This is a genomic window from Streptomyces olivaceus (genome assembly GCF_000721235.1).
In the GTDB taxonomy this organism is placed as follows: domain Bacteria; phylum Actinomycetota; class Actinomycetes; order Streptomycetales; family Streptomycetaceae; genus Streptomyces; species Streptomyces olivaceus.
The window spans coordinates 1-83,090 of record NZ_JOFH01000041.1 but is presented as its reverse complement, the minus strand read 5'-3'; the positions used below and the strand labels follow the sequence as shown (position 1 = coordinate 83,090).

The window sequence follows — 83,090 nt, the reverse complement described above, 5'->3', positions numbered from 1 at the left end:
GGGCGGGGGTTGTGCTGCTTACGGCGGCGTTCTTGGCGGTGTGATTTTCTCCGTCGGTACGGTGTGACGGTGCCCCCGGCTCTGGTGAGCTCGGGGGCACCGGTGTTGTGTGGTGCGCCGCGTCGGGGGCGGCGTCGGGGTGGGGCGTGTGGGCCGGCGTGGCCGGGTGCCGCTGCGCCCACCCGTGCCGCCCCAGCGGCACGACTGCCCGCAGCGGCGCGGCACGCACTGCCCGCAGCGGCGCGCACGAGTGCCCGCGGCTGGGTCAGCCTGTGTTGCGGAGGCCTGCTGCTACTCCGTTGACGGTGAGGAGGAGGGCTCGGGCGAGGAGGGGGTCGGGGTCGGTGCCGGCGTTGGCCTCCTCGCGCTGGCGGTTGAGGAGGGCGACCTGGAGGTAGGAGATGGGGTCGAGGTAGGCGTCGCGGATGGTGAAGGTCTGCTTGAGGACCGGGTCGGCGTCGAGGAGTTCCGCCTCGCCGGTGACGCGCAGGACCTCGGCGACGGTCAGCTCGTGTTCGGCCTTGATGGCGTCGAAGACGTGCTTGAGCTCGTCGGGTACGAGGGTGTCGACGTAGTGCTGGGCGATGCGCAGGTCGGTCTTGGCAAGGGTCATCTCGACGTTGGAGATGAAGTTGCGGAAGAAGTGCCACTGCTGGTGCATCTCGTCGAGGACGGTGTCGAGGCCCGCCTCGCGCAGGGCCTTGAGGCCGGAGCCGACGCCGTACCAGCCGGGGACGATCTGCCGGGACTGGGTCCAGCCGAAGACCCAGGGGATGGCGCGCAGCCCGTCGAGCGAGACCCCGGAGCCGGGACGGCGGGAGGGCCGTGAGCCCAGGTGCAGGTCGGCGAGCTGGTCGACCGGGGTGGAGGCCAGGAAGTACGTCGGCAGGTCGGGGTCCTCGACCAGCTTGCGGTAGGCGGTGTGGGCGGCGTCGGAGACGACGTCCATGGCGGCGTCCCAGCGGGCGAGGGCCTCGTCGGACTGGCGGGGCGCGGTGTGCAGGGCGGACGCCTGGAGGGTGGCCGCCAGGGTCAGTTCCAGGTTCTCCCGGGCGAGGGCCGGGATGAGGTACTTGTCGGAGATGACCTCGCCCTGTTCGGTGACCTTGATCTCGCCCTCCAGGGTGCCCCAGGGCTGGGCGAGGATGGCGTCGTGGGTGGGGCCGCCACCGCGGCCGACGGTGCCGCCGCGGCCGTGGAAGAGGCGCAGCCGTACGCCGTAGCGGTGGGCGACGTCGCGCAGGCGGCGCTGGGCGCGGTGGATCTCCCACTGGCTGGTGGTGATGCCGCCGAACTTGGAGGAGTCGGAGTAGCCGAGCATGACCTCCTGGACGTCGCCGCGCAGGGCGACCAGGCGCCGGTAGGAGGGGTCGGCGAGGAGGTCTTCGAGGATGGTGTCGGCGGCCTTCAGCTCGTCCGTCGTCTCCAGGAGCGGCACGATGCCGATCTTCGCCCAGCCCGCGTGCAGGTCGATGAGGCCGGCCTCGCGGGCCAGTACCGCCGCGGCGAAGACGTCGTCGGCGCCCTGGCACATGGAGATGATGTAGGACTCGATGACCTCGGGGCCGAAGACCTCCAGGGCGCGGCGGACGGTCTGGAAGACGCCGAGGGTCTTCTCGCCGGGGGCGTCGACGGGGGCCGGGGTGGGGGCGAGCGGCCTGCGGGAGCGCAGTTCCTTGGCGAGGAGCTTGGCGCGGTACTCGCGGGGCATGTCGGCGTAGCGCCAGGACTCCTCGCCGAGCCGGTCGAAGAGCTGGCCGAGGGCGTGGTGGTGGGCGTCGGCGTGTTCGCGGACGTCCATGGTGGCGAGCTGGAGGCCGAAGGCGGCGAGGGTGCGGATGGTGCGGGCGAGGCGGCCGTCGGCGAAGAGGCCGCCGCGGTGTTCGCGCAGGGAGGTCTGGACGATGCGCAGGTCGTCGATGAGTTCGGCGGTGCCGAGGTAGTCGCGGCCGGCCTCGTGGGCGGTGCTGCGGGCGAGGCGCTGCTTGGTGTTCTCCAGCTTCTGCCGGATGCAGGTGGCCTTGAGCCGGTAGGGCTCCTCGGCGTTGAGGCGCTTGTAGCGGGGGCTGATCTCGGGGAGGTTGTCGAGGTCGGTCCGCAGGGAGGTGAGGAGTTCCTCGGTGGCGCCCGCGTAGCGGATGGAGTTGGAGAGGAAGCCGCGGAGTTCGTCGATCATCTCCAGGGCGTCGTTGATGCCGTGTTCGTGCTGGAGGATGAGGACGTCCCAGGTGACCTGGGGGGTGACGTTGGGGTTGCCGTCGCGGTCGCCGCCGATCCAGGTGCCGAAGGTGAGGGGGCGGGTGTCGTCGGGGAGCTTGACGCCGGCCCGCTCCAGTTCCGCCGTGAGGTCTTCGAGGACGTCGCCGACGGCGCCGAGGTGCAGCTCGTCGAGGTAGTAGATGGCGTTGCGGGCCTCGTCGGCGGGTTCGGGGCGGACGACGCGGAGTTCGTCGGTCTGCCAGACGAGGTCGATGTTCTCGGCGAGGCGGGTGTCGAGGCGGCGGCGGTCGGACTCGTTGACCGGGGTGTCCAGGAGGGCGGCGATGCGGCGCAGCTTGTTGAGGACGGAGCGGCGGGCGGCCTCGGTGGGGTGTGCGGTGAAGACGGGGCGCACGTTGAGGTTGCGGACCGTCTCGCGCAGGTGCTCGGGGTCGGCGTCCTTGAGGCGGTCGGCCGTGCGGGCGAGCAGTCCGCCCTCGGCGGCGCGCTTGGCGCCCAGCTCGCGGCCGCGGTGGACCTGCTCGGTGACGTTGGCGAGGTGGAAGTAGGTGGAGAAGGCGCGCACCAGCTTGGCGGCGGTCTCCAGTTCGGTGCCGCGCAGCAGTTCGGCCGCGGCTTCGCCGTCCTCGCGGGTGAGTCGGCGTACCTTCTCTACGAGTTCCAGCAGCTCGGGGCCCTCCTGCCGGACGAGGGTCTCTCCGAGGAGGTCACCCAGTCGGCGGATGTCGGTCCGGAGTTCGGTGCTGGTGGCCGTGGTGGTCTGGTCGTCGGCACTGCTCACAGGTGCGGCTCCTTGCAGTGTTGAAGCTCGTCCGGGAGGGAACCCGGAGGGCCGTCCCGCGCGGCGGGCGCCGCTTACCGGGCCGGACGTCCGGGAAGTAATCAGAGCGGACCGCGCTGTCCGACCGGTTTCCAGGATAGGTGTCGGCCAGGACGCGCAGGCTCTGGGGCTCTTGCCGGGCGACTACGCACTGCCATACTTACGTCGCCGTAGGTTACGGAACCGTAGGAAACTGTGAACGGTTCTCCGAGCCCGGCACCGACTCCACCCTCGACCCCACAGGGGACGCGCATGACCACGAGTTCCGATGTGATTCCTGACGCTCCGCAGCCCTCCGGCGACCCCGCCGCCCCGTCCGCCACGCTGGGTGGCGAGCAGAAGCGCTCACTCGAGCAGATCACCCTGCTGCTGTTCATCACCGTTCCGTTCCTGGCGCTGGCGGCGGCGGTGCCGCTGGCGTGGGGGTGGGGTGTGAGCTGGCTGGACCTGGGGCTGCTGGTCTTCTTCTACTTCCTGGGCTGTCACGGCATCACCATCGGCTTCCACCGGCACTTCACCCACGGTTCGTTCAAGGCGAAGCGGCCGTTGCGGATCGCGCTGGCGATCGCGGGGTCGATGGCGGTGGAGGGGCCGCTGGTGCGCTGGGTGGCCGACCACCGCAAGCACCACAGGTTCTCGGACGACGAGGGCGACCCGCATTCGCCGTGGCGGTACGGGGAGACGGTGCCGGCCCTGGTCAAGGGCCTGTGGTGGGCACACATCGCATGGATGTTCGACGAGGAGCAGACGCCGCAGGACAAGTACGCACCGGACCTGATCAAGGACCCGGCGCTGCGGGCGGTCTCCCGCCAGTTCATCCTGTGGACGGCGGTCTCCCTGGCGCTGCCCGCGCTGATCGGCGGTCTGGTCACGATGTCCTGGTGGGGGGCGTTCACCGGGTTCTTCTGGGGTTCACTCGTTCGGGTGGCGTTGCTGCACCACGTGACGTGGTCGATCAACTCGATCTGCCACGCGGTGGGGAAGCGCCCCTTCAGGTCCCGGGACCGTTCGGGCAACGTGTGGTGGCTGGCGATCCTGTCCTGCGGCGAGTCCTGGCACAACCTGCACCACGCCGACCCGACGTCGGCGCGGCACGGCGTGATGCGGGGCCAGCTCGACTCCTCGGCCCGCCTGATCCGCTGGTTCGAGCAGCTCGGGTGGGCGTACGACGTGCGCTGGCCGTCACGCTCGCGTATCGATTCGCGCCGCAAGACGGATCAAGACGCCGCCCGCCGCCGGAAGGAGACGGCGAAGGCGGCATGATTGACGCCGTGGCGACCGACTCCAGCAGCACCCCAAGCAACGAGAAGCCGCGGCGCGCCCGTCGCACCCGGATGACCGGTGCCGAGCGCCGCCAGCAGTTGCTGGAGATCGGCCGCACCCTCTTCGCGGCGAAGGGTTTCGAGGGCACGTCGGTGGAGGAGATCGCGGCGAAGGCCGGGGTGTCCAAGCCGGTGGTGTACGAGCACTTCGGCGGCAAGGAGGGGCTGTACGCGGTGGTCGTGGACCGCGAGATGCGGCGGCTGCTCGACATGGTGACCGGCTCGCTGACCGCGGGGCATCCGCGGGAGCTGTGCGAGCAGGCCGCGTTCGCGCTCCTGGACTACATCGAGGAGTACACGGACGGTTTCCGCATCCTGGTCCGCGACTCCCCCATCCCGCAGTCGACGGGTTCCTTCGCCTCCCTCATCTCGGACATCGCCACCCAGGTGGAGGACATCCTGGGCCGCGAGTTCAAGAACCGCGGCTTCGACGCCAAGCTGGCCCCGCTGTACGCGCAGGCGCTGGTCGGGATGGTGGCGCTGACCGGCCAGTGGTGGCTGGACGTGCGCCGTCCGAAGAAGGCGGAGGTGGCGGCGCACCTGGTGAACCTGGCGTGGCACGGTCTGGACGGCCTGGAACCGAAGCCGCGGCTGATAGGGCACCGGAAGAACTGATCACCGCCGGCCGGCACGGGGCTGATGCCCGGCGCCGGGGTGGTCAGGACGGCTCCAGGAATTCCAGGCGGTTGCCGACCGGGTCGGCGCAGTAGAAGCGGCGGTGGCCGGGCAGGCCGTCGTCCCAGGTGACAGGCGTGCCGCGGGCCTCCAGGCGGGCGGCGTACGCCTCGATCCCGGTGACCCGCAGACCGGGGTGGGCCTTGCGGGCGGGCCGGAAGCCGGTCGCCTCGACGCCGAGGTGGAGCTGTGCGGTACCGGCCCGGAACCAGCAGCCGCCGCGGGCGGCGAGCGCGGGCGGCTTGGGGGTCTCGGTCATGCCGAGCACGCCGCCGTAGAACGCGCGCAGGACGTCCTCGGTGCCGGGCGGCGCGGCGAGCTGCACGTGGTCGAGACCGGCGATCACCGCTCGCCCACCGCCCGGCCCGCCGCCCCCGCCGCTTCCCCGGGTCCTCGCGCTGCCGCCCCGGCCGCCTCCGCGCCTCCTCCCCCTGCCGCTCCCTCCGGCTTCCGGGCGACGGCGAAGACGCGGCGGAAGGGGAACGGGGTGCCGTGTGCTTCGGCCGGGTAGGCGGCGCGCAGGACGGCCCGGTACTCCTCGACGAACGCGTCGCGGGCGGGCGGGTCGTCGTCGAGGGCGTCCAGTACGGGCAGCAGTCCCGTCCCCTTGACCCAGTCCAGTACGGCGTCCTCGCCGGGCAGCAGGTGGACGTACGTCGTCTCCCACACGTCCGCGGTGCAGCCCGCGGCGGTCAGGTGGGCGAGGTAGCCCTGGGGGGTGAGGACGGCGTCGTCGTGGCGCAGGACGCCGTCGAGCCGGTGCCGCCAGCGCCGGGAGCCGGCGAGTTCGCGCATCAGGCGGTGGCTGGGGGCGTCGAAGTTGCCGGGGACCTGGAGGGCGAGGGTGCCGCCGGGGGCGAGGCGGTCGATCCAGTCGGGGAAGCGGTCGGCGTGGCCGGGGACCCACTGGAGGGTGGCGTTGCTGACCAGGAGGTCGACGGGTTCGTCGGGGCTCCAGGTGCGGGCGTCGGCGACGGCGAAGTCGAGGTGGCCGCCGCCGGAGGTGGGGCCGGCGTGGCGCCGGGCGCGGTCGAGCATCTGCGGCGAGTTGTCGTAGCCGGTGATGCGGGCGGTGGGCCAGCGGTCGGCGAGCAGGACGGTGGCGTTGCCGGGGCCGCAGCCGAGGTCGGCGATGCGGGGCCGGTCCGCGGGGAGGTCGTGGACCCGGGCGAGGAGGTCGGTGAAGGGCCGGGCCCGGTGGCCGGCGTGGCGGAGGTACTGGGCGGGGTCCCAGGTCGGAGTGGTCGCGGGCATGGAACCTCCAGGGCGTGCAGGGCGTGCGGACCGGGGCGGGCGCACGGGAACGGCCGCCGCCGAAGAGGTACCCACCCTCACCGCCAACCTATCTCGACGTCAAGACAATCGACATCAAGAGACTTCACGTCGACACAACCCTTACACTGATCGTCATGGAGGACGAGGTCGATCGGCTGGTCGCAGCGTGGCGCCGGGAGCGCCCGGACCTCGACGTGGAACCGCTCGAGGTGCTGAGCCGCGTGAGCAGACTCGCCCGGCACCTGGACCGGGCGCGTCGGCTGGCCTTCGCCGAACATCAGCTGGAGCCCTGGGAGTTCGACGTGCTCACGGCCCTGCGCCGGGCGGGCACCCCCTACCAGCTGTCCCCCGGCCAGCTCCTCACCCAGACCCTGGTCACCTCGGGCACGATGACCAACCGCATCGACCGTCTGGCGAAGAAGGGCCTGGTCGAGCGGCTGCCCGACCCCAGCGACCGGCGCGGTGTGCTGGTCCGGCTCACGGACGAGGGCCGGGACCGCGCGGACCAGTCCCTGGCCGGCCTGCTGGCCCAGGAGCGCGCCATCCTGGCCGAACTCTCCCGCGCCCAGCGCGGCGAACTGGCGGCGCTACTACGCCAGCTGACCGCCCCGTTCGACAACATCCCCGGTTAGGTCGGCGGGCCCCACCCCGGCCCGGCGGGCCAGCGCGACGGCGGCGAGGGTGCTGTGCACGCCCAGCTTGCCCAGCACGTTCTGCATGTGGGTGCGCACGGTGTGCGGGGACAGGTACAGCCGCTCGGCGACCGCCTTGCGCCCGAGTCCGGCGACCATGCAGCGCAGCACCTCGCGCTCGCGCGGAGTCAGCGACTCCACCAGGCGCTCGCTCTCGGTGCGGTGCTTGCGGGCGGCGGTCAGCTCGCGCAGCACGCCGGTGAGCAGGGCGGGCGGCAGGTGCGTCTCGTCGCGCAGGACGCCCCGTATGACGCTGAGCAGCCGGGACAGGGAGCAGTCCTTGGCCACCCAGCCGGAGGCCCCGGCGCCCAGCGCGAGCGCCGCCCGCCGGGGGTCGTCCCGCTCGGCGAGCACCACGGTGCGCACCCCGGGCTGCGCCGACCGCACCCCGGCGACCAGCGAGATCCCGTCCACGAGCCCGTCCTCGTTGCCGTCCCGCACGGACACGGCGGGCCGTGCGCCGGGCACGTGACCGCCCAGGTCGGCGTCGACGAGCAGTACGTCGAAGCGCCGGCCCTCCAGGGCGGCCCGCTCCATGCAGCGCAGGGCGGCCGGACCGCTGCCGGCCGCGGAGACGTCCACGTCGGGCTCGGCGGCCAGGGCGGCGGCGAGCGACTCGGCGAAGATGCGATGGTCGTCGACGACCAGGACCCGGATGCGAACCACGAAACCCCCTCCCCCGAGCTCCTCCAGGAGCAGGGGATACCCATCGTCTGTCCGTCCTGAAATGGCGACACCTGCACGGGCACGGCGCCCGAAGCCCCGTGTCCAGCTGTGCGCTCGGTACTCCGGGACAGGTCGCCGCAGCCGCACGGCCGCCGCCGTGCCCTGACCGCTACCCCGCCCCGGGCGCCGTACCCGGCTGTCTCGCCCCCTGAACGACACCGGCCCCCACCGGTGCTGCTCATCAGAGTACGGGCGGGCGCCGGGAGCGGAAGGCTATTTGCAGAACTGACAGCCCGACGCGTTTATGGTGAGCCGCATGTTTCGTCTCGTGACAGAAGTCGACAAAGCGCGGCGCGATCTGCTGCGCACCCGCCTCCGGGAGACGAACACGGCGGCCTCCTCCGTCCTGCGTTCCCTGCGCGGAACCCCTCACGAACGCGAATTCCCGTTGCACGTCTGGGTGCTCGACGGCGCCGGCGCCCTGGCGGGCGGTCTCGTCGGCCACACCTGGGCGACCTGGCTCCACGTCACGTACCTGTGGGTCGACGACGGCCACCGGGGCTCGGGCCTCGGCTCCGCCCTCCTCGACGAGGCGGAGCGCACCGCCCGCGCCGAGCGCGGCTGCACCGCGGCCCGCGTGGAGACCTGGGACTTCCAGGCCCCCGGCTTCTACACGAAACGCGGCTACGACGTGAGGTGCGTGATCCCCGACTACCCGCCGGGCCTCACGGAGTACACGCTGGTGAAACGGCTGGGCCCGGATACACCGGCGGCCGGCGGGCCTCCCGGCGCGCCTACGGCCCGTGCGCCTCGGTGATGCAGGTGTCGAGGCGGTCGCGGGCGTCCCGCAGCTCCGCCATCCGCTCGTCGAGGCGGTCGCGGGCGGCCGTCAGCAGTTCGAGCAGCTCGGGGGACGACGCCTCGCCGGGTCCGGCGAGGGGCAGGACCTCGCGGACGGTCCTGCTGGACAGGCCCGAGGCGTAGAGCCGCTGGATCACCGCGACCCGTTCCACGGCGCCCTCCGGGTACTGGCGCTGGCCGCCCGACGTCCGGGTGGAGTGCAGCAGGCCCTGCTGCTCGTAGTAGCGCAGCGCCCGGACGCTCACCCCCGCCTTCGCGGCGACCTCTCCGATCCGCACCCCGGCCTCCCGACTCGGTCCTCGCGCCGCGTTTGCACCTGACGCTGACGTCAGGTTTTAGCGTAGCGAACACGGCACGAGCCGCCCCTTCCCCACGTCTGGAGCCCGTCTGTGACCAGTACCGGTATCAGTGTCGGAGAGACCGTCGTCGTCCTGGGCGCCACGGGACAGCAGGGAGGCGCGGTCGCCGCGGCGCTGCGGGCCGAGGGCTGGAGGGTGCGCGCGGTCGTGCGCGACCCGTCCGGGCGCCGGGCCCGGTCCCTCGCCGCCGCCGGCGTCGAGACCGTCCGCGGCGACCTCGGCGATGCCGACTCGCTCCGCGCGGCCTTCTCCGGAGCGCACGGCGTCTTCAGCGTCCAGCCGAACTCCGGCCAGCCGGGCGCCGGGGTGAGCGACGAGGACGAGGTCCGCTTCGGCACGGCGGTGGGCGACGCCGCCGGGCGCAGCGGCGTCGCCCACCTCGTCTACAGCTCGGCGGTCACCGCGGGCGCGGTGACGGGCGTGGCCCACCTGGACACCAAGCACCGCCTCGAGGCGCACGTGCGGGGCCTGGACATCGCCCACACGGTCATCCGCCCGGCCACCTTCATGGAGATCCTGCTGCCGCCGGGCACGGACCTCGGCGAAGGGCAGCTGTCCTTCCTGACGCGCCCCGAGCGGGCCATGCAGTTCATCGCGGTACGCGACATCGGCCGGATCGCCGCCGCGGTCTTCGGCTCGCCCGACCGGTACGCCGGCCGCACGATGGAGATCGCCGGTGACGCCCTCACCGGTGCGGCCCTGGCCGAGCACCTGACCCGGGCCGCCGGCCGGCCGATCGGCTACCGCCGGCTGCCCGGGCGGGACGGCGTCCTCGGCAGACTGGCGGCACTCGTCGACGACGGCAGGCTGGCGGGGAGCGCCGACCTCGGCGCGCTGCGCGCGGAGTTCCCGTTCCTGCTCTCCTTCGACCACTGGCTGAAGGGCCCCGGCGCGGGCTTTCTCGCACAGGCGCTCCGGCCGGCGGCCGCCCAGGACGTTCGCGGCACGACGGCGTGAGGCCCCGGGCCGCGGCGGGGGAAGCCACGGCCCGGGGCCGGTCTGTGCGGTGGGGGGTGGGGCGGGGTGAGTCAGTGCTGGTGGGCGGCGCGGTGGGCGACCTTCTGGACGGCCTTCAGGGCGAGGTCGGGGCGGTCGGTGTGGATGTAGTGGCCGCTGCCCTTGGCGGTGGTGAGGCTGCTGCGAGTGGAGATCCGCTGCCACTCCCGCTGGCCGTCGGCCCACATCTTCTCCAGGGCGGGCCCGTACTCGGGGACCTCGGCGTACTGGGACTCGTGCTTGAGGATCTCGACCGGGATGTGCCCGGCGGAGCGGACCGGGCCGTCGGCGATGACGAACTGCTCCGGGTTCTGGCCCTCGTTGGCGGCGATCGCGCCGTCCCGCACCTGGGCGGGCACGCCGGTGGCGTCGGCGGGGATGGTGCGGTTCATGTCGCGGGTCAGGTGGGGAATGGTGGCGTCGAGGAGGACCAGGCCCTTGACGCGGTCGGTGTGGCCGGGGCGTAGCGGGCGGCGATGTAACCGCCGAGGGAGTGTCCGGCCAGGACGACGGGGCGGTCACCGGCGAGGCGGTCGAGGACGCCGGTGAGCAGGGCGCCGGTGTCGTCCATGGTCTGCAGGGTCCCCGCCGCGGGCTGGTCGCTGGCGCCCTCGCCGAGGCGGTCGTAGGAGCAGACCCGGTTGGTCCTGCTCAGCGACTTCTGCAGCGCGGCCATGTTGTCCAGGCCCTCGCCGCCGCCCGCCATCAGCATCACCAGCGGCCGGCCGCGGTGGGCGCGGCCCGCGCAGGAGACGTTGACCGAGTGGCCGTCGACGCGGATCTTCCTGGTGCCGGTGAAGTCGCTGCCGGTGAAGGCGGCCCCGGCGGAGGCGGCGGTGCGGGTGGCGGCCCCGGCGGTGGGGGTGGCGGCTCCGGCCCGGCCCTCGTCGAGGGCGAGTCCCGCGCCGGCCGCGGTGCAGACGACGGCGATCGCGGCGGTCGCCTTGGCGAGGGTGCGGAACATGGGAGCCTCCAGCAGGCAGGGGGGCGGGTACGGGGCGGGCGCTCGGGGTCTTTCCGGTCGGCCGGCTGTCGTTCCCGGCGACTGATGAAGACTCTATGGATCCAACACCCCGCGATCGTCACCCCGCGGTGGACACCTGCGCGTAGCTCCCCCGGGGGACAGTCGCCGGCCCCCGCGCACCCCTCGCGGAGGTTCGGGCGGGTCAGCGCGGCCAGGGGCGCCCGGTGAGGCGTTCGATGTCGGTGTTGAACTGCTCGAGATCCTGGACGAAGCGCCGGAGCCGGTCCGCCGGCCAGTCGGCGAGCACCTCGGAGAGGCCGGCGGCGATGGCCTCGCGGTCGGCGTGCAGGCGCCTGAGCCCCTCGGCGGTGACGCGGAACTTGCGGGCCACGCTGCCGTTGGGGTCCAGCGTCCGCTCCACCAGCCCCTCCCGCAGCAGCGCCGCGGTCTGCCGGGTGAAGGTCGACGGCGCGAGCCCGAAGGCCTCCACGAGGTCCGGCACCGACATCGGCCCCTGCACCTCCAGGCGGCTGAGCAGGACGTAGGCGCTGCGGTCGAGCGCGTCGCCGCTGCCGCGCACGCGGCGCGGGGAGGTCATCTCCATGTGCCGCGTGAGGATCAGGAACTCACGCTCGATGCAGTCCCCGGCCTGCCGTGGGTCCATGCCGTCCTCCTCAGGGCGCCAAGTCGTGGCCCCCACCACCCTATGTCCGCGCCGGAACCCGCCCGGCCGGGCCCCGGACGAGAGCCTGGTCGGACCCCGGCCGACCCCCGGACGGCCCGCGACCGGACCGCGACCGGCCCCCCGGCCGGCACCTGGCCGGCGCTGGCCAGGACTCGCTCCCCCGGGAAGTGCATCATGCACTTTTACTGTATGGTGCACCACTCAGCTTCTCCAGATGGACGCCCCACCGCCTTTCCGAGGAGACACCCGATGACCGAGCAGGTCGTACGTCTGCCCCTGGCCACCGACACCGCGCTCGACGCCCCCGCCGAGTGGGAGGAACTGCGCGCGAGGTGCCCCGTCGCGCACGCCTCCCTGCCCAGCGGCGACACGGCGGTCTACCTGACCCGCTACGAGCACGTCAGGAGCCTGCTCTCCGACGCCCGCTTCGTACGCCCCACCGCGAACGACAACGCCGCCCGCGTGGCGCCCGACGGCGTCGGCGGCGCGGCCGCCACCGGCAGCAGCACCGCCCTGCCCGACCGCGGGGAACCGCACCGGCGCTGGCGCCGCCGGGTCGGCAAGTACTTCACCGCCAAGCGGATGGCCGCCCTGCGCCCCGGCATGACCGCCATGGCCGAGGACCTGGTCGACGCCATGGTCGAGCAGGGCGCCCCGGCCGACCTGCGGGCGGGCCTGGGCTTCCCGCTGCCCGTCTACGTCATCTGCGACCTGCTCGGCGTCCCCGCCGACGACCGCGACCGCTTCTCCCACTGGTCCGACACGTTCCTGAGCGTGACCCGCTTCAGCGCCGAGGAGATCCGCGACGCGCAGGCGGAATTCGTCGCCTACATGGCCGGGCACATCGCCGCCAAGCGCGCCGAGCCCGCCGACGACCTGCTCAGCGCGCTGATCCAGGGGACCCCGGACGCCGAGGACGCCGAGGACGCCGAGGGCCTGAGCGACGACGAGCTGGTCGCCACCGGCATGGGCCTGCTCGTCGCCGGCCACGAGACCACCGCCAACATGATCGGCAAGATGGTCTCCATGCTGCTGGAGGACCGCAGCCGCTGGGAGCAGCTGCTGGCCGACCCGGCGCTGGTGCGCACCGCCGTCGAGGAGTCGCTGCGCTTCGACGCCAACCTCGGTTTCGGCCTGCGCCGCTACATCAGCGAGGACATCGAGATCGACGGCGAGCCGGTGCCCGCGGGCAGCACCGTCGTCTGCAGCATGCCCGCCGCCAACCGCGACGAGCGGGCCTTCGCCGGTGCGGACGGCATGGACCTCGCGCGCCTGCCCAACCCGCACCTCACCTTCGGCGCGGGGCCCCACTCCTGCCTCGGCCAGGCGCTGGCCCGCACCGAACTCCAGGTCGTCCTGGAGACGCTGCTCACCCGCCTGCCCACGCTGCGCCTCGCGGTCCCCGCCGCCGAGCTGCGCAAGACCGAGGGCCTCCTCGTCGGCGGCCTGCGCGAAGTGCCCGTCGCGTGGTGACCCGGGCCCGACGGCCCGTCCGGAGCAGCAGAAGCGAGAGGAACACCCCATGAAGCTCAGCGCCGACGAGGACCGGTGCTGCGGCGCCGGTGCCTGCGTCCTGGCCGCCCCCGAGGTCTTCGACCAGCGCGACGAGGACGGCGTCGTCGTGCTGCTGGACGACACGCCCGGGGACGACCGGCACGCCGCCGCACGGGAGGCCGCGGCGATGTGCCCCGCCGCGGCCATCGAGGTGACGGAGGCTCCCTAGGGAGACCCCCCGGGACGGAGATCGCCCCGGTCGCGGGCCTCCCGGGGCGGAAGAGCCGTCACCCCGCCCGGCGGGCTCCCGCCGAGGGCACCGCCTCGAAGGTACGCGGCGTCTTGAAGCCGGCCGCCGCGAAGGCGTCCCGCACGGCCCGGGTAACGGGCTCCACGTCGGCGGCCTCCACCAGGACGATCGCCGAGCCGCCGAAGCCGCCGCCGGTCATGCGGGCGCCGAGGGCACCGGCGGCGAGGGCCGTGTCGACGACCAGGTCCAGCTCGGGGCAGGAGATGCGGAAGTCGTCCCGCAGTGAGGCGTGGCCCTCGACGAGGACGGGGCCGATGGCGCGGGTGTCGCCGGACTCCAGGAGCGAGACGACCCGTTCCACGCGCTCGTTCTCGGTGACGATGTGCCGGACCAGGCGGCGGATCTCCTCCTCGTCGCCGAGGCGTTCGAGGGCCGCGTCCAGGTCGGCGTACGGGACGTCGCGCAGGGCGTCGACGCCGAGGAGCGCGGCGCCCTTCTCGCAGCCGGCGCGGCGCTTGCCGTACTCGCCCTCGCTGTGGGAGTGCTTGACCCGGGTGTCGACGACGAGCAGGCGCATGCCCTCGGCGGCGAGGTCGAAGGGGATCTGCCGCTGGGAGAGGTCGCGGGTGTCCAGGAACAGGGCGTGGCCCGCCTCGCAGCACGCCGACGCCGTCTGGTCCATGATGCCGACCGGGGCGCCGACGTAGACGTTCTCCGCGCGCTGGCACAGGCGGGCCAGCTGCCAGCCGCGCAGGCCGAGGGAGTAGAGGTCGTTCAGCGCGAGGGCGACGACGACCTCCAGGGCCGCCGAGGAGGACAGGCCCGCGCCCGAGGGGACCGTGGAGGCCAGGTGGACGTCGGCGCCGGTCAGCTCGTGGCCCGCCTCGCGCAGCGCCCAGACGACACCCGAGGGGTACGCGGTCCAGGCCTTGTCGGAGCCGGGCGCCAGGTCGGCGACGCGCAGCTCGACGGGGCCGGCCGCGATGTCCGCCGAGTGCAGGCGCAGGATGCCGTCGTCGCGCCGGGAGACCGCCGCGACGGCCGTGTGCGGCAGGGCGAAGGGCATGACGAAGCCGTCGTTGTAGTCGGTGTGTTCGCCGATGAGATTGACCCGGCCGGGCGCCGCCCACACCCCCTCCGGCTCCGCTCCGTACAGCTCCCGGAACCGCTCGCCGACGGTCTCCGCGACAGCCTCGCCCATGCCCTGACCCCTCGTACTTCCGTGACTTGGTGAGTACCGGCCGAGCACCGGCCGGTACGTGCCGGGTGCCGGCCGGCGCCGGCCGGTGGCGGCCGTGTCCTAGCCGGCGCGTCGCTGCGCGAACTCCCACGCGTCCGACACGATGCCCGCGAGATCCGCGCGGGACGGGTTCCAGCCCAGTTTCTCGCGGGCCGTCTCCGCCGACGCCACCAGCACCGCGGGGTCGCCGCCCCGGCGCGGGGCCACGACCTCGGGGATCGGGTGGCCGGTGACGCGGCGGACGGTCTCGACGACCTCGCGGACGGAGAAGCCGTTGCCGTTGCCCAGGTTGCAGATGAGGTGCTCGCCCGGCTCGGCGGCCGCCACGGCCAGCAGGTGGGCCTCGGCCAGGTCCGCGACGTGGATGTAGTCGCGTACGCAGGTGCCGTCCGGCGTCGGGTAGTCGTCGCCGAAGACGGAGATCGCGTCGCGGCGGCCCTGCGCGACCTGGAGGACCAGGGGGATCAGGTGCGACTCGGGGTCGTGGCGCTCGCCGCAGGTGCCGTACGCGCCCGCGACGTTGAAGTAGCGCAGGGAGACCGCGCCCAGGCCGTGGGCCGCCGCCTCGCCGGTGATCATGTGGTCGACGGCGAGCTTGGAGGCGCCGTACGGGTTCGTGGGCTTCGTCGGTGCGGACTCGACGATCGGGACCTGGTCGGGCTCGCCGTAGGTGGCGGCCGTGGACGAGAACACGAGGCGCCGCACACCCGCGGCGCGCATCGTCTCCAGGAGGGCCATGGTGCCGCCGACGTTGTTCTCCCAGTACTTCTCGGGCTTCACGACCGACTCGCCGACCTGGGAGAAGGCGGCGAAGTGCAGGACGCCGTCGAAGGAGGCGTCCAGCCACTTGGCGGCGTCGCGGATGTCGCCCTCGATGAAGGCGGCGCCGGCCGGCACGCCCTCGCGGAAACCCGTGGAGAGGTTGTCGAGGACGACGACCTCGTGGCCGGCCTCCAGCAGATGCTGGGCGACGACACTGCCGACGTATCCGGCCCCGCCCGTCACCAGGTACTTCCCGCTCATGAACTCGCTACCTCTCGCAGTCGCTCGGCCGCGCGCTCCGGGGGCACGTCGTTGATGAACACGTTCATGCCGGACTCGGAGCCCGCGAGGAACTTCAGCTTGCCGGACGTACGGCGGATAGTGAAAAGTTCCAGGTGGAGCGCGAAGTCGTCCCGCGTCACGCCCTCGAACTCCTCCAGCTGCCCGAACGGCGCCTGGTGCCAGGCCGCGATGTAGGGCGTCGGAGGCTCTCCCGCACCGAAGATCCGGTCGAAGCGCCTCAACAGTTCCAGATAGACCTGGGGGAACTCTGTGCGCGCCGCCTCGTCGAGGCCGAGCAGGTCGGGCACCCGCCGCTTCGGGTAGAGGTGCACCTCGTACGGCCAGTGCGCGGCGTACGGCACGAAGGCCACCCAGTGCTCGCCCTCCAGGACGACCCGCTCCCCGTCCAGCTCCTCCGCCAGCACGGCGTCGAACAGGTTCTCCCCGCCGGTCGCGTCCTTGTGCGCGGCGAGTGAACGGAGCATCAGGGCGGTGCGGGGGGTGGTGAAGGGGTAGGCGTAGATCTGCCCGTGCGGGTGACCCAGCGTCACTCCGATCTCGGCGCCCCGGTTCTCGAAGCAGAACACCTGTTCAACGGAGGGCAGATGGGACAGCTCGGCGGTGCGGTCCGTCCAGGCGTCGAGCACGAGCCGGGCCTGCTCCTCGCTCAGGTCGGCGAAGGAGGCGTCGTGGTCGGAGGTGAAGCAGACGACCTCGCAGCGGCCGGAGTCGCCGGCCAGCGAGGGGAAGCGGTTCTCGAAGACCACCACGTCGTACGCCGAGTCCGGGATCTCGCTCAGCCGGTCGCCGCGCGTGGGGCACAGCGGGCACTGGTCGGCCGGCGGGTGGTAGGTGCGGCCCTGGCGGTGCGAGGCGACGGCGACCGAGTCGCCGAGCAGCGCGTCGCGGCGGATCTCGGAGGTGGTGACCGTCCGCTCCAGCGGGCGGCGGTCCACGGCCTCGCGGACGGTGTCGTCGCGCAGGTCGTAGTAGACGAGCTCGCGACCGTCGGCCAGCCGGGTCGAGGTCTTCTTCACTGCCGGACTCCTCTTACCCACTCCGTGTACGCACTCCATCACCCAACACAATCAAACATAACACATCACAACCCACCACCCCGGGAACCTTCACAGGAACCCTCACACCGCTCATCACAATCCAACAAATTTCATTACCGGAAGTGTTCAAATACTGAACGCGGAGGCGTAGGTTCCGCTCCGGATCAGTTCGCGAACGAAGCGAGTGCTTAATGCAAACCCCCACAGACCCCACATATCTAGCCGCAGAGCTTCGACTCCCCACCAACTGGCTCGACTACACGATCCTGGGTATCTACTTCCTGGTCGTGCTGGGCATCGGCTTCGCCGCCCGCCGCTCGGTCAAGACCAGCCTGGACTTCTTCCTGTCCGGCCGCTCGCTGCCCGCCTGGGTCACCGGCCTCGCCTTCGTCGCGGCCAACCTGGGCGCGACCGAGATCCTCGGCATGGCCGCCAACAGCGCCCAGTACGGCGTCTACACGACCCACTGGTACTGGATCGGCGCCATCCCGGCGATGGTCTTCCTCGGCCTGGTGATGATGCCGTTCTACTACGGCTCCAAGGTCCGCTCGGTCCCCGAGTTCCTCCTGCTGCGCTTCGACAAGGCCTCCCACCTGCTCAGTTCGGCCCTGTTCGCGATCGCGGCCATCCTGATCGCCGGCGTGAACCTCTACGCCCTCGCGATCGTCGTCGAGGCGCTGCTCGGCTGGCCGGAGTGGGTGGCCATCGTGGTGGCCGGCTTCTTCGTCCTGGCGTACATCACCCTGGGCGGCCTCTCCTCGGCCATCTACAACGAGGTCCTCCAGTTCTTCGTGATCCTGGCCGGCCTCATCCCGATCACCATCCTGGGCCTGAAGAAGGTCGGCGGCTGGGACGGCCTGTCCGACTCCCTCTCCGCGAACCACGGCTCCGACTTCATGACGGCGTGGGGCGGCACGGGCATCGGCAGCGACAACCCGCTGGGCGCCAACTGGCTGACCATCGTCCTCGGCCTCGGCTTCGTCCTCTCCTTCGGCTACTGGACGACGAACTTCGCCGAGGTGCAGCGCGCCCTGTCGGCGAAGAACCTCTCGGCCGCCAAGCGCACCCCGCTGATCGCGGCCTTCCCGAAGATCTTCATCGTGTTCGTGGTGATGATCCCCGGCCTGGTCGCCGCCGTCCTCGTCCCGAAGATCGGCACGCCCGGCTCGGACCTCCAGTACAACGACGCGATCCCGTACCTCATGCAGCAGCTGCTGCCCAACGGTGTCCTCGGCATCGCGGTGACCGGTCTGCTGGCCGCCTTCATGGCCGGTATGGCGGCGAACATCTCCTCGTTCAACACCGTCTTCACCACCGACATCTGGCAGAAGTACGTGGAGAAGGGCCGCGAGGACGCCTACTACGTGCGCTTCGGCCGCCTGATCACGGTGATCGGCGTGCTGGCCTCGATCGGCACGGCCTTCCTGGCCTCGTCGTTCTCGAACATCATGAGCTACCTCCAGACGCTCTTCTCCTTCTTCAACGTGCCGATGTTCGTCGTCTTCATCATCGGCATGTTCTGGAAGCGGGCGTCCATGAAGTCCGGCTTCTGGGGCCTGGTCGCGGGCACCACGGCGGCGATGGTGAACTACTTCGTCATCTACAAGCAGGGCATCATCGACATCCCCTCCGACCAGGGTGCCAACTTCGTGTCCGCGATCGCGGGCTTCGTCGCCGGCGCGGTGGTCATGGTCGCGGTGTCCCTGTTCACCAAGCCCAAGCCGGTCACCGAACTCCAGGGCCTGGTCTACGGCACCACCTCCCCCGGCATGTCCGAGGCGCCCTCCGAGGGCGACGACGCGTGGTACCGCAAGCCGGCGCTGCTGGGCTGGGGGGCGGTCGTCCTGGCCGCCGCCTGCTACATCCCGTTCTCGTTCTGATCGCGGGAGGATTGAGAGAACATGTCTGATTCCTACTCCGACAAGAACGTCCACGACGAGGTCACCGAGCTGGAGACCCAGTCGGTCACGGCCGCGCGGCTGTTCGACATCCGGCGGATCATCGGCGGTCTCTTCGTGGTCTACGGCGTCATCGTGACGATCGCGGGCTTCGCGGCGTCCGACAACGACATCGACAAGGCGCAGGGGGTGAACATCAACCTCTGGACCGGGCTGGGCATGCTGATCCTGGGCCTGTTCTTCCTGGCCTGGCTGAAACTCCGCCCGACGGCTCCGCCCCCGCCCCCGCTGGAGGAGGAGCCGAAGGACTGACGCGGGCACCCGCCGCCGCTGCGGGCAGTCGTGCCGCTGGGGCGGCACGGGTGGGCGCAGCGGCACCCCGCAAGCGCCGGGCCGCGCGTCCCACCCCCGCCCAGCACCCACGCCGGGCGCCGAACACCGCGGCGCCCGGCACGACTGCCCGCAGCGGCGGCGGCACGCGGCAACGCCCCCTCACTCGCCGGAGGCAGCGGCGGCGGCCCGGTCCAGCAGCCCCGTCCGGGCCGCCAGCGCCGCCGCCTCCAGACGCGACCCCACGCCCAGCTTCATCAGCACGCGCTGGACGTGGGTCCGCGCCGTCGACGGCGCTATGCCCATGCCGGCCGCGATCACCCGGGTGTCCTCGCCGTCGGCGACCCGCACCAGCACCTGCACCTCCCGCGGCGTGAGCATCTGCAGCAGCCGCTGCCCCTCGTCGTCGGGCTGTGCCGCCGGGTTCAGCAGCTCCCCGAACGCTCCCTGCAGCAGCGCCGGCGCCACCGCCGCCTCCCCGTTCCGCGCCTTCGTGATCGCCCGCTCGACGCCCTCTATGCGCTCGTCGTGCCGGACGTACCCCGACGCCCCCGACGCGAACGCCGCCGCGATCCCGCGGGGGTTCGGCACCGGCCCCAGCACCAGCACCGCCACCTGCGGTCGCTCCTGCTTGATCCGTACCACCGGATCGAAGATCCCCGGCTCGGCCGGCACCGCCGTCCCCAGCAGGCACACCTCCGGGGCCCTGCTGATCACCAGGTCCGCCGCCCCCGCGGCCGGCGCCGCCGCGGCCAGTACCCGGTGCCCCCTCAGCTTCAGCGCCGACGCCAGTGCCTCGGCGAGCAATCGGTGATCGTCGACCACCATCAGCCGTACTCCCATGGAGCAACCCCCCAGTCACCCAAACCCGGCATGACCCCGGAAGCTACACGCTGGGCCGTCCTCGCGCTGCCCCTACCGGCGATAACCGCCCCCGGACCGCCGAAAGCCGCACCCGCACGCCCCCCCCTGCCGCGAAACCAGCCCGCCCGCGCCGCGCAAGGCGACGGCCCCGCCCCCGCGAGAACGGGGACGGGGCCGTGGCCGGGGCCGTGGGGCACCGGAGCGCCTGCGGAGGCCGGCCGGCTCAGCCGCCGGCGCCGAAGCCGATCGCCAGGTACTCCTTGTCGCCGGTGCTGGACGGCTCGCTGGCGTACACCTGCGACATGTACAGGTGCCCCTGCGAGTAGCGGAGCTCCGAGTAGTCCGGCGACATGCTGGACTCCACGTCGCGCACCGCGTCGGTCGCCGGGTTCTCCAGCAGCGTCGTCTGCTTGAACGTGGCGCCGTCGATGCTGACGATCTGGCCGCCCTTGTCGTACGGCGGGCGCTTGTACGCGATCACGTTGCCGCCGTCCATGCGCAGCGGGGTGATCGTGTAGTTGTCGCCGGAGTCCGCGCGCTGGCCGGTCTGCTTGCCGGTGGTCAGGTCGAAGGCGACGACCTCGTTGGCCTGGCTGTAGGACTCGCCGCTGCCGTCGTGCTCCTCGGTCGGGACGTACAGCTTGCCGTTGCCGGCCGCGAGGCCCGTGCAGCTCTCGATCCTGGTGATCGTGTCGCAGCGGGCCGCGAACTGGTCGCCGGGGGCCGAGATGCGGGCGAGCAGCTTGCCGGTCTTGTTGTCGATGGAGAAGAAGTCCGAGATGCCACTGCCGTCACCGGCGGAGTCGCCGACGTCGGCGGCCACCACGAGCGGCTCCGTCGACACGACGCCCGCGTACTCGATGCCCTTGGCCATCTTGTACTCGGTGATCACCTTCCCGCTCTTCGGGTCGATGGTCTGGATGTGCAGTTCCCGGGCGTCGTACGAGCCGCACTTGCGCACCGCGACGAGCTTCTCGCCGCCGCCGTAACCGGCGTCGTAGCAGGTGTCCGTCGCCTTCGGGGACCAGAGGACGTCGCCCTTGTCGATGCCGAAGGCGACGCCTCCGTCGGTGCTGCCGGCCGCGACGGTGTCACCGCTGATCGTGACGTTGTTGAAGGAGATCGGCCCCTCGCCCGCGGTCTTCGTCCACACCTTCTCCCCCGCGTCCAGGTCCAGGACGGAGACCTGGGAGCAGCCGTGCGAGCGCTGCTTCTTGGTCGGCATGGCGGGCTGGTGGATGATCGCCGTCTTGTTGTCGTCGGTGACGTGGTCGGTGACGGCGCACACCGGGCCGTCCAGCTTGATCGACCACTTCTTGCCGCCCTTGGCGGGGTCGTACCCGACCACCTCGGCGACGCCGCTCTTGGCGTACACCTTGTCGGTCAGCCACGAGCCGGAGACGACGACGCTGCTCTCGTCCTTGCTCACCTCGGGCATGGGGACCTGGAAGAGCACCTTGGAGGCGGGGTCGGCGGGCGCCTTCTCCTGGGCGCCGGCGGACGTGCCGCCGTCGCCGCCCTTCTCCTCCGTGCCGCCGTCGCCGCCGGTGCCGCCGCTGGTGCCGGCGGTGTCCTTCTTGCCGTCGTCGCCGGAGGAGGCGTACCAGACTCCGCCGCCGATGATCAGCGCGATCGCGACGACCGCCGACACGATGATCGCCAGCTGCGCGTTCTTCCGCCCGCCGCCCGGGCCGCCGGCCTGGGGCTGCATCGGCATGGTCGCCTGCGGATAGCCGTACCCGGGCGGCTGGCCCGGCTGGCCGTACGGCGGCGTCGGCTGTCCGTACGGGCTCGGCTGGCCGGGGTATCCCGGCTGTCCCGGCTGCTGGCCGGGGTAGCCGTAGCCGGGCTGGGGCTGCGGCGGTGCCTGCGGGTAGCCGTACCCCGGCTGCTGCGGCGGCGGCCCGGCGGGCGGGGCCGCCGGAGCGGCGGGCGGCGGTGTCTGCGGGGCGGCCGGGGGCGTCTGCGGGTATCCGTACCCGGGCTCGGGCGCCTTGCCGAAGTCCGGTCCGGAGGGCGGGGCCGGCGGCTGCTGCGGCGGCTGGTTCTGCGGGGGCGGGCCGAACCCTCCCCCCTGCGGGGGCTGGTTGGGCGGCGGGGGCGGCGGCTGGGTCATGGCGTGAGCACCTCGGAGAGCGAAGGGGACGACGGGGGGCGGGAGCGGAACGAGCGGGAGAAGGAGGTCACTTGCCGTAGGCGAGCATCAACTTCTCCTTGGCGTCGTCCTTCCCGGTCAGGCGGGTGCTGGAGATGTAGAACCGCCCGTCGACCCAGTCGATGTCCTTGGAGTAGAAGCTGTTCTCGATGTCCGCGACGCCCTGCGGGTTCTGCAGCAGCTTGCCCGGCTTGTGGCTGTTGCCGCCGGTCGGGATGGACACGATCTGGCCGCCCGCGTCGTAGGACGGCTGGACGTACGCGATGAGCTGGTCGCCCTCGGTCTTCAGCGGCACCATCGACTCGTCCTCGGGGGACTTGGCGCGCCACTTCTCCTTGCCGGAGGCGAGGTCGATCGCGACGATCTCGTTGGCGCCGCTGGTCGCCTCGGTCGGCAGGTAGAGCGTGTTGTCGGCGACCGCGACGCCCGTGCAGCCCTGGAGGTCGCGTTCCATGATGGCCCAGCCGCACTCGGGGGCGAAGTCCTCGTCGACACCGACCTGTTCGAGGACCTTGCCGCCGGAGGTGAAGGAGGAGATGTTCCAGACCTTCTTGTCCTCGTTGGTGGCGTAGACGACGAGCGGGTCGACGGAGTACGCGCGCTCGACCCGCCAGCCCTTCTCGTACGGGTAGGTCCACAGGACCTTGCCGGTCTTCGGGTCGAGCCCCTGGACCTCGTCGTGCTCCTTGTCGCCGCCGGCGCCGCAGGAGGCGACCTGGACGAGCTTGTCGGCACTGCCGGCGAAACCGGCGGGGAAGCAGGCGTCGCCGTACTTCTTCTTGTCGTACAGCTTCTTGCCGCTGGTGACGTCGTAGGCGGTGCCGGACTGGGAGCGGCCGATCATCATGGTGTTGCCGCTGAGGGTGAGTTCGAGGGAGAGCGTGGAGTCGAACAGCGCGCCGTCGTCGACTTTGCCCGTCCAGCCCTTGGCGCCGGTGGCGAGGTCGATCTCCTGGAGCTGGTTGCACTTGGCGCGGTCGCTGGAGCCGCTCATGTAGGCGACGACGACCTTGTTGGCGGCGGTCTTCTCCGGGGTGGCCGCGCAGATCTTCTCCGGGAAGGAGATCGGGTCCCAGGCGGGCTTGCCGTCGCCGACGTTGTACGCGAAGACCTGCTTGTACGCCGCCTTCACCGCGGCCTTGTCGGTGATCCACATGCCGTCGGCGTCGGCACCGGAACCGGGGGCGTCGGGCGCCGACTTGTACCAGAGCACCTTGGCCTCGCCGGCCTGGCGGCCCTCGTTGAGGTCCTCGGGGTCCTCGCCGCCGTCGCCGCTGCCGTCACCCGGGTTCACCGGGGCGCCGCCCTTGGAGCCGGAGGGCTTCGGGTCGTCGCTCTTTCCGGCGACGGACGGCTTCTTGTCCTCGTCGTCGCCACCGCCCGACGTGACCGCCCACACGCTGCCGCCGATGACCAGCAGGGCCGCGACCGCGGCGGCGATCGCGAGGGCGGGCTTGCCCTTGAACGGGTTGCGGGAGCCGGACCCGCCCGGGGGCGGGGTGCCGGGCGCGCCCGGATACTGCGGCTGCTGCGGGTAGCCGTAGCCGGGCTGGCCGGGCTGCTGGCCGTAGGGACCCGGCTGCTGGGGCTGCGCGTACGGACCGGAGTTGTACGGACCGGGCTGGCCGGGCTGACCGTACGGTCCCGGCTGACCCGGCTGACCGGGCTGGCCCGGCTGCTGCGGATAGCCGTACCCCGGCTGCGGCGGCGGACCGGACGGCGGGCCCTGCGGGGGCGGCGGCGTCTGGGGCGGGCCCTGCGGGGCGGGTGCCCCGAAGCCTCCCGGCGGTGGGTCCTGCGGTGCTCCGAAGCCACCCTGATACGGCGGCTGATTCGGCGGCTGGCTCATCAGCGCGTTCCCCCTTATTACTCACTGATTTTTAGCCACGCCCCGGGTCACGCGCTGGTCCCGGAGTCGTCGAAGGCGATCGTTCCACATGCCTCGGACAGTCCTCGGACAGTCCTCGGACGGCCTTTCTATCACCCGCGGCCGGCCCCCCACCGGGCCGCGTCCACCGCTGTTCCCAAGGGAGGACCGGCCCGTGATGCCTCTGTTACGCGTCTTCACGCGGCCTTTACATCACCCGCTCCCGCTGCCCCCACGGTGACGCACGGGCGGGGCGGGGCGGACGCGGGAGGCTCAGGCGTCCTCGGCGAGTTCCAGCCAGCGCATCTCCAGCTCCTCCCGCTGTCCCGTCAACTCCCGCAGCTCCGCATCGAGTTCGGCCACTTTCGCGAAGTCCGTGGCGTTCTCGGCGATCCGCGCGTGCAGCTTCGTCTCCTTCTCGGAGACCTTGTCCAGCTGCCGCTCGATCTTCTGCAGCTCCTTCTTGGCGGCGCGCACGTCGGCGGCGCTCTTCTCGGACCCGGCGGTGGCGGGCCTGGCCGCGGCCGGGGCGCTCGCCTCGGCGGCCTCCTCCATCCGCCGGCGCCGCTCCAGGTACTCGTCGATACCGCGCGGCAGCATGCGCAGCGCGCCGTCGCCGAGGAGGGCGAAGACCCGGTCGGTGGTCCGCTCGACGAAGAACCGGTCGTGGGAGATGACGACCATCGAGCCGGGCCAGCCGTCGAGGACGTCCTCCAGCTGGGTCAGGGTCTCGATGTCGAGATCGTTGGTGGGCTCGTCGAGGAAGAGGACGTTGGGCTCGTCCATGAGGAGCCGCAGCAGTTGGAGCCGCCGCCGCTCACCGCCGGACAGGTCGCCGACCGGCGTCCACTGCTTCTCCTTGCCGAAGCCGAAGGTCTCGCACAGCTGCCCGGCGGTCATCTCGCGCCCCTTGCCGAGGTCGACGCGCTCGCGCACCCGCTGCACGGCCTCCAGGACCCGCCAGTCGGGGTCCAGCTCGTCGACCTCCTGCGACAGGTACGCCAGCTTGACGGTCCTGCCGACCCGCACCTGCCCGCCCGCGGGCTGCTGCTCGCCGTCGCTGCGGGCGGCCTCGGTCATGGCACGCAGCAGGGAGGTCTTGCCGGCGCCGTTGACGCCGACCAGGGCGATGCGGTCGCCGGGGCCGAGCTGCCAGGTCACGTGCTTGAGCAGCACCTTGGGGCCGGCCTGGACGGTGACGTCCTCCAGGTCGAAGACGGTCTTGCCCAGCCGGGACGAGGCGAACTTCATCAGCTCGCTGCTGTCCCGGGGCGGCGGCACGTCGGCGATCAGCTCGTTGGCGGCCTCGACGCGGAAGCGCGGCTTGGACGTCCGGGCGGGCGCCCCGCGCCGCAGCCAGGCCAGCTCCTTGCGGACCAGGTTCTGCCGCTTGGTCTCCTCGGTGGCGGCGATGCGCTCGCGCTCGGCGCGGGCGAAGACGTAGTCGGAGTAGCCGCCCTCGTACTCGTAGACGTCGCCGCGCTGCACGTCCCACATGCGGGTGCAGACCTGGTCGAGGAACCACCGGTCGTGGGTGACGCACACGAGCGCGGACCGCCGCTCGCGCAGGTGCCGGGCGAGCCAGGAGATGCCCTCGACGTCGAGGTGGTTGGTGGGCTCGTCCAGGACGACCAGGTCCTGGTCCTCGATGAGCAGCTTGGCCAGCGCGATCCGGCGCCGCTCACCGCCGGAGAGCGGCCCGATGACGGTGTCGAGCCCCTGCGGGAACCCCGGCATGTCGAGGCCGCCGAACAGCCCGGTCAGCACGTCGCGGATCTTGGCGTTGCCCGCCCACTCGTGGTCGGCCAGGTCCCCGATGACCTCGTGCCGGACGGTGGCGGCGGGGTCGAGGGAGTCGTGCTGGGTGAGCACGCCGAGCCGCAGCCCGCCGGAGTGGGTGACCCGGCCGGTGTCCGGCTCCTCCAGCCTGGCCAGCATCCGGATCATCGTCGTCTTGCCGTCGCCGTTCCGCCCGACGACACCGATGCGGTCCCCTTCGGAGACGCCGAGCGACACGCCGTCGAGGAGTGCACGGGTGCCGTACACCTTGCTGACGTTCTCGACATTGACCAGATTGACGGCCATTTCTCTCCTGACTGGGGGATCGATCAGCCTTCAAGCGTAGGCCCTCCGGGGGGTGGGGAGTCGCGGGCGGGGTGATGCGGGCGGGGCCGGTCGCTCGTTGCTGTAGGTGAGAGCGAGGGCCTCCGCCGGCGCGAACCGACGTCACCGCCGGTGAGAGCAAGAAAAGAGGGACCATGACCGCTGTGGGCGACTACACCCTGGCCGACCTGTTCACCCTGCCGGATCTTCCGTGCCGCGCCGATCTGATCGACGGGCACCTGTACTTCCCCCGCCCGCAGAACCGCTTCCACTCGATCACGGGAGATCTCCTGCTCAACGGCCTGCGCCGGACCCTGCCGCCCGTTTTCCGTGTCCGGCGGAACATGACCGTCGTCCTGGACCGGCGCAACGGCCTGGAACCCGACGTGAGCCTGATCCACGCGGAAGCGATCACCGGATGGGACGACATGGGTTACCGGGCCGAAGACGTCCTGCTCGCCGCCGAGGTGGTCGCCCCGGACACCGAGGCACGCGACCGCGGCACCAAGCCGCACAAGTACGCCGCCGCCGGCATCCCTCACTTCTGGCTGGTCGAGATGGACAGCAGAACTCAGCGTCCGGTTGTGGCAGTCCACCGCCGCGACGAGGACACCGGCGCCTACACCCTCACCGGCATCCACCACGACCGCCTGAGGATCAGCGTCCCCTACGACATCGACATCGACCTGACCGCCATCGACAACCGCTGAGCCTCACACCACCGTCGCCCCCGCCGCCGCCCCCACCGCCGTGCGCACGTCGCGGCAGGTGCCCGACGCCCGCAGGACGCCGGCGATGTCGGAGGCGGAGCGGGCGTCCGGGGCGAGGAAGGCCGTCGTCGGGCCGGAGCCCGAGACCAGCGCCGCGAGCGCGCCGGCCGCCCGGCCCGCCGCGAGGGTGTCGGACAGCTCGGGGAAGAGGGAGAGGGCGGCGGGCTGGAGGTCGTTGGTGACGGCGACGGCGAGCGCGGCGGAGTCGCCCTTGGCGAGGGCGTCCAGCACCGCCTGGTCGGCGGCCGGCTCCGGGATGTCCAGGCCCTCCCCCAGCCGGTCGAACTCGCGGAAGACGGCCGGCGTCGACAGCCCCCGCGCGGCCAGCGCGAAGACCCAGTGGAAGTCGCCCCCCACCTGCAGCTCCGTCAGCCGCTCGCCCCGCCCGGTGCCCAGCGCCGCCCCGCCGACCAGGCTGAACGGCACGTCGCTGCCCAGCTCGGCACAGAGGGCGAGGAGCTCGTCGCGGGAAGCGCCGGTGCCCCACAGGGCGTCGCAGGCGAGCAGCGCGCCCGCGCCGTCGGCGCTGCCGCCCGCCATGCCGCCGGCGACCGGGATGTCCTTGGCGATGTGCAGGTGGACGTCGGGTGCGCAGCCGTACCGCTCGGCGAGGGCGAGGGCCGCACGGGCGGCGAGGTTGGTGCGGTCCAGGGGGACCTGACCGGCGTCCGGGCCCTCGCAGGTGACGCGGAGCCCGTCGGCGTCCGGGGTCGCGGTGACCTCGTCGTACAGGGAGACCGCGAGGAAGACGTTGGCGAGGTCGTGGAAGCCGTCGGCGCGGGCGGCGCCGACCGCGAGCTGGACGTTGACCTTGGCGGGGACGCGGACCGTCACGCTCACTTGCTCGTCACTCCCTATTTCTCCTGCCCGGCGGCAAGGGATTTCTTGTGCTCGGCGATACGGGCGAACTCTTCCACGGTCAGCGCCTCGCCACGCGCCTGCGGCGAAACGCCCGCGCCGACCAGCGCGGCCTCGGCGGCGGCGGCCGACCCCGCCCATCCGGCGAGCGCGGCCCGCAGGGTCTTGCGGCGCTGGGCGAACGCGGCGTCGACGACGGCGAAGACCTCGCGCCGGGAGGCGGTCGTCCGCAGCGGCTCCGCGCGCCGGACGAGCGAGACGAGGCCGCTGTCGACGTTCGGCGCGGGCCAGAAGACGGTACGGCCGATGGACCCGGCGCGCTTGACCTCGGCATACCAGTTGGCCTTCACGGACGGCACGCCGTACACCTTCGAGCCCGGTCCGGCGGCGAGCCGGTCGGCGACCTCGGCCTGGACCATGACGAGGGTGCGCTCGATGCTCGGGAAGGTGTCGAGCATGTGGAGGAGGACGGGGACCGCCACGTTGTAGGGCAGGTTGGCGACCAGCGCGGTCGGGGCGGGGCCGGGGAGCCCGGTCACCCGCATCGCGTCGGAGTGCACGAGCGCGAACCGGTCGGCGCGCTCCGGCAGGCGGGCGGCGACGGTGGCGGGCAGGGCTCCGGCGAGTACGTCGTCGATCTCCACGGCGGTGACCCGGTCGGCGGTCTCCAGCAGGGCCAGGGTGAGCGAGCCGAGACCCGGACCCACCTCGACCACCACGTCGTCGGGGCGTACCTCGGCGGTGCGGACGATACGGCGGACCGTGTTCGCGTCGATCACGAAGTTCTGGCCGCGCTGCTTGGTGGGGCGTACGCCGAGGGCGGCCGCGAGTTCACGGACGTCGGCGGGGCCCAGAAGGGTGTCGGGGACGGGGCTGCTCACTCCGCAAGGGTAGCCGGGGGCGCGGGGGCCTCCTGTCGGCAGCCGGGGCTCCTGTCTGCGACCGGGACACCTGCCTGCGGCCAGGGGCCCGCCGCGTCGGCCGCACGCCCGCGTCCCGGCGCCGCGGCCGGCCTCACCCCCGCAGCCGGGCGCCGCAGTGGGGCCAGGCGCCGGCGCCGCTGCGGACGTAGAGCTTCTTGGCGCGGTACGTCTGCTCCGCGGGCGGCGCGTCCTCGGGGCGGCCCGCACCGCCGAGGCCGTGCCAGGTGGGGGCGTCGAACTGGTAGAGGCCGCCGTACGTGCCCGACGGGTCGACGGCGCCGGGGCGGCCGCCCGACTCGCAGGCCGCCAGCGCCTGCCAGTTCAGGTGGCCGGTGCCCTCGACGGACGTCGGCCGGGCGCGGGTGCCGACCCGCACGATCTGCGGGCGCGCCTCGCGCACGACCTCCGTGCGCAGCCGGCGCGGCTTCTCCCGCACGCCGTTGACGGTGCGCACGGCGTAGGTGGTCCGGCGCAGTCCCGGACGGCCCGCCTGCTGGACGACCTCCGTGCCCCGGTAGAGCGAGGAGTCCTCCGTGCGCCGGGCGTCGAAGGGGATCGGGTCCTCGTGGACCTCCTGGGAGCCGGTGATCCGCAGCACGGTGACGGTCTGCCCGTCGCGGGGGAAGCCGGTGCCGGGGACGGAGGTGGTGTCCTCGCCGCGCAGGGTGACACCGGCCTGCTCGACGGCCTCGGCCACGGTCGCGGCGTTGGTGCGGACGGTGCGGGCGCGGCCGTCCGCCATGACCGTCACCACCCGCTCAGTGCGCACCACCAGGGCGAGCCCCGCACGGCCGATGCGCCGCGATCCCCCGGTGGACAGGTACGCGCCCTCGGTCCGCACACCGAGCTGCCGCAGCGCCCCCTCCACCGTCTCCGCGGTCGTCCACACCTGGCGCCGGTGGCCGTCCAGGGTGAGCAGGACGGGCCGCCCGTAGCGGACGGCGACGTCCTCGCCGGTGGTCAGCGGGGTGCCGGGGGCGGGCACGATCACATCGTGGGCGCCCACCTCGACGCCCTCCTCGGCGAGCAGCTCGGTGACGTCGTCGGCGAAGGTGTGCAGGGTGCGCGGGGTGCCGTCGACGGTCAGCTCGACCGCCTTGTCCTTGGCGACGAAGGCGCTGGTGCCGCCCGCCAGGAACGCCACGACCAGCGCGCGCGGCAGCAGCCGGCGCAGGGTGCCGTCCGCCCGCCCGCTCTCCCGCGCACGCCGCCGGTTCCCGGCCCGCGAACCGTCCCCCGGCGCACGCGGGGCGCACGGCACGGTGTGTTCGAACGGCGCCGAGTGCCCGTACGGAACGGCGTGCCCGTACAACGCGCCGTACTCATACGGCGCGGCGTGCCCGTACGGCACGGTGTGTTCGTACGGCGCGTCATACCCGTACCCCCCGAACACCGCGGTGGTCTCGAACTGTGTTCCGCTGCTCACGCCGACACACTCCAGGGGTCCGGGCCCGCATCGGGCTCCCAGAACCTAGCGAAGCGCCGGTCACTGCACAAAGCGGACCGGTCACCCAGCGTGGCGTGCCCGCTCAGCCGGCCCGGTACCCGAAGGCGCGCGCCGTGTTCGCGGCGAGGGCGCCCGCCAGCGTGTCCTCGTCGACGCCCCGTACCGCGGCCATCGCGCGCACCGTGACCGGCACCAGGTAGGGGGCGTTCGGCCGCCCCCGGTAGGGCACCGGTGTCAGGAACGGCGCGTCGGTCTCGACCAGGACCAGCTCCGCCGGGGCCACAGCGAGGGCGTCGCGCAGGTTCTGGGCGTTCTTGAAGGTGACGTTGCCCGCGAAGGACATGTAGTACCCGGCGCTCGCGCACGTCTCGGCCATCTCGGCGTCGCCGGAGTAGCAGTGGAAGACGGTGCGCTCGGGGGCGCCCTCCTCCTTGAGGATCCGCAGGACGTCGGCGTGGGCGTCGCGGTCGTGGATGACGAGGGTCTTGCCGTGCCGCTTGGCGATCTCGATGTGGGCGCGGAAGGACCGCTCCTGCGCCTCCTTGCCCTCGGGCCCGGTGCGGAAGTGGTCGAGCCCGGTCTCGCCGACACCCTTGACCTGCGGGAGCGCCGCGAGCCGGTCGATCTCGGCCAGCGCCTCGTCGAGCGCCGCGTCCCCGCCGGGCTGCCGCGCGCCCTGCCGGGACCACCCGTCGGGGTCGCCGTGCACGATGCGGGGCGCCTCGTTGGGGTGCAGCGCGACGGTGGCGTGGACGGCGTCGTACGCGGCGGCGGTCTCGGCGGCCCAGCGGGAACCGGCGAGGTCGCAGCCGACCTGGACGACGGTCGTGACACCGGCGGACGCGGCCTTGGCGAGCGCCTCGTCCACCGTGCCGGACTGCATGTCGAGGTGGGTGTGCGAGTCGGCGACCGGCACCCGGAGGGGCTCGGGGAGCGGAGGCGCGGCGTTCTTGTCGGACCGGCTCGAGGCGTTCGAAGGCATGCCTTCGATCCTACGAAAGCCCCGGGCGGGTCCGTGCCGGGTCAGCTCGCCCGGCGGTGCAGGTGGAGGGCGTGCAGCAGGCCGCTGAGGTGCCGGTGCCGGCGCCCGCCGGAGAGTCCGGGCGCTCCCGGTCCGGGCGTCTCGGGGACCAGCGGCACCTCCAGGGGGCCGGCCGGCGGCACGCGGTGGGAGCCGTGCGAGGCGCCGCGCACGGAGGCGACCCGCCCGGGGCGCATGATCCGTACGACGTGGTTGTCGCAGGTGGGGCAGGTCGGCCGGGTCAGCGGGGAGGGTACGACGCGACCGTCCGCGAGGTAGCGCACGAACGCGTTCCCGTCGCCGTCCCTGCGGTGCTCTATCTCGAAGGCCTGCTCCCAGCCGTGCCCGCAGCGCATGCAGGCGAAGGAGTACGCCTCGTGGACGACGGCGGTGGCACCGGCGTGCGGTCCGGTCCGTGCCGTGCTCTCGCTCATGCTCATCCCGGCTCCCTCGGTCCGTTCGCTTCTCTCCTTCCAGTGGACTCCTCCACGGAGGGGAAAGCACCAGGTGATGCCGAGTATTTGGGGCGTTTTGGGCTGCCCTTGGCCGGAGTGCCCGCCAGGTCAGGACCGGGTCAAGCGGAGCCCTTCGAATCCCCCTCCGGCCCTCGCGCCCCCGCGTTCTTGGCCGCCACCACCGCGTCGAACACGTCCCGCTTGGGCACCCCGGCCTGCGCGGCCACCGCCGCGATCGCCTCCTTGCGCCGCTCCCCCGCCTCCTCGCGCGTCCGCACCCGGCGCACCAGCTCCTCGGCGCCGATCTCGTCGGGGCCCCGGTCCGGCGCGCCCTCGACCACGACGGTGATCTCGCCCCGCACCCCCTCACCGGCCCACACGGCCAGCTCCCCCAGCCCGCCCCGCTTGACCTCCTCGTACGTCTTGGTCAGCTCGCGGCAGACGGCGGCCCGCCGGTCGGCGCCGAAGACCTCGGCCATGGCGGCGAGGGTGTCGTCGACGCGGTGCGGGGACTCGAAGTAGACGAGCGTGCGCCGCTCCTCCGCCACGTCCCGCAGCCGGGTCAGCCGTTCGCCGGCCTTGCGCGGCAGGAAGCCCTCGAAGCAGAACCGGTCCACCGGCAGCCCGGACAGCGCGAGCGCGGTGAGCACGGCGGACGGGCCGGGGACGGCGGTGACGCGGACGCCGCGCTCGACGGCGGCGGCGACCAGCCGGTACCCGGGGTCGGACACGGAGGGCATCCCGGCGTCGGTCACCAGCAGCACGCGCGCGCCGCCGGCCAGCTCCTCGACCAGCTCGGGGGTGCGGGCGGACTCGTTGCCCTCGAAGTACGACACGACACGCCCAGCGGGCGCCACGCCGAGTGCCTGGGTGAGCCGGCGCAGCCTGCGGGTGTCCTCGGCGGCGACGACGTCGGCACCGGCGAGTTCCTCGGCGAGCCGTGGCGGAGCGTCCCGGACGTCGCCGATGGGGGTGCCCGCGAGTACAAGAATTCCAGTCACTCGCCCATCCTCCCAGCACCGCCCGGACGCCCCGCGAAGCGCCCGGTGGGGGCCATGCGCGGGACGCGCACAGCGCGGTTCCCTACGATGGCGCGGTGACCAGTACCGCGTCCTCCACGGACACCCGGCAGGGCCAGGCCCCGCACGACGAGCGGCCCACCTGGCAGCAGCGGCTGCGCCGCTTCGGCTACACGGCGGGGCCCTCGGCCGGCGACGTCCGCGACCGGCTGGTGCCGCCGTACACGAGCCCGAGTCCGCGCCTGTGGGCCTTCCTGGGCCTGTCGAAGCCGGTCGCCGACCGGATCCTGCGCTGGTCGGCGTGGGGCGGGCCGCTGCTGGTGGCGCTGTTCGCGGGCGTGCTGCGCTTCTGGAACCTGGGCAGCCCGAAGGCGGTGATATTCGACGAGACGTACTACGCCAAGGACGCGTGGGCGCTGATCCACCGCGGTTTCGAGGTCAACTGGGACAAGAACGCCAACGACCTGATCCTGAACTCGGGCGGCGACGTCCCGATCCCGGCCGACGCGGCGTACGTCGTGCATCCGCCGGTCGGCAAGTACCTCATCGGCCTGGGCGAGCTGCTGTTCGGCTTCGACCCGTTCGGCTGGCGCTTCATGACGGCGCTGCTCGGCACGCTGTCGGTGCTGCTGCTGTGCCGGATCGGCCGCCGGCTGTTCCGCTCGACCTTCCTCGGCTGCGTGGCGGGCGCGCTGATGGCGGTGGACGGGCTGCACTTCGTGATGAGCCGCACCGCGCTGCTGGACAGCGTGCTGATGTTCTTCGTCCTCGCGGCCTTCGGCTGCCTGGTCGCCGACCGGGACTGGGCCCGCGGGAAACTGGCCGCCGCGCTGCCCGTGGACGCCGACGGGATGGTCCGACCGGACGCGGACGTCGCCGAGCGCTTCCGCTTCGGCTGGCGGCCGTGGCGCCTGGCGGCGGGCCTGATGCTGGGCCTGGCCCTGGCCACCAAGTGGAACGGCCTCTACGTCATGGCCGCGTTCTGCGTGATGGCGGTGCTGTGGGACGTGGGCACCCGCAGGGTCGCGGGGGCGCACCGCCCGCACCTGTCGGTCCTGAAGTACGACACGGGCTGGGCCTTCCTCTCCACGGTGCCGGTCGCGCTGGCGACGTACCTCCTCTCCTGGCTGGGCTGGATCCTCTCCCCCTCCGACGGCACCGGCGGCTACTACCGCGACTGGGCGGCGACGGACGGGCGGCACAGCTCCTGGTCGTGGCTCTTCCCCGACTGGTGGCGCAGCCTGTGGCACTACGAGACGCAGGTCCTCGAATTCCACACCCACCTGACGTCACCGCACACGTACCAGTCGAACCCGTGGAGCTGGCTCGTCCTGGGCCGCCCGGTCTCCTACTTCTACGAGTCCCCGTCGCCCGGCTCCGACGGCTGCCCCGCCGACGCGGGCGAGAAGTGCGCCCGCGAGGTCCTGGCCCTGGGCACGCCGCTCCTGTGGTGGATCGGCTGCTTCGCCCTGCTCTACGTGCTGTGGCGCTGGGCCTTCCGCCGCGACTGGCGCGCGGGCGCCATCGCCTGCGCGGTGGCGGCCGGCTACCTCCCGTGGTTCCTCTACCAGGAACGCACGATCTTCCTGTTCTACGCCGTCGTCTTCCTCACCGGGCGCCGACCACGTACAACCAGTACGCCGGTCGACGCCCGGCACTCCCCCAGCCTCCGGCCGGGGGGACCCCCAGAGCACGCACCTGACGCCGCCAGGCCCGCCCTTCGGGCGGACGACGGGAATGTGACGACAGACCCTAGCGGCGTCCCGGGCGGCACCTCGGCGCGCCCGCCCTCGCCCGCCCTCCGGTGCGTCTCACGGTCGGCCGGCCGTCCGACGGACGATGTCGACGTATTCCTCGACGAGAGCGTCATGCCGCGAGCTCCTCCAGGCAAGGCAGACGGGGGACGGGGCGAGGTCGTCGACGAGGACGTGGGTGATGTCGGGGCGAGCGAAATACAGGGCGGTCGAGAGCGGGACCACCACGACACCGCGTCCCGCCGCGACGTGTTCGAGCAGTTCCTCGATGCTCCGCGCGGCGACGACCGGCACCTCCGCCTGTTCTTCCGGCGACGCCGGAGAGCCGTCGCGCCGTTCGGGCACGCCGCCGAGGAGCATGCGCTCGGTCACCAGGTCGGCGATGTGCACCGTGTCGCGCTGCGCGAGCCTGTGGCCGGCCGGCAGCTCCACCACCCGCGGCTCGGAGAACAGCGGCTCGACGGACAGGCCGTGCGTGCGGACGGGCAGGCGCAGGTACCCGACGTCGACCTGACCGTCCCTGACGGAGTCGGCCCGATGCAGGAAATCCATGCGGAGCACCTCCACGGATACTCCGGCGTGGCGCGCGGCGAACTCGCGAACGGCGGGGGCGACGGGCACGCCGGGCGTGAACCCGACCGTGAATCTGCGCAGGCCCGCGTCGGCGTCGCGAACGCGCCGGCGGGTGGCTTCCGCCGCCGCGAGCAGACTGAGAGCCTCTTCGTGCAGCGCCCGGCCGGCCGCGGTGAGCCGCGTCCCCCTGGTGTCCCGGTCGAAGAGAGTGGCCTTCAGATCGTTTTCCAGCGCACGGATCTGGCGGGACAGAACGGGCTGCGCGACGTGCAGGGCTTCGGCGGCACGGGTGAAGGACCCGTGCTCGGCGACTGCGACGAAGTAGCGCACTTTGCGCAGGTCCAGGTCCGGGTTCAGCACAAGTACCCCTGCCCTACGGTGATGCCCTCAGGGTATGACGGGAGCCGCAGAAGGTCTTGGACGGGCCGCGTCGGCCGAGCGGACGATGACGGCATGAAAATCATCTGCGTCGAAGAACACACGGTCGACCGGGAGATGGCGAAGGCCGCCGCGCCCGCCCTGCTGCGGGAAGCGCCTTACATGAGGACTCAGCAGGACGAGAACGCTCCCTGGCCGCGCGGCAGCGGCCATCCGACAGTCGTCTCGATGCGGGAGGCCGACGAACTGGCCGCGGACCTCGGCGAGGGCCGGATCAGGGCCATGGACGAGCACGGCATCCAGATGCAAGTGATCTCGTACACCACGCCGGCGCAACTCGCTCCCTCCGGCCAGGCCGTGGCCCTGACGCGGGCCGCCAACGACCGGCTCGCCCGCGCGATCAAGGCGTATCCGGACCGGCTGAGCGGCTTCGCGGTCCTGCCGTGGCAGGACCCGCAGGCGGCAGCGGCCGAACTGGACAGGTGCGTGGGCGAACTGGGCCTGAAGGGAGTTCTCATCGCGGGCCGCCCCGGGGGGACGTTCCTGGACGACCCGCGGTACGCGCCGGTACTCCGCAAGCTCAGCGAACTGCAGGTGCCCCTCTACGTGCACCCCTACCACCCGTTGCCGCAGGTGCAGGACGCCTACTACGGCGGCTTCTCCCCGGCCGTGAGCTCGTGGCTCTCGCTCGGCGCGTGGGGCTGGCACAACGAGGCCGGCGTGCACGTGCTGCGCCTCATTCTTTCCGGAGCCTTCCAGCGGCACCCCGGCCTCCAGGTCGTCAGCGGCCACTGGGGAGAGATGGTCCCGTTCTTCCTGCAGCGCCTCGACGATGCGCTGCCGCCGAAGACAACCGGTCTGCCGGAGACCATCACCGAGATCTACCGGCGCCATGTGTGGGTCACCCCGAGCGGTATCTGGGGGCTGCCGCACTTCGAGTTCGTGCACAAGGTGGTGGGGGCGGACCGGATCATCTGGTCCGTCGACTACCCGTATCTGGCGCTGGACGGGACGCGCGCGTTCATCGAGGAACTGCCCGTCGGCCACGAGGACCGGGAGAAGATGACGCACCTGAACGCCGAGAAGCTGTTCCGGCTCTAGACGCACCGGCCGCGGGCGTTGCCGGCGGAAGGCCGAAGAGCCCGACGACCGGTAGCCGGTGGGAAGGTTCTCATGGTGGGAGGGTTCTCATTCGGAGCGACCGGTGCCGACGTCCGCGGTGAGCGTGTCCCGGAGTGACGCGGCGACCGCGTGGAGACAGGACGCGAAGTCCTTCCGGCCGTGCGCGTCGATCCACCGGTCGAAGGCGTTCTGCAGGGCGATGGTGGCGAGCTGCGCCACCAGCCTCGCGCTCTCCTCGTCGGCCTGCGCGCTGCCGTCGTCGACGCCTCGCCGCAGGAGCGCGTCATGGATCGCGCCGGTGACCGCGGCGGACTTGGTGCGCTCCCGCTCCTGGAGTTCCGGGCTGGCGGCGATCACGGCCCGGCGTTCGGCGGTGCGGTCGAGGTGTTCGACGAGGGTGCCGCCGACCTGGGCGAGGGCCTCGAGGGTCGCCGACAGCGGGGAGGCGGCCGGGCGGGCGCCGAGGACCGCCTCGTGGATCGCGGCGGGCAGCCGTTCCGAGCCGGCGAACAGCACTTCGCGCTTGTCGGGGAAGTAGCGGAAGTACGAGCGGCGGGTGATCCCGGCCCGCTCGGCGATCTGCGTCACGGTCACGTTGTCGTATCCGTGCTCCGTGTAGAGCTCGAGCGCCGCTCGCGTGAGGCGCTCCTCGGTTCCGGGATCCCATCTGGCCATGGTCTGACGATAACAAGTGACGTCTCAGTGTGTCGTCAGTGCTAGAGTGGGTGATGACACAGTGAGACATCACTTGGCGGCCGGACGACCGCTGCGTTCCCGGAACGACAGGAACAGGAGCAGACCCATGACCGACACCACACCCGGCGCACGGTCCGGAGAGACCGGGGAGATCTGGATCCTCGGCGCCCGCGGTCGGATCGGAGGCGCGGTCGCCGCCCACCTCGCCGCCCAAGGACTCAAGCCGGTCCTGGTCGGACGCGAAAACGGCGGCGACCGGCTGCGCGACACCGCTGCGGACCTCGGCACACGTGCCGTCGTCGTCGACGGCGTCGACGGCATGGCCGCCGAGATCACCCGGCAGCGACCCGCCGTGGTCTTCAACGGCATCGGCAACTACGCCGAGACGGCCTCGCTCCTCGCCCGGGCCTGCATGCCCGGTGGCCACTACCTGGACCTGGCCGCGGACCTGACCGCCGTCCCCCGACTGCTCGACCTGCACGAGGAGGCCGAACGGGCGGGCAGCACGCTGGTGACCGGCTCCGGCTTCGGCGTGCTGGCCACCGAGGCCGTCGTGCTCAGGCTGTGCGAGGACCGCCCGACCCCCGTCGCCGTACGGGTCGACGCCCTGGCCTCCGTGTCCCTCGACGCGGGAGTCGTCGGCGCCGCCTTCGCCGCCTCGGTGATCGACACGTTGACCACCGGCGGCCGCCGCTACTCGGACGGCCGCATGGCCACCTCACGCCTCGGCGCCGATCTCCAGAACCTCACCCTGCCCGACGGCCAGCCGGCGAAGTCCGCGGGCGCTCCCACCGCCGAGCTCCTCGCCGCCCAGCGGGCCAGCAAGGCGCCGTCCGTCACGGTGACCACCGCGATGGCTCCCACCTCGCCCGTCATGCGGGCCCTGGCCCCGGCGGCCGGAAAGCTCCTGTCCATCGAGCCGCTGCGGCGCTTCGCCGTCCGCCGGATGGCCAAGGCCAGGATGAAGGACACCCCGCGCCCGCGCCGGCACTCCTGGGGGCACGCGGTCGTCACCTGGCCGGACGGCACCCGCCGCGAGGGCTGGCTGCGCGCCGACGACGGCATGGACTACACCGCCTCGGTGGCCGCCGCGGTGGCCGCCGGACTCGCCCGGGGCGAGGGCCGGCCGGGCGCCTACACACCCGGCGCCCTGTTCGGCGCGGGCCTCGCCGAGCGGGCGGGCGGACAGTTCCTCCTCCCCGACACGGCCCGCCCCGCTCCGGGCGGGACAGTCCTCGGCTGAGCGGGCACGGCCGGACGCGCCCGGGACCCGGCCCGAGCGGCTCGGGAGACGGGCGGTCAGCTGCGGAGGCCGCCCGACGCGGTCAGCCGTTCGCCGGTGACCCACCGGGCGTCGTCCGACGCGAAGAAGACCGCCACCCGCGCCAGGTCTTCGGGCCGGCCGAGGCGCCCGAGCGGGGTGCGCTGGACCATCTCCGCCTCGGCCGCACTCCCGATGAAGCCGGCCGCGTGGATACCCTCCGTCTCCACACCGCCCGGGGCCAGGGTGTTGACCGTGATCCCGCGGGAACCGAGCTCGGCCGCCAGCACGCGCGTCAGGGCGTCGACGGCGCCCTTGGTGGCGGCGTACACCGCCATACCGGGTACCGCGCGAGCGCTGTCCAGAGATCCGATGTTGATGATCGCGCCACCTTCGGGGCCGAAGTGCTTGAGCGCCTCTTGAGCAGTGAGAATCGGGCCGAGGACGTTGACGGAGAGCTGGCGGTCGATCCGCTCCGGGGTGGCCGACTCGAACGGCTCCGGGAAGTAGACCCCTTCATTGTTCACGAGAACGTCGAACCGGCCGTATGCGGCCACCGTCTCGGTGAGCAACCGCTCCACGTCCGCGGCGTCGGACACGTCGCCCTGCACCGCGACGGCGGACCCGCCGCGGGCCCGGATACCGCGCACCACGCGCTCCGCGTCACCGGCGCCCGCGGCGTAGTTGACCACGACGGACGCGCCGGCCGCGGCGAACTCCCTCGCGATCCCCGCACCGATGCCCTTGGACGCACCGGTCACGAGCGCGACCTTCCCTTCGAGCCTTCGCGCGGATGCCCGCGGAACCGTCTCGTCCTCGCTCGACCCGACCGTTCGACGGCCCATGATGCTCATCCCCGTCCGTGAGATGTCCGTGAGAGCGAGCCTTTCGGACGGACGTCTTCCGACAGACGTCTTCCGACCGAAACGACGACTCACTCGCTGAATGCGCCAGAGGCCCGTCGCACAGGCCTCATCCGGCGTTCCCGGACGGTAGAGCCCACGCAGCCATGCAAGCAAATAATGCCAATGCATGATTGACATAGACTTCTTCTATACACTCTTTCTCTATACCGTGCGGGTGCGTCACACCACGGCCAGCCGGTCCACCAGCAGTTCCACCCGCCGCCCCGCGTCCTCCGGCGGCAGCCGGCCCGCCCGGGTCAGGGTGGCCAGGCCGTGCAGGGCCGCCCAGAACACCTCGGTGAACAGGCCCGGACGGACGCCGTCCCCGGCGACCTCGCCGAGGCTCTCCAGCAAGGCGGCGAAGGCGTCCTTCAGCGGCTCGGGGGTGTCCTCCCGCGCGAACGCCAGGCCGCCGTCGAGCCGGAACATGGCGTCGTAGACCGCCGGGTTGCCCTCGGCGAAGTCGAGGTAGGCGCGGGCCAGCGCGGTGACCCGGGCGCGGGGGCCGTCCGCGACGGCGGTCGCGCCCCGCAGCGCCGCGGCCATCTCAGCGGCACCCTCGAGAGCGACGGCGCCGATGATCTCGCGCTTGCCGCGGAAGTGGCTGTAGAGGACGGGCTGGCTGTACTCGATGCGCTCGGCGAGCCGGCGGGTGGTGACCGCGTCCCAGCCCTGCTGCTCGGCGAGTTCGCGGGCGGTCGCCACGATGAGGCGCTCACGGCCCGCCCGTTCACGCTCCTTGCGTTCCTGTACCGACATGAGCCGATCCTAGCACCGCTAGACAATCGAGCGCCGACAAGATTAGCGTTGCTCCATCTCCTAGCGCCGCTAGATCAATGTCCGGAACCGGAACCGGAACCCGAATCTGATCCGGAAAGGATCACCATGCTCACCGCACTAGAGGTATTCACCACCGTGACCGTCGGGCTCATGGTGGGAGTGGAGTTCTCCGTCGCCTTCGTCATCAACCGGATCCTCGACGCCCTCCCCGAGGACAGCGCCCTGCTCGGCCGCGCCCACGGGGGCCGGATGCTCGGCGCCCTGATGCCGGTCTGGTACATCGCCTCGCTCGCGCTCAGCGCCGTCTGGGCCATCGCCGCATGGGGCGAATCCGCCGCGAAGCTCGTCGTCGTCGCCGCAGCGCTGCTGCTCCTGAGCGTGATCATGTCGGTCGCGCTGCTCGTCCCCATCAACAACCGGGGCAAGACCTGGACACCGGAGAACCGCCCCGACGACTGGAAGGAACAGGCGACTCGCTGGGACCGCTACCACTACGCCCGCGTCGCCGTCATCATCGCCGCCTTCACCCTGCTCGCCGCCGCCCTGGCGTGAGCACCCTGTCCATCAGGCGGTCGGGCAGGAACCGGGCGAGAGGGACGATGAAGGCGGCGTCCGTGCCGAGCGTGTAGCGCGTGCGCGGCCGAGCGGCCGTGACCACTCGGGCGACCTTGGCTCCGGCCTTCGCCGCGGGCAGGGCACGCTTGAGGAAGGCGGCGTTCGAGGCGACGGTCGACCTGACGAGATCACCGTAGAGACGCTGATGCTCGGCACCCATCCTGTCGGCAAGCCCGAGGGAGATGTCTCCGCTGTGAGCGGCCATCTCGGTCTGCACGCCGCCCGGTTGGACGACCACCACCTGGATGCCCTGCGCCTTGACCTCGCGGCGCAGGGCGTCGCTGGCGGCTTCGAGCGCGAACTTCGTCCCCGCGTACGCGCCGAAGATCGGGAGGGCGGCCACCCCGCCCACGGAACTGATGTTGACGATCCGGCCCCGGCTCTTCCGCAGAAACGGCAGGAGTTTCTGGATGACGGCGACGTGCCCGAACAGGTTCACCTCGAACTGCTCACGCCACGTCTCCAACGGCAGCGCCTCGACCGGCGCGTTGACCTCGATCCCGGCGTTGTTGACGAGCGCCCGCAGCACACGCCCCTCGGGGTCGCCGGCGACCCGCTCCGCGAGGGCGTCGATGTGCCCGGCCACGGTGATGTCCAGGGTGACCGGCTCGACACCCTCCCCCCGGACGGCGTCCGCCTCCTGCTCGGTACGCACCCCGGCAAGAACGTGGTAGCCCAACGAGGCGAGTTCGCGCGCCGTCGCGGCCCCGATCCCCGTCGACGCCCCGGACACAACGACGAGTTCGTTCTTACGCGCAGGGGGCATGACGGGAACGCCTTTCAGGGAGCGTGCACACGCCGACTCGACGAGCCGCCGCGAGTACCGGACACCCTCTGAATGTAGACACCGGCAACACGGTAGTCAATGACAACATCATCCAGGACGCGGGCAGCTCACTGCGGCCCAACAGCAACCTCGGCCCACACGGTCAGCCCTCCACCCGTACGCCCCGTCCCCCACCGAGTGGCCAGCGCATCAGTGATCAGCAGCCCCCGCCCGCCCTCGCACTCCGCTCCGGACACACCGGCCGACGCCGAGACCACCGGCTCACCACCGCCCTTGCCGTCGTCGGTCACGCCGACCGTGACGACGCCGGCGGTGAGGACACAGGTGACCACGACCGCAGGGCTGCCCGTGTGCTCCAGCGCGTTGGCGACGAGCTCGCCGGTGATGGCCACAAGGTCGTCCGCCGTGCCGGTCGACAGACCCCACGACCGGCAGGTGTCACGGACGTAGTGCCGTGCGGCACGAGCGGAGGCGAGGTCCTCGCCGGGGAGGGTGAGCAGGCCGTACGCAAGGACGGCCGGCGAAGCCCCGTCCGCCGGAACCGGCTCTTCCTCTCCTGGACGAGTTCCTCGGGATGCGGCGATGAACAGGGCATCCGCGAGCGCGTCCGCCAACTGGGCGGCCAGCCGGTGCAGTTCTTCGAACTCCGGTCGACACTCCTCCAGCACGTACAGCGCCCGACCCAGCAGCCGCTCCCCCAGCCCGAGCTGTACCGCTTCCATATGGTCCGCGAGCCGGGAAACGGGCCCAGTCCCGTCCGTGAAGAGCACGGCACTCCGCCCGTGCACGCCGACCCCGGGCAGGACCCGCACCTGATCCGTGCCGTCGCTCATGACGCCGCCACGCAAGCGTGGATGTCACGGGTGTCAAGGTCGACGCCGTACGTGGCACACCAGAGGATGTCGCGACGCAGCCGCTGGATGCGCATTTTCTCCTCGTGCTCATACGCGGCCAGGTAGGGCCTGACAAGTGGAGTGGAAGATCCGTCGATGCACTCGTGCGAACGCGGGACGGCGTTGAAAGGGCCATAGCGCGGAGATGACATGGCGCACTCACCCGCCGAGACCTCTGCAGTGCGTCCTTCCAGCGGTCTGCCCGTTCGACGCCCCCAGGGGAGGGCCACCCCTCGCAGCCAACGGATCAGGGATCGCGCCAACCCACTCATGTCTTCAACTCCTCGTCGCAGAGAAACGATGCGAGGGAAAACTCTCATGGGAATCCCGTAGCGGGCTGTTCCATGAGAGGAGTTCACTGATGTGGGTGATGAGAACTCGAATTTTCGGCCGCTGCTGCAGAGGGCCAATAAGGTCACGCCCGCTGGCCGCCCCTTGGCCGCCGCGCACAGACACAAGTGGAAGGGACACGAGATGAGTGCCACACAGACGGGCCCGGCAGGTCGCATGCAGATCGCACGAGGGCTGACCTCTCTTCGTGAACGCTGTGGCCTCACCCAGACACAAGTGGCGGCACGCGCGGGTGTCAGCACCACGACGGTCAGCCGGTATGAAGCGTGGCAGGACCGCGCCCGTATCCGCTGGGCCACGGTGAAGGCTCTGGCGGACGCATGCGACGCCACCCCTCAGGAACGCGAGGCCCTCGTAGCGGTCGCCAAGTCCCAGGCCGACGGCTGGTGGGTCGGCAACAGCGCGGTCCCGGACTGGCTGGACCCGCTCGTCTCATTCGAACAGGAGGCGGCATACGAGCACGTCTTCGCGAACACGGTCATTCCAGGACTGCTGCAGACGCGGGAGTACGCCCTCGCCATCCATCAAGCCAGAGAAGTCCGCAGTCCGAACGACAGCATCGAGCGGATGGTGGAAGCACGGATACAACGCCAGAGCATCCTCATGCGCGACCCAGCAGTGCACCTATGGGTGGTCCTGGACGAGGCGGTGCTTCGCAGGACGGTTGGAAACAGCGACGTCATGATTCAGCAGCTCAAGCATCTTCACGAGACGGCGGAGAGTCCCAACGTCGACATCCAGGTCCTGCCGTTCAGCGCGGGAGCACACGCCGCCGGTGCCGGGCACTTCGTAGTTCTCGGACGCGACGACGAACGGGAGCCCCTCAACTCCATGGCAGTCGTGTACATCGAGATGCGGCGCCGCGGGGTATACCTCGATGACGCGGAGGACGTCAGTGCCTATAAGTTGACGTTCGACTACCTTCGTTCTCAGGCTGCCGACGTCTCCACGTCGTCGCGGCTGGTCACCAGAACACGACAGGAGCTGTCCTCATGACCGGCATAGCGCCTTCCCTGATCGATCACAGCGGTTTGGAGTGGTTCAAGAGCAGCTACAGCGGCGGCGAGGGCAACGAGTGCGTCGAAGTCGCCGCCCAAAGTTCATGTGTAGGCGTGCGGGATTCGAAGTCGACTGGCGCGATCCTCACCTTCTCCGCTGACGCGTTCACCACGTTCGTCGAGAGCCTGGGGTCCCATCGATAGCGTTCACACGTCTGAGATACCTCCCGCTACCGTGAACCAACATCCGGAGAGGAGCGCCTCTGCCATGACTGCGGACCCTGCAGACTCAGGTCAGTCCCATCTCCCCTCCATGCGCACCATCGGTGAACTGCGCGCCGCCCTCACCATGGGCTACGGCTTCCCCAGCGACGCCGACGATTTCGAGGCCGAGCTGGCCCGCGAGATCAACCGTGCCGCCCCCGCCGATCTTTCCGGTGTCGTCCGCCTAGTGGAAGAGTTCCGCGGTCGGGTAATCACTCACCAGGATCCGGCCTTCAGCCCCTCCGTCGCCGCAGCCGTCGCAGAGATTCAGGCGACGCGGAGGGCTGGCCGGTGACCGATGGCCGGGAGTAGACGGTTGCCGAGATCACACAAGAGGCCCGTGCTCGCTGCCTGCGTCTCGGGGCAGGAGCCGTGGAAGCCGTCGAGTCGCTGTGCGCCGAGTTGGAGAAGAATCCGACACTGGGTCGAAGGGCACGCAGCGCTGTCGGGAGTATGAAGCTTCACACCACCCGGATCGAAGGGACGGACGCTCGTCCTCCTTTCAGCGTTACCTACGTGTACGACGCGCCACCGCCCGAACCTGGGCTGATCCGCGTCGCTTTGCTCTCGCCCGTCCGATTCGCCGGTGGCGACACGGAATTCGGACGGCCTTCCACGCTCGCCCCGGCCCGCCCGGGAGCCGCGTCGTCCCGCCGGGTCTCCTTTGGGCCACCAAACGGAAACATCCGCACCGCTGTTCACTTTGTACGCATAGGCTGCAACCGCACACGCTTCTGAACGCGTTCAAGAGGGTGTACGGAAGGGCTTACGGGGATCTGGCGGGAGGGGACTGCCGATGGGCAGGGGGGTGAAGGTCGCCGTCATAGGCGGGGTGTTCGCCGTGATGGTGGGCGGGGCCGGGTACGGCGCCTACAACGTCGTCTCGGCGTTGGGCGGTGACGGGGACGGCGGGTCGTCGGCCCGGAGCGGGCCGCCGAGCGCGGACGAGGTCGAGGAGACCACGGAGAAGTTCTTCACGGCCTGGGAGAAGGGCGACGCCACCACCGCGGCGTCGTACACGAACAACTCCTCGGTCGCCGGGACGCTGTTGACGGCCTACGGCGACGACGCGCACATCGGCGGCGTCGAGATCACGCCGGGCACGGCGAGCGGGGCCTCCGTACCGTTCTCGGTGAAGGCGAAGGTGACCTTCGAGGGGACGACCAAGCCGCTGAGCTACGAGAGCAGGCTGACCGTGGTGCGCGGGGAGAGCAGTGGGCGGGCGCTGGTCGACTGGGCGCCGTCCGTCGTGCATCCCGAGCTGAAGGACGGCGACACCCTCGTCACCGGGGAGTCCGCGACGCCGCAGATCGAGGCCGTCGGGCGGGACGGCGACGTGCTGAGCAAGGAGAAGTACCCCTCGCTCGGGCCGGTCCTCGCCACGTTGCGGGAGCGGTACGGGTCGAAGGCCGGCGGCACGCCCGGCGTCGAGCTGGCCGTCCGGCACGCGGCCGAGGAGGCGCCGGACACCCCGCTGCTGACGCTGACCGAGGGCGAGCCCGGCAAGCTGCGCACGACGCTCAGCGCGGGCGTGCAGGCGGCGGCCGAGAAGGCGGTGAAGCGGTACGGCGAGTCGTCCGTCGTCGCCGTGCGGCCGAGCAGCGGGGAAGTGCTGGCCGTCGCCAACAACCGCAAGGACGGGTTCAACGCCGCCTTCCAGGGGCGGGTCGCGCCCGGGTCCACCATGAAGATCATCACCGCCGCCATGCTCATCGACAACGGCGTGGCCTCGATGAACGAACCCGCGCCCTGTCCGGACACGGCGACCTGGCAGAGCCAGACCTTCAAGAACCTCACCGGCATGAAGGCCAACCCGGGCGCCACGCTCGCCAACACCTTCCTGCGCTCCTGCAACACCGGCTTCGTCAAGCTCGTCGACGAGAAGCCGCTCACCGACTCCTCGCTGACCGAGGAGGCCCAGAAGCGCTTCGGACTCGGGCAGGACAACTGGCAGACCGGCGTCGTCTCCTTCGACGGCAGCGTCCCCGCCTCCGGCGGCCCGGACCGCGCCGCCAACGCCATCGGCCAGGGCCAGGTGCAGATGAACCCGCTGAACATGGCCTCCGTGACGGCGACCGCGATCACCGGCGAGTTCCGCCAGCCGTACCTGGTCGCCTTCGGCCTGGACGACCGGAAGCCGGCCACCGCCGAGGGCCTGCCGCAGGGCACGGCGGACCAGCTCAAGCAGATGATGCGGCTCACCGCCACCCAGGGCACCGCCGTGGCCGCCATGTCCGGGCTCGGCGGCGACGTCGGCGCCAAGACCGGGTCGGCCGAGGTCGACGGACAGACCACCTCCAACAGCTGGTTCACCGGCTTCCGCAACGACGTCGCGGCGGCGGCGATGACCGAGGAGGGCGGCCACGGCGGCGACGCGGCCGGGCCGATCGTCGCAGATGTGCTACGAGCCGGGGGTTAGGCGGCTCTCCGGGAGACCGGGCGGCGTTCAAGCCCCTACTGTGGGCGGGTCGTTGGAAGTGGAAGAAGAAGAGGCAGGCACCGGGACGGAGGCTCCTTGAGCCTTCGGGGGCCGGGCATCGCGGAGGAACGGGACGCAGTGGTCAGCAGAAGGGGCGCCGGCGAGCGGCGCAGGACGAAACCCGCCGTGATCGGCGGGGTGGCCGCGGTGCTCGTGGCCGGCGCCGGTTTCGGTGCCTACGCGGTGTACGGCGGTGAGGCCGAGGCCGAGGACACCGCGCGGACCAAGTCCGCGGCGGCCCAGGAGAAAGTGAAGACGGGCCCCCTGACCGCCACCGAGGTCACCGGCACGGCCGAGCGGTTCCTGACCGCCTGGCAGCAGGGCGACGTGACCGCCGCGGCCGACGCGACCGACGACGCCGAGGCCGCGAAGGCCCTGCTCACCGGCTACACCAAGGACGCCCGCATCAAGGACGTCACCCTCACCGCGGGCACCCCGGCCGAGGGCAAGGTCCCGTTCTCCGTCAAGGCCACGGTCGCCTACGAGAAGACGTCGAAGCCGCTGACGTACGACAGCGCGCTGACCGTCGTCCGCCGGGACGGCGACGGCGAGCCCCGCGTCGACTGGCACGCCGCCGTCGTCCACCCCGAGCTGAAGGACGGCGACAAGCTGGTCACCGGCAAGGCCGGGGACCCGCCCGTCAAGGCCCTGGACCGGGACGGGGGCGAGCTGACCACCGACACGTACCCCTCGCTCGGCACCGTCCTGGACTCCCTGCGCGAGAAGTACGGCGACAAGGCGGGCGGCAGCCCCGGCATCGAACTGCGCGCCGTCCGCGGGGAGAAGAACGGCGGGGACGAGGGCGGCAAGAAGGAGAAGGCGGGGGCCGAGAAGACCCTGCTGGAGCTGAGCAAGGGCACGCCGGGCACCGTGAAGACGACGCTCGACCCCGCTCTCCAGGCCGCCGCCGAGAAGCAGGTGGACGGCAAGAAGCAGGCGTCGGTGGTGCTGCTGCGCGCCTCCACCGGTGAGATCCTCGCCGCCGCCAACGGCGGCCACGGCTTCAACACCGCGTTCCAGGGCTCGCTGGCCCCGGGTTCCACGATGAAGGTCATCACCGCCTCGATGCTGCTCGAGAAGGACCTGGCGTCCGTGAACGAGCAGCACCCGTGCCCCAAGTACTTCACCTACGGCGGCTGGAAGTTCCAGAACGACGACGAGTTCGAGATCAAGGACGGCACCTTCAAGGCGAGCTTCGCCCGCTCCTGCAACACCGCCTTCATCAGCCAGGCCCCGGAGCTGAAGGACGACGACCTGACCAAGCAGGCCAAGGAGGTCTTCGGCCTGTCGATGGACAACTGGTCGGTCGGCGTCTCCACCTTCGACGGCCGGGTGCCGGTGCAGAGCCAGGCGCAGATGGCCGCCTCCCTCATCGGGCAGGGCGGGGTCCGGATGAACCCGCTGAACATGGCGTCGGTCTCCGCGACCGTGAAGTCGGGCAGCTTCCACCAGCCGTACCTGGTCGCCCCGTCGGTCGACGGCCGCAAGCTCGCCACGGCCTCCCGCACGATGTCCGGCGCCACCCTCGGCGCGCTGCGCGAGCTGATGTCCTACACCGCCGCGGCCGGCACCGCCGCCGAGGCGATGGCCGGGGTCGGCGGTGACATGGGCGCCAAGACCGGCTCCGCGGAGGTCGACGGGCAGGAGAAGCCCAACGGCTGGTTCACGGCGTACCGGGGCGATGTCGCCGCGGCCGGCGTCGTACAGCAGGGCGGCCACGGCGGCGAGACCGCGGGCCCGATCGTCGCGGCCCTCCTCAAGCAGGCCGGCTGACCCACGGCGCCGGCCCGACCGGTGGCACTCAGTGGGCCACCGGTTGGGCCGGCGCCGTGTAGGTGCGGCGCAGGAACCGCATGAGCGCCTTGGTCTCGAACTGGACCACCGAGCAGCCGTGCGGCGAGTGGAACTCGACGACCGACTGCACCCGCCCGCACGGCCACACCCGTACGTCGCCCGTCCCGGCGGGCGCCCGCAGGCCCTGTTCGAGCAGGGCGCGGGAGAACGTCCACTCCCGGACGCCGGAGGCGCCGCCGCGGCCGGGCAGGGCGACGCACACTCTGCGCGGGTCGTGGTCGGGGTCGTAGCGCAGTACGACGGGTATCGCTCCGTCGTCCTGGTCGGGGAGGTCCGCGTCCGTCAGGATGTGGGCTCGTGCGTACTGTTCGACTACGGACATCGGATCGCCCCTCACGCTCTGCCACCTACGCGGAACCGTTGCGTCCACCCCCTTTCCAATGTCCCATATTTCCCGGGTCACGCCCTGCGAGCCGTATCTCACATGTGAGGTCCGCGTGAGGTCGGTGCGGGATCGGCGCACGACCAGCCTTTGCCTCGCTCTTGCGAACGGGTTGCAATAGGCCTCTACTATCAGACCGTGCATGTACCTGACGGATTCATCAACGCCCCGACGTCCGCCGTCACCGGAGTCGTCGCCGCCGGCGCCGTCGCGGTCAGCCTGCGTGGCGCGCGGCGCGAACTGGACGAGCGGACCGCGCCCCTGGCGGGCCTGGTCGCGGCGTTCATCTTCGCGGTGCAGATGCTGAACTTCCCCGTCGCGGCCGGGACCAGCGGACATCTGCTGGGCGGCGCGCTCGCCGCCATCCTCGTGGGCCCGTACACGGGCGTCCTGTGCGTGTCCGTCGTCCTGCTCATGCAGGGCATCCTCTTCGCCGACGGCGGCCTGACCGCGCTCGGCGTGAACATCACCGACATGGCGATCGTCACCACGGTCGTCGCCTACGCCCTCTTCCGGGGACTGGTGAAGGTACTGCCGCGCACCCGCCGCTCGGTCACCGTCGCCTCCTTCGTCGCCGCCCTCGTCTCCGTCCCGGCCGCCGCCCTCGCCTTCACGTTCCTGTACTGGATCGGCGGCACCACCGACGTCGCCATCGGCAAGGTCGCCACCGCGATGATCGGCGTGCACGTGCTCATCGGCATCGGCGAGGCCGCGATCACCGCGCTGACGGTCGGCGCCGTCGTCGCCGTACGCCCGGACCTCGTGTACGGGGCGCGGGGCCTGGGGCAGCGGCTCAAGCTGCGGGTGAACGGCGAGCTGGTCGACGCCCCCTCCGACACCGGGCCGGCTCCCGCCCCCGTCGCCGCCCGCTCGCACCGCAAGGTGTGGATCACCGGCCTCGTCGCCTCCCTGGTCCTCGCCGGGTTCGTCAGCTTCTACGCCTCCGCCGATCCCGACGGCCTGGAGAAGGTCGCCTCCGACAAGGGCATCGACGAGAAGGCCGAGGAGCACGCGAACGCCGACTCGCCGCTCGCCGACTACGGCGTCGAGGACATCGCCGACGCCCGCGTCTCCGGCGGCCTCGCGGGCGTGATCGGCGTCGGCGTCACGGTCGTCGCGGGGAGCGCGGTGTTCTGGGCGGTGCGCAGGCGGCGCAGCGACGACACCTCCCCGAGCAGCACGGAAACGACCGTCTAGGTGGGCTCGGGACACGCGCACCGGCTCTACCGGCACGGCCACTCCCCCGTGCACGGCCTGCCGCCGCACACCAAGCTCGCCGCGACCTTCGCCTTCGTGGTCGTCGTGGTGTCGACGCCGCGCGAGGCGATGTGGGCCTTCGGGCTGTACGCGCTGCTGCTGGCGGCGGTGGCGTACGCGGCCCGCGTCCCGGCGTCCTTCCTGCTCAAGCGGCTGCTGATCGAGGTGCCGTTCGTCGCGTTCGCGGTGCTGATGCCCTTCGTGGCCGAGGGCGAGCGGGTCGGCGTACTCGGCGTGTCGCTGAGCGTCAACGGCCTGTGGGGCGCCTGGAACGTGCTGGCCAAGGGCACCCTGGGCGTCGCCGCCTCCGTGCTCCTGGCCTCCACCACCGAGCTGCGCGCCCTGCTGCTCGGCCTCCAGCGGCTGCGGCTGCCGCCGCTGCTGGTGCAGATCGCGTCGTTCATGATCCGGTACGGGGACGTGATCGCGGACGAGATGCGGCGGATGCGGATCGCCCGGGAGTCACGCGGCTTCGAGGCGCGGGGAGTACGGCACTGGGGCGTGCTCGCCAAGTCGGCCGGCGCCCTCTTCATCCGCTCCTACGAACGCGGCGAGCGCGTCCACCTGGCCATGGTCAGCCGCGGGTACGCCGGTTCGATGCCGGTCATCGACGAGGCGACCGCGTCCCGGGCGCAGTGGTCGTACGCGCTGGCCCTCCCGTGTGCGGCGCTGGTGGTCTGTCTGCTGGGATGGACCCTGTGACCGACCCTGTGACCGGCCCTGTGACCGGCCCCGCGAGTGAACCCGTCGCCGACGTGCCCGCCTCCCTCGACGTCTCCGGGCTGGCCTTCGCCTATCCCGACGGGCACCAGGCCCTGTTCGGCGTGGACTTCTCCGTCGCGCGCGGCGAGCGGGTCGCGCTGCTCGGGCCGAACGGCGCGGGCAAGACGACCCTGGTCCTGCACCTCAACGGCATCCTGACCGGCGGCACCGGCACGGTCGCCGTCGCCGGACTGCCCGTCGACCGGCGGAACATGGCCGAGATCAGGCGCCGGGTCGGCATCGTCTTCCAGGACCCCGACGACCAGCTGTTCATGCCGACCGTGCGCGAGGACGTGGCGTTCGGGCCGGCGGCGGCCGGGGCGAAGGGGGCGGACCTGGAGGCCCGCGTGGACCGGGCGCTGGGCCTGGTCGGCATGGCGGAGTTCAAGGACCGGCCCCCGCACCATCTCTCCTTCGGCCAGCGTCGCCGGGTGGCGGTGGCGACCGTGCTCGCCATGGAGCCCGAGATCCTGGTCCTGGACGAGCCCTCCTCCAACCTCGACCCCGCCTCGCGCCGCGAACTCGCCGACATCCTGCGCGCGCTGGACGTCACGGTCCTGATGGTCACGCACGACCTGCCCTACGCGCTGGAGCTGTGCCCCCGCGCCCTGATCCTCAGCGACGGCGTGATCGCGGCGGACGGCCCGACGGCGGAGCTGCTGGCGGACGACGGGCTGATGCGCGCGCACCGGCTGGAACTGCCCTTCGGCTTCGACCCCCGCTCGGTGCCGGCACGCAACTGAACACGCGCGGCGGAACACCCGCGACCGAACCGCACAACCCACCCCGGGGGAGGAATCACGGGCGGTCGGTGGCGGTTGCACCCACTGTCACGGGAGAACGTCGCGGGCGAACGTCGCGGGCGAATGTCGCGGGCGAACGGAAGGGACGTACAGAGGTGAGCGTGGACGTGCACGGCACAGTCGCCGAGGGCTTCGAGCCGGTCAGGGACGCGTTCGTACGCAATTTCACGGTGCTCGGCGACCGGGGCGCGGCGGTCGCCGTCTACCGGGACGGCCGCAAGGTCGTCGACCTGTGGGGCGGCAGCCGGGACATCGACGGCATCGAGCCGTGGCGCCGGGGCACCGCGCAGGTCGTGCGCTCGGCGACCAAGGGTGTCGCCGCCGCCGTACCGCTGCTGCTGCACCAGCGCGGCGAGCTGGACCTGGACGCACCGGTGGGCGAGTACTGGCCGGAGTTCAAGGCGCACGGCAAGGAGCGGGTGCTGGTGAGGCACGTGCTGAACCACCGAGCGGGACTGCCGGTGCTCGACCGGCCGCTCGGCTCCGGGGACGCGCTGGACCCGCTGCGGGGCCCGCAGGCCGTCGCCGCCCAGACACCGGTCTGGGAACCCGGCACCGACCACGGCTACCACGCGCTGACCTACGGCTGGCTGCTCGACGAACTGGTCCGCCGGGTGACGGGCGGGCGCGGCGCCGGCCGGTGGATCGCGGACGAGATCGCCCGCCCGCTGGACCTGGACCTGTGGGTGGGGCTGCCCCCGGCGGAGGAGGCGGCCGGCCGGACCGGGCGCGTCGGCCCGCTGGCGGAGCCCGAGCCGTCCGGCAACGGTCCCCGCCTGCGCCCCAGGCGCAACGTGACCGAGGCCTACGAGGACCCGGAGTCCCTGACCCGGCGCGCCTTCGCCGCGATCACGCCCTTCCCCGACCAGAACGACCCGGCGTACCGCGCGGCGGCCCTGCCGGCGACCAACGGCATCGCGACGGCGGACGGGCTGGCCCGGTTCTACGCGGCGCTGATCGGCGAGGTCGACGGCGTGACGCGGCGGGTACGGCTCTTCGACCCGGCGACCATGGAGCGGGCCCGCGCCGAGGAGTCCGCCGGTCCGGACCGCGTGCTGGTGGTGAACACCCGCTTCGGCCTCGGCTACATGCTGCACGGCGGCGCGTCGCCGTTCCTGTCCCCGGGCTCCTTCGGCCACCCGGGCCGCGGCGGCGCCCTGGGCTTCGCCGACCCGGAGGCGGGCGTAGCCCTGGGCTACGTCACCAACGGCTTCCGCAAGACCGTGACGGCGGACCCGCGGGCGCAGGCGCTGGTCCGGGCGGTCCGGACGTCGCTCGACGCGGGCGACGACGCGGACTGAGCAGCCCTTCCGCACAGCCCTTTCGCACAGCCCTTTCAGACAGCCGTTTCAGACAGTCCTCTCACACGTGGATCGGGTGGGAGGTCCGCCCCGACGCCGAGTCGATCTCCTCGTGCGCCTTGGTGAGCAGGCGCATCGCGAGCTCGTTCAACGCGCGGGCCCCCGCGACCTCCTCACCGACCCGTGGCTGCCGGGAGTCCGCCCGGTGCCGGCTGGCGCGGCCGTGCGCGCGGACCTCGGTGCCGTCGGGGAGCCGCACCATCGCGACCGCCCGCGTGTGCTGGTCGTCGTCCTCCGTGAACTCCAGCTCGACATGCCATCCCACTGCGGTGTGCATCATGACGATCACCTCCGGAACACCTCCTTCCAGGGTGCGCCTCAGGACGTCACTCCGCACGCATCGGGGAGGGCGGGTGGTCACGCGGAGGGTTCGCGCACGTCCACGAGGGTGGCGCCGGCGGTGGCGACGAGGTCCTTGGGCTGCATCGGGAAGACGGCGTACGGGGTGCCGGCGGCGGCCCAGACGACGTCGTGCGCGAGCAGCGAGCGGTCGGCGAGGACGCGGGTGCGGGTACGGTGTCCGAAGGGCGGTACGCCGCCGATCGCGTACCCGGTCGTCTCCCGCACGACGTCGGCCTTGGCCCGCGTGACCTTCCCGGCGCCGAGTTCCTCGCGGACCCGGTCCAGGTCGACGCGGGAGGCGCCGTCCATGAGGACCAGGACGGGGACGCCGTCCGCGGCGAAGATGAGCGACTTGCAGATCTGGCTCAGCTCGCACCCGATGGCGGCGGCGGCCTCGGCGGCGGTCCGCGTGGCCTCCGGGAACCGCCGGGCCCGTCCGGCCAGTTCCCCGAGCCCGAGCTCCCGCAGGGCGGCGGCGAAACGGGGGTGGGCGGCGGGGGCTTCGTGAGCGTCGTCGGTGGTGGTGGTCATGGTCCGCACGGTAGCGATAAGGCAGGGGCCGCGGCGAACGGTAATCACACGCCGCCGCCACACCCCACCGCTCGGACACCGCCCCTGCTATCCGCGGACGCTGTGGACGGGCTGGGCGCCGGACCAGGTCAGTGCCGTGGAGCCCCAGGTCAGTCCGCCGCCGAACGCGGTGAGCAGGAGCCGGTCGCCGCGCGTCACGCGGCCCTCCCGTACGCCGTGGGCGAGCGCGAGCGGGATGGAGGCCGCGGCCGTGTTGCCCACCTCCTCGATGTTCGTGATCACCCGCTCCTCGGGCAGCCCCAGGCGCTTGGCCACCGATGCGAGGATGCGGATGTTGGCCTGGTGCCCGACGAACGCGTCGACGTCCTCCGCGTCCCATCCGGCCTCCTTCAGGACGCGCAGGGCCGAGTCGGTCATCCCGGGGACGGCCTGTACGTACACCTCGCGGCCACGCATGCTCAGATACCGTTCGCCCGGGGCGACAGTGATCAGGTCGCGTCCGTCCCCGTCGCTGCCGAGGTCGTGGTGGAGGACGGCGCCGGGGTCCGTCCGGCTGCCGGGCTCCAGGAACACGGCTCCCGCACCGTCGCCGAAGATGATCGCCGTGCCCCGGTCGTCCGGGTCGGTGATCGTGGAGTACAGGTCGGCCCCGATGACCAGCGCGCTCCGGCAGGTGCCCGCGGCGATCATGGCCGAGGCGGTGGACAGCGCGTAGACGAAACCGGAGCAGACCGCCGCCAGGTCGAAGGCGGCCGCCCCGGAGAGACCCAGCGCACGGGCCACGGACGGGGCGGTGGCGGGGCAGGCCCGGTCGGGTGTGGTGGTGGCCACCACCACCAGGTCGCACGAGGTGCGCCCGGCGGAGGCGAGGGCGTTCCCGGCGGCGGTGGTGGCCAGATCGCCCGTCGAGATGCCCTCGGCCGCGATCCGGCGGGTCGCTATGCCGGTGCGTCCGTGGATCCACTCGTGCGACGTGTCCAGGCGCGCGGCCAGGTCGTCATTGGTCACGTTCCGTGCGGGCAGACACGTGCCGAGGCCGGCCAGGACGGCACACCGGTCGGACGGACGCTGATCGGACGGAGGCTGTGGCATCGGTCTCCTCGGTTCTCGTCGCGGCGCGGGCGACGGCGGGGGCGAGATGAATCATGGTGACGATCTCCGGCAGCGAGACGAGGGCGAACGGACCGCGACCGCCCTCCTCACCGGCCCCGTGGACCGTCGGGCCGGGGCCGGTGGGGCGCGTCATGTGCCCAGTACCAGCGCGCAGTTGGCGCCGCCGAAACCGAGGGAGGTGCTGACGGCGTACCGCAGGTCCGCGGCTCTCTCCCGTCCGGTGACGAGGTCCAGCCCGCTCAGCTCCGGGTCGACGGACCGGGTGTGCGCGGTCGGCGGTACAACGCCGGCCCCGAGCGAGCGCAGGGTCAGCACCGCCTCGACGGCACCGGCCGCGCCCAGCGAGTGCCCGAGCACCCCCTTGTTGGCGGTGACCGGAGGCCGGTGCGGAAACACCCGGTTGATCAGACGGCCCTCGACGCGGTCGTTGTACGGGGTCGACGTGCCGTGCGCGTTGACGTGGTCGACGTCCCGCGCGTCGAGCCGGGCATCCGCCAGCGCCTCCCGCACCGCTGCCTCCGCGCCGGCACCGTCCGGATGCGGCTGGACGGGGTGGTGCGCGTCGGTGGTGCAGCCGTGGCCCAGAACGCTGCCCAGCCGCGGCGCGTCTCTGCGACGGGCGTCCTCCTCACGTTCCAGCACGACGGCGGCGGCGCCCTCCGAGAGGACGAAACCGCTGCGGTCGGCCGCGAACGGCCGGGACGCGTCCAGCGCGTCGGCGTCCGACAGGGCCCCCATGGCGGCGAACCCCGCCGCGACCACCGGCACCACGCCGGCGTCCGTGCCGCAGGCGACGACGATGTCGCAGGCACCGGTGCGCAGCAGATCCCGGGCGACCCCGATCGCGACGGCGCCCGACGCGCAAGCGGCGACCACGGTGTGCGAGGGGCCGGTGATGCCGTGCCGGATGGCGACGGTCCCGGCCGCCATGTTGATCAGGGAGCGCGGGTGGACGTAGGGCGAGACCGCGGCCGCGCCCCCGTCCAGCAGCCGGCCCTGGGCGGCGGCCATGGTGCCGGCGCCGCCCAGTCCGCAGCCCACCACCACGCCCACCCGGCGGCCGTCCCAGGAGCGCGGGTCGTGTCCGGACTCGGCGAGCGCCTGGTCCACCGCCACCAGGGCGTAGCGGATGAACGGGTCCAGGTGCGCGGTCCCCCTGCCGGGCAGCACGTCCTTGCCGAAGGGCGCCACGGGCAGGCAGTGGCGTTCCGGGACATCGGCGGGCCTGTCCGGGACGCCGGTCAAGGACCGGCCCTCCCGGACGGCCTTCCAGGTCTCGTCGACACCGATCCCGGCCGCGGTGACCATGCCCGCGCCGGTGACGACTGCGGCGCCGGTCCTCATGCCGCCTGCTCACCGCTTTTGGCGGCTACCGCCAGGTCCGCCAGACCGGAGACGGTCAGGCTGCCCATGCTGGACTCCTCCTCGCCGAGGTCGGCGCCGGCCTCCTCCTTGAGTCGCACGACGAGCTCGGCGATGGCCAGCGAATCCAGGTCGAGTTCGGCCAGGGTGGCGTCGCCGGTCGCCTGCTCCGCATCGACCTCCAGGTCCTCCACGAGGATCTTGATGATGGTCGCCTGCAGGTTCTCGCTCATGTTGCTTGTCCTTCCGTCGGATGGGAGAGAGTGAGGGCGGTCTGCGTCCTCAGGCCGTCGTGGCGGCCAGACGGGGGTCGCCCGCCGTGACCACGGGGACGTGACTGCGCCCCTCGTTCAGCCGGTCGTTGACGGGGCGCAGGTCGGAGACGGCGAAGGAGCGGCGCAACCAGCGGTCCTGGCCGTCGTAGCGGGGAGTGAATCCGGTACGGCCGTGTACCGCGCGCCGGTTGTCCACGACGACCAGGTCGCCGGGGCGCAGCACGATGCCCTTCAGAGAGCGCCTCATCGCCTGCTCCAGCCGGTCGAGGGCGCGCTCGGCCCGGGGCGTCTGGGCGACGGTGCCGTGGAAGTCCACATGGAGTTCGGGGCACCGGTCGGGCCCGGTGAGCACCGGCATCGGATCGGTCAGCACTTCCACCGTCTCGTCGGGCAGGAAGGACGTGCTGAACCGGGTCCGGAACTCGGGCGCGCGCAGTACCGAGACGGTCTCGTCGTCCAGGAGCGGCAGGGCGTCCAGGACGCTGCCGGTGACCGTGGCCGCGGTCCCCTCGGAGTCTCCGCGCAGGCAGAGCAGGCTGAGGAAGTGCGGGGGGTGGGGGTGGAAGCCGTCCTCGGTGTGCAGTTCCAGCAGCACGGACCCGCTGTTCTCCTGACGGTCCTCCTCTCCCTTCTTCGGGCACACGTCCTGTACGAGGTGACCGGACTTCTCGTCCTGGTAGGAGAACGAGCGGCCCAGCACCGACATGGCCATGAGCTGGACCAGCGTGGCCACGGGCACCTCGGGCCAGGCGGGTTCGTCCTCCAGGCGGTCGGGGGTGGCGGGCAGGGCGCCCAGCGGCAGCCCGGTCAGCAGCAGGCAGCCGCCGGTGTTCCCCTCGTCGCGGAACGAGATCAGCGCCTTGTGCGCCGCCTCGGGCAGGGCAGCCGCCGCCAGTTCCACGGCGTGCAGCAGGTCCGTGTCGTGCAGTGAGCGCCCCGCGTTCTCCCCCGCGAGCCGCAGCGCCGCCTGTTCGATGCGTGCGGACGCGTCGGTGTCGATCCGGACACCCGCCGCACGGAGGTCCGTATAGCGGAAATCCTCAGTCATGCCGTCTTCTCCTCCCATTTCTCGCGTGTACCGCCGGCCAGCCGGCGTCCGGCCCGGTAGACCGGCGCGGGCGCGAACCCGCGCCAGGCATGCCCCCTGGGCAACTGGGCAAGGAACCGGGCCCGCTCCAGCTGGCGGGCGAGGTCGTCGACGAGGCGGACACGCCGTGTCATCGACAGGTGATGCACGTCCACCGCGACGGTGCGCGGCAGTTTCCGGCCGGAGACCAGCACGTTGACCATGTGCACGGCCAGGGAACCGAACTGCGTCGCTGCCTCGGCCAGTTGGGGCACGCTGTAGTCGGGACGGCGCAGCCCCTGCCGCAGTTCGCGGAACATCTCCGCGGGTATGTACGCCCGTGGGGCGATGCGGAAGACGACCTCCCAGGTGCTCAGGCGCTCTTCGTCCCCCGGAACGAGCTGGCCGTCAAAGACCCGGCGGACCAGCCGGTAGTCGAAGACCTGGGCCGCGAGCATGCCGGCCATGTCCCATCCGGTCACCAGGGGCTTGCGCTGCCGGCATGCCTCCTCGTGCAGGCGCACTTTGGCAGCCAGGCCCGAACCAGTGGTGACGTCGACGCCGTCCACGACGACGTCCGCGGCCTCGACGAGTTCACGGGCGTTGGCCGCGGTGACACCGTCGGGTACGACCCGGACGTCGATGTGGGGGTTGACGCCCCGCAGCGTGCGGGCGCCGACCTCGGCCTTGTTCCGGCCGAGGTCGTCCACCGTGGCGTTCTGCCGGTTGAGGTTGTTCAGCTCGTAGGTGCCCACGTCCGCCAGGGTGAAGTGCCGATATCCCATGCGCCCCAGTGGTGCGACCGTGGCACCGCCGATGGAGCCGCACCCGGCCACCAGCAACCGGGTGGCGGCGATCCTGGCCTGCAGCCGCGGGTCGATGAGCCCGCGGTTGCGTTGGGTGAGGCAGGCGTAGAAGGTGTCTTCGTCCAGCTCGCGCGCCTGTTCGGGCGTGTCCACGTCGATGATGCTCATGCGCTCGTCTCCAGGAACCGGGTGAGTCGGGCACGTATGGAGACCGGCTCTTCGGACATCAGCAGGGCCGTCAGGTGATCGAGGGTCGGCCGCAGCCGGCCGTCGTCCGTCAGGAGGAACGGGTAGGAACGCTCGCGCTGGTTCCACATGGGGGCGTAGAGGTCCGCCGGGCCGGGCGGCAGCGGCGCGACGTCGAGGGTGCGGACGCGGAAGCCGAGCAGTCCGAGCTGGTGCACGGCCCCGCTCTTCTTCCCGTCGCCCACGACGGTCCCGCCGGGCCGGTCCAGTACTTCGGTGCAGGCCGCCGCCCAGGCGAGGTAGACCCACCAGGGAACCGTCGCCGCGGCGTGGGACCGCGGCATCCCGGCGTCGCGGACCAGCCGCTTGCCCTCCCGGACCGCGGACGACGGGGTCCGGGCGCCCAGCGTGGCGGCCAGCCGCATCCCGTAGTCCCGCTCAACGACGAACGGCAGGTGGGAGGGGTCACCGAGGGTGGTGCCCGCCGGGTCCGGTGACACGGCGAGGGTGCCGTAGCCGCGCAGCCACCCGGTCTCCCGCTCCAGGACGAGGGTGTGGAAGTCGCGCAGCGCCTGCTCGTCGTACGGTTCGTGCCGCAGGTCGCGGTCGGCGACCGCCGCGGCGTCGACCCACCCGCGCCGGAGGTACTGCACCAGGCGGAAGGCGTAGACGCGTTCAAGGAAGTGGTCGGGGAGCTGGGCGCCCCGGACCGTCAGCACCAGGAGGTCCTCGGGGCTGACCGCGTGGAAGACCGGATCGCCGCGGAGTGCGGACTCGACGCCGGGCAGCTGGATGTCGGCGTGTTCCCGCAGCAGCGGGCCGCGGTGGCCGTCCCCCGTGGTGACCGTCATCGTATGCCCGGGGCGTCGAACAGTTCGCCGGTGATGACGAGCGCGAGCGCTTCCGGGCTGCCCTCGTAGATCCGGGGGCCGTAGGCGTCGCGCAGCACCCGGTCCATGCCGTCGTCGCGCTGGAAGGCCTGGGCGCCGATCAGCGCCATGGCGGCGTCGGCGTTGTCGATGGCGGCCCGGTCGGCGACGAGTTTGGCGACTGCCGGCTCGTACCCCGGGGTCGGCAGGACGTTGTCCGCCTTGAGGGCCGCGTCCAGGTACAACGCCCGGGCGGAGGAGACGCGCGCCGCCATGTCGGCGAGCTTCCGCGCGGACATCTGGTGTTCGTGGAGCAGTCGGCCGCCCTGCCTGCGTCCGCCGCACCAGTCGACGGCGCGCCGGAGTGCGTGCCGGGCGATGCCCGTGGCCACGCCGGCGCAGGCGACCCGGGTGAGGTTTCCGATGGCGACGTTGAGGTCCCAGCCGCCGCGTTCGTCACCGACGACGTTGCCCTCGGGCACCCGCGCGTTCTCGAAGACCAGCTCGCCGGCGGGGGCCGTGCGGTAACCGACCTTGTCGTGCACCTCGCCGCGCGTGACTCCGTCCTGCTCCAGCTCGGTGACGAAGCAGGTCAGCCCGGTGGAGCCGGCCGAGCCGTCCAGGTTCGCCAGGACGGTGGCGTAGGTCGCGAAGGGGGCGTTGGTGATGTACTTCTTGGTCCCGTTGAGCAGGTACTCGCCGCCGGAGCGCCGGGCGGTCGTCATCTCCTGCGCGTGCGGGGCGTTCTGAGGGAGCACGAGGTCGGTCCCGTTGCGTTCCTCGGCCACGGCGTTGCAGGCGAGGACGGGTTCGTCGCCGAGGAAGGGGGTGAGGTAGCGCTCCTGGAGCGGGGCGTCCCCGCTCACGAGGAGCGGCGTCTGGAACAGTCCGGTGGCACCGAACACCAGGGCCATCCCGGGGTCGGCGGCGGCGATCTCCTCCAGAGTGAGCGCGATGCCGAGCTGGCTGAGTCCGAGGCCGCCCATCTCGCGGGGCAACGCCATCCGCAGGAGGCCCAGGCGGTGCCCCTCCCGGACGGTGGCCCAGTCCACCTGTCCCTTCTCGGTGGCGTCGCGCTCGGCGGCGCCGGGCGCCACCCCGTCCCGCGCGAACTCGACGGCGCGGCGCAGCGCCTCGGCCTCGTGCCCCTGAAGCAGCGGGTGGTCGGCGGGGGAGTGCGTGAACGTCATTGACTGGATCCTTGTCGTCCGAGGGCGTTCAGTGCTTGAGGTCGAAGGTCGCCAGGGCCTGGCCGAAGGCGAGGGTCTGCATCACCGGGCCGCGGGCCGAGAAGCGCCGGCCGGTCAGCGCGCGGAGGAAACTGCGCCGGCCCGCGGCGATGTCCCGCAGATCCGGCCATGCGATGGCCAGCCGGTGAGTGGGCGGGGCGTCGGTCTCCTTGCCCTGGGAGTCGAGGACGACCTCCACCGTCGGCTCGGAGAGGACGAAGCGGACGGTGGCACCGGCGGAATGCCAGGCGGGCGATGCCTGCGCGGCCTCGGTAAGGGCATTCTTCACGTGCAACGACGAAGTCGTCATGTCGGTCCCTTCGCATTGAGTGAGCGGCGACGGGGTCCGTTTCTACCGGAAGGCAGTTGTGTACTTCATCGTGATGAACTAACGTTCGACACACCTGGTTACGTTCAGGTAACTGTCAGCAACGGGGGGAAATGGAACGGCAGACTTGTCCTGCACGCCCGGTCCTCAGCCGCATAGGCGAACGGTGGACCATGCCCATCTGCAGCCAGATCTCACAGGGAGTCACCCGCTTCAGCGACATCAGGGCTGCCCTGAGCGGCGTGTCCGCGAAGGTACTGTCCGAGACGCTGGTGCGACTGGAGAGGGACGGCCTGGTGGAGCGCTGGGTCGTCGACGACCGGCCACCGAGCGTCACCTACCACCTGACGCCGCTGGGACTGAGCCTCCTGCGGGCCGTGCGGACCATCGTGGACTGGTCGAGCGAGAACACGCCGCGCATCGAAGAAGCGCGAGTGAACTTCGACACACAAAACTCACGTCCACTGCAGATGGCGAGAAGTGTTGATGGTTGATCCATTAACGGATTAACCGGAGCGGTGAGAACCAGCCGTTCCCCATTCACCGCAGCATTCGCCGACCGGGGAATGGAAGGTATTTCTTTACCTGCTTTTTGAACATACGTCGGCCCGGAACCCGACGGTTCCGGGCCGACGTAATGGAACCGCGCATTCCGTCGCGGTTCCCGCGGTCAGGACCGCCGCACCGGCAGCGGCGCCCGGCCTGCGGGAACGGGTGTGGTCACGTCGCAGGGGATGTCCCGCAGGACCGAGGTGAGCTGCTGGACCACTTGGGCCGCCGCCGCCACCGCCTGCCGGTCCTCGTCGGTGAGGTCGGGCAGCTGACTGATACTCATCGGCTCTCCTGGGTGGCGAGCGACAGCGCGGCGGGGCGCTGCCGATGGTGGTCGGTGAGGCTCTGGAAGGCCGCTGCGGCGGCTACGACCCGGTCCTCGCGCCAGTACGGCCCGACGATCGACAGGGACAGCGGGAGCCCGTCCCCGGTGAAGCCCGCCGGGACGACGGCCACAGGGTGCCCGGTGACACTCCAGGCCGTCGTGTGCATGGACGCCAGATACGTCGAGGGGTCCAGCGGGTGCATGCCGTCCAGCCTCGGGGCACCGAGGTGGCACGTAGGCGTGATCAGCAGGTCGACGTGGTCGAAGAGTGCCTGCACCTGCTGGGAGAGCGTGGCCCGCAGCCGCTGGGCGCGGAGGTAGTCGCGCGAGGAGATGGACTCGCCGGCCGTGAACACCCACCGGGCTCCCCGGCCGTACCGGGCCCAGTCGCGGACGAGCGCGTCGTGGTGGATTTCGTGTGCCTCGGCCAGCATGATCACGTTGCCGACGACGTTGAGCAGCTGGTACCCGGGCACTTCGACGGCGGAGCGCCGCATCCCCAGCGTGTCCAGGTCTTTCAGCGCCCGCTCGAAGACCGCGGGCTGGGCCGGATCCACGCCGCCGTCCGCGTACGCCGTGAGGTGGTCGACCCCGACCCGCAGCCCCGACACGTCCGCCGTCAGCGCCGACAGGTAGTCGCCCGCCTCGACGTCCGGGGCGACGGGGTCGGCGTCGTCCGGGCCGGCCATCACCTGGAGCAGCCTGGCGCACAGGTCGATGGAGCCGGCGACCGGCCCGACCGCGTCCAGAGAGGGTGCCAGCGGGTACGTCCCGGTGGTCGGCACGCGCCCCCGGGTCGCCTTCAACCCGGTGGTGCCCGTATAGGCGGCCGGGATGCGGAGGCTGCCGGTCGTGTCCGTGGCGAGGGCGGCGTCGAAGCAGCCCGTCAGCACACCGCTGCCCGAGCCGGAACTCGATCCCCCGGCCCAGCGGTCGGTCATCCAGGGGTTGCGGCTGACCGGCCCCCGGCCGGAGCCGTCCTGGACGCCCAGCGCGTACTCCATGGTGGCGGTCTTGCCGACCACGACGGCGCCCGCCTCCTTCAGCCGCGAGACCGCCGTGGCCTCGGGCTGCCCCTCGGGCCACTCCGCCAGGCGGACGTCGCTCTGGGCGGAGGCGGGGGCCGAGGACTCGAAGATGACGTCCTTCACCCCGAGCGTCACCCCGGTCAGCGGACCGCCCCGGGGGTCGGCGCGGTGCGACCGCAGGGCGCGGTCGTGCAGCGGGGTCACGAGGATCCCGAGGTCGTCGTCGACCTGTCCGCAGACGCGGCGTGAGCGCTCGATCGCCTCCTCGACGGGGTCGCTGCCGGGCGGAACGTGGGACACGGAGTTCACGGGCGGATACCTTTCACGTCTGCCGGGTGGCGGGCGGGGACGGGCGGGTCAGTCGGTGCAGGGCCAGGGCGACGACCAGCGCGAGCAGGGCGCAGCAGGCCAGCGCCAGGAAGCCGTGGCCCACTCCGGTCGTGGTCGCGTCGGCGGCGGTCGCGCCGGAGCCTGACTCGTCCCGGACGGTGGCCGCGAGGATCGTGCCGACCACGGCGATGCCGAGGGCGGCGCCGGTCTGGTTGAAGGTGTTCAGCAGGCCCGAGCCCACGCCGGACTCCTGGAGCCGGACGTGGGAGCTGCCGATCCCGTACAGCGGCACGAACGAGCTGGGCAGCCCGGCACCGATGACGGCCAGCGCGACGACGGTCGCCGCCACGCCGGACGTACCGGTCGCGAGGAACCCGGCGCCGGCGAGCTGGGCCACGGCGCCCGCGATGTAGAGGCCCCCGGGGCCGAGCGCGGCGACCAGCTTCGGCACGACCAGGGCGACGACCAGCGAGGCCAGGCCCATCGGCAGCAGGGCCAGGCCGGCGGCCAGGGCGCTCATGTCGTGCACCTGCTGGAAGTAGATGCTGGCCAGGTAGGAGCTGCTGATCATCACCGCGGCGGCCAGCAGCAGTCCGGCGCTGGACAGCCAGTAGGTCGGGATGCGCAGCAGGTGGAGCGGGAGCAGCGGATCGGATGCGGACAGCTCCGTCAGGGTCAGCACCGTGAGCAGGACCGCGGCGGCGGCGAGGCTGATCCACGCGGATGCCGTGGTCGCGCCGTCCTGCAGACGGATCAGGCCGAACGAGAGGCAGGCCAGGCCCAGTGTGGCCAGGGCCGCCGTGGGGACGCGCAGCGGTCGTGATCCGCTCGCGGCCAGGGCGGGGAGGCTGCGCAGCGCGGCGGCGAAGGCCGCGACACCCACCGGGATGTTGATCAGGAACGCCCAGCGCCAGCTGATCGCCGTCACGATGAGGCCGCCCAGTACGACGCCGATCGTCGCGCCGAGCACGCCCAGGCCGCTCCAGACGGTGAGCGCGATCTTCCGCTGCTGGGGGACCTGGTAGACGGCCAGCACGATCGACAGGGCGGCGGCCGACAGCAGCGCCGCCCCCAGCCCCTGCAACGCCCGCCCGGTCACGAGCAGTTCCTCGTTCCCGGCCAGTCCGCAGAGCACCGACGCGGCCGTGAAGAGCGTCAGCCCCGCCAGGAACGAGCGCCGCCTGCCCACCACGTCGGCCAGCCGACCGCCGAACAGCAGCAGGCTCCCGTACACCAGGACGTAGGCGCTGATGGTCCACTGCAGGGCCGAGGGCCCGGCCGGCAGCTCACCGCCGATCGAGGGCAGCGCCACGTTCACCACGGTCGAGTCCAGCATGACCATCAGCTGGGCCACACCCACCACGGCCATCGGGGTCCAGGGCGCCGCCGGTGGCTGCCGCTCCTCCACCGCCTCGGTCATCGCTTCTGTCATGTCGTCTCCTTCCACGCCGGGGAAGCTATATGTATTCGAATGAATAGACAAGCCGGAGGGAGGATCCTAGACTCAAGGACGTGGTGAACTCTCTCGGTGACCAGTGGCTGACCTTCGTCCGCGTCGGCGCACGCCTGAACCAGGCGCTGGAGCGCGCCCTCTCGGAACGGCACAACCTCTGCGTGAGCGCGTACGACATCATGGAAGTGATGTGGGACGAGCAGGACTGGATCCGGTCGGGCGAGCTGACCGCGCGCTCCTCGCGGAGCCAGCCGCAGGTCTCCCGGCTGCTCACGCAGATGGTCAACGCGGACTACGTGGCGCGCAAGCCGTCCCCCGGGGACGGCCGCGGCTTCCAGGTCCGGCTCACCCCCGCCGGACTCGCGCTCTTCCGTGAGGCCACCGCGACGGTGGAGGGCACCCTGCGCGCCGCAGCCGACGAGGACGCCGCCGCACGGGAGCTGCTGACGCCCTCGCTGCCCGCGGTCGGCTGACCGCCGACGCCTTTCCGCCGGCCGGCGCCGGGTGGAAAAGGAGGAAGCCGGTGAGGGCAGCCCCGTCCCCACGGAGCCCTCACCGGCTGGTCTGCTGTCCTCCTGTCAGAGGCGGCTGGTTGTCAGAGGCGGCCGCTCAGGTGCGTACCAGCTCCCGGTCCTCGTCGGGGTCGGAGCGCCGCTCCTCGGCCGTGCGCAGCCCCTCGCCCTCGACGTCCACGTTGGGCAGGGCGCGGTCCAGCCACCTGGGCAGCCACCAGGCCCGCTTGCCGAGCAGGGCGAGGACCGCCGGCACGATGGCCATGCGGACGACGAAGGCGTCGAAGAAGACGGCGATCGCCAGGCCGAAGCCGATCATCTTGACCATCGACTCGCTGGAGCCGATGAAGCCCGCGAAGACCGCCATCATGATCACGGCCGCGGCCGTGACGACCCGGGCGCCGTGCTTGAAGCCGGTGACGACCGCCTGGTTGGGCTTCTCGCCGTGGACGTAGGCCTCCCGCATGCGGGTGACCAGGAAGACCTCGTAGTCCATGGCCAGTCCGAAGACCACGCCGACCATGAAGATCGGCATCATCGACATGACCGGTCCGGTCTCCTCGACGCCCATCAGGCCGGACAGCCAGCCCCACTGGAAGACCGCGACGACCGCGCCGAGCGCCGCCAGGACGGAGAGCAGGAAGCCGAGGGCCGCCTTCAGCGGGACCAGGATCGAGCGGAAGACCACGATGAGGAGGAGGAAGGCCAGGCCGACGACCAGCACCAGGTACGGCACCAGCGCGTCGTTCAGCTTCTCGCTGACGTCGATGTTCATCGCCGTCGAGCCGGTGACCAGCGTCTCCGCACCGGTGTCCGCCTTGACGTCGCCGCCCGCGTCCCGGATGGCGTGCACCAGGTCCTCGGTCTGGACGGAGGACGGCTTGGAGTCCGGGATCACGGTGATGGTCGCGGTGTCACCGGCCTTGTTGGGCGCGGGCGGGGTCACCGCCACGACGCCGTCGAGGTCCTTGATCTCGTCGGAGACGCTGGTGAAGGCGTCGTCCGGGGAGGCGGCGCCCTTTCCGTCGACCACGACCATCAGCGGACCGTTGAAGCCCGCGCCGAAGCCGTCGGACAGCAGGTCGTAGGCGCGACGCTGGGTCGTGGACGTCGGCTGGGAGCCGTCGTCGGGCAGGCCCAGCTCCAGGGAGGCGGCGGGGATCGCGGCGACGCCGAGGCCGACGACGCCCAGGAGGAGGACGGCGAGGGGCCGGCGGACGACGAAGCTCGCCCAGCGGGTGCCGAGGTTGGCCTTGGGCTGCCCCTCCGACCGGCCTGCCGACTGGCCCTCCGGCTGCTCCGCGCCCTTGCGGGAGCGGCCGAGCAGCCTCCCCTTCGCGCCGGCGGGCTTGACCCTGCGTCCGGCGTAGCCGAGCAGCGCGGGGATCATCGTGAGGGCGATCAGGACGGCGACGGCGACGGTACCGGCCGCCGCGACACCCATCTTGGTGAGCATCGGGATGTTGACGACCGCGAGGCCGACGAGGGCGATGACGACGGTGAGACCGGCGAAGACCACCGCGGAGCCCGCGGTGCCGACCGCCCGTCCGGCGGCCTCCTCGCGCTCCCGTCCCTCGGCCAGTTCCGCGCGGTAGCGCGAGACGATGAACAGGGCGTAGTCGATGCCGACCGCGAGGCCGATCATCATGGCCAGGATAGAGGTGGTCGAGCCGAGTTCGAGTGCGCTGGCCAGGGCGGTGATCGTGGAGACGCCGATGCCCACGCCGATCAGCGCGGTCAGCAGCGGCAGCCCGGCGGCGACCAGGGAACCGAAGGTGATGACCAGGACGACGGCGGCGACCGCGATGCCGATGATCTCGGTGGCGCCGGTCTCCGGCACGGCCTGGAGCGCGTCACCGCCGACCTCGACGATCAGCCCGGCGTCGCGCGCCTGCTGGGCGGCGTCCTCCAGGGCGTCCTTGGTCGACTCCTCCAGCTCCATGCCGGAGACGTCGTACTTCACCGACGCGTAGGCGATCGCGCCGTCCTTGCTGACGGCGTCGCCCTGGTAGGGGTCGGCGACCGAGGCGACCTCGGAGCCGTCCGCCAGGTCGTCGACGGTCTTCTCGACGGTCGCCCTGTTCCCGGCGTCGGTCATCTTCTCGCCGGAGGGCGCCTTGAAGACGACGCGAGCGGTCGCCCCGTCGGCACTCTGGCCCGGGAAGCGCTGTTCCAGCAGGTCGAAGGCCTTCTGGGCCTCCGTGCCGGGGATGGAGAAGGAGGAGTTGCCGGCGGGCGGGGCGCTGGCCGCGCCGACGCCGGCGAGCGTCAGCAGGGCCACCCATATCAGGGCGACGAAATGCCGTCGGCGAAAGGCGAGCCGGCCGAGTTTGTAGAGGAACGTGGCCACGAGGGCGTCTCCCGGTCAGGTCGTGGTGGTGCAGGGCAGGGGTGATCAGCCCGACGACGTGAGCGGTTACGTCAGGTGGGGCTTGGGCGCGGGGACGCGTCGTTGATACGTGTAAACGACACGTATCGGATGTGTGAGACGAAAGCGTCAGAGCGAGTCGTCGTCGCGACGCGTCAGACGGGCAGGTCGGTGATGGGGACGCCGAGGGCGGGGAGGACCACGGCGTCGATGTAGGACAGGAAGAAGGCCTGCGTCGGCGGCTGGTCGTCCAGCAGCGTGCGGGTGGCGATACCGCCGACCAGCATGTGGACGACGTACTCCAGCGCCGGACAGTCCGGTGCGATCTCTCCCCGGTCGATGGCGCGCTGCAGGACCTTCTGGCCCTCCGCCAGCTCCGGTTCGAACAGCTGCTCCCGGAAGGCCTGACGCAGGTCCGGATGATGGTGCAGGGCCATGGCCACGCCACGCATCAGCGCGGAGTTCTGCTCCAGGGTGCAGTCGTCCTCGCGGATCACCAGGGCGTGCAGGTCGCCCCGGAGCGAGCCGGTGTCGACGTCGCTGATCGAGCCACCGGGTTTGTTGTGCCGGACCGCCTTCACGACCAGCTCCGGCTTGCCGCCCCACTGGCGGTAGAGCGTCGCCTTGCTGGACCGGGTGCGGGCCGCGACGGCGTCCATGGTCAGGGCGTCGTAACCGACCTCCCGGAGCAGGTCGAGCACGGCGCCGTACAACTCGGCCTCGCGCTCGGGAGTGATCCGGCTGCGGCGCGCGGTGGCTGCCTCGGTCATCCCACTCTCCCCTCTCCGGTCCGCCGGCCCCGTCCACCCATCTCGAACGACACCGTTTCGTACAGGAAGAATGTACCCCACCCTCTAGCGAAACGAAACTGTTTCGTACGTGGCCTGGGTCACGGTTGTCGGCACGGCATAAAAGGCCGCACAAGGTTCCGCACAAGCTCCCGCACGAGTTGCCGGTGCCCCGTGCCCGGAAAAGCATGGGGTGGGTGAGTTATCTGCGCCTTCCCCATCTCAGTGGCGACCAGCTGTGCTTCGTGGCCGAGGACGACCTCTGGATCGCGCCGCTCGACGAGCCAGGCCGCGCCCGGCGGCTCACCGTCGACCGCACCAAGACCGGCCCCCCGCGCTTCTCGCCCGACGGCCGCCACATCGCGTACACCAGCTGGCGCACGCTCGTGCCGGAGGTCCACCTCGTACCGGTGGACGGCGGACCGGGACGGCAGCTCACCCACTGGGGCGGACTCGACACCCGGGTCTGCGGCTGGTCGCCGCCCGGCCCCGACTGCGCCGCCGCCGTCCTGGCCGTCGCCTCGCACGGCGAGCCCTTCTCGCACCTCACCTGGGCCCACAAGGTCTCCCCCGACGGCGACCCCGGCCGCAGACTCCCCTGGGGCCCGGTCACCGACATCCAGGTCGCCGACCTGGAGGGGGAACGCAGGACCCTGCTCCTCAACGGCACCCCGCCGCACGAACCCGCCGCCTGGAAGCGCTACCGGGGCGGCGCGACCGGCCGGCTCTGGCTGCACGGCGAACAGCTCCTGCCCGACCTCGGCGGGCACCTCGCCGCCCCCATGTTCACCGGCGGCCGGATCGCCTTCCTCTCCGACCACGAGGGCGTCGGCAACCTCTACTCCTGCGCCCACGACGGCACCGGCCTGCGCCGCCACACCGACCACGACGCCTTCTACGCCCGCAACGCCGCGAGCGACGGCACCCGCGTCGTGTACCAGTGCGCGGGCGACCTGTGGATCGTCGACGACCTCGCGCCGGGGTCCGCGCCGCGCCGGCTCGACGTCCGGCTGAGCGGGCCGCGCGCGGGACGGCGTACGTACCAGGTGCCCGCGGCCCAGCACGTGGGCGGCGTCTCCGTCGACGAGACGGGCCGGGCGAGCGCCGTCGTCGTCCGCGGCAGCCTGTACTGGCTCACCCACCGCGACGGCCCGGCCCGCACCATCGCCGACACCCCGGGCGTACGGGTGCGGCTGCCGGAGATGCTCGGGGAGAGCGGGCGGATCGCGTACGTGAGCGACGCGGAGGGCGAGGACGCCGTCGAGATCGCCCACCTGCCCCGGGCCACCGGGGGCCGCGCGGCGCGCCGGCTCGCGTCCGGGCGGCTGGGCCGGGTCCTGGAGCTGGTCTCGGACCCCACGGGCGACCGCCTCGCCGTCGCCTCGCACGACGGCCGCCTGCTGCTGCTCGACGTGACGGAGGGGGACGCGGAGGTCGCCCGGGTGCTGGACGCGGTGGACGCCCCGGAGGCGGAGACGGCCCCCGGCGCCGAGCCCACCCCCGCCACCGCTGCTGCCGCCACCCCCGCCGCCGGAGGCACCGTCACCGAACTGACCCGCTCCCTCAACGGCCCCGTCCGCGACCTCGCCTTCTCCCCGGACGGGGCCTGGCTCACCTGGTCGCACCCGGGCATCGGGCGCACCCTGCGGCAGATCAAGATGGCCCGGATCGGCGGGCAGAACGGCCTCGCACCGCTCGTCGTCGACGTCACCGACGGGCGCTTCGAGGACGAGAACCCGGTCTTCACCCGGGACGGCCGCTACCTCGCCTTCCTCTCCTGGCGCGGCTTCGACCCGGTGTACGACGTGCACACCGGCGACCTGTCCTTCCCGCTGGGCTGCCGCCCCTACCTGGTGCCGCTCTCCTCCGCGACCCCCTCCCCCTTCGCCCTGAACCCCGAGGGTCGTCCCGCCGCCGGGGGCCTGGACCCCCTGGAGGACGAGTCCGGCGAGGGCGGCGCGGTGACGGTGGAGACCGAGGGGCTGGCCAGCCGGGTGACGCCGTTCCCGGTCACCGCCTCCAAGTACTCGACGCTGTGCCCGGTCGAGGGCGGCGGCCTGGTCTGGCTGCGCTGGCCGATCTCGGGCGCGCTCGGCGAGACCTTCGCCAACCCGGCCGACCCGAGCGAGCAGCCCACGCTGGAGCACTTCCACCTCGCCAAGGCGCGCAAGTCCGAACTGGTCGGCCACCTGGACTGGTTCCGGGTCAGCGGCGACGGCAGCCGCCTGGTCGTGCTCGACGAGGGCGACCTGCGCGCCGTACCGGCGACCGAGGCCGGGGACGGCGACTCCACCACCTGGATCGACCTGCGCCGCATCCTGCACGAGGCCGACCCGGCCGCCGAGTGGCGCCAGGCCTACGAGGAGGCGGGCCGGCTGACTCGCGCCCACTTCTGGGACCCCGGCATGTGCGGCATCGACTGGGACGCCGTGCTGGACCAGTACCGCCCGCTGGTCGAACGCGTCGCCTCTCCCGACGACTTCGCCGACCTGCTCCGCGAGGTGCTCGGCGAACTCGGCACCTCGCACGCCTACGTCGCCGCCGCCCGGCGCAACGAGGGCCCGGCGCACTACCAACGACGGCAGGGCCTGCTCGGCGCCAACCTCGTCTGCCGGGAGGGGAGCTGGCTGGTCCGGCGGATCCTGCCGGGCGACTCCTCCGACTCCAGGGCCCGTTCCCCGCTGGCCGGCACCGGCATCCGGGAGGGCGCCGTACTGACCCACGTGGACGGCCGCCCGGTCGATCCGGCGACGGGGCCGTTCCCGCTCCTCGCGGGCGCGGGCGGTACGACGGTGGAGCTGACCTTCGCGCCGGCGGAGGGCGGTCCCGGACCGTCGCGCCGGGTCGCCGTCGTCCCGCTGACCGACGAGCGCCCCCTGCGCTACCAGGACTGGGTGGCCAAACGCCGCGAGGTGGTCAGGGAGTTGAGCGACGGGCGGTGCGGCTACCTGCACATCCCCGACATGGGCGGTTCGGGCTGGGCGCAGTTCAACCGCGACCTGCGCATGGAGGTGTCCCGGCCCGCGCTCATCGTGGACGTGCGGGGCAACGCGGGCGGCCACATCAGCGAACTCGTGGTCGAGAAGCTGACCCGCACGATCCTCGGCTGGGACCTCACCCGCGACGCCCAGCCGGTGTCGTACGCCTCCAACGCGCCGCGCGGGCCGGTCGTCGCCGTCGCCGACGAGGCGACCTCCTCCGACGGCGACATGATCACGGCCGCGTTCAAGCTGCTGCGGCTCGGCCCGGTCGTCGGGCAGCGCACCTGGGGCGGGGTGGTCGGCATGACCGGGCGGCACGTCCTGGGCGACGGCACGGTGATCACGGTGCCGATGAACGCGGCCTGGTTCGACGCCTACGGCTGGTCCGTGGAGAACTACGGCGTCGCCCCCGACGTCGAGGCCCTGCGCACCCCGCTGGACTGGGCCGAGGGTCGCTACACCGTGCTGGACGAGGCGGTGCGGCTGGCGTTGGAGCTGCTGGCGGCCAACCCGCCCGCCACGCCGCCCGGTTACACCGGCGTACCGGACCGGTCCCGCCCGCCGCTGCCGCCCCGGGAGCGGTGAGCCGGCCCGGCCGCACGGCCGCACGGTCCCGCGACCCCGCGACCCCACGACCCCACGGCCCCACGGAAGGCACGCGAAAGGGACGCGAAAGGGCGCCCACCCGTACGACGGGGGGGCGCCCTCTCACCTCGACCGCGACGCGTCAGGCGTCGAAGCTCTCGTCGAGCCGGTCCTCCGCGTCCCGGCGGCGCGAGGAGGGGTCCGTCTCGTCCTCGTCGCGGCGGCGGTCGCGGTTCTGGAGCTGGTCCTTGGCCTGCTCGGCACGCTGCTTGCCCTGCTGCTGCATGCGCTCGGCCTTGTCCTGGAACTGGTCCTTGATACCCATGTGGGTTCACTCCTGTGGTGATCGGGCCCGACCGGATCGGCCGGGCGCTCGATCAGATTCACACGAGCGGTGACCCTGCGCATGTCGATCACTTACGGACCGTAGCCGTGCCCTTCCGGCCCTGTGCGCCGGCGTCCTTCCGGCCCTGTTCGTCAGCGGCTCCGCCCGCGCCGACGAGGCCGATCCGCCGGCCGTCGAGCCGGTCGCCGAAGCGCCGCATCTCGCGCTGGCCGCCGGTACCGATGATGGCCGGCAGGTAGCCGCGCACGCTCTGCATGCCGCGCAGCCACCACTGCCCGTAGACGTGCGCGGAGCGGCGTTCGATGCCGTCCACGAGCCGCTCGACCGCCGGGCCCAGCGGATAGGTCTTGTTGGTCGGCCAGGGCAGCCGCTGCCGCAACTCGCGCATCACGTCGTCCTGGTCGGCGCCGCGCACCATGTCGGTGTCGGTCCAGGACAGGTAGCCGACGCCGACCTTGACGCCCCGGTGGCCGACCTCGCCGCGCAGGCTGTGCGCGTACGCCTCGACGCCGGACTTGGAGGCGCAGTACGCGGACATCATCGGCGCGGGGGTGAGGGCGGCGAGGCTGGCTATCTGGAGCAGGTAGCCGCGGGTCTCCAGGAGCGCGGGCAGGAAGGCGCGGGCGGTCACCGCCGAGCCGATCAGGTTGACCTCGATCACCCGCCGCCAGGACTCCGGGTCGGAGTCGACGAAGGGGCCGCCGGTGGCGACACCCGCGTTGGCGACGACGATGTCGATCCGGCCGAAGCGCTCCTTGACCTCCACCGCCACCCGGGCCATCGCCTCGGGGTCGGTGACGTCGGCGTGCCAGTACTCGCCCTCGCCGTGCAACCGGGCGGCGACCTGCTTCAGTTCGTCGGGCTCCAGGCCGACCAGCGCCACCTTCACCCCGCGTGCGGACAGCTTGCGGGCCAGCAACTCCCCGACGCCGCGGGCGGCTCCGGTGACGACGGCGACCCGGCCCTGAAGGCTCACCCTGCTCATGCGCTCTCCTCGGTCTGTACGGCGGCGGTCTGTACGGGGGCGGTCTGTGCGGCGGCGGTCTGTACGCCGATGGATGCGGCGGTGGGTGCGGCAGTGCAGGCGGAGCGCTCGTCGCGCGCGCCGGGCATGTGGGCGGCGGCGAGGGCCCGTATCTTCCCGGTGACCAGATCGGGCGCCTCGACGGGCGTCATGTGGCCGAGGCCCGGGAGTTCGGTGAGGCCCACGCAGTCGGGCAGCGCGGCGGCCAGCGCGCGGGCGTGCACGGGCGGCGTCAGCCGGTCCGCCGTGCCGACGACGACCTCCACCGGCATCCGCAACTCTCGTACGCCGTGGTCGAGGTCGAGCAGGTCGAGCACGTGCGACCAGCCGTACCGCACCCGGCGCGGGCAGGCGTGCACGATGCGGGCGCAGGCCTCGACCATGTCCGGTGCCGAACCGGGGCCCATCGTCCCGTACTTGAGGATCCGGCGGGCGGCCGGCGTGACCGGCCCGAGCGGCGCCCGGGAGCCGAGTATGCGCCGGGTCAGCCAGGTGCGCACCCGGCCCTCGCGCAGCGGCACCACGGTGGCCGACGGCACCAGCCGCGCGCTGCCGGTGCTGCACAGCAGGACGGCCGCCGCGTGCTCGCGCACCGCGGGGCGGGTGGCGGCGGCCATCAGCGTCATGCCGCCCATGGAGTGCCCGGCGATCACGGCCTGCTCGCCCGGCGCGAGCGTGGCCTTCAGGACGGCTTCGAGGTCGTCGGCGAGCGGCTCGGTGCCGTACGCCGGGTTGGCCGGGCTGCGGCCGTGGCCGCGCTGGTCGTAGGCGACGACCCGGTGGTCGGCGGCCAGTTCGCGGATCTGCGCCGCCCAGAAGGCGGTGGAGCAGCACCAGCCGTGCGAGAGGACGACGGCGGGCGCGTTCTCCGGGCCGTGCACCTCGACGTGGAGGCGGGCGCCGTCGGCGGAGGTGACGGTCAGCTCGTGGGCGGGGACGGGCGGGGCGTACGGCCCGTCGGCGACGTGCGGCAGGCGGCTCACGCGCCCACCTCGGCATCCACGCCGGCGGCCTTCGCCGGGGCCCGGTCGGGGGCGGGGCGCAGCACCTCGTACTCCGCGAGGTCCACGCGGCGCGTCGCACGCCGGAACTCGGCGGTCGTGCCGGGCCAGACGGTGGTGTTGCGGCCGCTCGCGTCCAGGTACCAGCTGGTGCAGCCGCCGGTGTTCCACACCGTGCGCTTCATGCGCTCCTGCACCCGGTGGTTCCAGTCGCGCACGGCGGCGGGGCGGGGGTCGAGGGCGGTACGGCCGCCGAGGACGTTCAACTGGCGCAGGTAGTCCGCCATGTAGTTCAGCTGGGACTCGATCATCAGGATCATGGACGAGTTCCCGAGGCCGGTGTTGGGCCCGATGACGGTCATGAAGTTGGGGAAGCCGGCCGCGGTACCGCCGCGCAGCGCCTCCATGCCGCCCTTCCAGGTCTCGGCCAGCGTCCGTCCGTCCGCGCCCACGACGCGCTCGGCGATGGGCATGTCGGTGACGTGGAAGCCGGTGCCGAAGACGATCGCGTCGGCCTCGGCCTCGGTGCCGTCGGCGGCGACGAGGGTCGACCCGCGCACCTCGCTGAGCCCGGCGGCGACCACGTCCACGTTGGGCCTGGCGAGCGCCGGGTAGTAGGTGCTCGACAGCAGGATCCGCTTGCAGCCGATGCGGTAGTCGGGGGTGAGCTTGGCGCGCAGGGCCGGGTCCTTGACCGCGGCACCCATGTTGCGCTTGGCGATCCGCTCGACGAAGCCCAGCTCGTCGGGGTGCTTGGTGAAGGCCTGCACCTGGAGTTCCCGGATGCCCCACAGCAGCCCGCGGCGGAGCCTGGTGGTGACGGGCAGCGCCCGGTGCAGGGCCCGTTCGGCGCCGCTGATGGCCCGGTCCATGCGGGGCATCACCCAGGCCGGGGTGCGCTGGAAGAGCGTGAGCCGGTCCACCTTCGGCTGGATGGACGGCACGATCTGGATGGCGGAGGCGCCGGTGCCGATCATGGCGACGCGCTTGCCGGTGAGGTCGTACTCGTGGTCCCAGCGGGCCGAGTGGAAGACCTTGCCGGGGAAGGAGTCGAGTCCCGGGATGTCCGGGACCTTGGGGTCGGACAGCGGCCCGGTCGCGGAGACGACGACGTCGGCGGTGAGCGTGCCGCGCACGGTCTCGATCTCCCACCGCAGCTGCTCGGTGTCCCAGGCCATCCGCGTGACCTCCGAGTCGAAGCGGAGGTGGGGGCGGAGCCCGAAGGTGTCGGCGACGTGCTCCAGGTAGGCGCGGATGTGCTCCTGCCCGGAGAAGGTGCGCGGCCACTCGGGGTTGGGCGCGAAGGAGAAGGAGTACAGGTGGGACGGCACGTCGCAGGCGCAGCCGGGGTAGCTGTTGTCGCGCCAGGTCCCTCCGACGCTCCCCGACCGCTCCAGGACGACGAAGTCGGTGATCCCTTCGCGCCGCAGCCGCACGGCGGCCCCCAGCCCGCCGAAACCGGACCCGATCACCGCCACCCGTACGTGCTCGTGAACCTGCTCGTGCTCGGCCATCCCGGAGCCTCCACGCGTCACCTAGAACTACGCCAGTGAACACTGGCGCAATGGGAGCGTAGAGCAGTCGCGTACTCGTGGGTAGGGGGCGGGCGGAAGAAAGTTACCGGCGGTACGCCATAGGGTCGTGGACGTGACCGAGAAGCGCGAATACCGCATGGAGGAACTGGCCCGGCTGGCCGGCATCACAGTGCGCACCGTGCGCTTCTACCGCGAACGCAAGCTGATCCCGCCGCCCCGCCGCGAGGGCCGCATCGCCTGGTACGACGACCACCACCTGGCCCGCCTGCGCACGATCGCCGCGCTGCTCGAGCGCGGCCACACCCTGAACGGCATCGCGGAACTGGCCGACGCCTTCGACCACGGCCGCGACGTCGGCGACCTGCTCGGCCTCGGCGAGCCCACCGAGGAGACCCCGGTCCGCCTCACCCCCGAGGAACTCGCCGCCCGCTTCGAGGGCGAGGTCACCCCGGAGAACCTGGCCGCCGCGATGGAGCTGGGCTATCTCGGCACCGACGGCGACGACTTCGTCCACATCAGCCACCGCCTCCTTGAGGTGTCCTCCGCACTGGTCCGCGAGGGCATCCCGCTGGCCGAGGTCCTCCGGGCCGGCGCCCGCGTCCGCGAACACGCCGACGTCCTCGCCGGCCTCTTCGCCGACCTGATCCTGCGCCACGCCCCCGAACAGGAGCTGTCCCGCCTGCGCCCGCTCGCCCGCAGCGTGGTGGAGGCGGAACTCTCCCTGGCCCTGGACCGCCGGATACGAAAAGGCCGACCCGGACCCGACCCGGACCCGGACCCGGACCCCTGGTGAGCGTCAGCGGTCGTAGACCACCGTGACCGGCGCGTGGTCCGACCAGCGCTCGGCGTGCGTGGCGGCCCGCTCGACGTGCCCCTTGACGGCCCTGGCGGCCAGCCCCGGGGTCGACACGTGGTAGTCGATGCGCCAGCCCGCGTCGTTGTCGAAGGCCCGCCCCCGGTACGACCACCACGAGTACGGTCCCTCGACGTCCGGGTGCAGCGCCCGCACCACGTCCACGTAGCCGCCCTCGGCCGGGTCGAGGACGCGGCCCAGCCACTCCCGCTCCTCCGGCAGGAACCCGGAGTTCTTCTTGTTGGCCCGCCAGTTCTTCAGGTCGGCCTCGCGGTGGGCGATGTTCCAGTCGCCGCAGACGACGACCTCGCGCCCCTCGGCGGCGGCGCGCTCGCGCAGGCCCTTGAGGTGGGCGAGGAACTCGCCCATGAAGCGGACCTTCTCCTCCTGGCGCTCGGTGCCGACCTCGCCGGAGGGGAGGTAGAGGGAGGCGACCGTCACACCGGGCAGGTCGGCCTCGACGTAGCGGCCGCTGGTGTCGAACTCCGCCGAGCCGAAGCCGACGCGTACGGCGTCGGGCTCGCGGCGGGTGTAGAGGGAGACGCCGGCGCGGCCCTTGGCGGCGGCGGGAGCGTGCGTGACGTGCCAGCCCTCGGGGGCGCGCACGTGCTCGGGGAGCTGGCCGGGTTCGGCCCGGACCTCCTGGAGGCACAGCACGTCGGCGGAAGTGCCGGCGAGCCACTCCACGAAGCCCTTCTTCGCGGCGGCGCGCAGGCCGTTGACATTGACGGAGGTCACGGTGAACATCCCGGCACGATACCGGCACACTGGACGGTGCCCCGATCTGCCCCGATCCCGGGCCCCGCATCGATCAACGGTAGGTAGCATGCACATCCGCCGGGTCCCCTTCGACCACCCCGACGCCGTGAAGCTCAGCGACGAGGTCCAGGCCGAGTACGACGTCCGCTACGGCGACGGCGGCGACGCCACGCAGCTGGACCCGTCGGACTTCGCGCCGCCGAACGGCCTGTACCTGATCGCGTACGACGAGAACGACGTCCCGGTCGCCTCGGGCGGCTGGCGCCGCCAGGACGCCAATGACGAGGGGAACCTCGACGGGGACGCCGAACTCAAGCGGATGTTCGTCATAGCGCAGGTGCGCGGCCGCGGGCTGGCCCGCCGCATCCTGGCCGCCCTGGAGGACGACGCCCGAGCCGCGGGCCGGACCCGGATGGTGCTGGAGACCGGCACCAAGCAGCCGGAGGCCGTGGCCCTGTACACCTCCAGCGGCTACGAGCCGTGCGGCAAGTTCGGCTACTACCGCTTCCACGCCGACAGCCTCTGCTACGCGAAGGCGCTCCAGGTCCCGTAGGGTCTGTCGTCACATTCCCGTCTGCCCGGCGACGCCGCTGCTCTGCAGCGGCAGGTCGATCTCGGCGTACTTGCTGTACTCGCCGCCCTCGGCCGGCTTGAGGGCGAGCGCGCGGCCCGAGTCGCCCTCGCGGTAGTCGGCGCCCGCCCGCAGCGCGTCGGTCTCCCCGGCGCCGACGGCGTCGAAGCCGTAGGCGAAGACGTCGCCGAGCGCGAAGCCGGCGGTCCTGACCGCGACCGGCTCGCTCACCTCGTAGGCCGTGTCCGGGAGGAATTCGCCCTCGAACATGCACAGGGCGACGTGCCGTTAGCGGATCAGGGAGGACGACACCGAAGCTCCCCGCCGAGCCCGCGGGCTTCCAACGGCACTTGGCTGCTGCGGACGGACGGGGAACGACGAAGGTCCCGTCCGCTCGTCACGAGCGGACGGGACCTTCGACAATGTGCGTGGACCTGAGGGGATTCGAACCCCTGGCCCCCTCGATGCGAACGAGGTGCGCTACCGGACTGCGCCACAGGCCCTTGCAACGAGTGAAACTTTAGCACCCCGGCGGGCCTGCTCAAAAATCACTTCCGGGGCCGCTCCGGAGGCGGCCCCGGTGGGAACTACTCGTTGGCCGCGCGGGGGCGGTCGCCGTCCTCGTACTGGTCGAAGAGGGGGGTACGGCCCCTCTCCCGGGCCCGGCGGGCGGAGGCGGCGCGGCGGGCGTCGCTGCGGGCCGGCGTCTCCGCGCGGTCCTCGGCGGGGGCGGCCGGGTCGGCGGCGTGCTCCGGCGCGGGAGCGGCCGGGCCGGCGGCGTCCTGGCCCGGGACGACGGGGCTGGAGCGGGCCGAGCTCCAGGCGTCGGGCGCCGCGAGGTCGACGTCGGGCGTGGCGCGGGGGGCTACCGGCGCGGTCACGTAGGTGGGCAGCGGCACCGGGACCGGGTCCCAGCTGTCGCCCTGCGGGCGTCCGCGGCGTTCGCGCTGCTGGTCGACCCACTCGGCGTGGTCGGTCTGCTCGACCAGGGCACGCCGGTCGGCGGCGAGGGCGGAGAGTCCGGCGTCGGGCTCCGCTTCGGGGCCGTCGTCCGGTTCCTCGGCGTCGGGGTCGCCGACGGCAGCGGTGGGGTCGGCGGGCGCCCGCCTGCGCGGCCGGGGATCGCGGGAGCGCAGGCGCTGTGCGGCGACCTCGGCCTGCCGGCGGTCCATGTGGAAGGCGAACCGGTGGCGCTCCTGTGCGCGCAGGTAGGCGATGTAGGCACTGAGCAGGACGGCGGGCACGCCGGGCGCCCACAGGAACGCGAGACCGCCGACCGCGGCGACGACCGAGCCGAGCGTGAACGCCAGGAACAGCATCACGGTCGTCCGCCGGCGGCGGGCGAGGACCTTGGTGCGCCGGGCCCGTGCCGCGGCCGCCGCCGGTGACACGGGTGCGCGCCGGGCCTGCGGGACCCGCTCCCGCTCCGGTTCCCGCTCCCGTTCGCGTGCCGGGGCCGGGGCGGGGACCGGGGAGGACACGGCGGGGCGGCCGGCTGCCGGGGCGGGCGCGGATCTGCGGCCGTCCTGCGGGCCGCCCGGCTCCGGGCGCGCGGTTTCGGGCCGCTCCGCGGTGTGCTGCGGGGCGGCCGGCCGGGGGTGCCGTCGGGTCCGGGACACGGCGAAGGCCCGGACGTCCACCGAGTCGGTGGCGGCGTCCGGGGCGTCGGCGTCGGGCTCCGCCTCGTCGGCGGGGCGCGACCGCAGGTCCTTGGCGTACCGGCGCTCCATGCCCGCCCGTCCGGACAGCAGCCGGATGGCGGTACTGAAGCGTTCCGTGGGACGGGCTTCGTTCAGCTCGTCCTGCCTACGGAGCCACATCGGCACCAAGTAGGCGGCCCAGGCCCCGACGATGACTGCGTAGATGAGGCCGCTGCTGCTCACGCCTCACACGGTAGAGGGGTTTGCATGAGGCCATCCGCCAATTGAGCCGGTGTGTCGCACGATCTGGCTGATATTTCGAACTTTTCTTGTGACTGATCCGATCAGCCGATCACCTGGAACGCGTAATTATCCGTTTCGAGACGGTCGCGGTCCGGTCAATTTCGAACGTTTATTCAATTCCCGGCGTTCGGCGTGCTGCGGTTCCGTGACCGGTGCCAGCGGCGCAGCAGGCCCTCGGGGACCTCGTCCGCGGTGAGCGCGAAGACGAGATGGTCGCGCCAGGCCCCGTCGATGTGGAGATAACGCGGCCTGAGGCCCTCCTCACGGAATCCGAGTTTCTCCACGACCCGGCGGCTGGGCGCGTTCTCGGGGCGAATGCAGACCTCGACGCGGTGCAGTCCGACGGTGCGGAAACAGTGGTCCACGGCCAGCGCCACGCTCGTCGGCATCACCCCGCGCCCGGCGACCGCCTCGTCCACCCAGTACCCGACATGTCCCGAGCACATCGAGCCCCAGGTGATGCCGGCCACCGTCAACTGGCCCACCAGGCGCCCCTGGTACTCGATGACGAACGGCAGCATCCGGCCCGCGTGCGCCTCCGACCGCAGGTGGCGCACCATCTGGCGGTAGGTCGGCCGGCTCGTGATCGGTCCGCCGGGTCCGGGCGGCGGGATGGTGGCCTCCCACGGGCGGAGCCAGTCGCGGTTGCGCCGGTTGACCTCCCGCCAGGCCCGCTGGTCGCGCAGCCTTATCGGCCTCAGGACGATGCCGCCGTCCCTCAGCTCGGCGGGCCAGGATGGGCTGTTCAGCTCGCACCCCCACCACTGGCGGGTCTCGGGTGGTCGCCCCCGCGGAGCTGGTCCACGGCGTGCCTCAGCAGCGGCTCCAGCACGGCGAGGCCGTCCTTCACCCCGCCGGAGGAGCCCGGCAGGTTGACGATCAGCGTCCTCCCCGCCACTCCCGCCAGTCCCCTGGAGAGCACCGCGGTCGGCACCTTGTCCCGGCCGTACGCCCGGATGGCCTCCGCGATGCCCGGGACCTCGTAGTCGATCACCGCCCGGGTCGCCTCGGGGGTGCGGTCGGTGGGCGAGACGCCGGTGCCGCCGGTGGTGACGATCACGTCGTACCCCGCGTCGGCGCCCGCGCGCAGGGCGGCCTCGACGGGGTCGCCGTCGGGGACGACCTGCGGGCCGTCGACGGCGAAGCCGAAGCGGCGCAGGCCCTCGGCGATCAGCGGGCCGCCCTTGTCCTCGTAGACACCGGCGGCGGCCCGGTTGGAGGCCGTGACGACCAGGGCGCGGTACGACGCGCGGGCGGTGTCGGGGGCGGGCCGGTCCGTCGTCATGACCGGTTCCACTCGCCGGACTTGCCGCCCGTCTTCTGTTCCACCCGTACGTCCGTGATGACCGCTCCCTTGTCGACCGCCTTGACCATGTCGACCACGGTGAGCGCGGCGACGGAGACCGCGGTGAGCGCCTCCATCTCGACGCCCGTGCGATCCGTCGTCTTCACCGTGGCGGTGATCTCCACGGCGTCGTCCGCGACCGACAGGTCCAGTTTCACACCGGACACCGACAACGGGTGGCACAAGGGGATCAGGTCGGGGGTGCGTTTGGCGCCCATGATGCCCGCGATCCGGGCCGTGGCCAGGGCGTCGCCCTTGGGCACGCCCTCGCCGCGCAGCAGCTCGATCACCCGGGGCGCGACGAGGACGCGTCCACTGGCGCGGGCGGTGCGCGCGGTCACGTCCTTGCCGGACACGTCGACCATCCGGGCGGCGCCCGCCTCGTCGATGTGCGTCAGCCGGTCCTGCGGGCCCCGGCCGTCCTGCGGGCCTCGGCCGTCGTGCGGGTCCCGGCCGTCTTGCGGGTCCTGGCTTTCGTGCGGGTGCTGGCCGTCGTGCGGGGGTCGGTCCTGCGTACTCATGCTCGTGTGGCGCTCCCGGTCCTGGCCCGGCGCGGTGCGGCGCGCGGGCCTGCTGTGCGCGACACGGTACCGCCAACCGGCCCCGGTCAGCCGAGCAGGACCACCTCGACCTCGGCGCCCGGCTCCACGGACTCGGTGTCCTCGGGGACGACGATCAGCGCGTCCGCGTGCGCGAGCGCGGCCACCAGGTGGGACCCGGAACCGCCGACCGGGGCGACCGATCCGTCCGCGTAGGTGCCGCGCAGGAACTGCCGGCGCCCCTTCGGCGAGGTGAGCGCCTTGTCGGCGTCCAGGGTCGCGGTGACCGTCGGGCGGTGCACGTCGGGCAGGCCCATGAGGGTGCGGATCGCGGGACGCACGAACAGCTCGAAGGAGACGTACGACGAGACCGGGTTGCCCGGCAGGGCGAGCAGCGGGGTGTGCTCGGGGCCGATGGAGCCGAAGCCCTGGGGCTTGCCGGGCTGCATGGCGAGCTTGCGGAAGTCCACGCCGCTGCCCGCCTCGTCCTCGTCGCCGACGTGCGCCAGCGCCTCCTTGACCACGTCGTACGCCCCGACGCTCACACCGCCGGTGGTGACCATCAGGTCGGCGCGCACGAGCTGGTCCTCGATGGTGGCCCGCAGGTTCTCGGCGTCGTCGGCGACGGCACCCACGCGGTAGGCGATCGCGCCGGCGTCGCGGGCGGCCGCGGTGAGGGCGAAGCTGTTGGAGTCGTAGATCTGACCGGCCGCCAGCTGCTCGTCGGGCTGGACCAGTTCGCTGCCGGTGGAGAGCACCACCACGCGGGGGCGCGGGCGTACGCGGACCGTGCCGCGGCCGATCGCGGCGAGCAGGCCGATCTGCGGCGGCCCGAGGACCGTACCGGCCTCCAGGGCGCGGTCGCCGGCGCGGACGTCGCTGCCCTTGGCACGGACGTGGGCGCGGGCCTCGGCCGGGCGGTACACGTGCACCTGGCCCAGGGCGCCCTCGGGGGCCAGGCTGCGGGCGCGCATCCCGGACACGGGGCCCTCGCCCAGCCCGCCGTCGGTCCACTCGACGGGGACGACGGTCTCGGCGCCGGGCGGGAGCGGGGCGCCGGTCATGATGCGGGCGGCCTGGCCGGGGCCCACGGCGACCGGGTCGGCCTGGCCCGCGGCGACGTCCCCGACGACCTCCAGGACGGCGGGGAACTCCTCGCTGGCGCCCGCCACGTCGGTGACCCGCACCGCGTACCCGTCCATGGAGCTGTTGTCGAAGGGCGGCAGGGAGAGCGGCACCGTGACGTCGTCGACCAGGACGCAGCCCTGGGCGTCGAGCAGGTTCAGCTCGATGGGGTCCAGGGGGCGGACGGCGGCGAGGACGTCGTCCAGGTGGTCCTGCACCGACCACAGCCGGTCCGGACCGGAGCCCGTGCCGGCGTGGTCGTGGCCGGTGGCACGGTGCGCGCTGCTGCTCAACGTCCTTGCATCTCCTCGGCTACGTAACGCTGGAGCCAGGTCCGGAAGTCCGGGCCCAGGTCCTCACGTTCGCACGCGAGCCGGACGATGGCACGCAGGTAGTCGCCGCGGTCGCCGGTGT

At 72.3% G+C, this 83,090-nt stretch carries 79 protein-coding genes, 1 tRNA gene and 3 pseudogenes; 28 read left to right on the top strand and 55 right to left on the bottom strand.

Going from position 1 to position 83,090, the window contains the following annotated elements; all coding sequences use genetic code 11:
• Nucleotides 1-265: 265 nt before the first annotated feature.
• Nucleotides 266-3,001, bottom strand: a complete 2,736-nt coding sequence (gene ppc / locus IG94_RS0133125) for a phosphoenolpyruvate carboxylase (protein WP_031045983.1) — start codon at nucleotides 2,999-3,001, stop codon at nucleotides 266-268.
• Between the two features lie 291 nt (nucleotides 3,002-3,292).
• Here ppc and IG94_RS0133120 point away from each other — a divergent pair, with 291 nt between their 5' ends.
• Both IG94_RS0133120 and IG94_RS0133115 read left to right on the top strand, forming a co-directional pair.
• Entirely contained in the window at nucleotides 3,293-4,303 is a 1,011-nt protein-coding gene (locus IG94_RS0133120) for an acyl-CoA desaturase (protein ID WP_031045981.1), read from the top strand.
• On the top strand, nucleotides 4,300-4,977 hold the full coding sequence (locus IG94_RS0133115; protein WP_031045978.1) for a TetR/AcrR family transcriptional regulator: 678 nt from the start codon (nucleotides 4,300-4,302) through the stop codon (nucleotides 4,975-4,977). The genes IG94_RS0133120 and IG94_RS0133115 overlap by 4 nt, the downstream gene beginning before the upstream one ends.
• A gap of 43 nt (nucleotides 4,978-5,020) precedes the next feature.
• Here the strand turns inward: IG94_RS0133115 and IG94_RS0133110 are convergent, their stop codons facing one another.
• Complete coding sequence (locus IG94_RS0133110) at nucleotides 5,021-5,383, bottom strand: VOC family protein (RefSeq protein WP_031045975.1); 363 nt, start codon at nucleotides 5,381-5,383, stop codon at nucleotides 5,021-5,023.
• A complete protein-coding gene (locus IG94_RS0133105) occupies nucleotides 5,380-6,291 on the bottom strand; it encodes a trans-aconitate 2-methyltransferase (RefSeq protein WP_043485273.1) in 912 nt (303 codons plus the stop codon). Before IG94_RS0133105 ends, IG94_RS0133110 begins: the two co-directional genes overlap by 4 nt.
• A gap of 155 nt (nucleotides 6,292-6,446) precedes the next feature.
• On the opposite strand from IG94_RS0133105, the gene tamR reads away from it, so the two are divergent.
• Entirely contained in the window at nucleotides 6,447-6,944 is a 498-nt protein-coding gene (gene tamR / locus IG94_RS0133100) for a MarR family transcriptional regulator TamR (RefSeq protein WP_031045971.1), read from the top strand.
• On the opposite strand, the gene IG94_RS0133095 is transcribed toward tamR, so the two are convergent.
• A complete protein-coding gene (locus IG94_RS0133095) occupies nucleotides 6,903-7,670 on the bottom strand; it encodes a response regulator transcription factor (protein WP_031045970.1) in 768 nt (255 codons plus the stop codon). The genes tamR and IG94_RS0133095 overlap by 42 nt on opposite strands.
• Nucleotides 7,671-7,974: 304 nt before the next feature.
• On the opposite strand from IG94_RS0133095, the gene IG94_RS0133090 reads away from it, so the two are divergent.
• A complete protein-coding gene (locus IG94_RS0133090; protein ID WP_051159929.1) occupies nucleotides 7,975-8,487 on the top strand; it encodes a GNAT family N-acetyltransferase in 513 nt (170 codons plus the stop codon).
• On the opposite strand, the gene IG94_RS0133085 is transcribed toward IG94_RS0133090, so the two are convergent.
• Nucleotides 8,465-8,809: a MerR family transcriptional regulator gene (locus IG94_RS0133085; RefSeq protein WP_031045962.1), complete on the bottom strand. Its 345-nt coding sequence runs from the start codon at nucleotides 8,807-8,809 to the stop codon at nucleotides 8,465-8,467. The two genes, IG94_RS0133090 and IG94_RS0133085, sit on opposite strands and share 23 nt — an antisense overlap.
• A gap of 111 nt (nucleotides 8,810-8,920) precedes the next feature.
• Here IG94_RS0133085 and IG94_RS0133080 point away from each other — a divergent pair, with 111 nt between their 5' ends.
• A complete protein-coding gene (locus IG94_RS0133080) occupies nucleotides 8,921-9,847 on the top strand; it encodes an NmrA/HSCARG family protein (RefSeq protein ID WP_224326632.1) in 927 nt (308 codons plus the stop codon).
• Nucleotides 9,848-9,918: 71 nt separating this feature from the next.
• Here the strand turns inward: IG94_RS0133080 and IG94_RS39060 are convergent.
• A pseudogene (locus IG94_RS39060) lies at nucleotides 9,919-10,850 on the bottom strand (alpha/beta fold hydrolase).
• Between the two features lie 202 nt (nucleotides 10,851-11,052).
• Complete coding sequence (locus IG94_RS0133070) at nucleotides 11,053-11,514, bottom strand: MarR family winged helix-turn-helix transcriptional regulator (RefSeq protein WP_031045956.1); 462 nt, start codon at nucleotides 11,512-11,514, stop codon at nucleotides 11,053-11,055.
• Nucleotides 11,515-11,784: 270 nt separating this feature from the next.
• Between IG94_RS0133070 and IG94_RS0133065 the strand changes: the two genes are divergently transcribed.
• Together IG94_RS0133065 and IG94_RS0133060 are read left to right on the top strand one after the other, a co-directional pair.
• Nucleotides 11,785-13,008, top strand: a complete 1,224-nt coding sequence (locus tag IG94_RS0133065; protein ID WP_031045953.1) for a cytochrome P450 — start codon at nucleotides 11,785-11,787, stop codon at nucleotides 13,006-13,008.
• A gap of 49 nt (nucleotides 13,009-13,057) precedes the next feature.
• Complete coding sequence (locus tag IG94_RS0133060) at nucleotides 13,058-13,258, top strand: ferredoxin (RefSeq protein WP_031045951.1); 201 nt, start codon at nucleotides 13,058-13,060, stop codon at nucleotides 13,256-13,258.
• Between the two features lie 58 nt (nucleotides 13,259-13,316).
• On the opposite strand, the gene galK is transcribed toward IG94_RS0133060, so the two are convergent.
• The 3 genes from galK to galT form a co-directional block, all read right to left on the bottom strand.
• Nucleotides 13,317-14,480: a galactokinase gene (galK, locus tag IG94_RS0133055; RefSeq protein ID WP_031045948.1), complete on the bottom strand. Its 1,164-nt coding sequence runs from the start codon at nucleotides 14,478-14,480 to the stop codon at nucleotides 13,317-13,319.
• Nucleotides 14,481-14,579: 99 nt separating this feature from the next.
• A complete protein-coding gene (gene galE / locus IG94_RS0133050; RefSeq protein ID WP_031045945.1) occupies nucleotides 14,580-15,542 on the bottom strand; it encodes a UDP-glucose 4-epimerase GalE in 963 nt (320 codons plus the stop codon).
• On the bottom strand, nucleotides 15,539-16,600 hold the full coding sequence (gene galT, locus IG94_RS0133045; RefSeq protein WP_031045944.1) for a galactose-1-phosphate uridylyltransferase: 1,062 nt from the start codon (nucleotides 16,598-16,600) through the stop codon (nucleotides 15,539-15,541). The genes galE and galT overlap by 4 nt, the downstream gene beginning before the upstream one ends.
• A gap of 212 nt (nucleotides 16,601-16,812) precedes the next feature.
• On the opposite strand from galT, the gene IG94_RS0133040 reads away from it, so the two are divergent.
• Together IG94_RS0133040 and IG94_RS0133035 are read left to right on the top strand one after the other, a co-directional pair.
• On the top strand, nucleotides 16,813-18,501 hold the full coding sequence (locus IG94_RS0133040) for a sodium:solute symporter family protein (protein WP_031045942.1): 1,689 nt from the start codon (nucleotides 16,813-16,815) through the stop codon (nucleotides 18,499-18,501).
• A 21-nt stretch (nucleotides 18,502-18,522) separates the two neighbouring features.
• Nucleotides 18,523-18,831 carry a hypothetical protein gene (locus IG94_RS0133035; RefSeq protein WP_031045940.1) on the top strand — a complete coding sequence of 103 codons (309 nt, stop codon included), beginning with the start codon at nucleotides 18,523-18,525 and terminating at the stop codon, nucleotides 18,829-18,831.
• Between the two features lie 180 nt (nucleotides 18,832-19,011).
• On the opposite strand, the gene IG94_RS0133030 is transcribed toward IG94_RS0133035, so the two are convergent.
• The 4 genes from IG94_RS0133030 to IG94_RS0133015 all read right to left on the bottom strand — a co-directional run bounded on the left by IG94_RS0133030 (nucleotide 19,012) and on the right by IG94_RS0133015 (nucleotide 25,820).
• A complete protein-coding gene (locus IG94_RS0133030; protein WP_031045938.1) occupies nucleotides 19,012-19,692 on the bottom strand; it encodes a helix-turn-helix transcriptional regulator in 681 nt (226 codons plus the stop codon).
• A gap of 244 nt (nucleotides 19,693-19,936) precedes the next feature.
• Nucleotides 19,937-21,829, bottom strand: coding sequence for an outer membrane protein assembly factor BamB family protein (locus IG94_RS39055; protein WP_031045935.1), 1,893 nt, complete (start codon nucleotides 21,827-21,829; stop codon nucleotides 19,937-19,939).
• A gap of 67 nt (nucleotides 21,830-21,896) precedes the next feature.
• On the bottom strand, nucleotides 21,897-23,717 hold the full coding sequence (locus tag IG94_RS0133020) for an outer membrane protein assembly factor BamB family protein (RefSeq protein WP_031045932.1): 1,821 nt from the start codon (nucleotides 23,715-23,717) through the stop codon (nucleotides 21,897-21,899).
• A gap of 291 nt (nucleotides 23,718-24,008) precedes the next feature.
• Nucleotides 24,009-25,820 carry an ABC-F family ATP-binding cassette domain-containing protein gene (locus IG94_RS0133015; RefSeq protein WP_031045929.1) on the bottom strand — a complete coding sequence of 604 codons (1,812 nt, stop codon included), beginning with the start codon at nucleotides 25,818-25,820 and terminating at the stop codon, nucleotides 24,009-24,011.
• Nucleotides 25,821-25,993: 173 nt separating this feature from the next.
• On the opposite strand from IG94_RS0133015, the gene IG94_RS0133010 reads away from it, so the two are divergent.
• The gene (locus tag IG94_RS0133010) at nucleotides 25,994-26,548 is read left to right on the top strand and encodes a Uma2 family endonuclease (RefSeq protein ID WP_031045927.1); all 555 of its coding nucleotides are present in this window, start codon (nucleotides 25,994-25,996) and stop codon (nucleotides 26,546-26,548) included.
• Nucleotides 26,549-26,551: 3 nt separating this feature from the next.
• On the opposite strand, the gene IG94_RS0133005 is transcribed toward IG94_RS0133010, so the two are convergent.
• The 6 genes from IG94_RS0133005 to rsmI form a co-directional block, all read right to left on the bottom strand.
• The gene (locus IG94_RS0133005; protein WP_031045925.1) at nucleotides 26,552-27,448 is read right to left on the bottom strand and encodes a 4-(cytidine 5'-diphospho)-2-C-methyl-D-erythritol kinase; all 897 of its coding nucleotides are present in this window, start codon (nucleotides 27,446-27,448) and stop codon (nucleotides 26,552-26,554) included.
• A 14-nt stretch (nucleotides 27,449-27,462) separates the two neighbouring features.
• Nucleotides 27,463-28,347, bottom strand: a complete 885-nt coding sequence (gene rsmA / locus IG94_RS0133000) for a 16S rRNA (adenine(1518)-N(6)/adenine(1519)-N(6))-dimethyltransferase RsmA (RefSeq protein WP_031045922.1) — start codon at nucleotides 28,345-28,347, stop codon at nucleotides 27,463-27,465.
• Between the two features lie 133 nt (nucleotides 28,348-28,480).
• Complete coding sequence (locus IG94_RS0132995) at nucleotides 28,481-29,740, bottom strand: resuscitation-promoting factor (protein WP_308043549.1); 1,260 nt, start codon at nucleotides 29,738-29,740, stop codon at nucleotides 28,481-28,483.
• Between the two features lie 178 nt (nucleotides 29,741-29,918).
• On the bottom strand, nucleotides 29,919-30,818 hold the full coding sequence (locus IG94_RS0132990) for a TatD family hydrolase (protein WP_031045916.1): 900 nt from the start codon (nucleotides 30,816-30,818) through the stop codon (nucleotides 29,919-29,921).
• 41 nt (nucleotides 30,819-30,859) lie between these two features.
• Nucleotides 30,860-31,297 carry a hypothetical protein gene (locus tag IG94_RS0132985; protein WP_031045912.1) on the bottom strand — a complete coding sequence of 146 codons (438 nt, stop codon included), beginning with the start codon at nucleotides 31,295-31,297 and terminating at the stop codon, nucleotides 30,860-30,862.
• A gap of 134 nt (nucleotides 31,298-31,431) precedes the next feature.
• The gene (gene rsmI, locus IG94_RS0132980) at nucleotides 31,432-32,313 is read right to left on the bottom strand and encodes a 16S rRNA (cytidine(1402)-2'-O)-methyltransferase (protein WP_031045909.1); all 882 of its coding nucleotides are present in this window, start codon (nucleotides 32,311-32,313) and stop codon (nucleotides 31,432-31,434) included.
• Nucleotides 32,314-32,408: 95 nt separating this feature from the next.
• On the opposite strand from rsmI, the pseudogene IG94_RS0132975 reads away from it, so the two are divergent.
• Nucleotides 32,409-33,941, top strand: a pseudogene (locus IG94_RS0132975) (dolichyl-phosphate-mannose--protein mannosyltransferase); the annotation flags it as partial.
• A 201-nt stretch (nucleotides 33,942-34,142) separates the two neighbouring features.
• On the opposite strand, the gene IG94_RS41080 reads toward IG94_RS0132975, so the two are convergent.
• Entirely contained in the window at nucleotides 34,143-34,988 is an 846-nt protein-coding gene (locus tag IG94_RS41080; protein ID WP_248783101.1) for a LysR family transcriptional regulator, read from the bottom strand.
• A 51-nt stretch (nucleotides 34,989-35,039) separates the two neighbouring features.
• On the opposite strand from IG94_RS41080, the gene IG94_RS41075 reads away from it, so the two are divergent.
• Entirely contained in the window at nucleotides 35,040-36,137 is a 1,098-nt protein-coding gene (locus IG94_RS41075) for an amidohydrolase family protein (protein WP_078892524.1), read from the top strand.
• An 87-nt stretch (nucleotides 36,138-36,224) separates the two neighbouring features.
• Here IG94_RS41075 and IG94_RS0132970 read toward each other — a convergent pair whose 3' ends face one another.
• Nucleotides 36,225-36,833, bottom strand: coding sequence for a TetR/AcrR family transcriptional regulator (locus IG94_RS0132970; RefSeq protein WP_031045902.1), 609 nt, complete (start codon nucleotides 36,831-36,833; stop codon nucleotides 36,225-36,227).
• A 127-nt stretch (nucleotides 36,834-36,960) separates the two neighbouring features.
• On the opposite strand from IG94_RS0132970, the gene IG94_RS0132965 reads away from it, so the two are divergent.
• Entirely contained in the window at nucleotides 36,961-38,097 is a 1,137-nt protein-coding gene (locus IG94_RS0132965; protein WP_052410978.1) for a saccharopine dehydrogenase NADP-binding domain-containing protein, read from the top strand.
• A 56-nt stretch (nucleotides 38,098-38,153) separates the two neighbouring features.
• On the opposite strand, the gene IG94_RS0132960 is transcribed toward IG94_RS0132965, so the two are convergent.
• Nucleotides 38,154-38,960, bottom strand: a complete 807-nt coding sequence (locus IG94_RS0132960; RefSeq protein ID WP_052410981.1) for an SDR family NAD(P)-dependent oxidoreductase — start codon at nucleotides 38,958-38,960, stop codon at nucleotides 38,154-38,156.
• Between the two features lie 240 nt (nucleotides 38,961-39,200).
• Entirely contained in the window at nucleotides 39,201-39,779 is a 579-nt protein-coding gene (locus tag IG94_RS0132955) for a TetR/AcrR family transcriptional regulator (protein ID WP_031045896.1), read from the bottom strand.
• Nucleotides 39,780-39,905: 126 nt separating this feature from the next.
• On the opposite strand from IG94_RS0132955, the gene IG94_RS0132950 reads away from it, so the two are divergent.
• Nucleotides 39,906-40,352 (top strand): anthrone oxygenase family protein, encoded by a 447-nt coding sequence (locus IG94_RS0132950; protein WP_031045892.1) that lies wholly within the window; start codon nucleotides 39,906-39,908, stop codon nucleotides 40,350-40,352.
• Here IG94_RS0132950 and IG94_RS0132945 read toward each other — a convergent pair.
• Both IG94_RS0132945 and IG94_RS42685 read right to left on the bottom strand, forming a co-directional pair.
• On the bottom strand, nucleotides 40,324-41,181 hold the full coding sequence (locus tag IG94_RS0132945; protein ID WP_052410977.1) for an SDR family NAD(P)-dependent oxidoreductase: 858 nt from the start codon (nucleotides 41,179-41,181) through the stop codon (nucleotides 40,324-40,326). The two genes, IG94_RS0132950 and IG94_RS0132945, sit on opposite strands and share 29 nt — an antisense overlap.
• 128 nt (nucleotides 41,182-41,309) lie before the next feature.
• The gene (locus tag IG94_RS42685) at nucleotides 41,310-42,035 is read right to left on the bottom strand and encodes an ATP-binding protein (protein WP_063763426.1); all 726 of its coding nucleotides are present in this window, start codon (nucleotides 42,033-42,035) and stop codon (nucleotides 41,310-41,312) included.
• Nucleotides 42,036-42,458: 423 nt separating this feature from the next.
• Between IG94_RS42685 and IG94_RS0132925 the strand changes: the two genes are divergently transcribed.
• The 5 genes from IG94_RS0132925 to IG94_RS0132905 all read left to right on the top strand — a co-directional run bounded on the left by IG94_RS0132925 (nucleotide 42,459) and on the right by IG94_RS0132905 (nucleotide 47,960).
• Nucleotides 42,459-43,442, top strand: a complete 984-nt coding sequence (locus tag IG94_RS0132925; RefSeq protein ID WP_248783099.1) for a helix-turn-helix domain-containing protein — start codon at nucleotides 42,459-42,461, stop codon at nucleotides 43,440-43,442.
• Entirely contained in the window at nucleotides 43,439-43,648 is a 210-nt protein-coding gene (locus IG94_RS0132920; protein ID WP_031045883.1) for a DUF397 domain-containing protein, read from the top strand. Before IG94_RS0132925 ends, IG94_RS0132920 begins: the two co-directional genes overlap by 4 nt.
• Nucleotides 43,649-43,757: 109 nt before the next feature.
• The gene (locus IG94_RS0132915; RefSeq protein WP_031045879.1) at nucleotides 43,758-44,003 is read left to right on the top strand and encodes a hypothetical protein; all 246 of its coding nucleotides are present in this window, start codon (nucleotides 43,758-43,760) and stop codon (nucleotides 44,001-44,003) included.
• Nucleotides 44,004-44,504: 501 nt separating this feature from the next.
• A complete protein-coding gene (locus IG94_RS0132910) occupies nucleotides 44,505-46,127 on the top strand; it encodes a penicillin-binding transpeptidase domain-containing protein (protein ID WP_031045875.1) in 1,623 nt (540 codons plus the stop codon).
• Nucleotides 46,128-46,265: 138 nt separating this feature from the next.
• Nucleotides 46,266-47,960 (top strand): penicillin-binding transpeptidase domain-containing protein, encoded by a 1,695-nt coding sequence (locus IG94_RS0132905; RefSeq protein WP_043485265.1) that lies wholly within the window; start codon nucleotides 46,266-46,268, stop codon nucleotides 47,958-47,960.
• A gap of 28 nt (nucleotides 47,961-47,988) precedes the next feature.
• Here the strand turns inward: IG94_RS0132905 and IG94_RS0132900 are convergent, their stop codons facing one another.
• Complete coding sequence (locus IG94_RS0132900; protein WP_031045870.1) at nucleotides 47,989-48,363, bottom strand: SsgA family sporulation/cell division regulator; 375 nt, start codon at nucleotides 48,361-48,363, stop codon at nucleotides 47,989-47,991.
• Between the two features lie 198 nt (nucleotides 48,364-48,561).
• Here IG94_RS0132900 and IG94_RS0132895 point away from each other — a divergent pair, with 198 nt between their 5' ends.
• From IG94_RS0132895 to IG94_RS0132880, 4 genes are all read left to right on the top strand, one after another.
• Entirely contained in the window at nucleotides 48,562-49,620 is a 1,059-nt protein-coding gene (locus IG94_RS0132895) for an energy-coupling factor ABC transporter permease (protein WP_031045867.1), read from the top strand.
• The gene (gene cbiQ, locus IG94_RS0132890) at nucleotides 49,621-50,382 is read left to right on the top strand and encodes a cobalt ECF transporter T component CbiQ (RefSeq protein ID WP_031045864.1); all 762 of its coding nucleotides are present in this window, start codon (nucleotides 49,621-49,623) and stop codon (nucleotides 50,380-50,382) included. It abuts the gene before it with no gap.
• On the top strand, nucleotides 50,370-51,185 hold the full coding sequence (locus IG94_RS0132885) for an energy-coupling factor ABC transporter ATP-binding protein (RefSeq protein ID WP_224326613.1): 816 nt from the start codon (nucleotides 50,370-50,372) through the stop codon (nucleotides 51,183-51,185). Before cbiQ ends, IG94_RS0132885 begins: the two co-directional genes overlap by 13 nt.
• A gap of 161 nt (nucleotides 51,186-51,346) precedes the next feature.
• Nucleotides 51,347-52,546, top strand: a complete 1,200-nt coding sequence (locus IG94_RS0132880; RefSeq protein ID WP_031045858.1) for a serine hydrolase domain-containing protein — start codon at nucleotides 51,347-51,349, stop codon at nucleotides 52,544-52,546.
• A gap of 61 nt (nucleotides 52,547-52,607) precedes the next feature.
• Here IG94_RS0132880 and IG94_RS0132875 read toward each other — a convergent pair whose 3' ends face one another.
• From IG94_RS0132875 to IG94_RS0132830, 10 genes are all read right to left on the bottom strand, one after another.
• Complete coding sequence (locus tag IG94_RS0132875) at nucleotides 52,608-52,886, bottom strand: DUF1876 domain-containing protein (protein ID WP_031045855.1); 279 nt, start codon at nucleotides 52,884-52,886, stop codon at nucleotides 52,608-52,610.
• Nucleotides 52,887-52,963: 77 nt separating this feature from the next.
• Nucleotides 52,964-53,479, bottom strand: coding sequence for a YbaK/EbsC family protein (locus tag IG94_RS0132870; RefSeq protein WP_031045854.1), 516 nt, complete (start codon nucleotides 53,477-53,479; stop codon nucleotides 52,964-52,966).
• Nucleotides 53,480-53,566: 87 nt separating this feature from the next.
• Nucleotides 53,567-54,571, bottom strand: coding sequence for a beta-ketoacyl-ACP synthase III (locus tag IG94_RS0132865; protein WP_031045852.1), 1,005 nt, complete (start codon nucleotides 54,569-54,571; stop codon nucleotides 53,567-53,569).
• Nucleotides 54,572-54,721: 150 nt separating this feature from the next.
• Nucleotides 54,722-55,936, bottom strand: a complete 1,215-nt coding sequence (locus IG94_RS0132860; protein ID WP_031045848.1) for a beta-ketoacyl-[acyl-carrier-protein] synthase family protein — start codon at nucleotides 55,934-55,936, stop codon at nucleotides 54,722-54,724.
• Nucleotides 55,933-56,187, bottom strand: coding sequence for an acyl carrier protein (locus IG94_RS0132855; RefSeq protein ID WP_031045844.1), 255 nt, complete (start codon nucleotides 56,185-56,187; stop codon nucleotides 55,933-55,935). Before IG94_RS0132855 ends, IG94_RS0132860 begins: the two co-directional genes overlap by 4 nt.
• A 49-nt stretch (nucleotides 56,188-56,236) precedes the next feature.
• Nucleotides 56,237-57,277 carry a TauD/TfdA family dioxygenase gene (locus tag IG94_RS0132850; protein ID WP_051159919.1) on the bottom strand — a complete coding sequence of 347 codons (1,041 nt, stop codon included), beginning with the start codon at nucleotides 57,275-57,277 and terminating at the stop codon, nucleotides 56,237-56,239.
• Entirely contained in the window at nucleotides 57,274-58,269 is a 996-nt protein-coding gene (locus IG94_RS0132845; RefSeq protein ID WP_051159918.1) for a ThiF family adenylyltransferase, read from the bottom strand. Before IG94_RS0132845 ends, IG94_RS0132850 begins: the two co-directional genes overlap by 4 nt.
• The gene (locus tag IG94_RS0132840; protein WP_031045836.1) at nucleotides 58,266-59,138 is read right to left on the bottom strand and encodes a hypothetical protein; all 873 of its coding nucleotides are present in this window, start codon (nucleotides 59,136-59,138) and stop codon (nucleotides 58,266-58,268) included. The genes IG94_RS0132845 and IG94_RS0132840 overlap by 4 nt, the downstream gene beginning before the upstream one ends.
• The gene (locus IG94_RS0132835; protein WP_051159917.1) at nucleotides 59,135-60,346 is read right to left on the bottom strand and encodes an acyl-CoA dehydrogenase family protein; all 1,212 of its coding nucleotides are present in this window, start codon (nucleotides 60,344-60,346) and stop codon (nucleotides 59,135-59,137) included. The genes IG94_RS0132840 and IG94_RS0132835 overlap by 4 nt, the downstream gene beginning before the upstream one ends.
• Nucleotides 60,347-60,374: 28 nt before the next feature.
• Nucleotides 60,375-60,674 carry a hypothetical protein gene (locus IG94_RS0132830; RefSeq protein WP_031045830.1) on the bottom strand — a complete coding sequence of 100 codons (300 nt, stop codon included), beginning with the start codon at nucleotides 60,672-60,674 and terminating at the stop codon, nucleotides 60,375-60,377.
• 152 nt (nucleotides 60,675-60,826) lie between these two features.
• Between IG94_RS0132830 and IG94_RS0132825 the strand changes: the two genes are divergently transcribed.
• Nucleotides 60,827-61,207, top strand: a complete 381-nt coding sequence (locus IG94_RS0132825) for a winged helix-turn-helix transcriptional regulator (RefSeq protein ID WP_063741575.1) — start codon at nucleotides 60,827-60,829, stop codon at nucleotides 61,205-61,207.
• A 176-nt stretch (nucleotides 61,208-61,383) separates the two neighbouring features.
• Here the strand turns inward: IG94_RS0132825 and IG94_RS42680 are convergent, their stop codons facing one another.
• The 3 genes from IG94_RS42680 to IG94_RS0132810 are packed head-to-tail and all read right to left on the bottom strand — an operon-like array spanning nucleotide 61,384 to nucleotide 64,380.
• Nucleotides 61,384-61,548, bottom strand: a complete 165-nt coding sequence (locus tag IG94_RS42680; protein ID WP_157852373.1) for a hypothetical protein — start codon at nucleotides 61,546-61,548, stop codon at nucleotides 61,384-61,386.
• On the bottom strand, nucleotides 61,545-62,927 hold the full coding sequence (locus tag IG94_RS0132815; RefSeq protein ID WP_052410974.1) for an amidase: 1,383 nt from the start codon (nucleotides 62,925-62,927) through the stop codon (nucleotides 61,545-61,547). Before IG94_RS0132815 ends, IG94_RS42680 begins: the two co-directional genes overlap by 4 nt.
• 13 nt (nucleotides 62,928-62,940) lie before the next feature.
• On the bottom strand, nucleotides 62,941-64,380 hold the full coding sequence (locus IG94_RS0132810; protein WP_031045821.1) for an MFS transporter: 1,440 nt from the start codon (nucleotides 64,378-64,380) through the stop codon (nucleotides 62,941-62,943).
• An 80-nt stretch (nucleotides 64,381-64,460) separates the two neighbouring features.
• On the opposite strand from IG94_RS0132810, the gene IG94_RS0132805 reads away from it, so the two are divergent.
• Nucleotides 64,461-64,874 carry a MarR family winged helix-turn-helix transcriptional regulator gene (locus IG94_RS0132805; protein ID WP_123937878.1) on the top strand — a complete coding sequence of 138 codons (414 nt, stop codon included), beginning with the start codon at nucleotides 64,461-64,463 and terminating at the stop codon, nucleotides 64,872-64,874.
• Between the two features lie 136 nt (nucleotides 64,875-65,010).
• On the opposite strand, the gene IG94_RS0132800 is transcribed toward IG94_RS0132805, so the two are convergent.
• Both IG94_RS0132800 and IG94_RS0132795 read right to left on the bottom strand, forming a co-directional pair.
• Nucleotides 65,011-67,263, bottom strand: a complete 2,253-nt coding sequence (locus IG94_RS0132800; RefSeq protein WP_031045816.1) for an MMPL family transporter — start codon at nucleotides 67,261-67,263, stop codon at nucleotides 65,011-65,013.
• A 173-nt stretch (nucleotides 67,264-67,436) separates the two neighbouring features.
• Nucleotides 67,437-68,051, bottom strand: coding sequence for a TetR/AcrR family transcriptional regulator (locus tag IG94_RS0132795; protein WP_031045813.1), 615 nt, complete (start codon nucleotides 68,049-68,051; stop codon nucleotides 67,437-67,439).
• Nucleotides 68,052-68,257: 206 nt separating this feature from the next.
• On the opposite strand from IG94_RS0132795, the gene IG94_RS0132790 reads away from it, so the two are divergent.
• Complete coding sequence (locus IG94_RS0132790) at nucleotides 68,258-71,635, top strand: S41 family peptidase (protein ID WP_031045810.1); 3,378 nt, start codon at nucleotides 68,258-68,260, stop codon at nucleotides 71,633-71,635.
• Between the two features lie 142 nt (nucleotides 71,636-71,777).
• On the opposite strand, the gene IG94_RS0132785 is transcribed toward IG94_RS0132790, so the two are convergent.
• From IG94_RS0132785 to IG94_RS0132770, 4 genes are all read right to left on the bottom strand, one after another.
• A complete protein-coding gene (locus tag IG94_RS0132785) occupies nucleotides 71,778-71,960 on the bottom strand; it encodes a hypothetical protein (protein ID WP_031045808.1) in 183 nt (60 codons plus the stop codon).
• An 88-nt stretch (nucleotides 71,961-72,048) separates the two neighbouring features.
• Nucleotides 72,049-72,966 carry an SDR family oxidoreductase gene (locus tag IG94_RS0132780; RefSeq protein ID WP_043485259.1) on the bottom strand — a complete coding sequence of 306 codons (918 nt, stop codon included), beginning with the start codon at nucleotides 72,964-72,966 and terminating at the stop codon, nucleotides 72,049-72,051.
• Nucleotides 72,963-73,988 (bottom strand): alpha/beta fold hydrolase, encoded by a 1,026-nt coding sequence (locus IG94_RS0132775; protein WP_078892521.1) that lies wholly within the window; start codon nucleotides 73,986-73,988, stop codon nucleotides 72,963-72,965. The genes IG94_RS0132780 and IG94_RS0132775 overlap by 4 nt, the downstream gene beginning before the upstream one ends.
• A complete protein-coding gene (locus tag IG94_RS0132770) occupies nucleotides 73,985-75,520 on the bottom strand; it encodes a flavin-containing monooxygenase (RefSeq protein ID WP_031045798.1) in 1,536 nt (511 codons plus the stop codon). Before IG94_RS0132770 ends, IG94_RS0132775 begins: the two co-directional genes overlap by 4 nt.
• A gap of 133 nt (nucleotides 75,521-75,653) precedes the next feature.
• On the opposite strand from IG94_RS0132770, the gene IG94_RS0132765 reads away from it, so the two are divergent.
• The gene (locus IG94_RS0132765; protein ID WP_031045795.1) at nucleotides 75,654-76,334 is read left to right on the top strand and encodes a MerR family transcriptional regulator; all 681 of its coding nucleotides are present in this window, start codon (nucleotides 75,654-75,656) and stop codon (nucleotides 76,332-76,334) included.
• Between the two features lie 3 nt (nucleotides 76,335-76,337).
• Here IG94_RS0132765 and IG94_RS0132760 read toward each other — a convergent pair whose 3' ends face one another.
• The gene (locus tag IG94_RS0132760; RefSeq protein ID WP_031045792.1) at nucleotides 76,338-77,141 is read right to left on the bottom strand and encodes an exodeoxyribonuclease III; all 804 of its coding nucleotides are present in this window, start codon (nucleotides 77,139-77,141) and stop codon (nucleotides 76,338-76,340) included.
• A 79-nt stretch (nucleotides 77,142-77,220) separates the two neighbouring features.
• On the opposite strand from IG94_RS0132760, the gene IG94_RS0132755 reads away from it, so the two are divergent.
• The gene (locus IG94_RS0132755; protein WP_031045789.1) at nucleotides 77,221-77,706 is read left to right on the top strand and encodes a GNAT family N-acetyltransferase; all 486 of its coding nucleotides are present in this window, start codon (nucleotides 77,221-77,223) and stop codon (nucleotides 77,704-77,706) included.
• Between the two features lie 9 nt (nucleotides 77,707-77,715).
• Here the strand turns inward: IG94_RS0132755 and IG94_RS0132750 are convergent, their stop codons facing one another.
• The 8 genes and pseudogenes from IG94_RS0132750 to IG94_RS42150 form a co-directional block, all read right to left on the bottom strand.
• Nucleotides 77,716-77,994: a hypothetical protein gene (locus tag IG94_RS0132750; protein ID WP_031045786.1), complete on the bottom strand. Its 279-nt coding sequence runs from the start codon at nucleotides 77,992-77,994 to the stop codon at nucleotides 77,716-77,718.
• A 159-nt stretch (nucleotides 77,995-78,153) separates the two neighbouring features.
• Nucleotides 78,154-78,227 (bottom strand) — tRNA-Ala (locus tag IG94_RS0132745).
• A gap of 84 nt (nucleotides 78,228-78,311) precedes the next feature.
• Entirely contained in the window at nucleotides 78,312-79,607 is a 1,296-nt protein-coding gene (locus IG94_RS0132740) for a gephyrin-like molybdotransferase receptor GlpR (RefSeq protein WP_031045782.1), read from the bottom strand.
• 173 nt (nucleotides 79,608-79,780) lie between these two features.
• Nucleotides 79,781-80,416: a GNAT family N-acetyltransferase gene (locus tag IG94_RS0132735; RefSeq protein WP_031045779.1), complete on the bottom strand. Its 636-nt coding sequence runs from the start codon at nucleotides 80,414-80,416 to the stop codon at nucleotides 79,781-79,783.
• Nucleotides 80,413-80,952, bottom strand: a complete 540-nt coding sequence (locus IG94_RS0132730; RefSeq protein WP_031045776.1) for a MogA/MoaB family molybdenum cofactor biosynthesis protein — start codon at nucleotides 80,950-80,952, stop codon at nucleotides 80,413-80,415. Before IG94_RS0132730 ends, IG94_RS0132735 begins: the two co-directional genes overlap by 4 nt.
• A complete protein-coding gene (moaC, locus tag IG94_RS0132725) occupies nucleotides 80,949-81,533 on the bottom strand; it encodes a cyclic pyranopterin monophosphate synthase MoaC (RefSeq protein ID WP_224310171.1) in 585 nt (194 codons plus the stop codon). The genes IG94_RS0132730 and moaC overlap by 4 nt, the downstream gene beginning before the upstream one ends.
• 86 nt (nucleotides 81,534-81,619) lie before the next feature.
• Nucleotides 81,620-82,969, bottom strand: coding sequence for a molybdotransferase-like divisome protein Glp (gene glp, locus IG94_RS0132720; RefSeq protein WP_031045772.1), 1,350 nt, complete (start codon nucleotides 82,967-82,969; stop codon nucleotides 81,620-81,622).
• A pseudogene (locus tag IG94_RS42150) lies at nucleotides 82,966-83,090 on the bottom strand (UTP--glucose-1-phosphate uridylyltransferase); the annotation flags it as partial. The pseudogene IG94_RS42150 and the gene glp, both read right to left, overlap by 4 nt.

Bases quoted from the DNA above. Each gene is read 5' to 3' on its own strand.
- IG94_RS0133120 (WP_031045981.1), top strand. From the start codon at position 3,293: ATGACCACGAGTTCCGATGTGATTCCTGACGCTCCGCAGCCCTCCGGC.
- IG94_RS0133115 (WP_031045978.1), top strand. From the start codon at position 4,300: ATGATTGACGCCGTGGCGACCGACTCCAGCAGCACCCCAAGCAACGAG.
- IG94_RS0133105 (WP_043485273.1), bottom strand. From the start codon at position 6,291: ATGCCCGCGACCACTCCGACCTGGGACCCCGCCCAGTACCTCCGCCAC.
- tamR (WP_031045971.1), top strand. From the start codon at position 6,447: ATGGAGGACGAGGTCGATCGGCTGGTCGCAGCGTGGCGCCGGGAGCGC.
- IG94_RS0133090 (WP_051159929.1), top strand. From the start codon at position 7,975: ATGGTGAGCCGCATGTTTCGTCTCGTGACAGAAGTCGACAAAGCGCGG.
- IG94_RS0133070 (WP_031045956.1), bottom strand. From the start codon at position 11,514: ATGGACCCACGGCAGGCCGGGGACTGCATCGAGCGTGAGTTCCTGATC.
- IG94_RS0133065 (WP_031045953.1), top strand. From the start codon at position 11,785: ATGACCGAGCAGGTCGTACGTCTGCCCCTGGCCACCGACACCGCGCTC.
- IG94_RS0133060 (WP_031045951.1), top strand. From the start codon at position 13,058: ATGAAGCTCAGCGCCGACGAGGACCGGTGCTGCGGCGCCGGTGCCTGC.
- galK (WP_031045948.1), bottom strand. From the start codon at position 14,480: ATGGGCGAGGCTGTCGCGGAGACCGTCGGCGAGCGGTTCCGGGAGCTG.
- galE (WP_031045945.1), bottom strand. From the start codon at position 15,542: ATGAGCGGGAAGTACCTGGTGACGGGCGGGGCCGGATACGTCGGCAGT.
- IG94_RS0133040 (WP_031045942.1), top strand. From the start codon at position 16,813: ATGCAAACCCCCACAGACCCCACATATCTAGCCGCAGAGCTTCGACTC.
- IG94_RS0133035 (WP_031045940.1), top strand. From the start codon at position 18,523: ATGTCTGATTCCTACTCCGACAAGAACGTCCACGACGAGGTCACCGAG.
- IG94_RS0133030 (WP_031045938.1), bottom strand. From the start codon at position 19,692: ATGGGAGTACGGCTGATGGTGGTCGACGATCACCGATTGCTCGCCGAG.
- IG94_RS39055 (WP_031045935.1), bottom strand. From the start codon at position 21,829: ATGACCCAGCCGCCGCCCCCGCCGCCCAACCAGCCCCCGCAGGGGGGA.
- IG94_RS0133020 (WP_031045932.1), bottom strand. From the start codon at position 23,717: ATGAGCCAGCCGCCGAATCAGCCGCCGTATCAGGGTGGCTTCGGAGCA.
- IG94_RS0133015 (WP_031045929.1), bottom strand. From the start codon at position 25,820: ATGGCCGTCAATCTGGTCAATGTCGAGAACGTCAGCAAGGTGTACGGC.
- IG94_RS0133010 (WP_031045927.1), top strand. From the start codon at position 25,994: ATGACCGCTGTGGGCGACTACACCCTGGCCGACCTGTTCACCCTGCCG.
- IG94_RS0132990 (WP_031045916.1), bottom strand. From the start codon at position 30,818: ATGCCTTCGAACGCCTCGAGCCGGTCCGACAAGAACGCCGCGCCTCCG.
- IG94_RS0132985 (WP_031045912.1), bottom strand. From the start codon at position 31,297: ATGAGCATGAGCGAGAGCACGGCACGGACCGGACCGCACGCCGGTGCC.
- IG94_RS41075 (WP_078892524.1), top strand. From the start codon at position 35,040: ATGCCCTCAGGGTATGACGGGAGCCGCAGAAGGTCTTGGACGGGCCGC.
- IG94_RS0132970 (WP_031045902.1), bottom strand. From the start codon at position 36,833: ATGGCCAGATGGGATCCCGGAACCGAGGAGCGCCTCACGCGAGCGGCG.
- IG94_RS0132965 (WP_052410978.1), top strand. From the start codon at position 36,961: ATGACCGACACCACACCCGGCGCACGGTCCGGAGAGACCGGGGAGATC.
- IG94_RS0132960 (WP_052410981.1), bottom strand. From the start codon at position 38,960: ATGGGCCGTCGAACGGTCGGGTCGAGCGAGGACGAGACGGTTCCGCGG.
- IG94_RS0132955 (WP_031045896.1), bottom strand. From the start codon at position 39,779: ATGTCGGTACAGGAACGCAAGGAGCGTGAACGGGCGGGCCGTGAGCGC.
- IG94_RS0132950 (WP_031045892.1), top strand. From the start codon at position 39,906: ATGCTCACCGCACTAGAGGTATTCACCACCGTGACCGTCGGGCTCATG.
- IG94_RS0132945 (WP_052410977.1), bottom strand. From the start codon at position 41,181: ATGCCCCCTGCGCGTAAGAACGAACTCGTCGTTGTGTCCGGGGCGTCG.
- IG94_RS42685 (WP_063763426.1), bottom strand. From the start codon at position 42,035: ATGAGCGACGGCACGGATCAGGTGCGGGTCCTGCCCGGGGTCGGCGTG.
- IG94_RS0132920 (WP_031045883.1), top strand. From the start codon at position 43,439: ATGACCGGCATAGCGCCTTCCCTGATCGATCACAGCGGTTTGGAGTGG.
- IG94_RS0132915 (WP_031045879.1), top strand. From the start codon at position 43,758: ATGCGCACCATCGGTGAACTGCGCGCCGCCCTCACCATGGGCTACGGC.
- IG94_RS0132910 (WP_031045875.1), top strand. From the start codon at position 44,505: ATGGGCAGGGGGGTGAAGGTCGCCGTCATAGGCGGGGTGTTCGCCGTG.
- IG94_RS0132900 (WP_031045870.1), bottom strand. From the start codon at position 48,363: ATGTCCGTAGTCGAACAGTACGCACGAGCCCACATCCTGACGGACGCG.
- IG94_RS0132885 (WP_224326613.1), top strand. From the start codon at position 50,370: ATGGACCCTGTGACCGACCCTGTGACCGGCCCTGTGACCGGCCCCGCG.
- IG94_RS0132875 (WP_031045855.1), bottom strand. From the start codon at position 52,886: ATGATGCACACCGCAGTGGGATGGCATGTCGAGCTGGAGTTCACGGAG.
- IG94_RS0132870 (WP_031045854.1), bottom strand. From the start codon at position 53,479: ATGACCACCACCACCGACGACGCTCACGAAGCCCCCGCCGCCCACCCC.
- IG94_RS0132865 (WP_031045852.1), bottom strand. From the start codon at position 54,571: ATGCCACAGCCTCCGTCCGATCAGCGTCCGTCCGACCGGTGTGCCGTC.
- IG94_RS0132860 (WP_031045848.1), bottom strand. From the start codon at position 55,936: ATGAGGACCGGCGCCGCAGTCGTCACCGGCGCGGGCATGGTCACCGCG.
- IG94_RS0132855 (WP_031045844.1), bottom strand. From the start codon at position 56,187: ATGAGCGAGAACCTGCAGGCGACCATCATCAAGATCCTCGTGGAGGAC.
- IG94_RS0132850 (WP_051159919.1), bottom strand. From the start codon at position 57,277: ATGACTGAGGATTTCCGCTATACGGACCTCCGTGCGGCGGGTGTCCGG.
- IG94_RS0132845 (WP_051159918.1), bottom strand. From the start codon at position 58,269: ATGAGCATCATCGACGTGGACACGCCCGAACAGGCGCGCGAGCTGGAC.
- IG94_RS0132840 (WP_031045836.1), bottom strand. From the start codon at position 59,138: ATGACGGTCACCACGGGGGACGGCCACCGCGGCCCGCTGCTGCGGGAA.
- IG94_RS0132835 (WP_051159917.1), bottom strand. From the start codon at position 60,346: ATGACGTTCACGCACTCCCCCGCCGACCACCCGCTGCTTCAGGGGCAC.
- IG94_RS0132825 (WP_063741575.1), top strand. From the start codon at position 60,827: ATGGAACGGCAGACTTGTCCTGCACGCCCGGTCCTCAGCCGCATAGGC.
- IG94_RS42680 (WP_157852373.1), bottom strand. From the start codon at position 61,548: ATGAGTATCAGTCAGCTGCCCGACCTCACCGACGAGGACCGGCAGGCG.
- IG94_RS0132810 (WP_031045821.1), bottom strand. From the start codon at position 64,380: ATGACAGAAGCGATGACCGAGGCGGTGGAGGAGCGGCAGCCACCGGCG.
- IG94_RS0132795 (WP_031045813.1), bottom strand. From the start codon at position 68,051: ATGACCGAGGCAGCCACCGCGCGCCGCAGCCGGATCACTCCCGAGCGC.
- IG94_RS0132790 (WP_031045810.1), top strand. From the start codon at position 68,258: ATGGGGTGGGTGAGTTATCTGCGCCTTCCCCATCTCAGTGGCGACCAG.
- IG94_RS0132785 (WP_031045808.1), bottom strand. From the start codon at position 71,960: ATGGGTATCAAGGACCAGTTCCAGGACAAGGCCGAGCGCATGCAGCAG.
- IG94_RS0132780 (WP_043485259.1), bottom strand. From the start codon at position 72,966: ATGAGCAGGGTGAGCCTTCAGGGCCGGGTCGCCGTCGTCACCGGAGCC.
- IG94_RS0132770 (WP_031045798.1), bottom strand. From the start codon at position 75,520: ATGGCCGAGCACGAGCAGGTTCACGAGCACGTACGGGTGGCGGTGATC.
- IG94_RS0132760 (WP_031045792.1), bottom strand. From the start codon at position 77,141: ATGTTCACCGTGACCTCCGTCAATGTCAACGGCCTGCGCGCCGCCGCG.
- IG94_RS0132755 (WP_031045789.1), top strand. From the start codon at position 77,221: ATGCACATCCGCCGGGTCCCCTTCGACCACCCCGACGCCGTGAAGCTC.
- IG94_RS0132750 (WP_031045786.1), bottom strand. From the start codon at position 77,994: ATGTTCGAGGGCGAATTCCTCCCGGACACGGCCTACGAGGTGAGCGAG.
- IG94_RS0132730 (WP_031045776.1), bottom strand. From the start codon at position 80,952: ATGACGACGGACCGGCCCGCCCCCGACACCGCCCGCGCGTCGTACCGC.
- moaC (WP_224310171.1), bottom strand. From the start codon at position 81,533: ATGAGTACGCAGGACCGACCCCCGCACGACGGCCAGCACCCGCACGAA.